This window comes from Luteibacter sp. 3190 (genome assembly GCF_031456385.1).
Classification (GTDB): domain Bacteria; phylum Pseudomonadota; class Gammaproteobacteria; order Xanthomonadales; family Rhodanobacteraceae; genus Luteibacter.
In genome coordinates this window covers 226,550-341,892 of the sequence record NZ_JAVDUO010000001.1, presented here as the reverse complement: position 1 = coordinate 341,892, position 115,343 = coordinate 226,550, and the positions used below count along the sequence as shown (strand labels likewise).

The window sequence follows — 115,343 nt, the reverse complement described above, 5'->3', positions numbered from 1 at the left end:
GGCACGCTCAAGGCGCTCGTGACGCGCTGGACGAGCGATACCGGCATGAAGCTCGACTACCGCCTGCGGTCCGATTTCTCGCTGACGCGCCCTGCCGCGAAGGTGCGGACCACGGAACTACGCGATGCCGCCGCGCAGCTCACCGCCATCTACGCGGCGCAGGGCATCGTCGTGCGCATCGAGGGGCCTTCGCTTCTCGTCGAGCCGGGTGCGGCGGATGCCGCGGCCGGCGCACCGTGAGCGCACGTCGATGCTGAAGAAGCGCAACACTGAAAAGATAGCCCAGGCCGTCACCGCGGGCGTGAACTACGAGATTACGCTCGCCGACGTCGCGCGACGCAGCGAACGACGCGCCTGGACCGTCGCCATGGCCGCGCTGTGCGTCGCGCTCGTGCTTGCCGGCGGTTACATCGCCGTCCTGCCGTTGAAGGAGACCGTACCGTTCCTCGTCGTGTCCGATCCTTTTTCGGGCACCAGTACGCTCGCGCGCCTGACCGACGACCTGGTCGACCGGAAGATCACCGCAAGTGAAGCGGTCAATCGCAGCAACGTCGCGCATTTCGTCCTCGCGCGCGAGTCGTACGATCTCGCGCTGACGAACCTGCGGGATTGGCCGACGGTCCTCACCATGGCATCGCCCGAGGTCGCGCAGCCTTACATGGCTCTGCACGCGACCAGCAACGAGGCGAGTCCGTATCGGCAATATGGCAAGACGAGTGCGATCCGTGTACGGATTCTCAGCATCGTCCTCGTCGGCGACCCCGGACGGACGCCCAAGGGTGCGACGGTCCGCTTCCAGCGCACGGTATACGACAAGACGAGCGGCGCCACCTACCCGCTCGACAGCAAGATCGCGACGATCGCGTTCGTCTACAAGCCGCATCTGCGCATGGACGACCGGAACCGGATCGAGAATCCGCTCGGTTTCCAGGTCACGAGCTATCGCGTCGACAACGACTACGGCTCGGCGCCGCCCGCCGAAGTCGCATCCCGCAGGCCCCGTGCTGACGCGGCGTCGGAAGACCTCCTGACCGACGACGGCATCCCGCCTGCCCCGCTGGCCGTCGAGGCCGATGACAGCACCACCGAGCGTGCCACCCAACCATCTCGACCGACTTCTCCGACATCCGCCAAACGCGGCAACGCCAATGGAGGGCGCACCCGATGATCCGCACCACTCCCCCACGACTGCGATGTGCGCTAGCGCTCGTCGCGATCGCCAGCTCCCACCCGGGGATCGCGCAAAGCGCCGCATCCATGACAGATGCTACGCCCACGAGCCGCACGTCCGGTGTCGACACGTATGCGTATCAGCCCGACCGGATATACCCGATCCGCACGGGTCTCGGCATCACCACGCAACTCGAACTGAGTCCGAGCGAGACGATCCTCGACTACAGCAGCGGGTTCAGCACGGGCTGGGACATCGAGCGCCGCGGCCATGTCTTCTACGTGAAGCCGAAGAACGTCGACGTCGATACCAACCTCATGATTCGTACGGCGACGCACTCGTACATCTTCGAGCTCAAGGTCGTGGCCACCGACTGGCGAACGCTCGACCAGGCCCGACGCGAAGGTGTGCAGTACAAGGTGTCCTTCACCTACCCGCCCGACACGCGCTTCCAGCCCGAGACAAAGCACGCACACGGAAAGCGCGCCGAAGACGCGAGCCGGCCCACCGAGACGGCCGAACTCGATACCGGCCTGGTCAAGGGCCGCGACTACCACTTCGATTACGACTACGCGAAACGCCGCCGGACGGCGCCCTGGCTCGTGCCGAAACATGTCTACGACGATGGCCGCTTCACGTACATCCACATGCCCGACCTGAAGCGATTCCCAACCGGAAACTTCCCCACGATCTACATGCGCGAGAAAGGCCATGGCGACGACGAGATCGTCAACACGACGATCGAAGGCAACACGATCGTCGTGCACGGCACCTACGCCTACCTGGTGATCCGCCACGACAAGAATGTCGTCGGCCTGCGAAGGAACGCGAAAAAGTGAAGCCGCATACCCCGAATCCCTCTGACACCGACGATGTCGCCGCGGTCGAGCCGCCGAGCGCGAACGACGAGGCGCAGGTCCCCTTCGACAACCCGTACGCGCAGCGGCACGCGTCGCCGCCTCCGGATCTCGAGCGCAACGTGCCGCGCATGACGCAGATCGAGGTCCGCGACATGAACCGCAAGGCCTTGGGACTTCTCGCGGCCATCGTGCTCCTCCTTGCCGTCGCCGGCATCTGGCTCCTTCGGTCGGGAAGCACCTCCGACAAGACGGCAGCGCGGCGCGACGAGTCCGTATCGGTGCCGGAATCCCCTCTCCAGCCAGGGGCGTCCGAGAAGGCGCCCCCTGCCACGGGCTCCCATGAGCAGCCTGCGTCGACGCGCGACGGCTTTCCCATTCCCCTGGTTCCCGAGACGAGGTCGCGGCGCGCCGGTGCGATCGACGAACGCGCTCCGTCCCGCGATCGCGACGGTTCGCCCCAGACCGACGCGCCCGCGCCACGACCGCAAGGCCCGACGCTCGTCGAGCGACGCATCGCGGCCGCTCAGGCCGGGAGCGCGCTGGGTACGGGCGACGCCGGACCAGCGGCGCCCCCGGCGTTCCAGATGCCGAACCTCCCCGTGGTCGCGGCGGCATCGTCCGGCGACCTCAGCGAGATCCCGCCCAACGTGGCGTACAAAGCGAAGCCCCTGGCCGACGTGTCCAGCGCGGCGTCGTTGACGCACCCCGACACGCTGATGATGCGCGGCACCTACATCCGCTGCGTCCTTGAAACCCGCATTGTCACGGACCAGCCAGGCTTCACGTCCTGCGTCGTCACCGAGCCCGTGTATTCGTTCTCCGGCAAGCGCATGCTGCTGCCTAAGGGCTCGAAGGTGCTCGGCAAGTACGAGATGGAACCGAACGGCCCGCGCGTGGCCGTGATCTGGGATCGCATCGTCACGCCGACCGGCATCGACGTGAACATGGCCAGCCCGGGCGTCGACACCCTGGGTGGCGCCGGCCACCCCGGACACTATGCCGCTCATTGGGGCAGCCGCATCGGCGCCGCCATGCTCATCAGTCTCATGAGCGACGCGTTCAAATACGCGGCCGCCGAACACGGGCCACGACAGACCACCATCACCAACGGTGTCGTGACCGAAACCCCGTTCGAAAGCAACACGGCCGACACGATCCAGGAGCTCGCGAAGCAGGCCGTGCGGCGGCAGGCGAATCGCCCCGCGACCGTCACGATCAACCAGGGCACCGTCCTGGCGGTCTACGTCGCCAAGGACGTCGACTTCGCCGGCGTGGTGGCGCGTTACTAACATGGACGGCCAGACGCACGCCACGATCGCCCGCGGTTTCCTGGATTACCAGTACGAGGTGCTCGGCATCGCGCCGTTCCTCGCATCCCCCGACGTGACCGAAATCTGCATCAACCGTCCCGGCGAGCTCTACCTCGAGCGCCGCGGTGGGTGGCAGCGCGTGGAGGTACCGTCCCTCACGTACGACCGCGCGCGTCAGTTCTGCACCGCGGTTGTGAACGAAACGAACACCGGGCAACGCATCACCGATGTCGATCCGGTGGTGTCGCTGACGTTCCCCACCGGCCAACGCGCCCAGTTCGTCCTGCCGCCGGCGTGCGAAGCCGGGCGCGTATCGATCACCATCCGACTGCCTTCGCGGCAGTCGCGCTCGCTCGACCAATACCAGGCCGACGGCTTTTTCGAGCATATCCTCGAAGGTGGACCCGCTATCGACGCGGCCGACGAGGAACTGCTGCGACTTCGCGCGGAGCGGCGCTACGCCGAATTCTTCCGGCGAGCCGTGCTCGCCAAGAAGAACATCGTCGTCGCCGGAGCCACCGGTAGCGGCAAGACCACGTTCATGAAGTCGCTTGTCAGCCACATTCCCCACGAGGAACGGCTGGTGTCGATCGAAGACGCGCGCGAGCTGTTCCTCGACCAGCCCAACGTCGTGCACCTGCTCTATTCCAAGGGCGGGCAGAGCGTCGCCAACGTCACGGCGAAGAGCTGCATGGAAGCCTGCCTGCGCATGAAGCCCGACCGCATCATTCTGGCCGAGCTGCGAGGCGACGAGTCGTTCTACTTCATCCGCAACTGCGCGTCCGGCCACCCCGGCTCCATCACCAGCTGCCATGCGGGCAGCGTCAGCCAGACATGGGACCAGCTCGCGCTCATGGTCAAGGCGTCGACCGAAGGCGCCGGACTGGAGTTCGCCACCATCAAGCGCCTGCTCATGCTCACGATCGACATCGTCGTACACATCAGCGCGCACGCGGGTAACCGCCGGATCACGGGTATCGACTTCGACCCCTGGCGTACTCTCGGCGTCGAGCCGGCCGCCGAATCGTCCACGACGGGAGCCACGCCATGATCGCGCCCATCGACATGGCCGCCTGCCCCGACCTCGCCGTGCCCCACGCGGTCATGCAGCATGTCGTCGCCGTCGAGTCGGGCCGGAATCCGTTCGCCATCGGTGTCGTCGGCCGTCGTCTCGCGCGCCAGCCCGCAACGCTCGCCGAGGCGGTCGCGACGGCACGCATGCTCGAGCGCGAGGGCTTCAACTATTCGCTCGGCCTCGCCCAGGTGAACCGTAGCAACCTGCGCAAGTTCGGGCTCGACGACTACGACGTCGCCTTCGATCCCTGCCGCAACCTTGCCGCCGGCGCCCGCATCCTCGCCGAGTGCCGCGATCGCGCCGGCGGCGATTGGGGCAAGGCGTTCAGCTGCTACTACTCCGGCAACTTCCGCACGGGCTTCGAGCACGGCTACGTCCAGCGCGTTTTCGCCGCGATGGGCCGGGCCCCGGATCCTTCCCGGCCACCGGCAGCGGCGATGCCGGCCGCGACGCGGTACGAGGCACCGGCGACGCCATCCCTCGGCACCGACGCCGGCTCGAGCACACGCGCTTTCGTACCGCTGGTACGCGGACCGGCGGAGCCCCCTCCGGCCGCCACGCCTACACCGCGCGAACCCGCCGCCGATCCCAAGCCGGCCGTGCCCGGCGCATCGGATCCCGCATTCGTTTTCTGACCGTTTCCCTCAGCCCCAAGCGACAAGGAGTTCCACATGTTGCATTCCAACGCCCCGCATCCTTCAGTATTCGCGACCCGAAGCCTCCAGCGCGCGGTGGGGCTCGCGGCCCTGGCTACCGCCCTCCTGATGCCGGGACTCGCGCTGGCCCAGATCGGCGAAGCCGGCGAGAAAGTCTGCGGGTTCTTCGAGAACATCAATGCGCTGCTCAATGCGGCATCCGTGGTCGTCGTGACCATCTCCGTGATCTTCTCGGGTTACCAGATCGCCTTCGCGCACAAGCGCATCGCAGACGTCGCACCGCCGCTGATCGGCGGCGTACTCATCGGTGCGGCGGCGCAGGTGGCGAAGATGGTCGTCGGCGAAGGCGGCAGCGGCGGCACCAAGGCGTGCTCGCCGAGCGGCGCCTTCCTGATGGATGCCGTCGACGCCGCAATGCGGCTCCTGGCCTTCCATGCGTAAGGACGCCCTCTTCCGCGGCTGTACGCGTCCGCCCATGTTCATGGGCGTGCCGTACATCCCGTTCTTCCTGGGCGCGGGCACCTGTCTTCTGCTGGCCATGTACTTCAACTTCTGGCTCCTGCTGCTGATGCCGCCGGTGATCCTCGCGATGCGACAGATGGCACGGCGCGACGAGATGATCTTCCGGCTTCTCGCCCTCCGCCTCAGCTTCCGCACCCGGGTCCGCAACGTGTCCGCTCACGATGGCGCCTGGGCCTTCACGCCGAACGCCTACCGCGATGCGGCCCGGGAAAAGCGCCGGTAAACCTACGCCCTGGCTCATTCAGCCAGGGCGACACTCCGATCGATGCCATGTTCACACCCGACGCTCCCATCGCCAGCCACATCCCCCTCTCGACCCATGTCTCACCGACCGTCCTCAAGACGACCGGCGGCGACTACCTGCTGACCTGGAGGCTCGCCGGCCTGCCCTTCGTCGGCCGGGAACCTTGGGAGCTGGAGCACCGGCACCTGACGTTCAATCGCATGCTGCAGATGCTTCGCGCGCCCGACTACGTGAACGTCGCCTTCTGGGTGCACGACATCCGTCGGCGACGCAGCCTTCGCCACAAGCCGACCTTCAACCAGTCGTTCAACCAGCGCCTGTCCGACGGCTACCACGCGTCGCTGTCCACGCAGAAACTGATGCAGAACGAGCTCTATCTGACGATGCTCTACCGCCCCCTCGTGCACGGAAAAGCGCTCGCAGAGAAGGTCGCCGATCCGGTACGACTGCAGGCCGCGCAGGACCGCGCCATCGCGACCCTGCTCGATCTGGCAGGTACCGTCGAAGCGGTGCTGAAGGACTACGGTCCGAACCGGCTCGGCATGTACGAAGGCCCGAACGGCTTCGTGTTCTCGGAAGTCCTGGAGCTCTTCGGGTACATCCTGAACCGCGTCGATGAGCCGGTGCCGGTGCTGAAAGCGCCGGTGCCGGATTACCTGCCGCTCTCGCGCCAGCGCTTCAGTCCTCGCTCGGGCGACTTCGTGCTCACGACGCCCCACGGCGACAACCATTTCGGCGCGATCCTGAACATCAAGGAATACGTCGACGGCACCTGGCCCGGCATCCTCAACGGCATGAAGTTCCTCGACAGCGAGTACGTGATCACGCACTCGTTCACGCCAATGGGACGCCAGGACGCCCTCAAGGCGCTCGACCGCACGAAGGGCATGATGATCTCGTCGGGCGACAAGGCCGTGAGCCAGATCGTCGAGCTGGACCACGCCATGGACCAGCTCGCGTCCGGCAATTTCGTCCTGGGCGAGTATCACTACGGCATCGCCATCTACGCCGAGAGCCAGGAGGCGCTCGCCCAACGACTGGCCGCGGCCAGGGCGGAGCTGTCCAACGCGGGATTCGTCTCCGTCAAGGAAGACCTCGCCATCACGGCCGCGTTCTTCGCCCAGTTCCCTGGCAACTGGAAGTACAGGACGCGGCTGGCGAACGTCAGCTCGCTCAACTTCCTTGGCCTGTCGCCCCTGCACAACTTCGCCAGCGGCAAGGCCGACATGAATCCCTGGGGCGACTGCGTCACCACGCTGCAGACCAATAACGGTCAGCCCTACCACTTCAATTTCCACTATACGCAGCCGGGCGAGGATTCCCGGGGCGAGAAGGCGATCGCCAACACGATGGTCATCGGCAAGTCCGGCACCGGCAAGACCGCGCTCATCAACTTTCTGCTCAGCCAGGTGCAGAAGCTCGACCCGGCACCGACGATTTTCTTCTTCGACAAGGACCGCGGTGCCGAGATCTTCGTGCGCGCCTGCGGCGGCAACTACCTCGCCCTGGCGAACGGCGAGCCGACGGGATTCAACCCTTTCCAGTGCGAGCGAACCGAGGCCAACGTCCAGTTCCTTGCCGACCTGGTCAAGGTGCTGGCGGGCAAACGCGAATACACCTCACGCGAGGAAGAAGACATTTTCCGCGCCGTCGAAAACATCCTCGACACGCCCATGCCGCTGCGGAACCTGACCAACTTCCAGAAGAGCCTCCCAAACCTCGGCGACGACGGACTCTACGTCCGTCTGCGCAAGTGGACCGCCGGCCACTCCCACGGCTGGGTCTTCGACAACCCCGAGGACACCATCGATCTCAGCCGGGCCAACATCATCGGCTTCGATTACACCGACGTCATCGACAATGCCGAGGTCCGCGCACCGGTCATCAACTACCTTCTGCACCGGCTCGAAGCCCTGATCGACGGCCGCCGACTCATCTATGTGATGGACGAGTTCTGGAAGATCCTCGACGGCGGAGGCGGTCTCAAGGAGTTCGCGAAGAACAAGCAGAAGACCATCCGCAAGCAGAACGGCCTGGGCATCTTCGCCACGCAAAGCCCCGAGGACGCCCTGGCCAGCGACATCGCGTCGTCCCTGATCGAGCAGACGGCGACGATGATCCTGCTCCCGAATCCCAACGCCAGCCGCGAGGACTACGTGGACGGCCTGAAGCTCACCGAGGCCGAGTACAAGGTGGTCGTCGGGCTCGGCGAGCGCTCACGCAGCTTCTTCGTGAAGCAGGGCCAGTGCTCCGCGGTGTGCCAGCTCAACCTGCGCGGCCTGGACGACGAGCTCGCGGTCATCTCGGCATCGACCGACAACATCGACGTCATGCATCGCGTGCTCGACGAAGCCGCCGCCGCCCATGGCTCGCCCCCCAGCGCGCTGATGCCCGAGCAATGGCTGCCGCGGTTCTACGCCGAGCGCAAGGGCAGCGGAAAGCACGACGCTGCTCCGAAACGCGCCATCTGAAGCCCGAGGATACACATGGACACCAAGCCACCAACCACCCCGACGCCCCGTTCCGGATACCGTCGGCGACTCACACGGATGGCGCTCGCCGCGTGCCTGGCCGCGAGCCTCAGCGTCCGCAGTCCCGACGCTACAGCGCAGTGGATCGTCAACGACCCGGCGGCGATCGTCACGGCGATAACGGAGCACATACGGGAAGCGGCGCGATGGATCGAAACCGCCAAGCACTATGCCGAAACCGTCCAGCACTACGCCCAGACAACGAAGCACTTCCTGCAGCAGGTCGAGTTCTGGAAAGAACAGCTCGTCAAGCTGAAGGGCCTCAAGCTCGAGCTCTTCAAATCGGAATACGAGTTCAAGCGCATCGCGGAAGACTTCGGCGTCGCGGAAACGTGCCAGGGCGCCACCGGTGGCAGTCTCGACATCAAGTCGATCCTCAGCGCCCTCGCGTCCGATCTGAGCGGCGACATCGTGTCGCAGCAGAAAGAGGTCTGCGTCGCCATCGTCAAGGCGAAGAACCTGAAATACAACATGACGGTCGACTACTTCGACTTCGTGAAGAAGTCCACGGCCGATCTCGTCGAGGTGCACACCACACGGCTCGACAAGGTGACCCAGTCACTGGCGGACCTGAACTCGGTGCTCACCGATACGCAGCGCTAGTCGTCCAACCTCGAAAACGCCCGGGCTCAGTGGGAAACCAACATGAAACAGCAGGAAACGATTATCGCCATGCTCACGCAAAAGCAGTCGATCCTCTCCCGTCGCGCCATGAACGGCAAGCCAAGCGTATGGGGAACCCTGGTGAACACGCTGACCCTCCAGGCCGCTCTCAAACTCTGACCTCGCGAAGGAGCGCGGATCCTCATGTCCAATCTGGCCGACTACGTCTATTTCCGGCTCATCTACAAATTCCTCATTGCCCAGATCGACAAGTTCAGCACCGGCCTGCTCGAACGCGCCATGGCGTGGGCAAGTTTCGCCGCGCTTACCCTGGTGACGCTGTGGATCCTCATCCAGGGCTTCCGCATCGCGACCGGTCGATCGCGCGAATCGCTCATGGTCACGGTCATCGAACTCGGTCGTGTCGCCGTGATCGTCGCCGCCGCGAGCACGATGGCGGTCGCCGGGACGGGGCTGCGCAACCTGCTGACGCACGACGTCGACCGGGCGGTGCACTACCTTTTCACGGGTACCGAAGGCGATACCTCGAAGGAAATCGACCGCAACCTCGCCTACACGCAGATCGCGCTCGCCTTGCTCAACAAGGTGCAGGTCATGCCCGGCGACGACGAAATGCAGACGGCGAAAGAGCGATCGACCCTCATCGCCACCTTCGGCACCGCCAGCCCGCCCATGGTCGCCGGCGCGATGCTGCTCATCTACCACTTCGCCATGGCGCTCTTCATCGGCCTCGGCCCGATCTTCATCCTCTGCCTGATGTTCCAGCAGACCAAGGACCTGTTCAAACGCTGGTTGCTCTACGGCCTCGGCACCGTCTTCTCGATGGGCCTGCTCAGCGTGGTGGTGACGATCGTCCTCGACCTCACCGCGAGAGTCAGCGCCGCGATGTGGGCCGGCACAGCCGTCAACCAGCTCATCCTCGGCAACAACACCGAGGGCCTGACGAGCAAAGCCATGCAGCAAGGCGGTATCGGCCTGCTGCTCACCGCCCTCATCGTCTCCGTCCCACCCATGGCCGCCGCCTTCTTCCAGGGCACGCTCGGCAGCTTCATGAGCTACTCCGCCTTCGGCGGCGGCAACAACGGGTATGGACCGGATGGAAGGCCGCCTGGCTCGTGGGGTTCCGTAGCTGACGGGCGCGAAGAGTCAAGGGAGCGAGCTGGAGAAAGAAACCCCGGGAACGAGGGTGAGAACTTTGCTGGCCGCGTCTCATCGGCATCCCCACCTGCAGCAAACGACGCGATCAAGCGCGCGCCATCGATATCTCGAGAGGATTCCCCACGGTGAAGAAGCAACTATTTCTAGTCCTGATCGCCTACTCCTCAACATCGTTGGCAGAAGGTGGTTGCCCCCCAGGCCACTATCCCCAACAGGGCCAAGGTTGGCGCGCATGCGTGCCCGACCAGACGGAATACGACGTACCCAGGCGTTCCTCACCGCACTGGCAAGATCGATGGGCGGCCATGGCGACCGATGCGAAGGCTGCCGCGCTCGGCACAGCGGCGGGCGCACGAAGCAGGGAACTAGCCGAGGCTCAGGCGATACACGATTGCCGGCGACAGGGCGGCTCGACATGCAAACTTCAAATCTCACATGGAAATGGCTGTGTCGCGATGGCCGTCGGGGAAAGATGATGAACTTTATGCCAGGACGCGATCTCGAATTGGCCGAACGTCGCGCCCTTGATGAATGCGGCAGAACGGACAAGCGGTGCAAGATATATCACTCCTTTTGCAGTCTTGCCGAGCTCGTCCCGTGAGCGCGTGCACCGCCGTCAATCAGCTCATCCTCGGCAACAACACCGAGGGCCTGACCAGCAAAGCCATGCAGCAAGGCGGCATCGGCCTGCTCCTCACCGCCCTCATCGTCTCCGTCCCACCCATGGCCGCCGCCTTCTTCCAGGGCACGCTCGGCAGCTTCATGAGCTATTCCGCCTTCGGTGGCGGCAACAGGCTGCGCCCGCCGTAGCAGATGCCGCCAAACATCGCGGACCCACCGAACGCGCGGAGTCAATGCAGTGAAAAAGCTCGTATCACTAATGGCCATTGCCTTGTCTACCGAAGCATGGTCCGAAGGCGGATGCCCACCTGGGCAACTTCCGCAGCAAGGCCAGGGCTGGCAGGCATGCGTACCTGATCCGTCCGCTTATGATGGGCCCACGCAGTCGTCGCCGCACTGGGAGACTCGATGGGCGGCCATTGCCACCGATGGAAAGGCCGCCGCCTTAGGCACCGCCTCGCGGGCGCGGAGCGAGGACGCGGCAAAGGCGGAAGCCTTGGAGAACTGTAGGAAGCAAGGTGGCTCGGAGTGCAAGTTACAGATAACTCGCGACAACGAATGCGTCGCCATGGCCATTGGTGGGGACAGGATGTGCTTCAGTTCTGGAACTACTATCGAACGGGCGGAACGAAACGCGCTCGATCATTGTGTCGGAGCTGCGAAGCAGCCAAGGATCTACCATTCGTTCTGTAGCCCGGCCGAATTGGTCCCCTGAGGACACTCAGGTGAATGGAAGACGCCAACCTGACGAACATACATTTCGCGCCCGGCGTCTCCCGTGTTGTTTTCTAGGGTGCTCTGGCTAGCTCCACGAGCTACTCGCCTTCGGCGGTGGCAACACGGGTATGGGCCGGATGGAAGGCCGCCTGGCTCGTGGAGCCCATTACGGGAATCAAACGAGGGTCCTGAGGATCGCCGTGGCGGCGGTAGGGGTCTCGATGCCGGAATGCTTCTCGGCGGACGAATTTCAGGTTCACCCCAGGCCACGCCACGCGATGAAGTCAAAGCCGGGCGTCCAAACTTGAAGGAATAAGACACCAATGAAGTACGTTCTGATTATCGCCGCGACACTGATTCCTTATCTTGCATATGCCGAGGGCGGATGCCCACCGGGACACTTTCCTCAACAGGGGCAGGGGTGGCAGACCTGCGTTCCCGATCCAGAGGCCGCTCCGTCAGCACCGCCTCGGGCCGCTCCGCATTGGGAGGCACGATGGAGCGCCATCTCGGTTGATACGGAGATAGGCGTTATCGTGACGGCCGTCGGTTACGGAACCCAGGCCGAAGCAGAAAAGCACGCCATTCATGACTGCACGCGTCAGGGCGGCAACAGCTGCAAGGTCGGGCTGTCAGTAAAAAATGGATGCCTGGCGATGGCCGTTGGTGAGAAGAAGATAATGTTCAAATCTGGATCGGAACTCGAAATGGCAGAGAGTCGCGCCATGGAATCCTGCCTAGAAAAGAATCCAAAGTGCAGGGTGTTTCACTCGTTCTGTCGGAAGGCAGAACTCGTGCCGTAGACGGTCGACACCTCCACGATCTCATGTAATCAGACCGCGTCGACGTACGAATTCAGAACGACGATAGGTTTGGCCTGAAGACCTGAAGACGCGGCTCCGCCCTGTCAGCGCACTGGCCGCTGAAACGAAACGCGCTCGATCATTGTGTCGGAGCCGCGAAGCAACCAACGACCTACCATTCGTTGTGTAGCCCGGCCGAGTGGATCCCCTGAGGAAACCCGGCAACAGCGTTGACGGGCACGATGGAAGGCCACTGACTCGTGAGTCCGGCGCGGGGATCAGACGCAGTCTCGGTGATCGCGGTGGACGCGCCGGGAATTGGATAACGTCGCGCTCCATAGCGGACGGATGTCGGGCGCACCGCGATAGCGCCGAGCACATCCGCGTTTGGCCATCCGCATGATGATCGCCCGGCGGCGCGGTCATTGGATCTGGCTTCGCACGTCCTTACAGCGTGTCGCATGTCCCGCTGCCGAGAGAACGCCAGCAAGCGAGTCCTCGTCGGCATGCGGGAAAGCTTTCGGCATAGAGAGCACTGGCCTCGCCGCGCGGGATCGCCGGCGAGTTCGCGCGCGCCGCGAAAGCGCAAGCATGGCGACTCGCCGCGCACGAAACGACATTCGTGATCGATCCGTGAAGGTTGCGACGGCAACCTTCACGTGCCATGCACATTCTTGCGATTTCGTGAGCGTGCGCTCATGAGGAATGAGAATTCGGTCAACCGTTTGAAGCGTTTCATACACATTACATGCCGAGAATGTGTGACATAGCACGCGAAATCAGTGGCCTGGATGGGTAGTCAGAAAATTCTTGTTGCGTTACCTTTACGTCGCGGACAGGGTGCCGCGTAGGGGTGGGGAAAATCACGGTCGTTTCATCGCAACCCATGGTTGGCGCGTCATTCCGCCCCATGCTGCGTCGACCCTTCTTCGCTTGGATCAGATGCAAGGGCGCGAAAGCGCCCGCTACAGGATGTTGTATGGACGAATTGCATACGTTTCGCGCCGCGGTGGCGCGACATTCAGGTCGCCGCCGGGCGCCGTACGGCGCAGGGCCCGGCGTGTCCGCGACCTGCGGCGCAGGGCCTGCTCATCGTTGCCACCCGATCCGGCGCCAGGCCAGCGCGCGGGCGCATTTTCCCGTCGCGATGTAAACGGTTACACGGCCGCGCCGTCCGGCGAGCCCCTGGGCCGCCGACGATTTCCACTTGCCTCCTGATCGAACGAGTGCCGCGTGAATAAAGTCCTGACTCTTCCCCTGACCCTCTGCCTCGTCGCCGCCCTGGCGGCCTGCGGCACGCCTCCCGCCAAGGACTTCGGCGGCCAATGGAGGCCGGTGAACAAGTACGACGAGAAGGTCGTCGAGATCCCGCTTGCGGTCCCTTACACGTATTACGCCGCTCCGATGGACGGCACCCTGAAGAACATGCTGACGCGCTGGACAAGCGACAACGGCATGAAGCTCGACTACAAGCTGCGCTCCGACTTCACCCTCACCAAGGCGGCGTCCGGCATTCACACGACCGAAGTGCGCGATGCGGCGTCCCAGCTAAGCGCGATCTACGCGCCCCAGGGTGTGTCCGTGCTCGTCGATGGTCCCTCGCTCGTCGTCGAAGAAACCTCGGCGATCGTCCCCCATGCCGGCAGCGCGCCTTCGGCGCCGCAGGCGGAAGCGCAGACACGGACGACGATCGGTAGCGTCGCCGCCACGCCGAACGCCCACTGAGTCAGGAAGGCTGCCCGTACCATGCTCAGGAAAAGAAACTCTGCAAAGATCGATGCCGCCGTCGCCCAGGGCGTGAACTTCGAGGTATCGATCGCCGATATCGCGCGCCGCGGCGAGCGCCGTGCCTGGATCGTCGCGTGGTGCGCGGTCGGCATGTCGCTCATTCTGGCGGGCGGCTACTTCTACATGCTTCCGTTGAAGCAGACGGTGCCCTATGTCGTGCTGGCGGATGCCGCATCGGGTGTCTCGTCGCTGGCTCGCCTGTCCGACGACCTCGTCAATCGACGCATCACCTCCAGCGAAGCGGTCAACCGCAGCAACGTGGCCCACTTCGTCCTGGCGCGCGAGTCCTACGACCTTGCGCTGACCAATCTCCGCGACTGGCCGACGGTGCTTACGATGGCGTCGGAGCCGGTCGCAAAGCCCTACCTCGCGCTCCATGCGCAGAACAACGAAAAGAGCCCGTACAAGCTCTACGGCAAGTCCAAGGCGATCCGGGTGAAGATCCTGAGCATCGTGTTGCTGGGTGGTGGGCCCGACACTCCGCCGACGGGCGCCACCGTTCGCTTCCAGCGCAGTCTCTTCGACAAGACCAACGGCGCGACCACACCCATCGACAGCAAGATCGCGACGATCGAGTTCACCTACAAAGCGAATCTCGGCATGGACGACCAGTATCGGATCGAGAATCCGCTCGGCTTCCAGGTCATGAGCTACCGGGTCGACAACGACTACGCGTCGTCGCCGCCCTCGGAGGTCCTCGTTCCAGGCCAGGCGGCAACGTCGGCCGCCCAGCCGGTTTCGGACGACGGCTCGTCGTCGCTCCCTCAGGACGGCGCGCAGAATCCACAGGCGCTTCCGCCCGCGAACGCCCAGCCGACCGCGACGGCCATTCCTCTTTCCACCATTCCCGGCGACGACGCCTACGCGTCACCGCAAGGCAACGCCGGGGTCACCCCAACGCAGGCCACGGCACCGCCCGGGGCACGCACCAACCCTAGAAGCGCCGCCAATGGAGGGCGCCGTTGATGACCCGAATGCGCAAGCTCACGCTGGCCCTCGCCGCCGTCGTCGCGTTTCATGCGACGACGTCGGTCGCGATGGATTCCACGCCTCCCGCATCCACGGCGATGGCCGGCCCCGCCACGGACGCCGTGCAGCCGTACGAATACCAGCCCGAACGCATCTACCAGGTGCGTACCGGCCTGGGCATCACGACGCAGATCGAACTCAGCCCGAACGAGCAGATCCTCGACTACAGCACGGGTTTCAGCAGCGGCTGGGACCTGACGCGACGCGACAACGTGTTCTACGTCAAGCCGAAGAACGTCGACGTCGACACGAACATGATGATCCGCACGGCGACGCACTCGTACATCCTCGAGCTGAAGGTCGTCGCCACCGACTGGAAAACCCTCGAGCAGGCGCGACGCGCGGGCGTGCAGTACAAGGTCGCGTTCACGTACCCTGCCGACACGAGCTTCCTCTCGGAAGCGAAGAAGGTGAAGGAAACGCCCGAGCTGGATACGTCGCTGGTCAAGGGGCGTGACTACAACTTCGATTACGACTACGCGAAGACCCGCAAGACCGCGCCGTGGCTCGTCCCGACGAATGTCTACGACGATGGACGCTTCACGTACATCAAGATGCCGGACCTCAAGCAGTTTCCGACGGGTAACTTTCCGACCGTGTACATGCGTGAGAAAGAGCACGGCGAAGACTCGCTGGTGAACTCGACGGTCGAAGGAAACACGATCGTCATCCACGGTACGTACCCCTACCTGGTCATTCGCCACGACAACAATGTCGTCGGTCTGCGAAGGAACACGAAGAAGTGAGCCAGAACACTCCCCACCATCCCGAAGACGAGGCGCGCGGTGCAGACGGTCATGCCGACGCATCGGGCGATCATCGCGACCCGCTCGCCGGCAACCCTTACCTGAACCAGCAGCGGCAAGCGCCGCAGCCAGACCTCGACCGGGGCGCGCCGCAACTCACCAGCAGCGACATGCGCCGGATGAACCGCAGCGCCCTCGGCCTGCTCGCGGGCATCGTCCTGCTCCTGGTCGTCGTCGCCTTCTGGCTTTTCCACAGTTCGGACACCGGGAAGAGCCCCGTCGCGAAGCCGCGCGAGGAGACCGTCTCGGTTCCCGATGCGCCCGTCACGTCGCTGGCGACCGCCCCCGCTACGGATCCACGGGCGATCAGCCTCGCCCCGGAGTTGCCGCCGCAGCGCGACGTGCCCCCGCTCCCACCGGAGCCGCAACAACCCGCGACGCCGGCGCCACACGTGCCGACGCTGCTGGAACGCCGTATCGCGGCTGCCAACGGAGGCACGCAGGCCGTCGCCGACGCGCCGGGTGGCCCCTATGCGGCAGGTCTCGCAGCAGGCATGACCATGCCCGGAACCGCCATGCCTGGCGAACCCGGGACGCCCGAGCAGCGCGCGCTGATGAGTGCGACCAACAACATCGCGTACACCGCGAAGGATCTGCCGGAAGTCTCCACGGCCACGCCGCTGCAGCACCCGGACACCCTGATGGTCCGCGGAACCTTCATTCGCTGCGTGCTCGAAACGAGGATCATCACCGACATGCCCGGCTTCACGTCGTGCGTGGTGACGGAACCGATCTACTCGTTCACGGGCAAGCGGATGCTTCTGCCGAAGGGTTCCAAGGTCCTCGGCAAGTACGAGATGGAGCCTAACGGTCCGCGCGTGGCCGTGATCTGGGACCGCATCGTCACGCCGACGGGAATCGACGTGAACATGGCCAGCCCGGGTATCGATACGCTGGGCGGCGCGGGCCACCCAGGTCACTACGACGCCCATTGGGGCAGTCGCATCGGCTCGGCCCTGCTGATCAGCCTGCTCAGCGACGCCTTCAAGTACGAGGCCGCCGAGCACGGCCCGCGCCAGACGCAGATCAGCAATGGCGTCGTGACGCAGAGTCCGTTCGAGAGCAACACCGCCGACACGGTGCAGCAGCTTGCCAACCAGGCGGTACGCCGTGCCGCGAACCGCCCGGCCACGGTCACGATCAACCAGGGCACGGTGCTCGCGATCTACGTGGCGAAGGACGTCGATTTCACCGGCGTCGTGGCGCGGTACTGAGCATGAGCGAGAGCGCACTCGCCGCCGTCGGAAGCGATTTCCTCGACTACCAGTACGAAGTACTGGGCGTGAAGGATTTCCTCGCGTCCGCCGACGTCACCGAGATATGCATCAACCGCCCCGGCGAGCTCTATCTGGAGCGCCGGGGCGGGTGGCAGCGCGTGGAAGTGCCCTCGCTGACCTTCGAGCGGGCACGGCAGTTCTGCACGGCGGTGGTCAACGAGAGCAACACCGGCCAGCGCATCACGGATACCGACCCGGTGGTCTCGCTCACGTTTCCGACGGGACAACGTGCGCAGTTCGTGATTCCTCCCGCATGCGAAGCGGGCCGTGTCTCGATCACCATCCGCCTGCCCTCCCGGCAGACGCGCACGCTCGCGCAGTACAGCGAGGACGGTTTCTTCGACGAGATCCTCGAGGGCGCCCACACCATCAGTCAGATCGATCGGGAGCTTCTCGAGCTGCGCTCCGCGCGACGCTACGAGGACTTCTTCCGGCATGCCGTGCTCGGTAAGAAGAACATCGTCGTGGCGGGCGCGACGGGAAGCGGCAAGACCACCTTCATGAAGTCGCTCGTCAACCACATTCCGGACGACGAGCGCCTGGTGACGATCGAGGACGCCCGCGAGCTGTTCATCGGACAGCCGAACGTCGTGCACCTCCTGTATTCGAAGGGAGGGCAGAGCGCGGCCAATGTCACCGCCAAGAGCTGCATGGAGGCGTGCCTTCGCATGAAGCCGGACCGGATCATCCTGGCGGAGCTTCGCGGCGACGAGTCCTTCTATTTCATCCGAAACTGCGCATCCGGACATCCCGGTTCGATCACAAGCTGTCATGCAGGCAGCGTGGAACAGACCTGGGACCAGCTCGCGCTGATGGTGAAGGCCTCCTCGGAAGGGGCGGGCCTCGAGTTCGCGACGATCAAGCGTCTGCTGATGCTGACGATCGACATCGTTGTGCACATCAAGGCGCATGGCGGCCGGCGCTACATCACCGGTATCGACTTCGACCCGTCGCGCGCGCTCGGCGCGGGCGCGGGTTGATCGGTCAGTTGGCAATGGAGCCCGAAACGACGTGATCGCAGGCATGGAAATGATGGGTTGTCAGAACCTCGCCGTACCGGCCGAGGTGATGCAGCATGTCGTCAATGTGGAATCGAGCCGCAATCCCTTCGCCATCGGCGTCGTGGGCGGTCGTCTCGTGCGCCAGCCGACCAATATCGGCGAGGCCGTCGCCACCGTCCGCATGCTCGAGCAGCGCGGTTACAACTATTCGCTGGGCATCGCCCAGGTGAACCGATCCAACCTGGGAAAGTTCGGCCTCGACACGTTCGAGAAAGCCTTCGAATACTGCCCCAACGTGACAGCGGGTTCGCGCATCCTCGCGCAGTGCTACGAGAGCGCGGGCCGAAACTGGGGCAAGGCCTTCAGTTGCTATTACTCGGGCAACTTCACGACCGGTTACGAGCACGGCTACGTGCAGCGCATCTACGATTCGATGACGCGCAGCGGCATGGTCAGCACGGCGTCGCCCATCCCGCTCGAGCGGCCGCGCGGCCCGGTGAAGGTGGTGGCGAAGGGCACCGACGTCAACGGCCTGAAGACCGATACCCCGGATTACCGCATCGCCATGCGCCGGGTGCTCGATGCCGCCGCCTCGGCGGTGATCGCTCCCGCCATGGCGTCCGAACAGACGCCCGTGATTCCGCCGGGCAACGCCACCATGCCGGTCGCGGACGCACCGGCGTCGGCCGGGGCGCCGCGGCCCATCGGCCGCATCGCCACGGACGCGGCTACCGCGGCGGCGATGTCGCAGGTCGGGCCGCGGATTCCGCAGGCGACCACTCCGCCGCCGCCCGGCCGCATCGCGACCGACGCCGGCACGGCCGCCGTCATGTCACAGATCGGCATCAGCTCGAACGCGACCGGCAGCGCGCCGGCCGCTCCTGAAGGCGACGCGTCCATCTTCGTGCCCCAGGTGCGCGCGCCCGGAGAAACACCCGCGCCGTCCAATCGCGCTCCCGCACGGCAGGCCGCGCCGGCGCGCGACCCGGCGGACCTGCGCACAGGAGGCCACGACGATGCGTTCGTCTTCTGATGTCCACTCATGCATCGCCCTCGCCACACGCGCATGGCGACCCCCGACGCGGCTCGTCGCCGAGCCGTCTTCCAGCGTGGCGGCACCCGCCGTCGTCAACACCTGAACTACCGATAAGGAACCACGAGATGTCCCTGCCCTCCCTGTCCCAGGTCTTTGCCAAGTCCACGCGCCCGGTCATGACCGCCGTGGGCCTCGCCGCGCTGTTCACGGCCCTCATGGTGCCGGGCATCGCGATCGCGCAGGTCGGAGAAACCGGCACCAAGGTGTGCGGATTCTTCGAGAACATCAACTCGCTCCTCAATGCCGCGTCGATCGTCGTGGTCACGATCGCCGTGATCTTCTCGGGCTATCAGATCGCGTTCGCCCATAAGCGCATCGCGGAAGTCGCCCCGGCGCTCGGCGGCGGCGTGCTGATCGGTGCGGCCGCCCAGGTCGCGAAGATGGTCGTCGGCGGCAACGGCAGCGGCAGCGGTGCCACCGCCTGCACCTCGAGCAGCGGCGGCGCCTTCCTCATCGACGCCGTGAACGCCGCGATGCATCTGCTGCAGATCCATGCATAAGAACGCCCTGTTCCGCGGCTGCACCCGGCCGCCCATGTTCATGGGCGTTCCCTACGTCCCGTTCTTCATGGGCGCGGGTACCGGATTGCTGCTCGGGATGTACTTCAACCTCTGGTTCCTGCTTTTCATTCCGGTCGCCATCCTCGTGATGCGGCAGATGGCGAGGCGGGACGAGATGATCTTCCGCCTGCTCGGCCTGCGGCTGCAGTTCCGCTCGCGCATCCGGAACGTTCCGCTGCACGACGGTATGTGGGTCTTCACGCCCAACAACTACCGCGATCCGAAAACGGAAAAGAAGAAATAGAAGACGGGTTCCCTGGCCCCCGGGCCAGGGACTTTCGGTTTCCACCGGCCAACGACGACATGTTCACTCCAGACGCTCCCATCTCGGTCCACATCACGCTATCCGCCCATGTATCGCCTTCCGTGGTCAAGACGACCGGCGGCGATTATCTGCTGACCTGGCGCCTGGGTGGACTTCCGTTCGTGGGCCGCGACGAGTGGGAGCTCGAACACCGCCACAATACCTTCAACCGCATGCTGCAGACGCTGCGTGCGCCCGACTACACCAACGTGGCGTTCTGGGTGCACGACATCCGTCGCCGCCGCGCGATCCGCGATCGTTCGAAGTTCGGCCAGCGCTTCAACCAGGAGTTGTCCGACGCCTACTTCGCGTCGCTCTCCGAACAGAAGCTCATGCAGAACGAGCTCTACCTGACGATGATCTACCGTCCGATCGTCTCCGGGAAGATGTTCGCGGAGAAGAGCTCGGACGTCGCACGCCTGAGAGCCGAGCAGGACGCCGCCATCGCCCAGGTCCTCGAACTGGCGGGGAACATCGAGGCGGTGCTCAAGGACTACGCACCGACGCGCCTGGGCATGTACGAAGCCTCGAACGGCATCGTGTTCTCCGAGGTCCTCGAGCTCTTCGGCTTCATCCTCAATCGTGTCGACGAGCCCGTTCCGGTGCTGAACGCCGCCGTCTACGACTACCTGCCCGTCAGCCGTCAACGTTTCTCCGCCAAGACCGGCGACTTCGTGCTCACGACACCGAGCGGTACGAACCACTTCGGCGCGATCCTCAATCTGAAGGAATACGTCGACTCGACCTACCCCGGTATCCTCAACGGCCTCAAGTTCCTGGATTTCGAGTACGTCATCACGCACTCGTTCACGCCCATGGGTCGGCAGGATGCGCTGCGCGCGCTGGACCGCACCAAGGGCATGATGGTGTCGTCGGGGGACAAGGCCGTGAGCCAGATCATCGAGCTGGACCACGCCATGGACCAGCTGGCATCGGGCAACTTCGTCCTGGGCGAATACCACTTCACGATCGCCATCTACGCCCCGACACAGGAAGCCCTGGCCCAACAGATCGCCACCACGCGTGCCGAACTGTCCAACGCCGGCTTCGTGACGGTAAAGGAGGATCTCGCCGTCACGGCCGCCTTCTTCGCGCAGTTGCCAGGCAACTGGAAGTACCGCACGCGGCTCGCGAACGTCAGTTCGCTGAACTTCCTCGGCCTGTCGCCCCTGCACAACTTCGCCACCGGGAAGCGGGACAGCAATCCCTGGGGCGAGTGCGTCACCACCCTGCAGACCACGAACGGCCAGCCCTACTTCTTCAACTTCCACGCCACCCATCCGGCGGAGAACTCGCTGGGCGAGAAGGCGATCGCGAACACGATGGTCATCGGCAAGTCGGGCACCGGCAAGACCGCCCTGATCAACTTCCTGCTCAGTCAGGTGCAGAAGCTCGATCCGTCGCCCACGATCTTCTTCTTCGACAAGGATCGCGGTGCCGAGATCTTCGTGCGCGCCTGCGGCGGGAACTACCTGGCGCTCGAGAACGGCAAGCCCACCGGCTTCAACCCGTTCCAGTGCGCACGCACCGAAGAGAACGTCCAGTTCCTCGGAGAGCTGATCAAGGTCCTGGCGGGCAAGAGCATCTATAGCTCCCGCGAAGAGGAAGACATCTTCCGTGCCGTCGAGAACATCCTCGACACGCCGATGCATCTGCGCACCATGACGAATTTCCAGAAGAGCCTGCCGAACCTGGGCGACGACGGACTCTTCATCCGCATGCGCAAGTGGACCGCCGGCAACTCGCTCGGCTGGGTCTTCGACAATCCACGCGACACCGTCGACCTCAGTCGCGCCAACATCATCGGTTTCGACTACACGGATATCATCGACAATCCGGAAGTTCGGGCGCCGGTCATCAACTACCTGCTGCACCGACTCGAGGATCTCATCGACGGTCGCCGCCTGATCTACGTCATGGACGAGTTCTGGAAAATCCTCGACGGCAAGGGCGGGCTCAAGGAATTCGCGAAGAACAAGCAGAAGACCATCCGTAAACAGAACGGCATGGGAATCTTCGCCACGCAGAGCCCCGAAGACGCGCTCGCCAGCGACATCGCCTCGGCGCTCATAGAACAGACGGCGACGATGATCCTGCTGCCGAACCCGAACGCCAGCCGCGAAGACTACGTGGACGGCCTGAAGCTCACCGAAGCCGAGTACAACGTCGTGGTGAGCCTGGACGAGCGCTCCCGCTGCTTCCTGGTGAAGCAGGGTCATGCCTCGGCGGTCTGCCAGCTCAATCTGCGCGGCATGGACGACGTTCTCGCCGTTATTTCGGCGTCGACCGACAACATCGAAATCATGCACGACGTACTCAAGGTGCGCGCGGAAGCCGAAGGCGTCGCGCCGGACGACCTGCGGCCCGAGCAGTGGCTGGCGACGTTCTACGAACATCGCAAAGGCAGCGGCAAGGGCCCGTCGAGCCCCACGCCCTCGCGCTCCAGGCAGGCGGCCTGAGCCATGAAGACATCTCCGGAGACAGATATGGATATGCCCAAGTCCGGCGCCCGGGTGTGGCGCACGACGACCCTCAAGCTCGCGTTGGGCGCGACCCTGGCTTCCATCGCCAGTACGGCATCGCCACCCACGCGCGCCCAGTGGATCGTCGCGGATCCCGCCCAGATTTCGAACAGCCTCATCGAATATGGGCAGACGGCTGCCCGCTGGGGTCAGACGCTCAAGCAATGGAGCGACGAATTCGCGTTCTGGCAGGAGCAGCTCGTCAAGATACAGAGCCTCAACTTCCAGCTATTCACCGTTCAGCAGCAATTCCCGAAGCTTCCGGCGGATTTCGGCGTCAAGGAGAACTGTCCCGGTGCCTCCGGTGGTGGCGTGACTGGCGACATCACGAGCGGCCTTCGCAACCTGTTCGGGTCGATCACGAACGACATCACGACGCAGCAACAGAACGTCTGCGTCATGATCGAACTGACGAAGAACCAGAAATACGAGGGCACGCGCAAGTATCTCCAGGAGATCGGCGCGCAGGGCAACGCTTTGCAGCAGCTGGCGAACATGCGCATATTCCAGATCATGCAGTCGCCGGGAAAGCTGTCGTCGTACACCGCGGACACCACCAAGTACGCAGCGGACATGACGCACGCGCGTGAAGTCTGGCAGACGAACCAGGCGCAGCTCGATATGCAGATAGCCATGCTCGAGCGGCGCCAGAGCGTCCTGTCGAGGCAGGCGATCAACGGCCAGGAGCCGACGACCCTCGGCACACTGGTGAACATGGCAGCACTGAAGGCTGCGCTTACGAAGTAATCCGGCCCGCGCTGCACGATGCGGCGCGGTCACCCCCGGTCATGGCAGCGAGCCTGCATGACATGGAACGAGTCAGACATGTCAGATATCGCGAACTACGTTTACTTTCAGCTGATCTACGATTATCTCAGCGATGAGATCAACACATTCGGCATGGAGCTGATGCGCCGGATGATGACATGGGCGAGCGCCATCGCATTGACGCTCGTTACCTTGTGGATCCTCGTCCAGGGTTTCCGCGTGGTCTCGGGCCGTTCGCGCGAACCGCTGATGGAGATCGTCCTCCAGATGGGTCGGATCGTCGTCATCGTCGGTGCCGCGACGACGATGGCGATCGCCAGCACCGATTTGAACAACTTCCTCACCGTGCAGCTCGACAAGGAAATCCACTACCTGTTCACCGGCAACGAGAACAAGCGGACCTCGAGCGCTATCGATGAAAACCTCGCCTACACCCAGATCGCGCTTTCGACCATCAACTCCGTCAAGGTCGTGAGCACCGACCCCGAGATGCTCAATGCCAAGGAGCGCTCCGCCTTCATCGCCACCATCGGAAGCGCAAGCCCGCCGATGGCCGCTGGCGCGATGCTTCTGCTTTATCAGTTCGCCATCGCTCTCTTCATCGGCCTCGGACCGCTGTTCATTCTTTGCCTGATCTTCGATCAGACGAAGGACCTGTTCCGTCGCTGGCTCTTGTACGGCATCGGCACCATCTTCTCGATGGCCCTCCTGAGCGTCGTCGCCAGCATGGTGCTCGAGCTCACCCTTCGTGTAAGTGGCGCCATGTGGGGTGCCAAGATCGTCAATCACCTGCTCCTCGGCGACAAGACCGAAGGTCTGACCAGTACCGCCATGCAACAGGGCGGCATCGGCCTCCTGCTGAGCATCCTCATCGTGTCGGTGCCGCCGATGGCGGCCATGTTCTTCCAGGGCACGTTGGGGAGCGCTCTGACATATACGGTGTTCGGCGGTGCCGGCACGAGACCCGGCCCCCAGGGTCAACCTCCCGGGTCACCGGAAGCGCGAGGCGCTACGAATGGCCAAACAGGATCGCAGCCCGTGGATGGCTTCGCCAATCGGGTGACGGGCGCAGGCCCCGCGCCCACGCAAGAAGCGATAAAGAATCAGCAATCCGTCGCGAGAACCCGACAATGACGAAACGTCTGCCCGCACTACTCTTCATACTCGTGCTCGCCATGTTCGCAACCGCCGCCCAGGCGGAGGGAGGCTGCCCACCTGGCCAATATCCTCAGGGCGGCCAGGGCTGGCAGGCGTGCGTACCCATTCCGGGAGAGCAGAACCAACAGATGTCGGTACCCACGGTCCGCTGGACAAATCACTATCAGGCCATCGCCACCGATTCGCACCTGGGGATTCTTGGTTCGGCGGTCGACCGGACCACGAATCAAAGCGCGATCCGTGACGCCCTGGCGGATTGCGAGGCGAAGGGCGGACAGGATTGCAAGATCGACATCGCTCTTGTCAACGGATGTGTCGCGATGGTCCTGGGTGTTACGACGAGGGAAATCCAGATGGGCGCGACGAAGGCGGAAGCCGAGGAAAGTGCGATGCAAGGATGCCGGCGTGGGAATAGCAAGTGCGAGGTCTACTATTCGGCGTGCAGTCTGCCCACAAAGCAGTAGTCATGTCCGCTTGTCGAAAGGAGGAAGGAGTAAATATGCGAAAGCTCATGGCGATGATCATGACGATCGGCCTCTGCCCGTCCGCGTTCGCGCAAATGGGCCACTATGAGTTCATCCCTTACTACGGCAACAATCCATTCGTGTTCTGCAAGCTGGGCGTTCCGGAAGACTGCTGGGTTCCGACGGATCCACAACGTGGCAAGTACCGCGTCATCGACCGAAAATGCTTCAAGAGCTACTCGGCGAAGATGTATGAGCGTGTCTGCTCGAAGGGCGGCATGAGCGCCGCGACACCCGCGAGCCGGTCGGCGATGCGTGATCCTGCCGACGCCAGTCCCGGGCTCTGACGACACCATGGCGGAACCGGAGCCCCGGACGGTAACGCACCACGGACAACGGCAACGTGAGAACGCGATGACCAAGGCATCCGCCCTACCCTTCGCCATGCTGTTTGCCCTTTCCTTTCAGGCCCACGGTGCATCCATGAACAAGCCGGACGTCAAGCTCAATCCTCGTCCGAAGATGCGCTACGAGATCACGATGACGGTGGAGGGAGCGTCCGGCGGCTTCGAGTCCGTCAAAGGCCGCGTCGACTATCACGTGAGCAATCCCGACAGCGTCCCGTTGACACCGTTCACCGGTGCCACCGTCGAGCCTCAGGAATACACGCCGATCGAGTTCGAGCGCGTCGACGACACGTACAGGGCGTACGTCTACGCGGACCGCTTTCTCGACGAGGACTATTTCGGCCGAGGCACATGCCACTGGTCGCTAGTGGCGGTGAGTGCGAACCTCCTGCATGGCAAGGCGAAGTTCAGCCCGGCGATCGTCGTCGACGACGTCTTCAAGCAGGGACAAAGCCGACGCTGGTTCGCAAACCAGTCGTATCGCGACTCACCTCTTAGCGGGCCGGACATCGGGACGGAGAAGCGCTCCGATTACAAGAAGCCGGACGACACGTTCTCGGTGACGCTCAAGGCGACGGAGCGGAGGCCGTGAGCATGCGCTCGACGGACTACGCCCGACTCGCAAAGCGGGTGCTGGCTTTTGTCGATAAAGCCGTAACGCGATACGTCCCGATCGCACCACGCCGCTCTGTCCTGAAAGGACTATTACGGCGTTTCGTGCAGGTCGCCGTCCCTGGCCTGTTTCTCTCACTCGCAGCTTGTGGTGGAAACGTGGAACCGAATATTCATCTGAATCCTGACCCGTCGATGCGGTATGAGATCACGTACACAGTGGATGATCCCTCGGTCGTCTTCGATAGCGTAGAAGCGATCGGTTCGTATCAGGTAACGAACGAGGCGTGCGCGCCGCGTGTGCCCGTGTCTGGCGTGAGAAAGGTTCCGAACAAAGTCATTCCTCTCACGACTCGCCCGATCGACCGCTCCACGTATCAGGTCACAGCGTATCCAGACGCATTGCTTGACGAGGACTACTTTGGACATGGCGTGTGTCATTGGGCGCTGACCGCGACCACGCTGGTTTGGAAACGACAGGGCAAGGAGCTCACTTCCTCGCTCATTTCCAAGGACATGTTCGAGGGACGCCACATCCTCATTTACTACCCGCGAAGCTGGCTAAGATCGAAGGAAACAGGATTCGCTGAAGGCGGGTCCATCACGCCATCGATCTATCCTAACCGCGATGACCTGTTCACGATCTCGGTCGTTGCGCGAGAGGTGCGGCAATGACGCGCTCAGCAGACTCGTACGCCTTGCTAGCCAAAGACTCATACACCGCGAGGCAGAGGAAAGAGGAAGTAGAGTTGGGTGGGGAGGCATTCACTGTCCTGGATACCAGCGAGGGCTCCCCATTCGGCTTCCAAGGGACTGCCTATCGAACCCAAAACTGGTCTGATATCGTCATCACCTATCGGGGGACTGAGCTTGACCGCGAACCTCTCCGCGACGGCGGCGTTGACGCTGCAATGGTACTTGCCGGCGTCAATCCACAGCGTGCCGCGGCTGAATCCTTCACCCGACAAGTCCTGGATCAGGTGCACCAGCACCGTCAACAGACGGGCGTCACTTCGGAGGTCTCCGTCACCGGCCACTCCCTCGGCGGCACCCTAGCGCAGCTCAACGCCGCGAAGTTCGGCCTCGACGGCCACACGTTCAATGCGTACGGCGCCCAGAATCTCGATCCCGACCTCCACGAGGGCCGCGGCCGCATCGTCAATCGCAGCCGCGCCGGCGATCCTGTCTGCGCAGCGGCCGATCACATCGGCACGGTGAAGGTCTACGCCACGCAAGGCGACATCGACCGACTGAAATTATCCGGCTACACCGCGCACGACCGGCAGAGCCACCTCACCACGGTGAGGTCTGTGGATTTCGCGGCGCACGGCATCGATAACTTCGTCGACGGCAACGCCATCAACGGCGCATCGATCCTCGGGCCCGAGTCGCAGGCTCGCTACCGAGCGAATCAATCGCTGGTGGACATGTACCGGTCCGACATCCATTTCATCCGGGAGCGCGCGTCGTTGAGTTGGGAGGTGCCGGATGCGATCGGCCGGGAGGTCCATCGCACGGTCACGCGCGCCGCCGGACACGTGGAGCACGGTGCTGAAGCGTTTAGCCTGGGCGTCGCCTCCGGTGCCGGCCACGTTTTCGCTGAGGCAGGACGCTTCGGCCATGCTCTTGGCGACGGCGCGCAGACGGCGGCGGATCGTACTCACGACTACCTCGCCGGTCGCGCCAGCGCCCTTGCGAACGATCTTCGCGATGTGGGCAACGGCATCGGCGAACGGCTCAGCGACGCGACACGCGTCGCGGCGAATCTCGCTGAACCCACACAGGGCCACGCCGGCCCGAGTTTCAGCCGATAGGAGCACGAGAGCGCCATGTCACGACGACTCGCCCTACCCTTCGCCACGCTATTCGCCCTTTCCCTACAGGCCCACGGTGCCCCCATGAACAAGCCCGACATCAAGCTCAATCCTCATCCGAAGATGCGCTATGAGATCACGATGACGGTGGAAGGGGCGCCGGGTCCCTTCGAGAAGATCGAAGGGCATGTGGACTACCACGTCAGCAACCCGAACAGCGTTCCATTGACGCCGTTCAGCGGCGCCACGGTGGAACCGCAGGCCGACGCGCCACTGACGTTCGAACATGTGGGCGGGAACGTCTACAAGGCGTTCTTCTACGCCGACCGGTTTCTTGATGAAGACTATTTCGGGCATGGGGTTTGCCGGTGGTCGCTGGTTGGCGTGACGGGAAACCTCATCCACGAACCTATCACGTTCAGCCCCAGCATCTTCAAGGACGACGTTTTTTCCGGCCGGGCCGTGACGCGCTGGTTCGCCAACGATTCCTATGAAGACGGAAGCATGCGGCGTATCGATATCGGCGCCTCTTCGGCCAAGGAGTACAAGAAGCCGGATGACGTGTTCTCGGTGACGTTGCAGACCGTGGAGAAGGTGCCGTGAGCCTCCGCTCGACGGATTACGCGTTACTGGCACAGGATGCCTACCATGCCCCTGTTCTGGACAAGCCATTTGAATTAGGGGGCGTGACCTACAGCGCGATCGATACGATGGACAATCCGCGGACGGGCTTTCAGGCGACCGCGTACCAGCGGCAGGATACGAAAGAGATCGTGATCGCCTATCGCGGAACGGAGTTCGATCGTGAACCCGTCCACGACGGCGGCATTGATGCAGGCATGGTACTGCTTGGCGTCAACGGCCAGCAGCGCGACGCGGATGCGTTCACGCAACGAGTCATAGCGCGGGCAGAAAACGAATCCAAGCGCTCGGCCGCGCCCATTCAAGTAACCGTCACCGGCCACTCCCTCGGCGGCACCCTCGCCGAGATCAACGCCGCGAAGTACGGGCTGCGTGGCGAAACGTTCAATGCCTATGGCGCGGGCAGTCTGTTCGGTGTGCCCGATGGTGGCAATCAGGTCATCGACCACGTACGGGCCGGCGACCTTGTCAGTGCCGCCAGCCCGCACTTCGGCGAGGTGCGCGTCTACGCCGCGCAGCAGGACATCGACACGCTCGGCAAGGCGGGCTACCGCGACGACGGCGGGCCGCTCGGCTTGCGCAATCCGCTCAAGGCGACGGATTTCGACGCGCACGCGATCGACAACTTCGTCCCGGACAGCAAACTGCTGGGACAGAGCATCATTTCCCCCGAGAACGAGGCAAGGTACCGCGCGCACGACACCATGATCGACCGCTACCGCGGCGACGTGATGGCGCTGCGGGAGGGTCTTTCCGCGCCGTGGGAAGTGCCGAAGCACGCCATCGAGGGGGCCATCGACGCGGGGCGTTCCGTGGCCCACGCGGTCCGCGACGGCGTGCACACCATCGAATACGCCATCGGCGAGGCCGCGCACGAGGTGAAGGAAACCTTCGAGCACGTCAGGGACGATATCGCCGAGGGTGTGCATGCCATCGGCGACAAGGCGCGCGGTGCCTGGGACACGATCACGCATCCGGGTTCGTGGTTCGATCACGACAAGAAGGATGTACCCCGGCTCGATCACCCGTCGCACCCGGATCACGCGTTGTTCGAGCAGGCTCACGGCGCTATCGGTCGGCTCGACGCGCAGCACGGGCGAGCCTCCGACGAACGCAGCGGCAACGCCGCAGCCGTGCTCACGGTAGCCGCGCGCCGTGACGGGCTGGACCGCATCGATCACGCCGTCCTCAGCGCCGACGCATCGCGCCTCTACGCCGTGCAGGGGCCCATGGATTCACCGCTGAAGCGCGTCACCGAGGTACCCACCGTGCAGGCCTTGCAGACCCCGGTCGAGCAGAGCTCCGAGGCCTGGAGGAACGTCGCCGAACAACAGCGTCAGATGGCCGAGGCGCAGCGCCAGCAGACACCACCCTCGCCGTCCGCGCCAATGCCCGGCCGTGCCTGATACGAACGAATACCGGACATCGACCATGCGAACGATTCTGCCCATCGCCCTGCTCTTGCTTACGGCGCCCACCTTCGCGTCCACCACCATGTGTGCGAAGGGCGACGCGGTCGTGTTCTCGTGCCCTTTGGCGGGCAGCACGAAGGTCGTTTCGATCTGCGCCGCCGGCGACTTCGCCCATGATGAGGGCCGGTTCTACTACGCCTACGGGCGCGACGCGTCCCACCCCGAACTCACCTACCCGTCCGGGGCATCCATGGGTGAATTCACGCGTTCTCATCTCCGATTTGCCGGTAGCACCGGCGGTTACGCATACGCGTTCACCAACGCCGGATTCAAGTACGTGGTCTATTCGATCTCCGGCGCAAGCAACCTGCAGGACGGCGGCCTCGTCGTATTGAAGAAGGGCGAAGCGAAACCTGTGAAGCGCAGCAGCTGCCAGTCGGGCGCCATCGTCGACACCGAGGACGACGCCCTGATCGACGCTACGCTGAAGCTGAAGCGCGACGCGGTAATCGAAAAGACCGGCCTCCCCACACGCTGATCGCGCCGACCCAGGCGCGCATAAGGACATTCGAACATGACAGCGAAGCAGAACGCGGACTACCTTCTCGATGCAGCCATGAAAGCCGGCATCACCGACCCGAAGGAACTCGGTAACTTCATGGGGCAGATGCACGTCGAATGCGGTGGCTATGGCCGCATGAGCGAAAACCTCAACTACTCGGGCGAACGTCTCCTCGAAGTGTTCCCGGGCCGTAACGGCATGGATACACCCGCCGAGGCCAGCCGCATCGCCGCCGGAGGCCCGGAGGCCATCGCCAATGCCGTATACGGTGGCTCCTGGGGCAAGAAGAACCTGGGCAACACCGAACCCGGCGACGGCTGGACCTTCCACGGGCGTGGGTACGTTCAGTTGACGGGGCGGGACAACTACGAGCGTGTCGGCGAGGAACTCGGTCTCGACCTCGTCACGCATCCAGAGCTTGCGGAGGACAAGGAAATCGCGGCAAGGATCGCCATTCACTATTGGAAGGACCGCGTCGTGGCGAACCACGACCAGAGCGACGTAAAGGCAGCCTGTTTCGACATCAACGGCGGGCACAATGGCCTGTCTGCCCGGAAACAGGCTGCCGAAGCATGGGAGAAGGCGCTTGAGAATGGATACAAGCCGAACGGCCCCGAGCCTTTCCCGACACAGGAAGCGGGCCGTCGACACCTGTCGAAAGACAAGGTGATCCACATTCAGGAACTGCTCCGCGATCAGGGTTATGTCGATTCGAAGGGCAAGCCGCTCGATCCGGACGGCGCGATGGGTAAGGAAACGAAGGCGGCGATCGAGAAATTCCAGGCGGATCACCAGCTGAAACCGGATGGCATTGTCGGACCAGCGACGCTCAAGGCTCTCGAAGCCGGACGTACGCCCAAACAAGATGGGCCGCGCGCGGCGGCAACGCCCTTGCTCGACGATGTCGCACACCCGGCTAACGCCATGTTCCAGCAGGCGCTTGGCGAATTGCAGAAGCTCGACGTCGCTCATGGCCGCCCATCGGGCGAGCACACTGAGCGTCTCGCCGGCTCCCTTACCGCATCCGCCACTGCGGCCGGCATGGACCGCATCGACATGGTCGGACTGAACCGCGATGCCACGCGCGTCTACGCCGTTCAGGGGCAGGAGCATTCGCCTTTCAAGAAGGTGGCGGATGTCGATGTGATGGAGGCCGTGAAGACCCCGCTCGAGCAGAGCAGCGCGGAGGCGCATGCCAGCGGCCAGTCGCAGGCCGGGACCGCGGCGATACTCGCGAACTCCCAGCGGCAGGCAGAGGCACATACCACGCAACAGAGCGCCCGACACGTTTGATCGGACATTCCAGGGAACGAAGGCAGATCCAAGCATGATGAAGAACAAGGGATTTTGGGCGGCGGTGCTCGGCGTCGTCGCTCTGGTGGTCGGTAACTTTTTCGCAGGATGGTTGACGCTGGCGTTCCTTCGCCTCTCGGACGTGCCGACGGGATGGGGTACCTATCTCAGCTACATCCGCGCGCTGAACCATCCGCAGGTTCAGCCCTACGCGTGGCGGATCGAAACCGCCGGTATCGTCGGCTTCCTTTTGCCGATGGTGGCGTGGCTGTTCGCGCTCTACCTGCTCATGAAGCGCAAGGCCAAGGCGATCCATGGCGACGCGCGTTTCGCGACCGCGGCCGATCTGCGTAAACAAAAGATGCTTTCGGCGTCGCCGAACGGCATCCTCGTCGGCAAGTTCGGCGGCCAGCTGGTGCGCCTGCCCGGGCAACAATTCGTGATCCTCGCGGCACCGACCCGTTCGGGCAAGGGCGTGGGCGTGGTGATTCCGAACCTGCTCGACTATCAGGAATCGACGGTCGTCCTGGACATCAAGCAGGAGAACTTCGACCTCACCAGCGGCTGGCGGGCGTCGCAGGGGCAGGAGATCTACCTGTTCAACCCGTTCGCGGAAGATCGGCGCACGCATCGCTGGAACCCGCTCACTTACGTATCGAAGGACCCGGCGTTCCGCGTCTCGGACCTGATGAGCATCGCGGCGATGCTCTACCCCGACGGTTCGGACGACCAGAAATTCTGGGTCAGCCAGGCGCGCAACGCGTTCATGGCGTTCTCGCTGTACCTGTGCGAGAAGTGGGACGACGACGAGAAGCACGGTCGCCCAGAAATCGTGCGGAGCAAGCCGACGCTCGGCATGATCTACCGGCTGTCCTCGGGCGACGGCACCGATCTGCGGGAGCTCTACACGCGCCTGTCTAAGGAGCCTTTCCTGAGTGCCAACGCGCAGTCGGCGTTCGCCAACCTGTTGTCGCAGGCGGCGGAGACGTTCGCGTCGATCCTCGGCACGTTCAAGGAACCCCTGAACGCGTGGATCAACCCGGTGCTGGACGCCGCGACCAGCGCGGACGACTTCCTGCTCACGGATGTGCGCAAGAAGAAGATGACGATCTACATCGGCATCCAGCCGAACAAGCTGGCCGAGAGCCGGCTGATCGTGAACCTGTTCTTCAGCCAGCTGATCAACCTCAACACGAAGGAGCGGCCGGAGAACAACCCGGCCCTCAAGCATCAGTGCCTGCTCCTGATGGACGAGTTCACGTCGATCGGCAAGGTCGAGATCATCGCGTCCGCCGTCGCGTACATGGCCGGCTACAACATCCGCCTGCTGCCGATCATCCAGAGCATGGCGCAGCTGGACGCGGTGTACGGCAAGGATGTCTCGCGCACCGTCATCACCAACCACGCGCTGCAGATCGTCTATGCGCCGCGCGAGCAGCAGGATGCGAACGACTACTCCGACATGCTCGGCTACACCACCGTGCGGCGGGAAAACATCACGAAGAGCAAGAAGGGCGACGTTTCGAAGAGCCACTCGGAGGAGAAGCGCGCCCTGATGCTGCCGCAGGAGCTGAAGGCCATGGGGCCGGACAAGGAGGTCTTCCTGTACGAGGGCATCCCGCACCCGGTGATGTGCACGAAGATCCGCTACTACCAGGACAAGTACTTCACCCAACGGCTGCTGCCGAAGGTGAACGTGCCGACGCTGGCGGTCTGAGGGCCGCGTCGGGAGCCCCGCAAGGCCGGATCGCCGATGCGATCGGCTCCCACCCTCCGGCAGGGGGCTCGCGGGAAGTCCGGGACACTGGCGACGGGTATGCCCGGCTCGCTTAACCTGAGTTCATAAACCGGTCGGTATAGTTATTCCCAAGGCAGCCGAGATGGCGCCGGTCCCAGGCACATAAGGCGGTTCCCCTGCCGCTGGTGCGAAGATGGAATACCCCAAAAGCCCACGGCCTCCCCTCCGTGGGCTTTTTCATGCCCGGACGCCAGGCGGCACCCCCTTCCCCGGTCGCTTATCATGTGGGGCTGGCGTGCCATGGGTGGCGCGCCGTCACGCATCGACCGAAGACACGCATGGCCATCGCTGAAGAAGACCGCTCCGCCACCGCAGGGCATACGCCCTTCATGCGCCAGTACCTGGCGGCGAAGGCGGAGCATCCCGACATCCTGCTGTTCTTCCGGATGGGCGACTTCTACGAGTTGTTCTACGACGACGCGCGCAAGGCCGCGCGCCTGCTGGACATCACCCTGACCCAGCGCGGGCAGTCGGCCGGCGCGCCGATTCCCATGGCGGGCGTCCCGTATCACGCCGTGGAGAACTACCTGGCCCGGCTGGTGAAGCTCGGCGAGTCCGTCGCGCTGTGCGAGCAGATCGGCGACCCGGCGACGTCGAAGGGCCCGGTGAAGCGCGAGGTGGTGCGGATCGTCACCCCGGGCACCGTCACCGACGCGGCACTGATGGAAGAGCGCCGGGACAACCTCCTGCTGGCGATCTCCGCGGGTCCGAAGGGCTACGGGCTCGCATGGGTGGATCTCTCGACCGGCCGGTTCCTGCTGACCGAGGTGCCCTCCCCCGAGGGCCTCGCCGCCGAACTCGCGCGCCTGCAACCGGCGGAGACGCTGGTGAGCGAGGATGTCGCATGGCCGAAGCTGGTCTCGTCGCTGCCGGGCCTGCGCAAGCGGCAGCCGTGGCATTTCGACGGCGATGCAGCGACGCGCGAACTCTGCCGCTTCTTCCGCACGCGCGACCTGCTCGGCTTCGGCGTGGACGGCATGCCGCTCGCCATCGCCGCGGCGGGCTGCCTGCTGGGTTACGTGGAAGAAACCCAGAAGAGCGCCCTGCCCCATCTGACGGGCATGGCGGTCGAGAACGCGGGCGAGACGATCGCGATGGACGCCGCGACCCGGCGCAACCTCGAAATCGACACGCACCAGAGCGGCAACGTCGACAACACGCTGCTCGGCGTGCTCGACGAGACCGTGACGCCGATGGGCGCGCGCCTGCTGCGCCGCTGGCTGAATCGTCCGCTGCGCGACCGCGGCGTGCTGCGCGCCCGGCATCAGGCGATCGGCAGCCTGATCGACTCGCGGCGGCACGTGTCGCTGCGCGAGCGGCTGCGCGGTGTCGGCGACCTCGAACGCATCCTCGCGCGCGTGGCGTTGCGCTCGGCGCGTCCGCGCGACCTGTCGACGCTACGCGACGGCCTCGCCGCGGCGCCCTTGTTGCGCGAGGAGATCGCGGGCCTCGACAGCCCGCTGCTGCACGGCCTCGTCGACCGCATCGGCGACCACGCCGAGACGGCCGATCTCCTGGCGCGCGCGATCATCGCGCAGCCGCCGGTGCTGCTGCGCGACGGCGGCGTGCTGGCCGAAGGCTACGACGAGGAACTCGACGAACTGCGGCGCCTCTCGACCAACGCGGACCAGTTCCTGGTCGACATGGAAGAACGCGAGAAGGCGGCCAGCGGCATCCCGACGCTGAAGGTCGGCTACAACCGCGTGCACGGCTACTACATCGAGATCACCAAGGCGCAGGCGGACAAGGCCCCGCAGCACTACACGCGACGACAGACGACGAAGAACGCCGAACGCTACATCACCGAAGAGCTCAAGCAGTTCGAGGACAAGGTGCTCTCCGCGAAGGAGCGCTCGCTGATGCGCGAGCGCGCGCTGTACGAGCTGCTGCTCGACCGGCTCATCGAGCGCCTGCCGGCGCTCAAGATCGGCGCGGCCGCGATGGCGGAGCTGGACGTCCTGGCGGATCTCGCCGATCGCGCCGAGGCGCTCGACTGGGCCGCGCCCGAGCTCACCGACGTGCCCGGCATCCGCATCGACCGCGGCCGCCACCCCGTGGTGGAGAAGGTGCGCGACGAGCCGTTCGAGCCGAACGATCTCGCGCTGGACAAGAGCCGCCGCATGCTGGTGATCACCGGCCCGAACATGGGCGGTAAGTCCACCTACATGCGCCAGAACGCGCTCATCGTGCTGCTCGCGCACGTCGGCAGCTATGTGCCGGCGGCGGGCGCGACGATCGGCCCGATCGATCGGATCTTCACGCGCATCGGTGCGGGCGACGACCTGTCGCGCGGCCAGTCGACCTTCATGGTGGAGATGAGCGAGACGGCGAACATCCTGCACAACGCCACCGAGTGCAGCCTCGTGCTGATGGACGAGGTGGGCCGCGGCACCAGCACGTACGACGGCCTGTCGCTCGCGCGCGCCGCCGCCGTGCACCTCGCGGCGACCAGCTGCGCGTTCACGCTGTTCGCCACGCATTACTTCGAGCTCACGGAGCTCGCGGGCGAGTTCCGCACCATCGCCAACGTGCATCTGGATGCCGTGGAATATGGCGAGCAACTGGTCTTCATGCACACGGTCAAGGACGGCCCGGCGAACCGCAGCTTCGGCCTTCAGGTGGCCGCGCTGGCGGGGCTGCCCAAGACGGTGATCGCGGATGCGCGGCGCTACCTCGCCGCACTGGAACAGGGTCACGAGGTGACCGCCGCGGTCGCCGCACCGGTGCCCGCGGCGCCGCAGATGGGCCTGTTCGCGCCGCCGCTGCCGTCGCCGGTGGAAGAGGCCCTGCGTGCGCTCGATCCGGACGACCTGGCGCCCCGTGAGGCGCTGGATCAGCTGTACAAGCTGAAGAAGATGCTGCGCTGATGCGGCCGTAGGAGCGCGCCCTGCGCGCGACATGTTTTCGCGAAGAGCTCAGGGCCTGAAGTTCACCGCCAAAAGATGTCGCGCGCAGGGCGCGCTCCTACGAGGGAATGCCTGCGATTGGGATGGCCTATCGACGCCATTCGAACAAACGAATTCCATCGATCGGTCCGGTTTCCTATAGTCATCTCCGGTGCGGCGCCGAACGCGCACCGGCTTCAAGCGGGCAAGACGACTCTCCATCCAACGGCCCGCGACAGCCCCCGCCCCATCCCGCGTCAGCAGCCCGGGGTGGACTCGCGGGGGCTGTTTTTTTGGCTACCCCGGCCCTTGGCCCGCTACGCGGGATCGCCGATGCGATCGGCTCCTACCCCTTCGGTAGCGGGCTTGCGGTGGGGCGACTACCGGAGGGTGGGAGCCGATCGTATCGGCGATAGGCCGCGCGGGGCCGCCGCGACCTCCGTCTTCAGAGCGTCTTCTTCAGATCCTGGATCAGCCGGCGATCGCGCTTGTCGGGACGCGCGTCCGGGCGCAGCAACGCGCCGCCGGTCAGGCGGCGGTCTTCGCGCTGGCGTTCGCGCTCGGCGACGCTGGCCTCCGTCTCCGCGTAGAGCTTGCGTGCCTCCGGCGCCGGGCCGCGCTTCTGCGACAGCCCCGTCACGGTGCAGACGATTCGCTCCTCCCCACGGGTGATCCGCAGCGTGTCACCCACCTGCACCGCCTTGGCCGGCTTGCAGGTGGCATCGTTGAGTTCGACCTTGCCGCCGTCGATCGCCTGTTTGGCGAGGCTGCGGGTCTTGAAGAAGCGTGCGGCCCAGAGCCACACGTCGGCGCGAACGCCGGAGGTCGTCGAGGTATCGGTCATCTTCGAGTGATAGGGTCGGCCCGGGCGATCGCAAGCCCCGCTTACGCCGCGGGGAGGAAGAGGTTGCCGATCGGAATGGTCGCCAGCGAGAGCAGGATGCCGGCGCCCAGCACGGTGTTGGCCAGTTGCGGCTCGAGATCGTACCGGTCGGCGAGGATGGCCGCGGAAATCATCGGCGCCATCGCCGCCTGCAGCACACCGACGGTCAGGGTCAGGCCACCGACGCCGGCGGCCACGCCGATGCCGAGCACCAGCAGCGGTGCGAGCAGCAGCTTCCACGCCAGGCCGGCGGTCAGCGCTCCCACCTGCCCGCGACGCAGGTGCAGGCGGAATTGCAGGCCGACCGAGAACAACGCGAGCGGCGTGAGGGTCTGGCCGATCTGCAGCAACACCTTCTCGACCATCGCGGGCCAGCCGCCGAGGAGGCCGACCGTCACGCCGATCACGAGGCAGACGAACGCGGGAAACGTCAGCACACGGCGGACGATCGACGCGGCGCTCGCGCCGCGCCCGGAGTACATCGACGCCACGACGATGCCGCCCGCGGCGAGCATCGGAAAGCACCCGAGCTGGTCGGCGATGACGGCGATGGAGAGGCCGGGTTTGCCGTGCAACGCCTCCATCATCGGATAGCCGATGAACGAGGTGTTGCCCAGGCCACAGACGAGCGTGAGGCAGCCGATGCGCTGGGGACTCCACGCGAAGAGCCGGCCCAGGGTGGCGAACAGCGCCCAGGCACCGAAGAAGGTCACGTACATGCCGACGACGGGGAACCAGAGGTTCACGTCGATCGGGACATGGGGAACGAGCGCCAGCACCAGCGCCGGCAGCGCGATGTTGAGCACCCACCAGTTGATGCCCGGCACGATGCCGTCGGGCAGCGTCGCGAAACGGCGCGCGAGGATGCCGAGGGCGAGGCAGAGGAAGAGGATCAGGAGCGCGGACATGGGCGGGGACGATAGCAGGCAGGCGGTCGTCCTTGGGGTGACGTGGCTGTGAGGCCGGTGGGCCTGTGGCGCCTCGCGAGGAGATGTCGCGGCCAGGTCCGCTCCCACAACGGCGAGGGAGCGGACCTGGCCCTACTGTCGTTGTGGGAGCGGACCTGGCCGCGACCGCTTTTCGCGGAGCGCGGAGGGTCTCGCGCTTACCCCAGCAGCACCCGGTTCATCCGCTGCACGAAGCCCGCGGGATCCGCGAGCTGAGCACCCGCGGTGATCTCCGCCTGCTCGAGCAACAGGCTGGCGAGGTCGCCAGCCTTCGCGTCGTCGGCTTCGCCGGCAAGACGCTGCACCAGCGGATGCGACGGATTGAGTTCCAGCGCCGGCTTCGACGCCGGCACGTCCTGACCCGCTTCGCGCAGCAGGCGCGCCAGGTGGGGGGCGAGGTCGAAATCGGCCAGCGCGAGCACCGACGGCGAATCCGTCAGGCGCGCGGACACACGCACGTCGCTCACGCGATCGCCGAGCAACGACTTCGCGCGTTCGATCAGCGGCGCGGCCTCGGCCGTGGCGGCTTCCTGCTTCGCCTTGTCGGCCTCGTCGAGCGGGAACTCGCCCTTGGACACGTTGCGCAGGCGCTTGCCTTCGTACTCGGTGAGATAGCCGAGCATCCACTCGTCGACGCGGTCGGACATCAGCAGCACTTCGATGTCCTTCGCCTTCAGCGCTTCTAGCGCGGGGTTGCCCGCGGCGGCGGTGTAGCTATCGGCGGTGACGTACCAGATGGCGTCCTGTCCCACCGCCATGCGGCCGATGTAGTCGTCGAACGAAACCGTCTTCGCCGCGCCGTCGCCCTTCGTCGAGGCGAAGCGCAGCAGCTTCGCGATGCGCTCGCGGTTGGCGGTGTCCTCGACGATGCCTTCCTTCAGCGTGTTGCCGAAGCCGGCGAGGAACGTCGCGAACTTTTCCGGCTCGTCGCGGGCGATCTTCTCGAGCACATCGAGCACGCGCTTCACGCAGGCGCTCTTGATGCGCTCGAGCTGGCGATTCTGCTGGAGAATCTCGCGGCTGACGTTCAGCGGCAGGTCGTCGGCGTCCACCACGCCGCGCACGAAGCGCAGGTAGTTCGGCAGCAGTTCCTCCGCGGCGTCCATGATGAAGACGCGCTTGATGTAGAGCTTGAGGCCCTTGCGCTCCTCGCGGCCGCCCATCATCAGGTCGAACGGCGGCTGTTCCGGCACGTAGAGCAGCGTGGTGAAGCTCTGCGAGCCTTCGACGCGGTTGTGGCTCCAGGCCAGCGGATCGTTGAAGTCGTGCCCCAACGACTTGTAGAACTCCTTGTATTCCTCGTCGGTGATCTCGCTCTTCGGGTGCGACCACAGCGCGGACGCCGAGTTGACGTTCGACCACTCGGTCGGGTCCGGCTTGCCGTCCTTCTCGGCGGGCATGCGGATCGGGAACGCCACGTGGTCCGAATACTTGGTCACCAGGGAGCGCAGCTTCCAGGCGTTGAGGAACTCGTCCTCGTCGGCCTTCAGGTGCAGCACGACCGTGGTGCCGCGCTCGGTGACGTTCGTGTCCTCGAGCGAGTACTCGCCCTTGCCGTCGCTTTCCCAGCGCACGCCGGCCTCGGTCGGCTGACCCGCGCGGCGCGTGATGACGGTGACCTTGTCGGCCACGACGAACGCCGAATAGAAACCGACGCCGAACTGGCCGATCAGGCGGGCGTCCGCCTTCTGCTCGCCCGACAGCGCTTCGAGATAGCGTCGGGTGCCGGAACTGGCGATCGTGCCGATATTGGCCACGACGTCCTCGCGGCTCATGCCGATGCCGTTGTCGCGGATGCTGATCGTGCGGGCGTCCGGATCCCAGGTCACCTGGATGCGCAGTTCGGCATCGCCGTCGGTCAGGGAGGGGTCCGCGATCGCCTCGAAGCGCAGCTTGTCGCACGCGTCGGAGGCGTTGGAAATGAGCTCGCGCAGGAAGATTTCCTTGTGCGAGTAGAGGGAGTGGGTCACCAGGTGCAGGACCTGCGCGACCTCGGCTTCGAACTTACGGGTTTCCTGGCTCACGATGCCGTTCCTTCAGGGTGGGACAGGCAGGGGAGTATGGGGATGGGACGGGGGCGGGAAAAGGGGGTGGTGGGTGGTGCCGCGTCCTGAGGCCGTGAGGGGGCGTTGGGGATGGGAGATGGGAAATGGGGGCGCGACATCGTGCGTCCGAGGGCACCGGTCGCCCACCGGGTGCGTCGAGGCGCTCGAGGCGCTGCCGCCCCCTCGACCGCGTGCCGGGACCGCGCCCCCACTTCCCATCCCCCCACCTCCACGTAGTCCCTCTCCGGTCCCCGCAAAAGAAAGAGGCCGCCTTCCGGCGGCCTCCTCTCCCGATCACCTCGCGGCCTGCAGCGCCGCGATGCGTTCCTCGATGGGCGGGTGGCTCATGAACAGCCGCTTGAAGCCCGAGGCCAGGTGGCCGGAAATACCGAAGGCCTGGATCGTCTGCGGCAGCGACGTGTCGCCGTGGTTGCCGGAGAGGCGCTGCAGCGCGGAGATCATCGAGGCGCGGCCGGCGAGGCTGGCGCCTGCGGCGTCCGCCCGGAACTCGCGCCAGCGCGAGAACCACATGACGATCATCGAGGCGAACAGGCCGAACACGATCTGCAGCACCATCACGACCACGAAGTAGCCGATGCCGCCCTCGCCGTCGCGCTCGCGGCCGCCGCTGAGCCAGCTGTCGACCACGCGGCCGACGACGCGGGCGAGCACGATCACCAGCGTGTTCAGCACGCCCTGGATCAGGGTCAGGGTGACCATGTCGCCATTGGCGACGTGGCCGATCTCGTGGCCGAGCACGGCCGAGACCTGCTCGCGGTCCATCTGCTGCAGAAGGCCCGTGCTCACGGCCACGAGCGCGTTGTTGCGCGACATGCCGGTGGCGAAGGCGTTCATTTCCGGCGCGTCGTAGACGGCGACCTCGGGCATGCCGATGCCGGCCTTCTCGGCGTGCCGGCGCACGGTCTCGAGCAGCCAGCGCTCCGTTTCGTTGCGCGGCTCCTTGATGACCTGGGCGCCGGTGGACATCTTCGCGGTCCACTTCGAGATGGCCAGCGAAATGAATGCGCCGCCCATGCCGAAGACGGAGGCGAAGACGATCAGGCCACCGATACCCATGCCGCGCTGGGCGGCCCACTGATCGATGCCGAGGACCCGGCAGACGATCGTCAGCAGCAGGATGACCGCGAGGTTGGTGGCGACGAACAAGGCGATGCGTTTGAACATGGTTTGTCTCTCTCATGGCGGCTGGCTAAGTGGCGCCGCACAAGGCAATTTTTCGGGGCGGACACTGAATGATTCAATGGCCGCGCCGGCATCCACCGCCGCGAAGGCGTCACGTGGCCGCTGGCAGCGGAACGCGCATCGCCTACACTGACACGTCTGCCCGTCGCGGCCATGAGAAACCTCTCAATTACCGATCCATGACAGTGCCGGCCTATCGCGGACGCTTCGCTCCCTCGCCCACGGGCGCCCTGCACTTCGGCTCGCTGGTCGCGGCCGTCGGCAGCTGGCTGGTGGCCCGCCACGCCGGTGGGCAGTGGCTGGTACGCATCGAAGACATCGATCCTCCGCGCGAGGTTCCCGGATCGGCCGCGGCCATCCTCTCGACGCTCGACGCCTTCGGCATGACGCCCGACGCGCCGCCCGTCTTCCAGTCGCGGCGCGATGCGCTCTACGAGTCCGCCTTCGCACGCCTGCGCGACGAGGGCCATCTGTTTCCCTGCTGGTGCAGCCGCGCCGAGCTCGCCGCGCACGGCGGCCTGCATCGCGACGGCCGGTGCATCGCGCCTCCCGATCCGTCGCGCGCACCGGCGTGGCGCTTGCGCTCGCCCGACCGGGTGATCGCGTGGACGGACGACCTCCAGGGTCCCCAGGCCGAAAACCTCCGGGAGGTCGCCGGCGACTTCGTCATCCGCCGGGTCGAGGGGTTGTGGTCGTACCAGCTCGCCTGCGTGGTCGACGACGGCGAACAGGGCATCACGCACGTCGTCCGCGGCGCCGACCTGCTCGACTCCACCGCGCGGCAGATCTACCTGCAGGGCCTGCTGGATCTTCCCAGCCCGGGTTACCTCCACTTGCCGCTGGTCGTGGACGCGGAAGGCCGGAAACTGTCGAAGTCGTCGGCGGCCCTGCCGGTGGATCCGACCGATCCCCTGCCCGCCCTGCGTCTGGCGCTGGACCGGCTCGGCGTGCCCACCACGAGCGCCGCCACGAACCCGGCCGACCTGTTGCGCGACGCCCTGCGCGAATTCGCGCCTGCGACGCTCCGCCGCAGTAGTCTTACCCGGGGCGCGACGTTATAACGAAGGTTTGCCCGCACGCGGGCCACGACGGGACGATCGGGACGATGAAGCAGGGTATGACGCAGCGCACGGCACTGGTGACCGGCGGCACGGGCGGCATCGGTACGGCGATCGTGCGCTACCTTGCCCGGCAGGGCCACCGGGTCGCCACCAACTACCGCGACGAGGCCCGCGCGGCCGCCTGGCGCGAGGACATGATCCGCGACGGCATCGACGTCGTGATGGTGCCGGGCGACGTATCGGACCCCGCCTCGGCCGAGGCGATGATCCGCGGCGTGGAGGACCTGGCCGGCCCGGTCGAGATCCTGATCAACAACGCCGGCATCACCCGCGACACGACGTTCCACAAGATGGACTACCAGCAGTGGACCGAGGTGGTGAACACCAACCTCAACGCCTGCTTCAACGTGACGCGCCCCGTGATCGAGGGCATGCGCTCGCGTCAGTGGGGCCGCATCGTCCAGATCAGCTCGATCAACGGTCAGAAGGGCCAGTACGGCCAGGCCAACTACGCCGCCGCGAAGGCCGGCGTGCACGGCTTCACCATCTCGCTGGCGCAAGAGAACGCGAAGTTCGGCATCACCGTGAACACGGTCTCGCCCGGCTACGTCGGCACCGACCTCGTCATGGCCGTGCCCGAGGACATCCGCGCCAAGATCGTCGCGCAGATCCCCGTCGGTCGCCTCGGCCGGCCCGAGGAAATCGCCCACGCCGTCGCGTTCCTCACCTCCGAAGATTCCAGCTGGATCACCGGGTCGAACCTCGCCATCAATGGCGGCCATTACATGGGCTGGTAGGAACACCGAAGAAACCGTGTGGGAGCGGACCCGGCCGCGACAGCTTCTCGCCCAACCCTGCGCGCTGGCGCGTGAACCTGGAAACCGCGGCGAAGAGCTGTCGCGGCCAGGGCCGCTCCCACGATTTCCGGCGACCATATGTAGGAGCGGACCCGGCCGCGACAGCTTCTCGCCCAACCCTGCGAGCTGGCGCGTGAACCTGGAAACCGCGGCGAAGAGCTGTCGCGGCCAGGGCCGCTCCCACGATTTCCGGCGACGGTATGTGGGAGCGGACCCGGCCGCGACAGCTTCTCGCCCCGCCCTGCGCGCTGGCGCGCGAACCCTGAAATCGCGCCCGGGCCTTTCCTACAGGCCGAGTTCTTCGATCGAACGGGGCTCGACGACGCTCACGTTGTTATGGTGCGCGCGGAACTTCGCCATGACCTTGTACGCCAGCCTCCGGGCGCGCATGACCGATCCCAGCGGCCGGTGCGCGGCGATGCCATGCCACGGGCTGAAGGCCAGGCCGTCGTCGATGGCGGCGCGACGCGCGGCGTTCCACGCGGCCTGCGGCGGCACGACGATGCGCGCGACATCGATATAAGGGCTTTTCTCCTCCGGCCAGACCACGGACGCATCCTCGACCGGCATGGTCTCCGGGTCCGTGCAGAACTGCACCCGCAGGTCCCATTCCCCGCCTTCTTCCGCGAAGTGGTTGACCATCGCCTCGCGCAAGCCGTTGGCCTTGCCATTGACGTTGAGCGTGGCACCGGTGAGCGCCGTCAGGTTCGGCGAGTGTGGCGCGATCGACACCTTCACCACGTAATCGCCGAAGCGCAGAGGCGCCTGCGAGTAGTAGGTGTCGCCTAGCGGATTCGTCTCCGGCTGGCCGCCCAGCGCGAGCAGCGTCGGGCTCCGGCCGCCGAAGGCCTCGATCACGCGCTCGGTGCCGCGGAGCACCGCGGAAAGCGCCTTCTTCGCGCCTTCGGCGCGGTCCGTCGTCGCGGCGATCAGCTTCAGGGTGCTCGCGAAACGCTTCGCGTTCGGCGCCGAGAAGGCCGGGCCGTTGACCAGGACGAAGTCCTGCGTCACGTCCCCGTCGCTGCCGGGGAGACGCTCACCCTCCACGCCGACGATCTTCACCGCCATGCCGCGCGGCGTCGAAACGCTGTCGTCGAGGATGTCGCCCGGCACCGTCGAGAGGCGCATCACCAGGGGATAGCGCCCCGGCTTCGCGAAGATGCCCTGCGCGAGCTCGCGCGGCAGGTCGTCCGGGACGATCAGTTCGCCCGTCAGCAGCGCATGGCTCTTCGCATGCACGGAACGATGCGCGTGCTTCTCGTGCTCCAGCGTCGTCTGGTTGATCTTCGTCAGCGTCTCGATCAGCTGCTCGGTGGTCTCCGCCTCGTCGGGTTCGACATGCTCCAGCGATTCGTCGAAGAGGATCGGCGGTGGGCTGAGGTTGAGGGGCATGGCATGGCTCGGCGCTGGCGTGTCGCAGGATCTTGGCGCCGGTGCCGTGAAGGACCGGTCGGCGCCGTACGCCCCTGCCCCCGGTCACATGAGCTTGTAGCTGAACGTCAGGTTCCAGCGCATGTCGCGGTCACGGGTCTCGGGCGGCTTGTCACCCGTGGGCCAGGCGAGCGCGAAATCGACCGAGTAGTGCTTGTTGTCGGAGGCCCGCACGCCCATCGCCGCGGAATCGAGCCGGTCGATCAAGGGACGGGCGCCGTTGAGGTAGACGCGGGCCGTCTGGTAGGCCACGTACGGCACGATCGACTTGATCCACCGGGCACCGGAGACGAAGCTGCGATTCACCTCGCCGGACGCCGCCCAGCCGCTGTCGCCCGCGGCGTCGCCGGGGTCGTACGCGTAGGCGAAGCTCGGGCCGCCGAAGTTGATCTGCTCCGTCGAGGGCAACGCGGAGTCGCTGTACTGTCCGGTCGCGCGGAACACCGTGCCGAGATGGTGCGCCCACTGGTTCGACCAGACGAGGTTGCCGGTGTAACGGGTAAACGAGACGTCGGGCGTCGCCAGACCCAGCTCACCCACGTTGCTGACCGCGCGCGAATACGCACCGAGGCCCGCGAATCCGTGGGCGACGGCGAACGAGAACTGCCGCGTCTGCGTCGTGCTCACTTTCAACCATGAGAGTTCCGCGTTGAGTACGCGCACGCTCGATTGCAGCGCGACCATGGCGCCGGTGTCGACATTGCGATAACGATCGTCCTGGCGCGATGCGTAGATGCCCGTCGTTACCCCAAGGCGTTCCGAATTGTTCAGCACGATCGGATAGATGGCCGACAGGGCGAGACGCTCCTGCGTGAGCCGGTGATCGAGGTACGACGGAAGCTGCTCGTCGGTGTCCGGCTGGCCCCAGTAACGACTCGCATCCACCTTGCCCTGCCACCCGCGCGAACCGATGGGCTGAAGGTAGCCGGCCGAATAGAAGCGCTGGCCGCCTCCGTTCGGAAACAGCGTCGACAGGCTGAGCTGCTCGCCCAGCGGCGTCGCGCCATTTTCCAGCAGCGTGAACACGCCCTGCGTGCCGGGATGGTTGAGGTCGAGGCCGTAGCTCACGTCGTAGCGCTGTCGCGTCACCGCCAGATCGAGTTTCGTCGCGCCGTCGGTGGTCGTCGGCGGCGGGACGTTCGCGGCGATCTTCACGCCGGGCAGCTGGCCGAGCAGTTGCGTGTAACGCTCGAACGTCTCCTGGCGCAGCGGGCGCTCGCCGACGACATGCGCGGCCATCGCGCGGATGCGCGGTTCGAGATTGCCGGGATCGCCCGTCACGTCGACGGAGGCCACATAGCCCTCGACCACCTGGATGCGGACGACGCCGCCGGCGAGGTTTTGCGCCGGAACGAACGCGAATGAAAGCGCATAGCCCCGCGCCTTGTACATCGCGGTGACCTTGTCGGCGGCCGCGACGAGGTCGCGCACGGTCACGTCCTTGCCCTTGAGCGGCGTGAACACGGCAGCCACCTCGGCGAAAGGCACCGAGTGCACGCCCATGACGTCGAAGCGCGTCGGCGTGAGATGGGTCGACAACAGGGCTTCGAGCGCCGGGTTGGGCGCCTGCACGTTCACCTGCACCGATGGCGCCTGTTTCGGCGCTTCCGCGCGGGGAAGGGTCTGCAAAGGGTTGGCGGGGGCGCGGACCTGCGCATGGGCGGAGCAGACGACGGTCATGCCAAGGAGGCAACCGAACCATCGGGACATGGACGTTCCTTCTTCATTTCAAAAAAAACGCGCGGGTGCCTCCGCGCGCGAAGGGCCCGAAGGCCGGGGTGGACGGCGCGGGGGGGCGCCGTCCACCCGGGGAGCATCGGGATCAGCGGCCGCGCTTGCCGAGGATGCCCTTCAGCGGTGCGTCGCCCGCACCGCCACCGTCCGCGGCGCTCGTCAGACCACCGACCAGCCCGCCGACCACGCCGCCGACGGTGTTGGTGACGCCGGAGACCGTGCTGACGAGGCCGGCCGTCGCTCCGGTGCCGCCGGAGGTCGTCCCACCATTGATCGTCGTGACGCCGGCGACGCCGTTGACCACGCCACTCACCGCGCCCGTCACGCCCGACAGCGCACCGCCGGAACTCACGGCCGCCGTCGTACCGTCGCCGATGCGGCCGATGGCCGTGCCGGCGGCGGTCGTCAGCGGAGCCAGGGGCGAGAGCGCGCCCGTGCCAGCACCGGCCACGGTGTCGCCAAGGCCCGAAACGGTGCCGGTGAGCCCGCCGAGCGTCGTGCCCAAGGTATCGCCGGCACCCGGCGCCGACGTGCCAAGGCCACCCTGCAAACCACTGCTCAGCGAGGCGAGCGACGTGCCGACGCCTTCGATCGTGTTGCCCAGGGGCGACGTCAGGCTGCTCGCCGCTCCCGGCACCTGCGCACTGGCGATGTTCGCGCCGAGACCAGCCACGGCGCCGCTGAGGCCACCGACCAGACCACCGCTCGCATTCCCGGTGGCGGCGATGAGGTTCGTCGACTGGATCGGCGAACTGCTGTCGCCCAGCGCGCTGGCGAGCGGCGTCACCGTGTCGCTCAGCGTCTGCGTCAGCGCGTTCGTGCCGTTGGACTGCAGGACGCCGTCGAGCCCCTGCCCGACCTGCGACACCGCGTTCCCGGTGCCGTCGACGACATTGCCGACGAGCGAGGTGATGGGCGCGATCGGCGTGCCCTGGCCCACCGTCGGCAGACCGCCACCGAGGTCCTGCACACCGTCGCCGATCTGGACGACCGCGTTGCCGAGGGAATCCGTCGTGGTGCCGACCGGATTGGTCGTGTTGCCGGTCTGGCCGAGGCCATCGCTGACGCCGTTCCCGATCGTCGTGAGGGCGCCGCCGATGCCGTCGACGGCGCTACCGAGACCCGTGCCGAGGCCAGACGTGCCGCCGAGAATCGTCGTCGCCGGAATCTGGGCCCCGACGCCCGAAACGGTGTTGCCCAGTGCCGTGATGATGTTGCCGGTGCCGGTCGCTACGGCGCCGACCGCGTTGCTCGGTGCGGGCGTGCCGCCCGTACCACCACCACCGCCGGTTCCACCGCCGTCGCCGCCACCCGTTCCACCGCCACCGCCCGTGCCACCGCCGCCGGTACCACCGCCACCGGTACCACCACCGCCGGTACCGCCACCCGTGCCGCCACCTGTCCCGCCGGTGCCGCCCGTGCCACCCGATCCGCCGCCGTCCGAGCCGCCGCCGGCACCGCCACCACCGGTATCGCCGGCACCGCCGGGCTGAACGGTCCCGCCGGAGCCGCCGCCCGAGCGGGTGGACCCGTGCCCGCTGCATGCCGTGATGGAGACCGACGCGGCGAGGATGCAACTCGCCAGGAGGGTACGCGTCAAAACCTTACCGATCGTCTGCTCGCTCATGATCACTCCTCAGGCGTCGCACGCCTTGGGTAGTGCCCCCTGCCATTCGGGAGCCCGAAATATCGAGTGTGACCCCCGTCACACCGCGATTTCATGAGACGCTGAGGCCCGATGAGCGACTGCGCAAAAGCGGCACGGCAGCCGGTTTCCGACATGCAATTTCGGCCGGTTCGTTACATTTCTTAGATAGAGATTGCGAGGGCCTCGACGACGCGTCGAGATTGCATCAAGGCGGTATCGCCGTCAGTGTTTTGACGGGCAAAAAAAGACCCGCTGGCCGGGCCAGCGGGTCGTCGTGCGCACTGTTTTTTCGCCCTCAGTGCACCGTGAACAACTTGTCGAAGCCGGCGATGCGCAGCGTGTTACGCAGTTCCGCGCCGGCGTTCACGATGCGGATTTCGGCGCGGTCGCCGCCCGCATGCTCGCGCAGGAGCATCAGCATGCCCAGCGCCGAGCTGTCCATGCCGGTGACCTGCTCCAGGTCGAGCACGTAGCTGCGCGCGGGCGCGACATCGCCCAGGCAGGCGTCGTGGAAGGCGCGGTGGATCGAGAAGTCGAAGCGCTCGCCCAGGTGAAGGGTGAGGCAGCCCTGCTCGGTGTCGTGGTGGACGTTGATGGACATGCGTGGGCTTCCTCAGAACAGGTCGATGTCGCCGGCAGCCATGGACTGCTGGAGGGCCGGGCCACGCGAGCGCAGGCGGGCGCGCTCGCGCTGCTCGGCGAGACGGGAGCGGACGCGCTGGGCGCGGGCACCGAGTTCGGCGGCGTCGGACGGCGCGCAGGCCAGTTCCTCGATGTCGCGGGTGCAGTCCGCGGTGATCTCCTGCAGCTCGACCAGGCGCGAACGCGTCTGGTGCAGCAACTGGCTGAGGATGTCCTCGAACTGCAGCGAGCGGATCGTCGTGGAGACGTCGTTGCCGAGGCCGCGGTTGATCGTGGCGGCTTCGTCGGCGGCGGCGCTGGTACGCGCGTTCGATTCGGTGATCGTCGACATCATCGCGTCGATGCCGCCCTTGGCGGAGAGCGCCACGTTCATGTCCTGCGAGGCCATGTGGCCGACCAGCTCGCGCAGCTGCTCCATCGCGGTGCGCGAGCGCTCCACGTGCGTGCCGATCTTCTCGTTGAACTGGTTGCTGTGCTGCGCGAGGTTGCGGATCTCGCCGGCGACGACCGCGAAACCGCGACCGGACTCGCCGGCACGCGCCGCTTCGATCGCCGCGTTCAGCGCCAGCAGGTTGGTTTCCTCGGCGATGGTGTTGACGTTCTTCAGCAGGGCGAACACGGCGTCCATCTCCTTCGCCATGCCGTCGATGCGATAGACGATGCGCAGGCTCTCGCGCGAGAGCTGCACGATCAGGCCGACGAAGTGCTCGAGCAGTCCGGCGGTGCGGTCGGCGAAGTCCTGCACCGAAATGCCCTTGCCGCCGCCTTCGATGATCTCGCTGAGCAGCTTCTGCTGCTTGCCGGTCTTCTGCGACAGGCCGTTGAAGCCGCCGCCCAGTTCGGCGACCGCGTCGCGCAGCAGGTCGAGCGCCTGGTTGAGTTCACGGCTGGCATGGCCGAGTTCGTCGACGATCGCGCTGCGCACGTCTTCCATGGCTTCGCGCACCGAGGCCTCGTCGCTGGTGGCGCTGCTGAGCACCACTTCGACGTCGGGCAGGTGTGCCGGGCGCAGCCCGATCGCGATCCACGTCGCCGTCAGCAGGGCCACGACCACGGGGGCGACCCAGGCGGCGTGGAACACGAGGACAACGACGAGGGCGACCGCGCTGGCGGCGAATCCCACGATGCGTTCGTTTTTCGGAATCGACATGATGACGTCTCGAGAGTTCAGGTACCGACGCGCGCGGCGACGGACACGGGAGTGTGGGCAAGCGCGAGCAGGCGCGCGGCGATGGCGTCGAGCGGCAACATCTCGCCGGCGGCGCCGGCCTTCCAGGCGGCACCCGGCATGCCCCAGACGACGGAGCTGGCTTCGTCCTGCACGAGCGTGGGCGCGCCGATTTCCTTCAGTTCGCCGAGGCCTCGCGCACCGTCGTCGCCCATGCCGGTGAGCAGGCATCCGATGGTCGCCGCGCCGACACTGGCGGCCATCGAGCGGAACAGCACGTCGACCGCAGGCTTGTGCCGGTTGACCGGCGGGCCGTCGTGCAGGCGGCAGACATGACGTGCGCCGTCCCACATCACCAGCAGATGCTGGCTGCCGGGGGCGATGTAGGCATGACCCGCCTGGATCGGCTGGCCGTCGCGCGCCTCGCAGACGCGCATCGCGGAGCAGGCGTCCATGCGCGCCGCGAACGGACCGCTGAAGGCGGCGGGAATGTGCTGGGTGATGACGATCGGCGGCGCGGTGGGCGGCATGGCCTCGAGGACGACGCGGATGGCCTCGGTGCCGCCCGTGGAGGCGCCGATGGCGATGATGCGCGTGCCGCCGCGGGTGCCCGCGCTCTGGGCGCGCGGAAGCACGGCATCGGCGGAAAGGCGTGGCGCGACATCCAGTTTGGTGACCGCGCTGCGCTCGCGCGGCTTCGCGCCGGCGGCGAGGCGCACCTTGGCGCAGATCTCCGGCGCATGCTCCATGAACGTGTTGGCGAGATCCGCCGCCGGCTTCGTGAAGAAATCGACCGCGCCCAGTTCGAGGGCGCGGAGCGTGACGTCGGCGCCGCGCTCGGTCAGCGTGGACACCATCACCACGGGCATCGGGCGTAGCCGCATGAGGTTCTCGAGGAACGTCAGGCCGTCCATGCGCGGCATTTCGACGTCCAGCGTGAGGACGTCCGGGTTGAGCTGCTTGATCTTGTCGCGCGCGATCAGCGGATCGGCCGCGGTGCCCACGACCTCGATGCCCGGATCGGACTCGAGCATGGTCGACAGCACCTTACGCACCAGCGCGGAGTCGTCGACGATGAGAACGCGTACTTTCTGCATGGGCTCTTGCAACTCGGGTGGCGGGACGTCCCTGTCGGCGAACCGACCGGATGGTTTCACTGGGCGGACTTCCGACGGGACGCGTCAGAAAAGTTCCACCTCTCCCTTTATCGGATCGTCGGCCAATCGCTTGAGGTATCGTTTCTCGCGATCGGCCAGGCTGTGGTCGTGCATGGCCCGCAGCTGGCGCACCCGCACCTTGCCGCTGACCGGGAAGAACTGGACCTGGCGCGGGTAGATGTCGCCGACGTCCGCCGCGCAGAGCTTCAGCTTCTCCGTGGCGATGTACCGCTGCACGAAGGCGATGTTGCGCTGGCCGATGTCGGTCATGGTGGCGAGGACGCGCCCTCCCCCGAAGATCTTCACTTCCAGGTCGTCGCGACGACCGCCCGCCTTGAGGATCGCGTTGATCAGCTGCTCCATGGCGTCGTTGCCATAGCGCGCCGCGCGACCGATCGTGGAGCTCCAGCTGTCGCGCTCGCCTGCGGGTTCCGGCAGCATGAAATGGTTCATGCCGCCGATGCGCCGGCGCGCGTCGCGGACGCAGGCCGACACGCACGAGCCGAGCACCGTCGAGATCATCTCCTCCTGCGTGCTGACGTAGTACTCGCCCGGCAGGATCTTGACCGTGACCACTTCCTGGGCGGGATCCCAGAAACGGCGGACGTGCTCGAAGCCGGGCAGCACGCTCTTGGGATCGAACCCCGCGAAGGTGCGCGGCTGTGCCGCGAACGCGTCGCTCATGGCCGCTTCCGGTAGACGGTGCGGCCGATCAGGTCGAAATCGTCGGACAGGCCGTACATCGATTCGGAGTGGCCGAGGAACAGGTAGCCGCGCTCTTCCAGCTTGCCCGCGTAACGGGCGAACAGGCGCTGCTTGGTCGGTTTGTCGAAGTAGATGACCACGTTACGGCAGAAGATCGCGTCGAACCGGCCCTGCATGGGCCAGTCATGGAGAAGGTTGAGCGGCTGGATCGTCACCAGCTCGCGCACGCGCGGGTGCACCTGCACGAAGCCGTCGAACGAGCCTTCGCCGCGCAGGAACCAGCGCTTGCGCCGCGCGTCGCTCACGCCGCCGAGCCGATCGATCGGATAGACGCCCTTGCGCGCCGCCGCCAGCGCCTGCGGCGAGAGGTCGGTCGCGAGGATCTTCGCGTCGATGCCCGCGCCGCTGCGTTCCAGCGCCTCGGCGAGCACCATCGCGATGGCGTAGGGTTCCTCGCCGGTGGAGCAGCCCGCCGACCAGATGCGCAGACGACCGCCGCGTTTTTCTTCGAGCCAGCGCGGCAGGAGTTCGTCGACCAGCAGGTCGTAATGGTGCATCTCGCGGAAGAACGACGTCACGTTCGTGCTGATGCAGCTGGCCAGCTCGCCCAGTTCCGCGTCCGGATCGCGGCGCAACAGGTCGCAGTAGTCGGCGAACCCGGCCAGCCCCAGCGCGCGCAGCCGGCGGAGCAGCCGCCCCTGGACCAGCTGCCGCTTGTGGTCGCCCAGCGAGATGCCGCAGTGCTGGAGCACGAATTCGCGCAGGAACGCGAACTCGGCTTCACCCAGGCTCGGTCCCGCGCCCGCCAGACCGGCGGCATCGCCGTTGTCGACGAGCGCGTTCATCGATCAGAACTCCTTCCACACCCCGGCGTCGGCCGACTCGGCGACCGGACGCGGAGCGCGCGGCGCCGGTGCGCTGCGGACGGCGGCGAACACGGTTTCCATTTCTTCCTGCGCGGCGTCCTTGCGCGGCGCGCGCGCCGTCGTCGCACCCGCCGCCTGGCCGGTGATCTGGAAGAACGCGACCTGGCGGCTGAGCTCGGTCGCCTGCTCGTGCATGGCACGGGCGGCGGCCGCCGATTCTTCCACCAGCGCGGCGTTCTGCTGGGTCATCTCGTCCATCTGCAGCACGGCGTGGTTGACCTGGTCGATGCCGGCCGACTGCTCGGAGCTGGCGGCGGCGATCTCGGCGACGATGTCGGTCACCTTCTTCACGCTGTCCACGATCTCGGCGAGCGCCTTGCCCGACTGGTCGACCAGTTCGGAACCGGCGGCCACCTTGCTGGCGCTGTCGTTGATGAGGCCCTTGATCTCCTTGGCGGCACCCGCCGAACGCTGCGCGAGATTGCGCACCTCGGTGGCGACGACCGCGAAGCCGCGGCCCTGCTCGCCGGCGCGGGCGGCTTCGACGGCCGCGTTGAGCGCCAGCAGGTTCGTCTGGAAGGCGATTTCGTCGATGAGGCTGACGATGTCGGAGATCTTCTTGCTGGAGGTGTTGATCTCGCGCATGGCGACGACCGTCTGCGCGACGACTTCGCCGCCGCGCTCGGCCTGTTCACGCGCACCGCGGGCGAGCTGGTTGGCGTGGCTGGCGTTCTCGGCGTTCTGCTTCACCGTGGAGGTCATTTCCTCCATCGACGACGCGGTTTCCTCGAGGCTGGAGGCCTGCTCCTGCGTGCGCTGCGAGAGGTCGTCGTTGCCGCGCGAGATCTGCTGCGCTGCGGTGCTGACGGAACCGGCGCCATGGCGCACTTCCGAGACGATGGCGCTGAGACGCTCGTCCATCGCGCGGAACGCGCCCTGCAGCTGGCCGAGCTCGTCGCTGCGCGTGACCTGCACGTCGTGGCCCAGCTTGCCCTCGGCGATGAGGTGCGCGACGGAGACGGCGTGCGAAAGGGTGCGGATGATCGAGCGGACCACGAGCGCGGCGATCAGCAGACAGACCACGAGGCCCACACCGAGCGAGACGATGCTGATGGCGCGGATCGTCTTGTACTGCGCGGTCTCCTTCGCGAAGATCGCGGCCGCTTCGTCGCGCTTGGCCTCGACGAGCTTGCTCAGCTGCGACTGACGATCCATGAGCAGCGGGCGCACCTGCAGCTCGAGCACGTCCGTCGCACCCTGGTCACCCTGGTTCAGGGCGTCGACCATGTCGGCCTTGGCCTGGGCGTAGTCGTCGTTGGTCGCCTGCCATTTCTCGTAGAGCTTCTTGATGTCAGCCGACATCGGTACCTTGAGGAACTCCGCCTTCGTCGCGTCGAGGTCCGCCTGATACTTCTGGAATTCGGCGACCTTCTGCTTCACCTGATCGGCGTTGCCGACCTTGGCCGCGCCCTCGCCCAGCACCACGAACGACATCAGCGAGCTGGTGTTGATGCGGGCGAGCATTTCCGACGGGACGAGTTCTTCCTCGTAGACCTGACGCATGCCCTCGTTCTGGAAGTGCATGGCGCCGAGACCGACGGCCGCGCCGCCCAGGAGCATGAGCGTGAGCAGGCCGAGCACGCCATACAGGCGGCCACGTACGGTCATCGCGGGGAGCTTGAACTTGAACTTCTTCATCACGATTCCAATCGGCAGGCGTCAGGCGACGGCTTTGACTTCGGGAGAGGCGAGGGCCGCCTCGAGCATCTGCGCATCCTGCGGCTGGAGAAGGCGATCGACGTCGAGCAGGAGCACCATGCGCTCGCCCACGGACGTCAGGCCCTTGAGGTATTCGGTATCGACGGTGGTGCCCATGTCCGGCACCGGACGGACGGCGCCGGGCAGGACCTCGACCACGTCGGAAACGGCGTCCACCACCACGCCGAACTGGCGGCCGGCGACCATCACGATCACGCAGACGGTGGTCGCGGTGTACTCCTCGCGCGCCAGGCCGAAGCGCAGGCGGAGGTCGAGCACGGGGACGATGGCGCCACGGAGGTTGAGGACGCCCAGCACGTAGGACGGCGCCTGGGGAATGCGGGTGACCGGGGTCCAGCCACGGATCTCGCGGACCGCGAGGATGTCGACCCCGTATTCCTCGTTACCGAGGGTCACGGTCAGGTACTGCGCGGCCTCGGCGGTCGCGTCGATGGCGCTGTTGACTGGCTGGTTCATGTCTTTCCCACGGCGGATCAGAGCGGCGGTGTAACCCCTTACCTGTGGGGTATCGGCCGCGGCAGGCCGGACTTGAGGAGTAATCTCAATGGCAGGGCGCTCCGCGACACGCTGTGGGAGCGGCCCTGGCCGCGACTGCTTTTGGCGAAGAGCCGCAGGACCTGTTGCTTCCGGCGAGAAGCGGTCGCGGCCGGGTCCGCTCCCACAACACCCGCAGGGCCTGTTGTTCCCGGCGAGGAGCTGGCCGGGGCCGTGCGTCAGGTAGCCGCGGAGCCGTTGATTTCTGTGGGAGCGGACTTGGCCGCGGCTGCTTTTGGCGAAGAGCCGCAGGGCCTGTTGCTTCCGGCGAGAAGCGGTCGCGGCCGGGTCCGCTCCCACAACACCCGCACGAAGAGCTGTCGCGGCCGGGGCCGCCTTGCGCGGTCAGGCGGCTTTGCGGCGGGACTGCATGCGGACGAGGCCGGTGACGTCGGCGATGAGGGCGACGGAACCGTCGGCCAGGATCGTGGCGCCGGAAATGCCCGCGACGCGGCGGTAGTTCGCCTCGAGCGATTTCACGACCGCCTGCTGCTGGCCGATCAGTTCGTCGACGAAGAGGCCGATCCGGGTGCCCTCGCCTTCCACCACGATGACGATGCCCTCGTCGATCGCGCGGCGCTGGCCGTCGCAGCCGAATACGTCGTAGAGGCGGACGATCGGCAGCCAGTGGTCGCGGAAGCGGAAGAGCTCGCCGCCGCCGGCGACGCTACGCACGGCGTCCGGCTTCACCTGCACCGATTCCACGATGGAGACCAGCGGAACGATGTAGGTTTCGGCGCCCACGGCGGCGGTGAGGCCGTCGATGATCGCGAGCGTGAGCGGAAGCGTGATCGTGAACGTGGTGCCGCTGCCGTGCACGCTGCGGATGGCGACCGTGCCGCCGAGGTCCATGACGTTGCGGCGAACGACGTCCATGCCCACGCCACGGCCCGAGAGATCCGTGGTCGCGGCGGCGGTGGAGAAACCCGCTTCGAAGATGAGTTCGGCAACGGCGTCGTCGGACATGCCGTCGCCCGACGCGATGATGCCGCGCTGCACGGCCTTGGCGACGATGGCGTCGCGGTTCAGGCCCGCGCCATCGTCGGCCACTTCGACCACGATGGAGCCGCCACGATGGAAGGCCTCCATGCGCAGCGTGCCGGTGTCGCCCTTCCCTGCCGCGAGCCGCTTCGCGGGCACTTCGAGGCCGTGGTCGATCGCGTTGCGGACGAGGTGGACGAGCGGATCGCCGATCTTCTCCAGCACGGTCTTGTCGAGCTCGGTGGTCTCGCCGCGCAGGTCGAGGACGACCTTCTTGTCGAGCTTCTGCGCCAGGTCGCGGACCAGGCGCGGGAAGCGGTTGAAGACGGTGCTGATGGGCAGCATGCGGATGCTCATCACGCTTTCCTGCAGCTCGCGCGTGTGACGCGACAGCTGGGCGAGGCCCTGGCGCAGCATCTCCAGCTGCGAGGCGTCCACGCCGTCGTGGAACTGGCTGAGCATCGACTGCGTGATGACCAGTTCGCCGACGAGGTTGATGAGGGTGTCGATCTTTTCGATACCCACGCGGACCGAACTGGCCTCGCTGCTCGCCGCGACCTCGCGGACGGCGCGCGGCGAGGCGGCCGGGACAGCCGCCGGAGCGGCGACGGCGGCCGGCGCGGCGATGCGCGGCACGATGGACAGGTCGCAATCGCCGTCGACCCAGTCGAACACGCCTTCCACCGCCACGCGCTTCGCGCCGGCGTCGAGGCCGAGCGTCCACCCGAGGTAGGACGACGACGCGTCCATGTCGGCCAGCGCAGGCAGATTGCTGGCGTCGCACGTGACCCGCAGCGGCCCGAGCGTCGCCAGCTCGCGGAACATGCGCGCGGGATCGTTGCCCGTCTTGAGCAGGTAATCGAACGGACGGAACGCGATGTCCCAGCCTTCGATCTCCTCGGCCGCGGCGGCCGCCTTCGCGACGACCGGCGCGGCCGTGCCGCCCGAGACCATCGCGGACAGCTCGGCGAGCAGCGCCTGGCTCTCCGGCGTGGCGGCCGGCTGGCCGGCCATCGACAGCGCGAGCATGTCGCGCACGGTGTCGCCCGAGCGAAGCAGCAGCTCCACGACGGCCTTTTCCATCGGACGGCGGCCGCTGCGAACCTCGTCCATCAGGTTCTCGGCCACATGGGTGAAGGCCGCCACGTCGGTGAAACCGAACGTGGCCGCGCCGCCCTTGATCGAATGGGCGGCGCGGAACACGACGTTGATCAGTTCCGGGTCCGTCGCGCCCTCGTCCAGTGCGAGGAGCGCCTGCTCCATGGCGTCGAGGCCATCGAGGCTTTCCTCGTGGAACGCCTTGTGGAATTGCGCCAGATCGACTTTGGACATGAGGGTGGAGCCTTCGGTTGCCGGAACGTGGACGGGTGGATCAGCCGAGCACGCGGGCGACGGTGGCCAGCAGCTGGTCGGGGTCGAACGGCTTGACCAGCCAGCCGGTCGCGCCGGCGGCCTTGCCTTCCATCTTCTTCTCCGGATTCGACTCGGTGGTGAGCATCAGGATCGGCACGCCGCTGTAGCCGGCCATCGTGCGCATTTCACGCACCATCGAGATGCCGTCCATCACCGGCATGTTCACGTCGGCCAGCACGAGGTCGAATTTGGCGCCGCGCGCCGTGTCGAGCGCGGCCTGGCCGTTGTCGGCCTCGTCGACGTCGTGGCCGGCGCCGCGCAGGGTGAAGGCCACCATGCTGCGCATGGAGGCCGAGTCGTCTACCGCAAGAATCTTTGCCATGAGTGCACCTTCAGTTCACGCCGGCGTCGGCCGGCAGTTCGATCAAAGCGGTGAGGTCGAGCGCGGCGACGCCGCGGCGCAGCGTGTCACTGACACCGTCCCACGCCACGGGAACGCCCGCGGCGCGCGCGTCGCGCGAAAAGGCGGCCAGCACCTGGAGGCCGGCCGTGTCGACCTGGGCGACGGCGCCGGCATCGATGCGGACCGGCTCGCCGGCCGCGAGGGCGGCGAGCAGCGTCTCGCGCAGCGCCGGGGCGGCCGCGATGCGCAGGTCGGCATCGAGCGCGACCGGCTCGCGGGGAGCGTCTTTGGGAGATTTCTTCGCCATCGTCCGTACCGTGGAGCCCCGTGGCGCACATCGCCATGGGGTCGTTCGGTGGGCTTATCGGCGGCGGGAAGGAAAGCTTTAGGCGGCTGGCGTCGCGGGCTTCGGCAGGATCAGCATCGCGTCGCCGTAGGAGAAGAAGCGGTAGCGCTGCAGGACCGCGTAGCGGTAGGCGTCGAAGATCGCTTCCTTGCCCGCCAGGGCCGAGACGAGCATCAGCAGGGTCGACTGCGGCAGGTGGAAGTTGGTGATCAGGGCGTCGACGCTGGTGATCCTGTAGCCCGGGAAGATGAAGATCTGCGTCTCGCCCGCGAACGGCCAGAGCACGCCCTCGACCGTGGCGCTTTCGAGCGCGCGCACGACGGTGGTCCCGACCGCCACGACGCGGCCACCGGCCGCGCGCGTGGCGCGGATCTTCTCGACCAGGGCGGCGCCCACGTTGAGCCATTCGCGATGCATCACGTGGTCGCGGATGTCGTCGGCGCGCATCGGCTGGAACGTGCCGGCGCCCACGTGGAGCGTGACGTAGCCCATCTCGACGCCGCGCGCCCGCAGGCGGTCGAGCAGCTCCTCGTCGAAGTGCAGGCCGGCGGTGGGCGCGGCGACGGCGCCCGGCTCGCGCGCGAACACGGTCTGGTAGCGCTCCTTGTCGGCCTCCTCCGCGCCGCGCTCGATGTACGGCGGCAGCGGCATCTCGCCCAGCCGCGAAAGCAGGCGCTCCAGGGGCTCGTCGCCCTCGAAGCGGAGCAGGAAGAATTCGCCCTCGCGGCCCAGCACGGTGACCATGCTGCCGTCGGCGAGCTCGATCCGTCCGCCTTCCTTGGGCTTCTTGCTGACACCGAGCTGCGCGCGGGCCTCGTGGGCGCCCGTCACCCGCTCGATCAGGATCTCGACGGCGCCGCCGGACTCCTTGCGGCCGTAGAGGCGCGCCGGCAGCACGCGGGTGTCGTTGAACACCAGCAGGTCGCCGGGGCGGAGCATCTCGGGCAGGTCGGTGAAGCGGCGGTCCTTCTTCGTGTGCGCCTCGACATCCACCACCAGCAGGCGGCTTCCCGACCGGCGGGCGAGCGGCGCCTGCGCGATGAGTTCGGGCGGGAGGTCGAAATCGAAGTCGGATCTTTTCACGGGACGGCCGGGCGGCGGAACGGTGGCCGCATTATCGCCTATCGGGCCGACTTCGGTTTCGCTCCGGCCGTTCGCGCGCCAGCGCGCTTCCCAGGCCCGTTCAGAGCCAGCCCTTCTGGCGGGCCAACCGGTACGCCTCGATGCGGTTGGCCGCGCCCAGCTTGCCGATGGCCTCGGAGAGGTAGTTCCGCACGGTGCCGTGCGACAGGTTGAGCTGGCTGCCGATGTCGCTCGCCGAGTGCCCCTCCCCCGCCAGGCGGAGCACCTGGCGCTCGCGGTCGTTCAGCGGATCGGCGTCCGACCAGGCTTCCAGCGCCAGTTGCGGATCGATGGCGCGGCCGCCCCGGTGCACGGTGCGCAGCGCGTCGGCGAGTCCCTCGGCCGGGGCGTCCTTCAGGAGGTATCCGCCCACGCCGGCGTCGAGCGCGCGGCGAAGAAAACCCGGGCGCGCGAACGTCGTCACGATGATCACCTTCACCGGCAATTCGTGCCGGCGGATGCGCTGGGCGAGTTCGAGGCCGGTGAGTCCGGGCATCTCGATGTCGGTGACGAGGACATCAGGCTTCAGGCGCTGGACCTCGCGCCATGCCGCCTCGCCGTCGGCCGCGGACGCGAGCACCTCGATGTCGGACTCCAGGTTCAGCAGCGCGGACAGGGCGCCGCGCACCATCGCCTGGTCTTCGGCGAGCAGCACGCGGATCATGCGATGCGCTCCATGCGACCGGCATGGCCGGGAACATCGATGGACAGCACCGTGCCCTGTTTCGGAGGCGAATCGATCGCGAGCCGCCCACCGATCTGGCGCATGCGCTCGCGCATGCCCGACACGCCGTTGCCGTGCGCGGCGAGTCCGCCGCAGCCGTTGTCCGTGATGCGCATCGCGAAGTCCTGCCCCTTGCGTGAAATGACGACGTGCGCCTCGGTGGCGCGCGAGTGACGATGGATGTTGGTGACCGCCTCGCGCAGCACGAGCGACAGCGTTGCCTCGGTGGACTGCGGCAGGTCGAACCCGTCCGGTAGCTCGGTATGCAGCGCGATGCCCGACGCTTCCAGCATCAACCGGGCCGAGACGAGCTCGCTGGCGAGGTCGCCGGCGCGCAACCCGGTCACGGCGCTGCGCACTTCGGCGAGCGTGTGGCGGGCGACGCGCTCCACCTCCTCCATCTCCTGTTGCGCACGCGCGGGATCGGCGAGCGCGAGGCGCCTGGCCAGTTCCGATTTCAGTGTGATCAGCGACAGCGTATGGCCAAGCAGGTCGTGCAGGTCGCGCCCGATGCGCTCGCGCTCCGCGAGCGTCGCGAGCCGCCGCACTTCCGCCTGCGACAGACGCAGCTCCGCGTCGCGCCGCGCGCCACGCACGTAGAGGAAATTGCTGAAGCCCGCGGCGAGCGACACGCCGAAGACGACGAGCACGTGCACCTGGGGCACATGGAACAGCATCACCCACACCTGGGTGACGAGGGTGGCGACCAGCGTACCCAGCAACCAGACGCGCGCGCGGCGGGCGTAGGCGAGCAGCGTCACGCCGATCACCACGTAGCCCACCGACACCGGATTGACGGGCCACAGGGTGAAGCCGAGCAGCGTGATCATCGCCGCGTTGAACGGCAGCCTCGACAACGGCGCCGCATAGACGCTGACGTAGCACACGAGGTAGACGGGAATGGAGATGAGCGTCGGCGCCATCCAGTCCCAGTCGAATCCCTTCACCGCCAGCGGCGCCTGGATGAGGGCGACCAGCCAGAACACCTGCAGTCCGCCCTGCCAGCGCAGGTAGACCGGCGAGCGCAATCCGCCCAGCAGGGAGTCGCGGTGAGGTGGCGGCACGCGGATCACGACGCGAGCCTGTCGTGGGTGCCCGGCAGCACCGCGGGCTGCGGCGGCAGCGCGCGATCCTCGGGCCTCAGGGGCACTTCGATCCGCAACGACGTCCCCTTCCCCTGGCCCGATTCGAACGCCAGCGTTCCGCCGAGCGAACGCACGCGCTCGCGCATGCCGCAGATGCCGTTGCCTTCGTCGCCGGTGACGCCGCGGCCGTCGTCCCGCACGGTGAGGATGCAGGTGCGCGCATCCACCACGAGGCTTACTTCGGCATACGTGGCACGCGCGTGGCGATGGATGTTGGTGACGGCTTCGCGCAGGACGAGCGCCAGCTGATTGTCGATCCGCGCAGGCACGTCGGGCAGGTCGTTCGCGTAGACGAACTCGATCTGCGAGCTGATCAGGAGCAGCCGCGCCGCGGCCAGTTCCGCGACGAGGCCCGAGGCGCGGATGCCCGTCACGGCGGAACGCACCTCGGCCAGCGCGTGCCGCGCCACCTGCTCCGCCTCTTCGACCTCGCGCTTCGCGGCGACCGGATCGCGATCGGCGAGACGCCGGGAAAGCTCCAGCTTCAGCGTGATCAGCGAAAGCGTATGCCCGAGCAGATCGTGCAGGTCGCGGCCGATGCGCTCGCGCTCGGCGGTCGCGGCGAGCCGGCGGATCTCGTCGTGCGACAGCTTCAGTTCGACGTCGCGCTCCGCGTTGTAACGGTAGACGACGTTGATGGTGCCGACGCCGAAGGCGATGAACGACACCGTCGCGATCGCCGCGTACGGCCAGTGCACGACGAACCAGGCGATGGCGACGAAGCCCGCGAGCACTGCCGCCATGCTGGCCAGGCAGCGACGCGGCGCGCCGTCGAAGCCCAGCATCGCGCAGGCGTAGATGACGTAACAGCCGCCGCCACTGGCGTTGAAGCCCATCGTCGCGTAACCGAGCAACGCCACGAGGAGCGCGAGCCACGGGGCCATGGCGACGGGGCGCAGGTACGCCTGCGCGTACAGGAAGAGGAACATGGGGAACGACAACGCCGTGGCCAGGATCCAGTACGGCCCGATGTCGTTGCGGAAGACGAGGTCACCGAAGACGTACACCGTCCACACGAGGTGGAACATGCTCGCGATGCGCAGCCTCGGCTGCCCGCGAAAGCGGCTCCACAACGAACCCGGCGCCGGCCGGAACCACGAGCGCATCGTCGACGTCCCCCCAGTGAGCCGAGCCGTCATGCTACTTCAACCGTGCCGGCGCAGGCGACGCGTCGCCAGCGTGACGAAGACGACCGTGTAGCCGGCCAGGACCGCGACATGCGGCCAGGGCGCATCCGTGCCCAGGCCGACGGCACCGAGCGCGAGCCGGTCGAGGTGATACGCCGGCCACAGCGGCGCGATCGCCTGGATCGCGGAAGGCATGATCGACAGCGGGAACCACAGCCCGGACAGGAACGCCATCGGCAGGTACACGAGGTTGACCACGCCTGGCGCACCCTGCCCCTTGATCAGCGTGGCGATCAGCAACCCGAGCGCCGCGAACGGCAGCACGCCCAGGACCTCCAGCAGGAAGAACGCGGCGATGCGCGGCGCGGCGAGGTGCACGCCGGCGACGAAGATCGCGAGACACAGCATGATCGCCGACACGATGGCCGCGACCAGCACCGCCATGGCCATCTTGCCGATCAGGTAGGCGCCCGGCGGCATCGGCAGCGCGCGTTTCAGCGTGAGCAGGCCGGTGTCCCGTTCGAGCGCGAGCGAGACGCCGAAACCGAACAACCCGGGCGCCATGACGCCGAACGTGCCGTACGACGCGAGCAGATAACGCGGTGCGTCCGGCCCGTTCGCGTGGCCGAGGAAGACCCCGAACATGAGGTAGAACACCGACGGGAACAGCAGCGTCGGCAGGAGGAATCCGGGATTGCGCAGGTAGCGCAGGCATTCGGCCCGCGCTTCCTCGACGTACGCGGCGACGTTGCGGCCCGCGCTCATGACGGGCGTGGCGACGCTCTCGATGGTGGTCATGCGGCCTCCTGCGCGGCGGCGGATTCGCGGGTGATTTCCTGGAACGCTTCGGCAAGGCCGGCGCGTCGCACTTCGAGTTCGGCGAGCGACGGATCGGCGTCCAGCAGACGGCGCACGACCCCTTCGGCATCCGCGGTCGCGACGGTCAGGCGGCCCTGCTGGACGTCGACGGAGACCACTCGCGGCCAGCGCGCCACGTCGGCCGCATCCAGCGCGGTGACGCAGCGGATGCGACGCAGCGCGACGTGGGCACGCAACGCGTCGACGCTGCCTTGCGACACCACGCGCCCCTTCGCGATCACGCAGACGCGGTCGGCGAGCGCCTCGGCCTCTTCCAGGTAATGCGTCGTCAGCACCACCGCGCAACGTTCCTTCAGCATCTGGCGGATCGCCGCCCACAGGGACTGCCGCGCGTCGATGTCCATGCCGACGGTCGGTTCGTCCAGGAAGAGGATCTCCGGCCGGCCGACGATCGCCATGGCGAACTGCACGCGCCGCTGCTGTCCCCCGGACAGGGCACCGTAGCGCCGGGTCATCAGGTCGTCGACGCCGGCGATGGCGGCGCATTCGGCAATCGTGCGCGGTTCGGGGTAATAGCTCGCGGTCAGCCTGAGCAGTTCGGCCACGCGGAGCGTGTCCGGCAGGACGGCGGACTGGAGCATGACGCCGATCCGCCGCCGTGCCGCGATATCCTGCGGATCGCGACCGAAGAGCGTCACGGCCCCCGCGTCGGCGCGATGCAGACCGAGCAGCAACGCGATACTGGTGCTCTTGCCCGCGCCGTTCGGACCGAGCAGCGCCACCAGCTCGCCGCGGTGGATGTCGAGGTCGATGCCGTCGAGCGCGACGATGTTCCCGTAGCGCTTGCGGACGCCGGCCAGCCTTGCGATGCACGTGTCTTGGTTCATGGGCCCCTCCTTGCGTTGCAACATATTCCCGCGCAAGCCATTGGCGGCAGTCGCTTGCGTCATTGTGCGGATGTGACAACCGTCACCCGGGGGTTACGCGGCCAAAAACCGCATGCTATGCTGGGCCAATAATCCCTTTACATATAGATACTTAGCGGCCTCTTAAGGGATCGATCCAAGCCAGTGCCGCGTCATCCGGAAGAGGAGTGGGTCCATGGGCGTTATCGGTCATCTGCGCGAAATGCGCGAGTTCGGCGGCGCGCCGCGTACGACGGGTCTTTCCGATGACGTCGTCGAGGGCTTCGCCGCCCAGGATCCCTCGCTCGGTCGCGCCATCGACGAAGCGATCGCGCGCCATCGCGAACTGCGCGCCGACATGGCGGATTTCCTGCGCATGGACGAAGCCGAGCAGATCCTCGCTCTGCAATGCGGCGTCGTGAACTTCTATCCGGACGACGGCGTGAATCCGTACGTCCCCGCTGCCGCGCGCGGCCCGTGGATCGTCACGCTGAAGGGCGCCGTGATCCACGACGACGGCGGCTACGGCATGCTCGGCTTCGGCCACAACCCGGACGCCATCCTCGAGGCCATGTCGCGTCCGCAGGTGATGGCGAACGTGATGACCGCCAACGTGTCGCAGCTGCGCCTGTGCGAAGCGCTGCGGCGCGAACTCGGGCGCTCGCGTGGCGGCAGCCCGTATTCGCATTTCCTGTTCCTCAATTCGGGTTCGGAATCGGTGACGCTCGCCGGTCGCATCGCCGACGTCAACGCGCGCCTGATGACCGACGCCGGCGGCCGCCACGCGGGCCGTACCATCAAGCGCCTCGCGGTGAAGGGCGCGTTCCATGGACGCACCGAGCGGCCGGCGCTCTATTCCGATTCGTCGCGACGCAATTACCAGCAGCACCTGGCGAGCTTTCGCAACGAAGACAGCCTGATCACTGTCGAGCCGTACAACGTGGCGCAGCTCAAGGCCGCGTTCGCCGAAGCGGATCGCCAGGGCTGGTTCATCGAGGCGATGTTCCTGGAGCCCGTGATGGGCGAAGGCGATCCGGGCCGCGCCGTCACGCCGGAGTTCTACGCCGCCGCGCGCGAACTGACGCGCGAGCACGGCACCGTGCTGCTGGTCGATTCGATCCAGGCGGGCCTGCGCGCGCATGGCGTGCTGTCGATCGTCGATTACCCGGGCTTCGAATCGCTCGACCCGCCGGACATGGAAACCTTCTCGAAGGCGCTGAACGCGGGCCAGTACCCGCTCTCGGTGCTCGCGGTCACCGATCGCGTCGCGGGGCTCTACCGCAAGGGCATCTACGGCAACACCATGACGGCGAATCCGCGCGCGCTCGACGTCGCGCTCGCCACGCTGGGCGAACTCACCGACGAGGTCCGCGCCAACATCCGCGATCGCGGCCAGGAATTCGTGAAGAAGATCGAGCAGCTCAAGGGCGAACTCGGTGGCCTGATCACCAAGGTGCAGGGCACCGGCCTGCTCTTCTCCTGCGAGCTGTCGTCGGAGTTCAAATGCTTCGGCGAAGGTTCGACCGAGGAATACATGCGCGAACGCGGCATCGGCGTCATCCACGGCGGCGCGAATTCGCTCCGCTTCACGCCGCACTTCCGCGTCACCAGCGCGGAGGTCGACCTGATCGTGGACGAGATCCGCCACGCCCTGACCGAAGGGCCGCGCCGCAGCGCCTCGGCGGACAAGGCGGCCTAGCCAGCCGCGTGCGTTGTAGGAGCGCGCCCTGCGCGCGACATGTGTTGGGGCCATGAGCCACAGGGCCTGTCGCGCCTCGCGAAAACATGTCGCGCGCAGGGCGCGCTCCTACCACGCGGGATCGCGCTAAGCTCTGGCCGCCGGACTGCCCGGCGTCACGTAGGGGTTCGCCATGCGTACGCAGCTTCGTGTCCTCGCCGTTTCTTCTCTCCTCTGCTTCGCCGCCGGTGCGCTCGCCGCGCCCCAGCAGGCGGCCGGAAAGAAAGACCTCACGCCACAACAGCAGCGCATGAGCACCTGCAATGCGCAGGCCGCCGGCAAGTCGGGCGACGCGCGCAAGGCGTTCATGAGCAGCTGCCTGAAGGGCGAGCAGCCCGCGAAGGCCTCCCAGCAGGAAAAGATGAAGACCTGCAACGCCGACGCTTCGGCCAAGAGCCTCAAGGGCGACGAGCGGAAGACCTTCATGAGCAGCTGTCTGAAGGGCTGAGTCAGGGGTTCGGGGGTGGGGGTCGGGAAGTGGGGGCCGCACGGCCGTTCGCGGGACCACACCCCACTCCCCGTCCCTCTTGTCTCGCCTATGGGACAATCGACCACCCGTCCGCCACACGACCCGCGCGCATGAAGATCGTCGAAGTCCGTCACCCCCTCATCCAGCACAAGCTCGGCCTCATGCGTCGGGCCGGCATCAGCACGAAGGAGTTCCGCGAGCTGGCTTCCGAGGTCGCCGCGCTGCTCACGTACGAGGCGACGGCCGACATGGAGACCGAGTGCAAGACCATCGACGGCTGGGCGGGCCCGGTCGAGGTGACGCACATCAAGGGCAAGAAGGTGACGATCGTGCCGATCCTGCGCGCCGGCCTCGGCATGCTCACGGGCGTGCTGGAGATGATCCCGGCGGCGAAGGTGAGCGTGGTCGGCCTGCAGCGCGACGAAGACACGCTGGAACCCGTGACGTACTACGAGAAGCTCAGCGGTGGCATGGACGAGCGCACGGCGATCATCGTCGACCCGATGCTCGCCACGGCGGGCACGCTGGTGGCCACCGTCGACATGCTGAAGGCCGCGGGCGCGAAGAAGATCAAGGGCCTGTTCCTCGTGGCCGCGCCGGAGGGCCTGAAGCGCATCGAGGCGGCGCATCCGGACATCGAGATCTACGTCGCCTCGATCGACGACCACCTGAACGAGCTGGGCTACATCCTCCCCGGTCTCGGCGACGCCGGAGACAAGATCTTCGGTACCAAGCAAAAGGCGACCTGATCCTCGAAAGCCGCCGTTTCTGTCACATCCCGCTGTCACATCCGTGGTGGACAATCCCTGGGTGGGCTCGCAGGGGGAACGCCGCGCAAGGGGATCGCGCGTCGCTTCGGGTCGCACACATACCAACGACTCGAGGGGACATTCGAATGCGTTCGACCACGACACGGCGCGCCATCTGGGCCGCGCTGGCGGGACTCACCGCCGTTCTTCCACTGCAGGCGGCCGACCTGGCCATCACCCAGTTCCGCGTCCGCGGCCCCGCCGGCGGCAACGACGAATTCGTCGAGCTGCAGAACACCGGCACCGCGGCTCTGGACGTGTCCGGCTACAAGCTCAACGGATCCAACGCCAGCGGCACCGCGAGCACCCGCTCCACGCTGCCGGCCGGCACCACCATCGCGCCGGGCTGCTTCCTGCTGCTCGCCAACGGCGCCAGCGGCGGCTATTCCGGCAGCGTGGCACCGGACGTGAAGTACAGCACGGGCGTCACGGACGACGGCGGCCTGGCCCTGCTCGACGCCACCGGCACGATCGTGGACCAGGTGGGCATGAGCGCCGGCTCCGCCTATAAGCTCGGCACGCCGTTGACGAGCCTCGGCAGCACGAACGCCGACCAGGGTTACGGCCGCCGCACCAACGGCTCGGGCCTGCCGCAGGCCACCGGCGACAACGCGGCCGACTGGGTGAAGGTCGCCCCGACCGCGCCGCGCGCCAGCACGTCGCCCTGCGCGTCGTTCGGGCTGAGCCTCTCCATCGCCGACGCCACGGTCACCGTCCGCAACGGCGACGACCAGACCGTGCCGTTCGCCGTCACGCTGAGCGAGCCGTCCTCCGCCGATGTCACCGTGCACGCCGCCACGGCCGACGACACGGCCACCGTCGCGGCGGGCGATTACGACGCCGTCGATACCGACGTCACGATCCCGGCCGGCAGCACGTCCGCGGCGGTGAACGTCACGGTGCACGGCGCGACCGCCGCCGGTCCGGACAAGGCCTTCCGCGTGAACCTGACCAACGCCTCCGGTGGCGGCGTCACGATCGCGAAGGCATCGGCCATCGGCGCGATCCTCAACGAGATTCCCGTCGCCGCGGAGATCTGGCAGGTCACCGGCCGTGGCCAGGTGTCGCCGCTACTCGGCAAGCGTGTCGCCACGCGCGGCAACGTCGTCACGGCCGTCGGCCCCGCGGGCTTCACGATCCAGACGCCCGACGATCGCGCCGATGCCGACCGCCTCACCTCGAACGGCATCTACGTGTTCACCGGCGGCGCGCCGACCGTGAAGGCCGGCGACAAGGTCGACGTCGAAGCCACGGTCGACAACTACTTCAGCCTGCCGGAGCTCAAGGACGCCACGATCACCACGACGATGCGCGGCGCGAAGCTGCCGAAGGCGGTCGTGTTCGGTAACGACGTGCCGTCGTCCGATCCCAGCGCGCTTTCCTGCGGCGAGACGAACTTCCAGTGCTACGTCGGCATGCGCGTGCAGATCGACAACGGCATGATCACCACCGGCAACCTGCGCTTCAGCAACGAGCCGTTCGCGGAGGTCTACGTCACCGCCAACGGCAAGCGCTCGCTGCGCGAACCGGGCGTGCGCTACACCGTGCCGGTGCCCGAGGGCGTGAACCTGCCGAACTGGTCGGGCAACCCGCAGGTGTTCAAGATGAACACCGCCGACTTCGGCGCGGTCGCGCCGAATACGCCGTTCAACGCCGGGACGACGTTCCGTGCCGAAGGCGTCATGTCGTACGCGTTCGGTGCGTACACGTTCATCCCGACGAAGGTGACGGTGAAGAAGGCCGCGGAGCTGCCGCGCGCCGTCGATGCACGTCCGTTCTACGCGACCCGCGTCGGCGCGCTGAACACCGAGCGCTTCTGCGATACGGAGTTCAACACCACGTTCACCTGCAGCGGCGGCGACAAGGAACCGACCGCCGACGAGGTGAAGCTGAAGACGCAACGCCTGTCCGCATACATCGGCAGCGTGCTGAAGCTGCCGGACATCCTCTCGGTGGAAGAGGTGAAGAGCCTGCAGGTGCTGCAGGGACTCGCGAAGCAGCTGGGCGACGACTATCCGGCCCAGTACGAAGCGATCCTGCAGCCGGGCCACGATCCGAGCGGCATCAACGTCGGCTTCCTCGTGCGCACGGACCGCGTGCGCGTGCTCGACGTGCGTCAGCTCGGCGCCGACGAAACCTGGCAGGACCAGGGCGCCACGGCGTTCGTGCACGATCATCCGCCGCTGTTGCTCACGGCCGAAGTGCCGTCGCTGGTCGGACGCGTGCGGGTCAACGTGATCGCGGTGCATCCGAAGGCGCGCCAGAACGTCGACAAGACCGGCACGACGGCGGAGCGCGATCGCCAGAAACGCTTCCTGCAGGCGAAGTCGCTCGCCACGCAGGTGCAGGCGTTGCAGACGGACCGGAAGAACCTGCTGGCCCCGCTGCTGGTCGTCGGCGATTTCAACGCGTATCAGTTCAGCGATGGCTTCACCGACGTGGTCGGCCTGATCTCGGGCCGTTACGACGACAGCCAGAACCTGCTGAAGCTCGGCGGCAACGTGGTGAAGCCGGCGCTGTGGAACGCCGTGGAATCGGTGCCCGCGCAGGATCGCTACTCGTTCCTGTTCACCGAGAACTTCAGCAACATCCAGGGCCAGAGCCCGCGCCAGGTGCCCACCCACCAGGTGCTGGACCATGCGCTGCTCAACACGGTCGCGCGCGGCCTGTTCCTGCAGATGCAGTACGGTCGCGGCAACCTCGACGCGCCCGTGCAGACGCTGGACGATGCGGCGACCGCCACGGACAAGCGCAAGGCGATCGGCTCGTCGGACCACGACGGCTTCGTGGTGGACATGCTGACGCTGCCGCTTGGGGTCTTCTGACGAAGGACACCTGATGGTCCGTAGGAGCGCGCCCTGCGCGCGACAGCGTTTCGCCGGGAGCAACAGGTCCTGTTGCTCCCGGCCCCAAAAGATGTCGCGCGCAGGGCGCGCTCCTACTTCGCGAAGCGATCGGTGGCCCGCACCAGCTCGCGCGTGATGCCGGGCTCGAACGCCGAGTGGCCGGCGTCCTGCACGATGCGCAGGTCGGCTTCCGGGAACGCGCGGTGCAGGTCCCACGCGCTGCGCACCGGGCAGACGACGTCGTAGCGACCCTGCACGATCACGGTGGGGATGTGGCGGATGCGGCCGACATCACGCAGCAGCTGGCCGTCGATCTCGAAGAATCCCGCGTTGACGAAGTAGTGGCACTCGATGCGCGCGAACGCGAGCGCGAACTCGTCCTCGCCGCTGGAGGCCATGTGGCCTTCGTCCTGATAAAGGTAGCTCGTGGCGGCCTCCCACACCGACCACGCGCGCGCCGCGGCGACGCGCACCGCCGGATCGTCGCTCGTCAACCGGCGATGGTAGGCGCTGATGAGATCGCCGTGCTCGGCCTGCGGAATCGCGGACAGGTACGTTTCCCACGCGTCCGGGTAGAGCTGGTCGCAGCCGGACTGGTAGAACCATTCGAGTTCCGAGCGGCGCAGCATGAAGATGCCGCGCAGGACGAGTTCGGTGACGCGCTCCGGATGGGTTTCGGCATAGGCGAGCGCCAGCGTCGATCCCCACGAGCCGCCGAAGACCTGCCAGCGGTCGATGCCCAGGTGTTCGCGGACCCGCTCGATATCCGCGACGAGGTCCCAGGTGGTGTTGTCGGTCAGCTCCGCGTGCGGCGTGGACCTGCCGCAGCCGCGCTGGTCGAACAGGACGATGCGGTACGTGGCCGGATCGAAGAAACGGCGGCAGCGCGGATTCGTCCCGCCGCCCGGGCCGCCATGCAGGAAGACGACCGGCTTGCCCTGCGGATTGCCGCTCTCCTCGAAGTAGAGCGTATGCAACGGCGACACCTGGAGCATGCCGCTGTTGAACGGCTCGATCGGCGGATAGAGGTCGGGTGAATCCTGGGCCATGGAAAGTCCTGCGGGGCGTGGAAAGTGCCTAGGTTACAGCAGCTTGCCCGGGTTCATGATGCCCATCGGATCCCACGCCGCCTTGATGGCGCGCATCAGCGCGATCTCGGCGTCGCTGCGCACGCTGCCCAGCCAGGGCTTCTTCACCAGGCCGATGCCGTGCTCGGCCGAGATGCTGCCGCCGTGCCGGGCGAGCGTGTCGACCAGGAGCGTCGTGACGTGCTCGCACTGCTCGACGAACCGCGCGTTGTCGAGGTCCGCCGGCTTGAGGACGTTGATGTGCAGGTTGCCGTCCCCGATGTGGCCGAACCAGACCACCTCGAAGTGCGGGTATCCCTCGGACAGAAGCGCCTCCATCTCCGCCATGAACGCGGGCACGGCGGAAATGCGCACCGACACGTCGTTCTTGTACGGCTTATGTGGCGCGAGGCTTTCGGTGATGCCTTCGCGCAACCGCCACAGCGAGGTCGCCTGCGCGTCGCTGGAGCTGATCACGCCGTCGACGACCCAGCCCTCCTCCATGCACAGCTCGAAGAAGCCGAGCGCGGCGGCTTCGGCCTGGTCGTCGGCCGCGTCGAATTCCGTGACGACGTAGAACGGGTGCGTCTCTTCGAACGGCTGCTGCGCCCCGTGCGCCAGCACGTGACGCAGGGCCCGATCGGTGAAGAACTCGAAGGCTTCCAGACGGAGGCTGTGCCGCGCTTCCGCGAACACCTTCATGAGCGCGTCCATCGCGGGCACCGCGAGCAACATCACCTGCGAGGGCGGCGGTGGCGAGGTCAGCGTCAGCGTCGCTTCCACGACGATGCCCAGCGTACCCTCCGAACCGATCACGAGATGGCGGAGGTCGTAGCCCGAGGCGTTCTTGATCAGGCCACGATTGAGGTCCAGCAGTTCGCCGGTGCCGGTGACGACCTTCAGGCCGGCGACCCACTGCCGCGTGTTGCCGTAACGGATGACGCGGATGCCGCCGGCGTTGGTCGCGATGTTCCCGCCGATCTGGCAGGAACCACGCGCGGCGAAGTCCACCGGATAGAGCAGGCCGTGTTCGCGCGCGGCGTTCTGCACGGTCTCCAGCGGAACGCCGGGCTGCACGGTGAGCGTGCGGTCGATCGGGTCGAAGCCGAGCACGCGGTTCATGCGATCGAGGCTGACGACGAGTTCGCCGTGCGCCGCCACGGCGCCACCGGAAAGACCGGTGCGCCCGCCGGACGGGACGATAGCGACGCCGGCGTCATGCGCCCAGCGCACCACCGCCTGTACCTCGTCCACCGACGCCGGCCAGACGATGGCCAGCGGCGCCGGCCTCCAGCGACGCGTCCAGTCGCGGCCGTGGTGCTCGAGGTCGCCGGGATCGGTCGACACCTTGAGGCCGGGAATCCGGTGGAGAAGGTCGGACAGGCGCGGATCGGTCATGGGACGGCTCGCTGGCGAAGGCGTCCAGCGTGCCGCAAGGCGGCCCGAGCGTCTACCGCGCCGCAGCATATCTGGCATAGTGGGGTCTCCCTCCCAGGACCGTCCGGACCATGAAGCGCACGTCGTACCCGAAGGAAGACATCAAGGTGCTCCTGCTGGAAGGCGTCAGCCGCAGCGCGCTGGATACCTTCCGTCAGGCGGGTTACACGCAGATCGAGTTCCACGAGAAATCGCTGTCCGGCGACGACCTGATCGAGCGCATCGCCGACGCGCACATCGTTGGCATCCGCTCGCGCACGCAATTAACGGCGGAGGTGCTCGCCGAAGCGCGCCGGCTGATCGCCGTCGGCTGCTTCTGCATCGGCACGAACCAGGTGGATTCGGCGGAAGCCGAACGCCTCGGCGTGCCCGTCTTCAACGCCCCCTACTCCAACACGCGCAGCGTCGCCGAACTGGTCATCGCCGAGACGATCATGCTCGTGCGCCGGATTCCCGAGAAGAACGCGGAATGCCATCGCGGGGGCTGGTCGAAATCGGCCGCGGGCAGCTTCGAGGTGCGCGACAAGGTGCTGGGCATCGTCGGTTACGGGCATATCGGCACGCAGGTCGGCGTGCTCGCCGAATCGCTGGGCATGCGCGTGATCTTCCACGACATCGAACCGAAGCTCTCGCTAGGCAACGCCCGTCCCGCGGCAAGCCTGGACGACCTGCTCGAACGCGCGGACGTGGTCACGCTGCACGTGCCGGAAACGGCGTCCACGAAGAACATGATCGGTGCGGACGAAATCCGCCGCATGCGTCCGGGCAGCATGCTGGTGAACGCCTCGCGCGGCACCGTCGTCGACATCGACGCCCTCGCCGACGCGCTGCGCTCGAAGCATCTCGCGGGCGCGGCCATCGACGTCTTCCCCGTCGAGCCCAAGGGCAACGACGATCCGTTCGTCTCGCCGCTGGTCGGCATGGACAACGTGATCCTCACGCCCCACGTCGGCGGCAGCACGGCCGAGGCGCAGGAGAACATCGGCATCGAGGTCGCCTCGAAGCTGGTCCGTTACAGCGACAACGGCAGCACCCTCTCGGCGATCAACTTCCCGGAGGTCTCCCTGCCCGGCCACCCGACCAGCCGTCGCCTGCTGCACATCCACCGCAACATCCCGGGCGTGCTTTCGCGCGTCAACGAGGTCTTCTCGCGCGCGGCCGTCAACATCGACGGCCAGTACCTGCAGACCTCCGCGCAGGTGGGCTACGTGGTGATCGACGTCACCACCAGCGAAGAACACGCGGCCGCCCTGCGCAACGAGCTGGCGGCGATCGACGGCACGCTCAAGGCCCGCGCGCTGTATTGACGCACCTGCCCCCCGGTAGGAGCGGACCTGGCCGCGATTCGCAGGTCGCGGCAAGCCCCGATCGCGGCCAGGTCCGCTCCTACGGGAAACGCGGCCGTCAGGCGGGGACGCCGCCCTCGGCCACCACGCGCGCCCTGCCGCGCTCCTTTGCCATGTAAAGACGGCGATCGGCCAGCGCGATGAACGGAAGGATGTCGTCGCCCTCCGCGGGAACGAGCGTGTTGACGCCCGCGCTGAGCGTGAGGCGCTTGCCTTCACCCGCACCGGCGTGGGGAATGAGCGCCTTGTCGACGAGGTCGAGGCAGCGCCAGCCCAGCGCCATGGCGGTGGCCGCGTCGGCGTCGGGCAGGAGCAACACGAACTCCTCGCCGCCGAAACGGCAGAGAAGGTCGCGCGGGCCTCGCACGATGCCCGACAGCGCGGCGGCGACGCGCTTCAGGCACTCGTCGCCTTCGAGATGACCGTAGTGGTCGTTGTACTGCTTGAAGTAGTCGATATCGAGCACGACCACGGACAGCGGCTGGCGATCGGCCTGCGCCTGCCGCCACTCCCTTTCCATCACGAGGTCGAAACGGCGGCGATTCGCCACGCCAGTCAGGCCGTCCTTGAACGAGAGCTCCTCGAGCTCGCGCTGCATGTCGAGCAGCCGCTCCTCGGTGCGCTTACGCTCGCTGATGTCGAACATGAAGCCGATCAGCGCGTTCGGCGTGCCGTCGGGATTGCGCACCACATGGACCACGTCGCGGATCCACACGAACTCGCCGTCCTTGCGCAACGCGCGGTAATCGGCCTCGTGGTCGATGCCCGCCTGCGACTGCGACGCGCAGAAGTTGAAGACCCACTCGCGATCCTCGGGATGCATGCGGTCGGCCCAGTCCTGCACCGTCTGCCACGACTGCGGCGCCCAGCCCAGGAGCTCCTCGATCTGCGGACCGATGTAAGCGAAGCGCAGCGTCGCCCAGTCGATCTTCCACGGAATCGCGCGGGTGGATTCCAGCAGCGTCTTGTAAACGCCGGCGTCCTCCTCGCGGAGGATGTCTTCGATGCTCATGTGGCGCCTGCGGTTCCCCTGGTGCTCTGCAGGGGTATCGGCCGATTCGGCGTGAACTGTAGGAGCGCGCCTGCGCGCGACAGCTCCTCGCGAGAAGCCCAGGACCTGCGGCTCACGGCCTCAAAACATGTCGCGCGCAAGGCGCGCTCCTACCGGGTCGAAAAAAAAAGCGTCCCGGAGGACGCTTTTCAGAATAATGGTCGGGGTGGCGAGATTCGAACTCGCGACCACTACACCCCCAGCGTAGTGCGCTACCAGGCTGCGCTACACCCCGACGAGCTGACGATTGTAACAGCATCGCCGCGATCTGCGGAAGGCGGATCAGCGACGAAGCAGGGTCAACACTTCTTCCAGTTCGAGCCGCACCTGGCGCACGATCTGGTGGGACATGCTCGCTTCCATCCGGGCCTGCGGGCCTTCGAGGCGGGCGCGGGCACCCGTGATGGTGAAGCCCTCGTCGTACAGCAGCGAACGGATCTGGCGGATCATCAGCACGTCGTGGCGCTGGTAATAGCGGCGATTGCCGCGGCGCTTGACGGGCTTGAGGGCCGGAAACTCCTGCTCCCAATAGCGGAGCACGTGGGGTTTGACACCGCACAACTCGCTGACCTCACCGATGGTGAAGTAGCGCTTCGCCGGAATGGCCGGAAGTTCGGTGTTATTCCCTGGATCCAGCATAGCCCTCGACTCTTACCTTGAGTTTCTGGCCGGGACGGAAGGTGACCACCCGCCGGGCAGAGATGGGAATTTCTTCGCCGGTCTTGGGATTGCGACCGGGCCGCTGATTCTTCTGCCTCAGGTCGAAGTTGCCGAAACCCGACAGCTTCACCTGCTCGCCCCGCTCCAGAGCCTCGCGCACGACCTCGAAGTACGCGTCCACGAATTCCTTGGCCTCGCGCTTGTTGAGGCCTACGTCGAGGAAAAGCCGCTCGGCCATTTCCGCCTTGGTCAGCGCCATCTTATCCTCGCAATCTTGCCTTGCATGTCTTCTCCAATGCCCCCACCGCGTCGGCGACGCGAGCGTCGGCATCGTCGTCGGTAAGGGTGCGTGAAGCGTCCTGTAAAATCAAGCCCATAGCGAGACTCTTTCGACCTTCATCGATTCCCTTTCCGGCGTAGCGGTCGAAGAGGCGGATCCCTACGAGGATGTCGCCGAGCGCCTCGCGAACCGTCGCTTCGACCGACGCCCAGGTGACCGCTTCCGGCAGCTCGACGGCGATGTCGCGGCGGACGGCCGGGAAGCGCGGGACCTTGCCGGCGCTGGGCAGGCGGCGCGCCAGGATCGGCTCGAGCGCCAGCTCCATCACGTAGACGTCGGGACCGAGGTCGAGCGACTTCGCCAGCGCCGGGTGCAGCGCGCCGAGGAAGCCCGATGGCACGCCGTCGCGAAGGACGCGGGCACCGCGGCCCGGGTGCAGCCACGACGGGAGGTCCTGCGTGTCGATCGTCCAGCGCGCCGGCTCGCCGGTGTGGGCGATCAGCGCGTCGAGGTCGCCCTTGAGGTCGAAGAAGTCGACCGGGCGCGAGACCTCGCCCCACTGCTCGGCGCGCGCCGTTCCCGACGCGACGACCGCGACGCGGCCGATCTCGTCCGGCGCACCACCGGTGGCGTGGAAGCTGCGGGCGATTTCGAACAGGCGCACACGATCCTGCTGGCGTGCGCGGTTGTGGCGCAGGGCCTCGATCAGACAGGGCAGCAGCGACGTGCGCATGACGGCCAGATCGGCGGACAGCGGGTTCGCCAGCGGCACCCAGGCGTGGTCGAGATGCCAGGTGCGCAGCAGATCGGCGCTGACGAACGACAGCGTCACGGCCTCGAAGTAGCCGCGGGCGGCCAGCTGGTCGCGCAGGGCCATCTCGTCGAGGCGGGCTTCCGGCTCGGCGCGGAGGGCGATCTCGCCGGCCGGCACATGCGTGGGGATGCGCTCGTAACCGTGGATGCGGGCGACCTCTTCGATGAGGTCTTCCTCGCGCTCGATGTCGAAGCGGCTGCTCGGCGGCGTGATGCGCCAGCCGTCGGGAATCTCCTCCACGCCCATGCCGAGCGCGGTGAAGATGCGCGTGACTTCGCCGGCGGCGACGTCGATGCCGAGCACGCGACGCAGGCGCGCATGGCGCAGGAGCACCGGCTCGTGCGCACGAAGGTATTCCGGCAGTTCGGCGACCGTGACGGGGCCGGCCTTGCCGCCGGCGATCCCCAGCAGGAGTTCGGTCGCGCGCTCGATCGCGCGCTTCGGCAGGGCCGGATCGACGCCGCGTTCGAAGCGGTGCGAGGCGTCCGTGTGCAGGCCGAGCTTGCGCGCGCGGCCCATGATCGCGGACGGCGTGAAGTGCGCGGCTTCGAGGAAGATGTCACGGGTGTCGTCCGTGACGCGGGAATCCATGCCACCCATGACGCCGGCCACCGCGAGCGCGTTCGCCTCGTCGGCGATCACGACGAACGACGGGTCGAGCTTCGCCTCGCTGCCGTCGAGCAGCTTGAGCGTCTCGCCGTCGCGCGCGTGGCGCGCGACGACCGCGCCGGACAGCTTGCCGTTGTCGAACGCATGCAGCGGATGGCCGAGTTCGAGCATCACGTACTGCGTGACGTCGACGATGGCGCTGATGGGGCGGATGCCCGCGCGGCGCAGTTTCTCGGCGAGCCAGAGCGGCGAACGGGCGCTGGCGTCGACGCCCTCGATCACACGGCCGAGGTAACGCGGCGCGTCGGCACCGGCTTCCAGCCTCACCGCGCGGGTGGCCGTGGACGTGACCGGGGCGTCGCCGCCGCCGATCGCCTTCACCTGGCTGCCGAACAGCGCGGCGACGTCGTGCGCCAGGCCGTAGAGGCCGAGCACGTCCGGCCGGTTCGGCGTGATCTTGAGTTCGATGCTGGCGTCGGGCAGCCCGAGGTACGCGGCCAGCGGCGTGCCGAGGGGCGCATCCGCGGGCAGTTCGAGCAGGCCGGAGGCGTCGGCGTCGACGCCGAGCTCCTTCGCCGAGCAGAGCATGCCGAACGATTCCACGCCGCGCAGCTTCGCCGCCTTGATGGCGACGCCACCCGGCAGCGTGGCACCGACCATGGCGAGCGGCACGCGGATGCCGACGCGGGCGTTGGGCGCGCCGCAGACGATCTGCAGGAGTTCGCCCTGCCCCGCGTCCACCCTGCACACCTGCAGGCGATCGGCCTCGGGATGCTTCGCGGCTTCGACGATCTGCGCGACGACCACGCCGTCGAGGCCGTCACCCAGCGGCGTGACCTCTTCGACTTCGAGGCCGGACATCGTCAGCGCGTGGACCAGCGCCGGACGGTCGGCATCGATGGTGACCAGTTCGCGTAGCCAGTTTTCGGAGAATTTCATGGGAGCGACTCGTTAACGTGGGATCCGTGGCCGGCCGCCGGCCGGCCACGCGTCGATGCGGGTCAGGCGAACTGACGCAGGAAGCGCAGGTCGTTCTCGAAGAACGCGCGCAGGTCGCCCACGCCATAGCGCAGCATGGCGAAGCGTTCGACGCCGAGGCCGAAGGCGAAGCCCGTGTAGCGTTCCGGGTCGATGCCGCAGTTGGCCAGCACGGTCGGATGGACCATGCCGCAGCCGAGCACCTCGAGCCAGCGCGTGCTGCCGTCTTCGGCATCCCAGCGGATGTCGACTTCCGCGGACGGCTCGGTGAACGGGAAATAGCTCGGGCGGAAGCGCATCTCGAAGTCGCGCTCGAAGAACGCGCGCACGAACTCGGCCAGCGTGCCCTTGAGGTCGGCGAAGCTGGAGGTCTCGTCGACCAGCAGGCCTTCGATCTGGTGGAACATCGGCGAGTGCGTCTGATCCGAATCGCTGCGGTAGACCTTGCCCGGCGCGATGATGCGGATCGGCGGCTGGCGGCCCTGCATGGAGCGGATCTGCACGGGCGAGGTGTGCGTGCGCAGCAGGCGGCCGTCACCGAAATAGAAGGTGTCGTGCATCGCGCGCGCGGGATGATGCGGCGGGAAGTTCAGCGCCTCGAAGTTGTGCCAGTCGTCTTCGATTTCCGGGCCGTCGGCACGCTGGTAGCCGAGGCGACCGAAAATGTCGGCGATGCGCTCGAGCGCGCGCGTGATCGGGTGGATGCCACCGTATTCGCCATCGCGTCCCGGCAGGGTCACGTCGATGCGTTCGGAGGCGAGGCGGCGATCCAGCTCGGCCTGTTCGAGCGACTGCCTGCGCGCGGCGATGGCGTCGGTCAGGCGTTCCTTGACGCGATTGACCTCGGCGCCGCGGGCCTTCCGCTCGTCGCCCGTCAGCTGGCCCAGTGCCTTGAGCGCCGCCGTGACCGCGCCGTTCTTGCCCAGCAGCGCGACGCGGACGGCGTCCAGCGCATCGAGGGTGGCGGCGGCTTCGATGTCCTTGAGGGACGCGTCGATGTTCTCGATCGATTCCATCGGTTTTCCTGACGTGGAAAAAGAAATGGGGAGAAGGCAAGGCCTTCTCCCCACGTCATCCATCTTCGCGCGATAAGACTACCGCGCGTGGTAAAGCGGATTACGCAGCCAGACTGGCCTTGGCCTTCTCTGCGATCGCGCCAAACGCCTTGATGTCGTGCACGGCCAGATCGGCGAGGACCTTGCGGTCGACCGAGATGTTGGCCTTGGCCAGACCGTTGATCAGGCGGCTGTACGACAGACCGAACTGACGGGCGGCGGCATTGATACGGACGATCCACAGCGCGCGGAACTGACGCTTGCGCTGCTTGCGGCCGATGTAGGCGTACTGACCGGCCTTGATGACGGCCTGGTTAGCTACGCGGAAAACCTTGCGACGGGCGTTGTAGTAGCCCTTGGCACGGCCGATGATCTTCTTGTGACGACGACGGGCGGTAACACCACGCTTAACACGAGCCATTTTTCAGCCCTCCCTCAGAGATACGGCAACATGCGAGCCACACCCTTGGTGTCGCACGCCTTGACGTGGTTGGGAGCGCGCAGGCCGCGCTTACGCTTGGTCGACTTCTTCGTCAGGATGTGCGACTTGAAGGCGTGACCGGCCTTGAACTTGCCGGACGCGGTCTTGCGAAAACGCTTCGCGGCCGCCCGGTTGGTCTTGATCTTGGGCATCGGAATGCTCCGTATTCGGTTGCTGACTGATCCGGCGGCAAGACCCTGAAGGGCCTGCACTTTCCTTCCTGCCGGGTACGGTGGATCGGCCCATCCATACGGACCGAGCCGGCGATGATACACGAATCTTAAAGGTATGTGTAGGAGCGGACCTGGTCGCGAGCGCCGTTCACACCGGCCTGCGGAGTGGCGCGCCGGCACGCGGACCGGGGCGAAGAGCGTTCGCGCCCCGGTGCGCTCCCACGGGAGGCAGGAGGATCAGGCCTTTTTCTTCGGGCCGATCATCATGACCATCTGGCGGCCTTCGAGGCGCGGGAACGACTCGACGACGCCGTCTTCGCCGATGTCCGTCTGGACGCGGCGGGCGAGGTTCTGGCCGAGGTCCTGGTGGGACATTTCACGGCCGCGGAAGCGGATCGTGACCTTGACCTTGTCGCCCTCTTCGAGGAACTCGCGCATCTTGCGCAGCTTGATCTGGTAGTCGCCCTCGTCGGTGACCGGGCGGAACTTCACTTCCTTGATCTCGACCTGCTTCTGCTTCTTCTTGGCAGCGGAGGCCTTCTTCTGGGCTTCGAACTTGAACTTGCCGTAATCCATGATCTTGCAGACCGGCGGATCGCCGTTCGGCTGGATCTCGACGAGGTCCATGCCGAGGTCCTCGGCGGCACGGATGGCGTCACGGGTGTCCATGATGCCCATCTGCTCGCCTTCGGCGCCCAGCACGCGAACCCGCGGAACGCGGATCTCGTTGTTCTTGCGATTGCCCTTGTTATCGGTCGTAGCGATACCGCTATCCTCCAGAAGAATGATCCCAATACCGGACCCGCGGCCTAGCGGCGGGTCTCGGCTTCCAAACGTTCGACGAACTGAGCCACCGGCATGCTGCCGAGGTCTTCGCCGCCGCGGGTACGTACGGATATGGTACCCGTTTCCTTTTCGCGGTCGCCGACCACGATCAGATAGGGAACCTTCTGCAACGTATGCTCGCGGATTTTATATCCGACTTTTTCGTTGCGCAAATCAGCCTGCACCCTGAAGCCTTTTCCTACAAGGGCTTGCGTGACGTCTTGCACGTAATCGGCCTGTGCGTCCGTGATGCTGAACGCCACCGCCTGAATGGGGGCGAGCCAGGTCGGAAGCAACCCGGCATGGTGTTCGATCAGGATGCCGATGAAGCGCTCCATCGAGCCCACGATGGCCCGGTGCAGCATCACGGGATGCTGACGCTGGCTGTTTTCGTCCACGTACTCGGCGCCGAGGCGCTCGGGCATCATGAAATCCACCTGCATCGTGCCCACCTGCCAGGCGCGGCCGATGGAGTCCTTCATGTGGTACTCGATCTTCGGGCCGTAGAAGGCGCCCTCGCCCGGCAGCTCCTCCCATGCCACGCCGGCGGCCGACAGGGCCGCGCGCAGGGCGTGCTCGGCCTTGTCCCAGACCTCGTCCGTGCCGATGCGCTTGTCCGGGCGCAGCGCGATCTTCATCGCGATGTCGTTGAAGCCGAAGTCCTCGTACACCTTCATGGCCTGCGCATGGAACGCCGCCACCTCGCCCTCGATCTGGGCCGGGGTGCAGAAGATGTGGCCGTCGTCCTGCGTAAAGGCGCGCACGCGCATGATGCCGTGCAGCGCGCCCGACGGCTCGTTGCGGTGGCAGCCGCCGAACTCGCCGTAACGGATCGGCAGGTCGCGGTAGCTGTGCAGGTTCGTGTTGAAGATCTGCACGTGACCCGGGCAATTCATCGGCTTCAGGGCGTACGTGCGCTTCTCCGACTCGGTGAAGAACATGTTCTCCTGGTAGTTGTCCCAGTGGCCCGACTTCTTCCAGAGGCTGACGTCCATGATCTGCGGACCGCGGACCTCCTGGTAGCCGCTCTTGCGGTACACGCCGCGGACGTACTGCTCCACCGCCTGCCAGATCGCCCAGCCCTTGGGATGCCAGAACACCATGCCCGGGGCTTCTTCCTGCATGTGGAAGAGGTCCAGCTGCTTGCCGATGCGGCGGTGGTCGCGCTTTTCGGCCTCTTCGAGCTGGTGCAGGTAGGCCTTCAGATCCTTGTCGTTGAGCCAGGCCGTGCCGTAGATGCGCGTCAGCATCTCGTTGTTGGAATCGCCGCGCCAGTAGGCGCCCGCGACCTTCATCAGCTTGAACGCGCGCAGCTTGCCCGTGTTGGCCACGTGCGGACCACGGCAGAGGTCGGTGAACTCGCCCTGCGTATAGAGCGAAAGCTCTTCGTTGGCCGGGATGCTCTCGATGATCTGGGCCTTGTACTCCTCGCCCATGCCGCGGAAGAAGCGGATCGCCTCGTCGCGGGTCTTCACGGAGCGCGTGACCGGAATCTCCTCCTTCACGATCTTCTCCATTTCGGCCTGGATCGCGCCCAGGTCGTCCGGGGTGAACGGGCGCTCGTACGCGAAGTCGTAATAGAAGCCGTTCTCGACCACGGGGCCGATCGTGACCTGCGCGCCGGGGAACAGGCGCTGCACGGCCTGGCCCAGCAGGTGGGCCGTGGAGTGGCGCAGGATGTCCAGCGCCTCGGGGCTCTTGTCGGTGACGATCTCGAGCGCGGCGTCGCGGTCGATGGTGTAACTGGCGTCGACCAGCTTGCCGTCCACCTTGCCGGCGAGGGTGGCCTTGGCGAGGCCGGCGCCGATGGAGGCGGCGACGTCCTGCACGGAAACGGGATGCTCGAACGGGCGCTGGCTGCCGTCGGGTAGCGTGATCTGGATCATGGGAGGCGTGTTTCCGGAAAACAAAAAGGGCGCCAGGCGCCCTTCGATGGTGACGAAGACGTGGCGGGGGCTCAGGTTGGGAAGCGCGTAGTCCGCATGTCGCACACTCGGCCGGCGTTGCCGCGGGCCACCTTCGTTCGTGGTTATCTGCCGAAAACTAGATCAGGGCTGCTCCCGTGTCAATAAAGGGGTCCGTTACACTGTGCGGCCGCCCTACCCCGCAGGCCCTACCCCATGCGCATCCTGGTCACCGGCAGTGCCGGCTTCGTCGGCTCGGCCCTCACCGAACGCCTGCTCGCCCGCGGCGACACGGTGCTGGGTTTCGACAACCACAACGATTACTACGACCCGGCCCTGAAGGAAGCGCGCCTGGCGCGCTTCATCGACCATCCGGGGTACACCCACGTGCGGGCCGATCTTTCGGAGCAGGCCGCGGTCGACCGCGCGTTCGCCGATTTCCAGCCCGAGCGCGTGGCGCACCTCGCGGCGCAGGCGGGCGTGCGGTACTCGCTGACGCATCCGCACGCCTACGTGCAGAGCAACCTCGTGGGCTTCGTCAACATCCTCGAGGCCTGCCGGCGGCACACGGTCGGGCACCTGGTCTACGCGTCGTCGAGCTCGGTGTATGGCGCGAACCGGAAGATGCCGTTCGCGGTCGAGGACGCCGTCGACCATCCGGTCAGCCTCTACGCCGCCACCAAGAAATCGAACGAGCTGATGGCGCACACCTATAGCCATCTCTTCGGCCTCCCGACCACGGGCCTGCGCTTCTTCACCGTCTACGGCCCGTGGGGGCGCCCGGACATGTCGCCGATCCTGTTCGCCAGCCGCATCGTGCGCGGCGATCCGATCGACGTGTACAACCACGGCCAGCACAGCCGCGATTTCACGTACATCGACGACATCGTCGAGGGCGTGATCCGCACGCTCGACCATCCGGCCGAGGCCGATCCGTCCTACGACCCGGTGTCGCCGAATCCCGGCACGTCCGCCGCGCCGTACCGCGTCTACAACATCGGCAACGACGAACCGGTGCAGTTGCTCGACTTCATCGCCACACTGGAAAAACACCTGGGCCGCAGCGTGGAGAAGAACCTGCTGCCGATGCAGCCGGGCGACGTGCCGGACACGTGGGCCGACGTATCGGCGCTACGGCGCGACGTGGGTTATGCGCCGTCGACGCCGATCGACGAGGGTCTGCGGAAGTTCGCGGAGTGGTACAAGGGGTTTTACGGCGTGGAATGAGTCGGCACGATCGCAGGAGCGCGCCCTGCGCGCGACAGCTTCTCGCGAGGCGTGACAGGACCTGTGGCGCACGGCCCCAAAAGATGTCGCGCGCAGGGCGCGCTCCTACAACTCATCGATTCAGCCGGCGGAGCAGGCCTGACGCGCGCTGGGTTTTCTGCCGGACGGCGTGGTCGAAGATGTCGGGCGACGCGAGCAACGTGAAGTGGCTACGCGCGCGGGTCACGCCGGTGTAGACCAGCTCACGGGTCAGCACCGGCGACGGCTCGGCCGGAAGCGCGAGCGCCGTGTGCTCGAACTCGGAACCCTGCGATTTGTGCACCGTCATCGCGTACACGGTCTCTACCGCCGCGAGCCGGCTCGGCACGACGAAGCGGATGCGTTCGCCGCCGCCCTCGTCCATCACCGAGAACGCCACGCGCAGCGCCATGCCGCCCTGCGCGTCGCGGATCCACAGCGTGATGCCGACGTCGCCGTTCATCAGACCCAGCGCGTAATCGTTGCGCGTGACCATGACGGGACGGCCTTCGTACCAGCCATCCACGGCGTCGATAAGCCCCCGCTCCAGCAGCCCCTGCGCGATGCGCGCATTCTGCTTTTCCACGCCGGCCTCGCCGTGGCGCACCGCGCAGAGCAACTGGAACCGCGCGTACGCGCGCAGCGTGGCGGCGCCCCACGCCGTGAACGCGTCGTCCGCCGCGTCGGCGGCAGGGCGTGTGGCCTCCAGCTCGCGCAGGTAGTGCGCGTAACCGGGCGCGTCACCGCGACCGTCGATCGCCAGCGTGGCGATCGCGGCGGGTGTGGCGGGACGCATCGCGATGTCCGCCGGCGCGGCGGCGAACACCTCGCGCACCGCCACCGCGTCGCCCGCGTTGATCGCCGCGGCGAGCGCGCCGATGCCGCTCTCGCTGCCGAAACGCCGGCTCCGTCGCAGCATCGCGACGTGCTGGTCGAGCGGACGCGCATCGGCGGCGTCGGTCCAGGCGGCGACATCCACGCCGCAGGTGCGCGCGAGCCAGTCGCGCGTGGCCACGTCGTAATGACCGCGGTCCGCGCGAGCGCAGAGGTCGCCGAGGACGGCGCCCGCCTCCACCGACGACAGCTGGTCCTTGTCGCCCAGGAGAACGAGCCGCGCACCGGCCGGCAACGCATCGAGCGTGGCGGACATCATCTCGAGGTCGATCATCGACGCCTCGTCGATCACGAGCACGTCGAGATGCAACGGATTGTCGCGATCGTGGCGGAACGCCCGACTGTCCGGCCGGCTACCGAGCAGACGATGCAATGTGGTCACTTCGGCCGGGATCGCCTGTTTGATCGCATCGTCGACGTCGAGGCGCTCGATCTGCCCCGCGATCGACGCGTTGAGTCGCGCCGCCGCCTTGCCCGTCGGCGCCGCGAGCCGCACGCGCAGGCGCGGCATGCCGTTGCGGAACGCGAGCGTCTGCAGCAGACCGAGCAGCCGCACCACTGTCGTGGTCTTGCCTGTTCCCGGCCCACCCGTGATGACCGCGAAGGATCCGCGCACCGCGATCGCGCACGCGATCTTCTGCCAGTCGGGCCCGTCGCCGTCGGCGACGAAGAGGCGGGCCAGTTCGTCGCCGAGGTCATCGGGCACGGGCAAGGCGTCGAGACGCGCGAGTATCCCCGCCGCCACGCTGGCCTCGTCGCGCCAGAACCGCCGCAGGTACAACCAGCCGGCGTCGAGGACGAGCGGCGTCGCCGGATCTCCGTCGGGGCCACCGACGAGGGGCGATGCGGCCAGCCAGTCCTCCGCGCCGGCCAGCGACGCGTCCATGAGCGGCAGCGCGCGCGCGTCGACGCAGATGTGGCCCTCGCCCAGCTCGCGACTCGCCAGCGCCGCGGCGGCGAGGACGCGGGGATCGCTCTGCGGATCGAGCGTCGCGAGGAAGCGTGCGAAGGCGCGGTCGACGCGGCGGAGTCGCCCATCGTCCACCGCGCGGTCGAGCCACGCACCGATGTCGGCCGTCATGCGGGCACTCCGTCGAACAGCGCGTCGAGCGCGTCGATCATGGCCTTCGGCGGACGCTCGACGTGCACGCCATGACCGCGCCCGTCGACGCCGCGAAGGTAGAGGTACACCGCGCCGCCGACGTGCGTGTCGTAGTCGTAGGCGCCGCCGAGGCGGGCGCGCAGCTGCCGGTGCAGCGCGAGCAGGTACAGCGCGTACTGCAGTTCGTAGCGGGCGTCGAGGATCGAACGCCGCATGGCATCGGCGGTGTAGGCTCGCTCGTCGGTACCCAGCCAGTTCGATTTGTAATCGGCCACGTACCAGCGGCCCTCGTGCTCGACGATGAGATCGATGAAGCCCTTGAGCATGCCGTTGACGGTGTCGGCGGCCAGCGCCGGCCGCGGCGCCGCGTCGAGCGTGTGCGCACGCACGATGCGATCCAGGGCGAGCGTGTCGACACCGCGCGCTTCGAAGAGGAACTCGAGCTCCGCCCGGTACCGGCGTGCGTCGTCCAGCGCCGCGAGCGCGAACGTCCGTCCGTCGGGTAGCGCCAGGGGCGTACGCAGCAGCACGAGCAGCCAGTCCGTCAGCACGTCGATGTGCCGCTCCCAGCCACGGCGCTCGCAGCGCCGCGCGACGGTGTCGCGCAGGCGCGCGGGATCCGTTGCGATGGCGGCGAAGCCCTCCTCGGCGATCCATTCGAGGAGATCGTGGAGGAAGGTGCCGGCTTCCGCGCCGCGCTCGAATCCGTGTATCGACGTGGCATCGGGCGCCGCGGCGACCGGCTCGGCCGCGTACTCGACGATGATGTCGTCCGTCGCGGTCTCGGGAGCGGGCACCGCATCGTCCGCATGCCGAAGCGCGCTGTAGCTCGCGATCCACCAGGGCTTGGCGCGGGCGATTCGCGGTTCGCGCGCGGGACGCGGGGCGTCGTCGCGCGACAGCGGCACGTACGGCGTGTCGTGCGGTGCCGGCATGTAGTCCAGCGCGATCGACGGGTGCTCGCGCGCGAGATCGCGCAGAAGCCCCTCGATGGCGCCGTTGTCGATCTCCGCGCCGCCCGTCAGCAGGTGCCCGAAGGCGCCGCGGTGCAGTTGCGGCTTCTTCGACGGGTTGTGGCAGACAGGCGCGACGCCGATCCAGCAGGCATGCCGCGCGCGGGTAAGCGCCACATAGAGCAGGCGAAGGTCTTCCTGCAGGGCCGCGCGCTCCGCGGCCTCCTTCGCCTCGCGCACGGCGTCGCCGGCGTCGTCGTGGCTGGCGGACAACAATTCCAGTTGCGCGCCTTCGCCGTCGTGGTAGCGATATCCCTGCCCTCCCCGCGCCGCGCCTGAGGCGCAGGCGAACGGGAGGAACACCAGCGGGTATTCGAGGCCTTTGGACTTGTGGATGGTGACGACCTTCACCAGGTCGTCGTCACTTTCGAGGCGCACGATCTGGTCGTCGCCGTGATGGCTCGCGACATCCGCGATCCGCTCGGCGAGGTGACGGATCAGCGCCTGCTCGCCCTCGATCTTCGCGGCCGCCTGCTGCAGCAGTTCCGCGAGGTGAAGCAGGTTGGTCAGCGCGCGTTCGCCCCCCGCCGCGGCGAGCAGGCGCGCCGGCAGGTCGAACACATGGAGGAACCGGTGCAGCGTCGCCAGCACGCCGCCGCGCCGCCAGACCTCGCGCAGCTCGAACAGCTGCTGGCCACGCCGCTCCCAGTGCCGCTCGTCGACGTTCAGTCGTTCGAGCTCGCCGTAACCCAGACCGAGGCTGCGGGTGGCGAGCGCCGCGCGCATGGCGACGTCGGACGACGGCTCCGCCACGGCGCGCAGCCAGAGCAGCACGTCGCGCGCTTCCACGCTCTCCAGCACGGAGTCGCGATCCGACAGGAACACGCTGCGCACGCGCCGCTGCGTCAGGGCCGCGCGCATCTCGGCGGCTTCGTTGTGGCTGCGCACGAGGATCGCGATGTCGGCCGGTTTCAGCGGCACGAACGTGCCGTCGGCGCCCGTGAAGCCGCACGCGCCGCGATCCGCGGCCTGCAGCAGCTCGACGATGCGCGCGGCGCACGCCCCCGCCATCTGGTCGCGGTACATCCGCACGCCGACCGGCGCCTCGTCGTCGAGCAGCCACAGCTGCATGGCCGGCTGCGGTTCGCCGTCGACGGTGAAGGCCTCCTTGCGTCCGCGCGCCTGCACGGGAACGAAGGGCAGCCCGCGGTCGTCGAAATGGAACGCGCCCGTGGCGTGCGCCTCGGCACGGCCGAACACGGCGTTCACCGCGGCGACCATCCCTTCGCTGGAGCGGTGGTTGGTGTCGAGGCTGTAATGCGGCGGACGCGCCTCGCGGCGTGCCGCGAGGTAGGTATGGATGTCGGCGCCGCGGAACGCGTAGATCGCCTGTTTCGGATCGCCGATCAGCAGCAGGCCCTGCTCGGGCGCCTCGCCGTAGATCGCGCGGAAGATCCGGTACTGCAGCGGATCGGTGTCCTGGAATTCGTCGATGAGCGCGAGCGGATACTGGCCGCGGATCGTCGCCGCGAGATCGGCGCCGGACGGCGCCGCCAGCGCGCGGTCGAGGCGCAGCAGCAGGTCGTCGAAACCGATCTGCGCGCGGCGGCGTTTCTGCGCGGCGAAACGCTCGCGCACCCAGCGCAACGCATCGGCCAGCACCACGTGACGCACGCCCACCTTGCCCGCCTGCCATGCCTGCCAGTGATCGAGGGCGCCGAACGCGGGATGGGACGGCGGCGTCTTTCCCTTGCCGGTGGCCTTCGCCAGCCGCGCCGTCGCATAGCGCGCGATATCGAAGCCCGCGGCGTCGCCGCTGATGGCGAAGCGACGCATGGCCGCGAGGTCGAGCGGCATGCGGTCGGGCTTGTACCAGCCGTTGTGCAACACCTTGCCGCGCACGGCCTCCGTCAGCAGCGCTTCGAGCGCGTCGGCGTCGGCCAGCCACGAACGGGCGGCATCGGCGAGGCGCCGCGCCGCTTCCTCGTCCCACGCCGCCCGACCGGCGAGCGTCGCCGCCATGTCGACCTCGTGCGGCAACACGTCGCCGTTGACGCGCAACGTCGTCTCGCCGCCACCAAGCAGCGGCCGTAGCGAGCGGAGCAACGCCTCGGGCGTGCGCCACTCCTCGAGGATCGGCGCGAGCCGGCCCTCGTCGAGCGGATAGAAGGCCTGTCGCCAGTAGTCGCGCACGCATTCGGCGAGCAGTTCGCTCTCGTCGGGCTCCAGCGTCTGCGCGAAGGCGTGCCCGCTGCCGAACGCGTGCTGGGTCAGCATGCGCTGGCTCCAGCCGTGGATGGTGAAGACCGCGGCCTCGTCCATCCATTGCGCGGCGAGTTCGAGCCGTCGCGCGCAGGCGGCGTGGTCGTCCGGCGCGTATTCGGCCATCAGTTCGTCGAGGAACGGCTCCTCCGCCCTGCCCGCCCGGAACGCGCGCGCCGCGTCGACCAGGCGTGCGCGGATGCGTTCGCGCAGCTCCTGTGTCGCCGCCTCGGTGAAGGTGACGACGAGCACCTGCGGCGGCAACAGCGGACGGTCGATGCCGTGGCCCAGCATCGCGCGCACGTAGAGCGCCGCGATCGTCCAGGTCTTGCCGGTGCCCGCGCTGGCCTCGATCAGGCGCACGCCGTCGAGTGGCATCGCCAGCGGGCGCAGGGGCCGCGTGTCGACGCTCATGCGGCCTCCACGCGCAGCGCGGCGAGCAGGTCGCGGTACGGCTGCAGCCAGCGATCGAAGCCGGCCCCCTCCAGCGCGGCGAAATCGGGCCACGCCCGCGACAGATAGGGATCGCCGTCGACTTCGCCTCGCGTGCGTTCGTGCACGCCTTCGTAGGCGTGGCGGGCCGCCGTGCGCGCCTCGTCGGCCGGGGCGCCTAGCGCGGCCAGCGCCGTCCTCACGGCGACCGGCAGTGGCATGCGCATGCCTTCCCGCCATGCGCGCACGAGCGTGTCGAGCATCCGCCGCGCGTGATCGGCATCCATGGCATCCAGGACGATCGTCGCGTCGGGACCGATGTAACGCGTTTCCAGCGCGACACCGGCGGCCTGCGCCACGAGGTGATCGACCCAAGGCGCGACGAGCCGATGCGCCTTCGGCGTGCCGTCGTCGCCAAGCACCGCTGACGGGGACAGCAGCAACGACGCGAGACGGCCCGACGCATCGGCATGCAGATCGGCCAGCCAGTCTTCCAGCACGACGCCGGCGACCTCGAGGCGGATCTCGCGCTTGCCCGCATCGTGCGGCCAGGCGCGCCGCTCGGCGGCATGGCGACCGACGACGATGCCGGCGGTCGTCTCGATGTCGCGCCGTACCGGTGTGGCAAACGCGCCCATCGGCAGCAGACCGCTGCGCTGCAGCCGAGCGGCCGCATCCGCGATCGAGGCGCTCGCCGGACCGTCACCCCGGACCGCCGCGCGCAGCACCATGTCGGTCATGGCGAAGCGGCCGAGACCGTCGATCGCGAACGGCTCGAGGTCGTCGGCGGCCACGTCGGCGATGTCGAAGCGCACGCCGAGGCGCGACTGGAAGAACTCGCGCACCGGATGGCGCAGGAAGCGCCACAGCACGGCGAAGCCGATCGGGCGTTCGACCACGAAGGGCGGCAGCGCGGCATCCGGCACAGACACGGCGCCGTCATGCGCCTGGCGCCACTCGCTCGCATAGGTGAACAGGCGCTCGTCGCCCTCGCGGAAATAACCGCGGCTGAAGGGCTGCAACGGATGCTCGACCGTGAGGCGCGACAGGGGCGAGGCATCATCCGCGCCGCGCCAGCCGGCGGCGAGGTAGTCGCGAAGCTGGCCAACCAGCACCGAAGGCATGCGCTCCGCATTGTCGCGGGCGCTGCGGCCGACCCAGCCGATGTGCAGCGCGTCGCGTGCGGAAAGCAACGCTTCGAGGAACAGGTAGCGGTCGTCCTCGCGGCGCGAACGGTCGCCCGGACGCCAGGCGCCGGCGCGCGACATCAGGTCGAAATCCATCGGCGGGCGCGCGCGCGGATAATCGCCGTCGTTCATGCCGAGCAAGCAGACGAGGCGGAACGGGATCGCGCGCATCGGCATCAGCGTGCCGAAGCTCACCGCGCCGGCAAGGAACCGCTTGGACAAGCCGCCGTCGTCGAGCTGGCCGAGCCACGCTTCGCGCACGACGTCGACCGGCAGGGCTTCGTCGAACGCCGCTTCGGCGCAGGCGCGCTCCCACGCGTCGAGCGCCTCGTGCAGGCGTTCGATGCGGATGCTGTCGTCGGGTTCGGCGGGTGTGAAGAAGTCGCGCAGCAACGCGCGCAGGCGCAGCGCCCACGCGGCGGGCGTCGCGGGCTCCGCCAGCGCGCGCCAGTGGTCGCCCAGGCGTTGCAGCAGGTCGGCGAGCGGCCCGACCAGCCCCGCGTCCAGGCCGCCGACCTCGTCGTACGGTTCGATGTCGTGCCAGGCCGCGCCACGTCCCACGGCGTAGCCGAGCAGCATGCGGCGCAGACCGAAGAGCCACGTGTTCTGCTCCAGCGCCGGCAGGCCGAGCGACGCGCGCTGGGCGGCGTCGAGGCCCCAGCGGACGCCCGCGCCTTCGATCCACCGATGCAGCAGCGGCAGGTCGTCGACCGCCACGTCGAAGCGCGCGCGGATGGCCGGCACGTCGAGGAGATCGGCGAGATCGCCGGCGGTGAAGCGCGATTCCGTCATGCCGAGGAGGATGTCGAGCGCCATCACCACGGGAACGGTGCCGCGCGAGGCGCGATCGGCCACGCTATACGGAATGTAGCGCGCGTCGTCACGCGACACGCGACCGAAGACGGCGTCGATGTGCGGCCCGTAGGTCTCGATGTCCGGCACCATCACGATCACGTCGCGCGGCAGGATCGGATCGCCCGCGCGCGCGGATGCCTCGAAGCGCGCCAGGAGCTGGTCGTGCAGGATCTCGACCTCGCGCTGGGGGCCGTGCGCGACATGGAAGACGATGCTGGTGTCGTCGGGCGCGACGGGGCGCGGCGTGGAAGGCAACGGTTCGAGATCGAGGATCGCGCCCTGCACCTGCGCCAGCAGCGTGTAGGCGGCGGGCTCCTCGAACAGGTCGATGCGCTGGTCCCACGCCGTGAACCGCTCGCGGTACGTTTCGGGGTGGTCGAATTCGTCGAGCATGCGGATGTAATCGCGCCCCTGCTTGCCCCACGCGGCCAGCAGCGGATTCGCATACAGGTGCATGTCGGCGTCCGACGGCAGCGCGGGCATGCCGGCCTTCTGCGCCTGGCGGCGACGCTCGGCGCGGAGCAGTTCGCGGTCGTCGACGACGTCGGCCCAATAGTGACGGCAGGGGTTGAGCACCACGAGCAGCACCTGCGACCAGCGCGCGAGCGCCGACAGCGCCTCGAGCGTCTGCCGGGGCAGCGACGACATGCCGAACACGACGATGCGCCGGGGAAGGCGTGCCGGCCGCGCGCCTTCCGCCGCCGTCGCGCGGAGGAAACGCGCATGCACCGCGGCACGGTGCCCCTCGGCCTCGCCGGGCCCCACGTCGTCGAGCAGCCGGCGCCAGAGCGCGGCCTGCCAGCGATCGCCCGGACCCATGGCCGGCGCCCCGCCACGCGCGTCGCGCAGCACGTCGCGTCCGGCGGCCCAGTCGTCCAGCCAGTCGGCGCGGTACACCTGGTACTGGTCGTACAGATCGGCGAGACGCTCGGCGAGCTGGTGGCACTTCCGCGCGTCGCCCTCGTTACCGAGGAACCCGGCGAGCGGTTCGAAGCCGTCGTCGCGCGCGAGCGTCGGCAGCAGTCGCATCAGGCGCCAGACCAGCCGCGACTTGTCGAACGGCGACTCGGGCGGCACCGCATCGTCGCCCAGTACCGCGCGATACGCCTTCCAGAGGAACCGGCCCGGCAACTGCACGTTCACCGCCGCCGCGATCCCGAGCCCCCCGGCATCCACGCCGCGCGCCAGCGCCTGCTGGAACCACTGCGCGATGCCGTTGGACTGCACGAGCACCCATTCGTCTTCGAGCGGCGCGAGCGGCGCACGGCGGAGCCACGCGACGAGCACGTCGCGCAGTTCCTCGAGTCGATTGCCGTGCAGGACCATCAGGCCCGGCGCGATGTCGTCCATGTCGCTCAACGGGCGGCTCCGGATCGGTTCGGACAGGAGCGGATCATCGCCCATCCGCGTCTCGCGGCGCGAGACGTCAGAAAGGCTTCGCCACGACGAGGTAGACGATCGCCAGCAGCACCAGCACGGGCAGCTCGTTGAACAGGCGCAGTGTCTTCGCCGGCGGCAAGGCGCCGCCCGCGATGCTCCGCTTGAGCAGGCGTCCCGACCAGACGTAGTAGCCGAGCATCACCACGACCAGCGCGATCTTCGCATGCAGCCAGCCGCCGGAGATGTGGAAGTACAGCCAGAGCACGAGGCCGAACAGGAACGCCAGGCCGAACATGCTGTGCCCGAATTTGTAGAGCCGGCGCCCCATCAGTTCGAGGCGCGCCTTCACCGCCGGCTCCGCACCCGCCTCGGCGATGTTGACGAGGATCCGCGGCAGGTAGAACACCGTCGCCATCCAGGCGATGACGAAGACGATGTGCAGGGACTTGGTGAGCAGATAGGCCACTGGCGTCGCTCCGTCGATGAAAAGCGGAGTCTAGCGTACGCGTCATCGCCTGCCACGGACCGGGGACGTGGGCACCGCCCCCTCACGCCCCGTCATACCGGCGCACGCCGGTATCCACGGCGACCACGTCCGATGGCGCGACCACCCGAAACGCGGGCACAAAAAAGGAGCCCGCGGCTCCTTTCTCGTTTCTTCGTGCCACTCCCATGAGGGGAAGTGGTGGGCGGTACAAGGATCGAACTTGTGACCCCTACCATGTCAAGGTAGTGCTCTACCGCTGAGCTAACCGCCCGAAGAGCTGCGTAGTTTACCGACCGTCGACGGGGTGTGCAAGGGGGGCGGCCGCTTTTCCGCGAAAACCGCCCCCACGACCGTGGACGGTGTCAGCGCAGGGCCCGCTCGCGCAGCTTGTGGATCTCGTCGCGCAACTTGCCAGCCTCCTCGAACTCCAGGTTCTGCGCATGCTTGTACATGCGGGCCTCCAGCTTCTTGATCGTCGAGCCGACCTGCTCGGGCGTCAGCGAGCCATAGTCCGGCGCGCTCTCGGCGACCTTCTTCGCCTCCTTGCCCTTCTTGCCCTTGCCGCGCGAACCGACGTCGGCCCGCGCCCCTTCCATGATGTCGGCGATGCGGCGCACGACGGTCTTCGGCGTGATGCCGTTGGCCTCGTTGTACTGCATCTGCTTCTCGCGACGCCGCGCCGTTTCGTCCATCGCCTCCTGCATCGACTTCGTGATCTCGTCCGCGTAGAGGATCGCCTTGCCGCGCACGTTGCGCGCCGCGCGGCCGATCGTCTGGATCAGCGAGCGGTTGGACCGCAGGAAGCCTTCCTTGTCCGCGTCGAGCACCGCGACCAGCGACACCTCGGGCATGTCGAGGCCCTCGCGAAGCAGGTTGATGCCGACCAGCACGTCGAACTCGCCGAGGCGCAGGTCGCGGATGATTTCCGTGCGCTCCACCGTGTCGATGTCCGCATGCAGGTACCGCACCCGCACGTCGTGCTCCGAGAGGTAATCGGTGAGGTTCTCGGCCATGCGCTTGGTCAGCGTGGTGACCAGCACGCGGTCGCCCATCGCGACGCGCTTATGGATTTCGCCGAGCAGGTCGTCGACCTGCGTGCGCACCGGACGCACCTCCACTTCCGGATCGATGAGACCCGTCGGACGGACGACCAGCTCGACCACATTGTCGTCGGAACGCTCCAGCTCGTATTTCGCCGGCGTCGCGGAGACGTAGATCGCGCGCGGCGCGCGACGCTCCCACTCCTCGAAGCGCAGCGGACGGTTGTCCATCGCCGACGGCAGGCGGAAGCCGAACTCCACGAGCGTCTCCTTGCGCGAGCGGTCGCCCTTGTACATCGCGCCGAGCTGCGGGACGGTCACGTGCGATTCGTCGACCACCATGAGCGCGTCGGGCGGCAGGTAGTCGAACAGCGTCGGCGGCGGCTCGCCCGGGCCACGGCGCGTCATGTGCCGCGAGTAGTTCTCGATGCCCTGGCAGAAACCCACCTCCGCCATCATCTCCAGATCGAAACGCGTGCGCTGCTCGAGGCGCTGCGCCTCCACCAGCTTGTTGTCGCGATAGAGCTGCTCGAGGCGCTCGGAGAGCTCGACCTTGATCGTCTCCATCGCGTTGAGCACGCTCTGCCGCGTGCTCGCGTAATGCGTCTTCGGGTAGACGGTGTACCGCGGCACCTTGCGCAGCACTTCGCCCGTGAGCGGATCGAAGAGCGACAGGTTCTCCACGTCGCCATCGAACAGCTCGATGCGCAGCGCCTCGGACTCCGACTCCGCCGGGAACACGTCGACCACTTCGCCGCGCACGCGGTACGTACCACGGCGCAGTTCCATCTCGTTGCGCACGTATTGCAATTCGGTGAGCTGGCGGATCAGCGCGCGCTGTTCGATGTGCTCGCCGCGCGACAGGATCAGGCGCAGGCTCATGTAGTCCTCGGGATCGCCGAGGCCGTAGATCGCCGAGACCGTCGCCACGATCAGCGAATCGCGCCGCGACAGCAGCGCCTTCGTCGCCGCGAGACGCATCTGCTCGATGTGGTCGTTGATGCTCGAATCCTTCTCGATGAAGGTATCCGAGGCGACCACGTAGGCCTCCGGCTGGTAATAGTCGTAGTAGCTCACGAAGTACTCCACCGCGTTGTGCGGGAAGAACTCCTTGAACTCGCCATAGAGCTGCGCCGCCAGCGTCTTGTTCGGCGCCAGCACGATCGTCGGCTTCTGCACCTGCTCGACGACGTTGGCGATCGTGAAGGTCTTGCCGGACCCGGTGACGCCGAGCAGCGTCTGGGCGGCGAGGCCCGATTCGAAGCCCTCCACGAGGCGGCGGATGGCCTCGGGCTGGTCGCCGGAGGGCTTGAACGGGGATACGAGCTGGAAGCGATCGGTCATGACTGACGATATGCTGGTTCGGACCACGAGTTTAAAGCGCCGGCGCCTACGTGCCGTGACGCGGCGCACCCGCACCGGGATGGCCCTCCGGTCGCGACGATGGCCGCCCGTCACCCCAGGACGCGACCATGCGGCGGTATCGCGCCTCCCGTGCGTTCACATTCGTCGAGATGCTCGCGGTCCTCGCCATCGCGGGCGTGTTGCTGGCCTGCGCCCTGCCCGCTTTCGGCGACGCGATCGCGCGCCATCGCCTCCGCGTGTCCACCGAAGCGCTCCTCGACGCCCTCGGCCGCGCCCGGGCCGCCGCCGTATGGCGAAACCAGCCCACCACCCTCTGCGCGAGCGCGGACGGTCGCACGTGCCTCGCCTCCTCCGACTGGACCCGGGGCTGGATCGCCCGCCCCTCGTTTCCCGGCGGTGCGCGGCAGCCGGCGCTGGACGACCGGATCGTCCTCGTCCATCGGGACGGTCGCTCCTCGGTCGACTTCAAACCGAACGGCACGTCGCCGGCAAGCAACCAGACGCTCGTCCTCTGCCTGCGAGGACGACCCTCCAGCGCCGTCGCGATCGTGATCGGGAATGCGGGCCTCGCACGGCGCAGAACGGCGAGAGCCGACGAGGCTTGGACCTGCGCCGCCGCGCCTTCACGAAAGCGTAAAGATGCTTGACAGCCCCTCCGCTCTTCCACAAAATACGTGGCTCCCCGCCCGAATAGCTCAGCCGGTTAGAGCACTTGACTGTTAATCAGGGGGTCGTTGGTTCGAGTCCAACTTCGGGCGCCAGGTTTTGAAAGGCCGTGCAGCGATGCACGGCCTTTTTCTTTGGTGCTCGCGGAACACGGAGCCGCGGGTCGAGTCGCCGGCGGGCCCACGTTGCCAATGTCTTACTGCATCGTGAGCTGAACCCGACAAACAGCGTGGATTGACGGCTGCGAGCGCGCGGGGCACCATAACTGAACATCCCCGCTGGCTTCTGCCGCCGGGTCGCACGCCACCCCTTCGAGGGTGGCGTTGCCTTTTCTAAGGAATGGAAAATTGCGCACTGCCGTTTACGTCGACGGTTTCAATCTCTTTCACTCGTTGCTGGATGGCAGGCGCGGAGCCAAGTGGCTCGACCTCCATGCACTTGCTTCGGCCGCTCTTCGGCCGCACAACACGATACGGCTCGTCCGCTATTTCACGGCGCGAGTGAAAGCCACCGACGACGACCCGGGCAAGCCCACGCGCCAGGATTTCTACATTCGTGCGCTACGAGCGCGCGATGTGGTCGTCCACTGGGGAACATTCAAGGAACGGCCGAAGCGTCGGCGTTTGGTTGACCCTCCACCTCCCCCGGCTTCCAGGTATGCCGAAGTGTGGCATCGGGAGGAAAAAGGGTCGGACGTGAACCTTGCGGTCCACATGGTCAACGACGCATGGAGCAACGCTTACGACTGCGCCGTCGTCATCTCCAACGACTCGGACCTGGCGGAGGCTTGCCACCTGGTGAGATCGCTCGGCAAGGTCGTCGGAATCATCGGTTCGCCACAGCGGCCAGCCACCGAGCTGGCGCACTGCAGCGATTTCTATCGCAGAATCGACCTTGCCGTAGTGCGCCGATGCCAGCTGCCCCACGTCCTCGTGGACGCGCAGGGCCGCCAGCTCGCCTGCCCGGACAGCTGGCGCCTCGAAGAAGGCCGCAAGGAGTGACCCGTCAGAGCATCATGCCGCCGGACACCTCGATGCGCTGACCGGTGATCCAGCGGTTCGCATCGTCGAGCAGCGAAGCGACCATCGGACCGATGTCGTCGGGCAGGCCCACGCGGCCGAGCGCCGTGTTCGCGACCACCATCTTCTGGACCTCCGGATTGTCCCTGACCACGCCGCCGCTGAAATCCGTGGCGATGGCGCCGGGGGCGACGGCGTTCACCGTGACGCCGCGCGGACCGAGTTCTTTCGCAAGGTAGCGCGTGAGCACTTCCACCGCGGCCTTCATCGCGCCGTACACGGGCGTCGGCGCGCCGGCGAAGCGTGCGAGGCCGCTGGAGATGTTCACGATGCCGCCGCCGTCGGCGATGCGCGCGAGCAGGGCTTGCGTCAGCAGGAACGGGCCCTTGAAGTGCACGTCGTAGATGCCGTCCAGCTCGGCCTCGGTCGTCTCGGCGAACGTCTTGTGCAGCGAGGTGCCGGCGTTGTTGACCAGGTAGTGCAATTTCGCCGCGCCGAGTTCGGCCAGCGCACCGTCAACCGCGTCGACGAATCCGGCGAACGAGGCGGCGTTGCCGACGTCGAGCGGTAGCGCCACCGCGCGCGCACCCGCCTCGCGGACGGCGGCGACGACGGCGTCGGCATCGTCGCGGCGCGACTGATAGGTCAGGATGCTGTCGACGCCGCGAGCGGCGAGCGCGAGGACCATGCTGCGACCCAGGCCGCGGCTGCCGCCGGTGACGAGGGCGACCCGGCGGGAAGAAAGCGTGCTGTTCATGGCGAGGTTCCTTGGTTGGTGGGATGCTCGCCACCATAGAAGCCGGGCGACGATCCCTGAATGCCGGAAGGCGCCCCCTTCTTGCCCGATCCTGCTCCCGACCTCCGGAGACCCCGATGCCGAACGCGCTCATCGATGCCCTCACGCTCTTCACGAGCCGGCGGCCCGGCGAGAGTCCGTATGCGACCGGCGTCCCGGGCCTGACCATCCTGCGCTCGGAAACCGCGCGCATGCCGAACCTGCTGGTCTACCGGCCCGTCCTGTGCGCCGTGGCGCAGGGCTCGAAGACGGCGACGTTCGGCGAGCGGCGTGTCGATTACGGGGCCGGCCAGGCCCTGGTGGTGGGCGTGGACACACCCGCCCTCGGCGAGGTGACCCAGGCCAGCCCATCCGAGCCGTTTCTCGGCGCGATCGTGGAACTGGATGTCGCCCTGCTCCACGACGTCATGTCGTCCATGGAGCCGCGCCCCCGGCCGGCCCCGGACGACGAGCCCGCGGCGGCGATGATCCGGATCGACGGCCCGGTCGCGGACGCCGTTACCCGGCTGGTCCAGCTGGCCGATACCCCGGCCGCGATCCCGATCCTGCAGCCCGCGATCATGCGCGAACTCGCCGCGTGGATGCTGATGGGTCCGCAAGGCGGCGTGCTCGCGCGACTCGCGGCCAGTCACGCCACGCCGGGTCGGGTGATCGGTGCCATCCGCGTGCTGCGCGACCGCTTCGCCGAGCCCGTGCGGATCGAAGAACTCGCGTCGCTGGCCCAGCTGAGCACCTCGGCGTTCCACCGCCAGTTCAAGCAGGTGACGTCGATGACGCCATTGCAGTACCAGAAGCAGTTGCGACTGCACGAGGCGCGCCGGCTCATGCTCGCCGACGCCTCCAGCGCGGAAGCCGCCGCCTATGCGGTCGGCTACGAGAGCCCGTCGCAGTTCAGCCGCGAGTACGCGCGGATGTTCGGCAGCCCGCCACGTCGCGACGTCACGAATCTGCGGTCGTCCGCGTCCGTCTAGGCCACGCCCGTTTCAGAGCGACGCAGCGACGCGATGAGTTCGGTGCGGCCGTAAGGCTTCTGCAGACGGGCGTGGATGCCCGGCGCGTCGCCCGGTAGCTCCGCGTAGCCGCTGGCGAGCACGATGTGCAGATCGGGGTAACGCTCGGTCACCTGCGCGGCCAGTTCGACGCCCGTCATGCCGGGCATCGCCTGGTCGGTGACCATCATCGAGATGCCCTTCGCCTCCGCGAGCAACCTGAGCGCCTGCTGCCCGGACGACACCCCCACGGCGTCGTAACCGGCATAGCAGAGCATCTCCACCGTCGTCGCGAGAACGAGCGGATCGTCGTCGACCACGAGCACCGAGGGCGCCATGGCATCCTCTGACCTAGCCAGGCCGGCATGCTCGACCTGCGCCTGCGAGCCCTGCGACATCGCGGCGGCGGTGGCGCCGGCGACGGGCAGCCAGATGTCGATGGTGGTGCCGCCGGGCTGCGAACTCTTCAGACGCATGGCCCCGCCGCACTGCTGCACGATGCCATGGACCATCGACAGGCCGAGACCCGTCCCCTTTCCCGCGCCCTTCGTCGTGAAGAACGGCTCCGTCGCGCGCGCGAGCGTCGCTTCGTCCATGCCGGTGCCATCGTCCGCCACGGATAGACGCACGTAGCCGCCCGCGGGCAACCCGAGCACGGTGTCCTCGCTCAGTGTCTCGGGCCGCGCGGAAATCACCAGCTTGCCACCGTCCGGCATGGCGTCGCGGGCGTTGACACCCAGGTTGAGCAGGCACAGTTCCAGCTGATTGCTGTCGGCCAGCACCGGCGGAAGCGACAACGGAAAGCTCGCCTCCACGACGATGGCCGGCCCGAGCGACGTGCGCATCAGGTCGGACATCCCATAAACGAGGTCGGGGATGCTGACCGGCGCGAGGTGCAATTGCTGCCGGCGTGCGAACGCGAGCATGCGCTGCACGAGCGCGACCCCTCGACGCACGCCGTTCAGCGCGTTGCCCACCAGCGTCTGGGCGCGGGCGGGAAGGTCGTCCCGATGGGTGAGGAGCTCCAGGTTGCCGTGGATCGCCATGAGCAGATTGTTGAAGTCGTGCGCCACGCCGCCCGTGAGCTGCCCCACCGCCTCGAGCTTCTGCGACTGGAACAGCGCTTCGCGGGCCTGCTCCAGGGCGATCGCCGCGTTGCGCTTCTCGGTGACGTCGCGCGTCACCTTGGCGAAGCCGACGAACCTGCCGGACTCGTCCTCGATGCGGTCGAGGATCACGTGCGCCCAGAAACGCGTGCCGTCCTTGCGGACGCGCCAGCCTTCGGTTTCGAGCCGCCCGACCTCGCGCGCGGCGACGAGGTTGTCCCACGGCTCGCGCCGGGCGACGTCTTCCGGCGTAAAGAACGCCGAGTAATGCGAGCCGATGATCTCGTCAGGGAGATAACCCTTGATCCGTTCCGCACCCGAATTCCAGCTGGAGACATTGCCCTCGGGATCGAGCATGTAGATGGCGTAGTCGGCCACGCCCTGCACGAGCAATCGGAACTGCTCATGGCTTCGACGGAGTTCGTCGAGATTGTCCTGGGTCATTTCCACACCTGTATTCCCGGACCGCCGACCGTACGCACGCGCTACTCACGGATTCGTGAAGAAACCTTCACGCTTGGGCGCATCTTTCAGCTTTCGATCTGCGTGATCGACCGCACGCGGCCGTCGACGACCTCGATCTGTATCGACTTGCCGCGCTGGTAATACTCGAGGCGGTACCCTTCCAGACCGCCGTGGCGGGCTTCGATGGGCGTCTCCCGGTCGGGCTTGCCGGCCACCTGGCGCAGGCGGCCTTCGCTGTCGCCCGTGGAGATGACCTGCGAGCCGAACCGATACGTGTCGGCCGCGGCGGCGTCGACCGCGAGCAGGGCGAAGATGAGGATGGCGATGGCGCGCTTCATGCGGGCTCCTGGTCCGGACTTCGGGCAGAGCGTATATCGCCGCCCCACGCAGGCCAAGTCGAGGCCTCAGGCCCTCGACACGTTGGGATTGCCCGCCACGTACCAGCGCCAGAGCAGATCCGTGCCTTCGCGGATGCCGATGCGCGCGGAGCCCGGGACGTTCTCCGGGGCGGGCATGCCGTCGTCGAGCACCGTGTAGCCCTCCTTCGCCCGCACGAGGTCGATCCCGTTCTGCTCGCCGGTGATGCCCATCGCCTGGGTCAGGCGGGCCGGGCCGCTGCACAGTTCGCGATCGCGCCGCACTTTCGGCCGGGCCTCGTGCATGCGTTCCAGCCCCGCGATCGGTTCGAGCGCGCGGATGAGGACGCCGACGCCCTCGCCGTCGTCGCCGCACACCGTGTTGCAGCACCAGTGCATGCCATAGGTGAAGTACACATACATATGACCCGGCGGACCAAACATCACCGCGTTGCGTTTCGTCTTGCCGCGGAAGGTGTGTGCCGCCGGATCGAACGCGCCGCAGTACGCTTCGACTTCGACGATGCGCCCTGCCCGGCCGTCGGCGCAGGCGAGCACCTTGTTGAGGAGTTCGGGGCCCACGACACGCGGGTCGCGATGGAAGAAGGATCGCGGAAGGATGTCGCCGGGCCAGCGAGGTCGTCGTGCCGCCATCACGTCTCCGGCGGCTCGCCGTCGGTATCGGGGTCGGGGCCCGGGCGCTCGACGGGTTCGTGATCGTAGGGCGGCGGCGATGTGCCCGGCGCCTGGCGTTCGGTATCGGGTACGGGGCGATGGGGACGCGGCATGGCGAACTCCGGCGGCGCGTCCGCTGCGCCAGCTGAAAAGCGGACCGTCGGATCGACGGTCCGCCGATTCGGATTCGTCAGAATACGCCAAGCAGCCAGCAGACGAGGATGATCGCGAGGATCACGCCGATACCGCCGCTGGGACCATAGCCCCAACCGCTGGAATAACCCCAGGTGGGAAGGCCGCCGATGAGGGCGAGAATCAGCACGACGATGAGAATGGTGATGAGCATGTGGCGTCTCCGGCAGTGGTCCCAGTGACGCGCATCGTCCGGTCGGCGCCGTGGAGACGTCGTGATGCGAAGCCACATGGCGCGCACCACATTCAGCCACCGGAAGGCCGGCGCGGCAGGACGCCGCGCCGGCCGTGGATCACGTCCGGACGACGTAGCACGGCTCGTACGCCGTGCCACCCGGAAGCTTCATGCGGTGCTGTTCGACGAACGCCTTCAGCAGGTCGTCGAGCGCGCGCATGATCTCGGTTTCGCCGTCGATCACGAACGGACCGTGCGCCTCGATCGCGCGCACGCCCTCTTCCTTGACGTTGCCCGCGACGATGCCCGAGAACGCGCGGCGCAGATCGGCCGCGAGTTCGTGACGCGGACGGCCACGATGCAAGGCGAGCGACGCCATGGCCTCGTGCGTCGGACGGAACGGCCGCTGGAACGGCAGCGGAATCTCGAGCGCCCAGTTGAAGAAGAAGGCGTCCTTGTTGTCGAGGCGATGATTGCGCACCTTGTCGACGCCGGACACCATCGCATGCGCGACGGCCGCGGGATCGTCGATGATGATGCGGTAGTGCTCCGCCACCTCGTCGCCCAGCGCGAGCCGCAGGAAGCGGTCGATCTGCTCGAAGTACGCCGCCGAGTTCTGCGGGCCGGTGAAGATCAGCGGGAACGGGATACCCTTGTTCTGCGGCAGCAGGAGGATGCCGAGCATGTACAGGATTTCTTCCGCCGTGCCCACGCCGCCCGGGAACACGATGATGCCGTGACCGAGGCGCACGAACGCTTCGAGACGCTTCTCGATGTCCGGCATGATCACGAGGTTGTTCACGATCGGGTTCGGCGATTCGGCGGCGATGATGCCGGGCTCCGTGATGCCGATGTAGCGATTGCCCTTGCGACGCTGCTTGGCGTGCGCGATGGTCGCGCCCTTCATCGGGCCCTTCATCGCACCAGGGCCGCAGCCCGTGCAGATGTCCATGCCGCGCAGGCCGAGCTGGTAACCCACCCGCTTGGTGTACTCGTACTCGTCGCGCGAGATGGAATGACCACCCCAGCAGACGACGAGGTTGGGATCGACCTGCGGACGCAGGATGCGCGAATTGCGCAGGATCTCGAACACGGCGTGCGTGATGCCGACGGTGTCGTCGAGGTCGAACGCGCCGGCTTCCAGCTGCGTGGAGATGTAGACGATGTCGCGCACGACGGCGACGAGCAACTCGTTGATGCCGCGGATGATGCGGCCGTCGACGAACGCCTGCTCGGGCGCGTTCTTCAGTTCGATCTTGATGCCGCGGTCTTCCTGCAGCACCTGGATGTCGAAGTCCGGGTACTGCTCGAAGATCGAGCCCGGATCGTCGGAGAGGTTGCCGGAGGTGAGCACGGCGAGCGCGCAGCGGCGCAGCAGCTGGTGCAACCCGGACCCGCTGGCGTCGCGCAGGCGCGCGACCTCGTTGCGGGAAAGGATGTCGAGACCGCCGGCCGGGGAGACGCGGGCGCTGACGGTCTTGCCGCTGACCGGATCCCCGAACTGGATGGCATTCATGGTGTTACGTTCCTTCTGACCGCGAATTAGCGGCGAACCCCGCCCCGGGTCGGGAGCGGACCGCCTAGGATCACGCGAGTCGTCGGCGGGGGTCAAGTCTCGGGCCGCGTCCAGGGCAGCGACCGGACGGCCAAGAAAAAAGCCGGCACCCTTGCAGGTGCCGGCTTCTCGTCTTTCAGGCGAATCCTTCGTTTAGAACGTGTAGCGAACCGTCAGCATCGCCGACCAGCGGGAGACCGGGTTGACCTTGGTCGCGCTGTTGTCGGTCGGGGCGTCGTAGATCGCCTTCTGGCCCGGCTGGTAGTTGCCGTTGGCGTCGGTCGGCAGGTTGTAGATGTACTTGCCCGTGGCCGGATCCACGCCACCGAAGTTGGCGAGGGTGCGGGTGTACGGGAAGCCGATGTACGACTGCTGGCCCCAGTCCTTGTTCACCAGGTTCAGGAAGTTGTAGACGTCGAGACGGATCTCACCCTTGTTGCCCTTGAAGATGCCCGGGATTTCCTGGCTCAGGCTGAGGTCGATCTGGTTGACCCAGGCCGAGGTGGCGCCGTTGCGACGAGCGACCTGGCCCTGCTTCTTGCGCAGGTAGTCGTCACCCTGGATGTAGCTGTAGAACTGGTCGACGAGCGCCTGCGAAGCGGCGGCCGAGCCGGTCGCGTTGCGGAAGATCGTGCCATCTCCACGGGTCGGGATGTACGCCAGGTCCTTCGAGTAGCTGTCGCCGTTCGAGTCGTTGCCGAAGATCCAGCTGTACGGCACGCCGCTGTGGCCGTCGTAGAACGCGCTGATCGTCGTGGCGTAGTCGCCGAAGAAGTTGTGCTGCCACGTCAGCGAGGCGTTGAGGCGCTTCGCGATATTGGTGTTCGACGTGGAGGCGACGTCTTCGTTCGGGTTGTACCAGGCGCTGTTCGAGTAGTTCGACGTGGCCTGGCTCGAGGTGCCCGGGTTCACTTCGGTTGCATGACCGCCGGTCGCCGCAATGCTCCATGCCCAGCCGTCGGCCATCGGCTTCGAGAACGACAGCGTGACCGTGTCCGAACCGCCCTTCTTGGTGTTCGTCAGGTACGTGACGCCCTGGGCGAAGCGACCGTTCTGGCGGAAGCGGGCGTTGGCGCCGCCGGTGTTCGCACCATTGAGGTTGTTCACACCGTTGACGACGGTCGCGCAGTTCGTGGCGGCCGGACCGTTGAGCGGCGTCGAACCGCCGATGCAGCCGGCGTAGGTGTAGCGACCATCCGGCATGATGCCGGTCGGCGCGCCGAGGTTGAGGTTCTGGTACAGGATGCCATCCTGCACTTCGATGTGCTGCCACTCGATCGTGCCGATGATGCCCTGCCACGGCAGTTCACGATCGAACGCCAGCGACGACTTCCAGACGCTCGGCAGCTTGAAGTTCTTGTCGACGGTGTCGACGGCCTGCTGCGGCACCGTGCCCGGGCCGCTGGTGGGCTGATTGAACGGGTCGGCGCTGAACGTCGGGCAGACGACCGACTGACCACCGAGGCGGCAAGTACCATTCGCCTGGCGATCGTACGAGTAGGTGACGATGTTGATACCGTTGTTCTGGTACGGGTTCGTCATCCACACGGTCGGAGGATCGGACTGGAACAGGCCGACGCCACCGCGCAGCTGCGTCTTGTATTCGCTGTCGAAGGTGTAGTTGAACGAGAAGCGCGGCTCGACCAGCTTGCTGCCGTTGATCGTGTTCGCGTTGCTGAAGCCGAACGTGCGCTGGAAGTCGGCGTTGTAGAGCGGCTTGTCGTCGGTCAGGTACTTGTTGACGCGGAAGCCGAACTGCACCGAGAGGGCCTCGGTCGGCTGCCACGTGTCCTGCAGGAAGAACGTGTGGCGGCGCAGCTCCCACTGGGCGGCGATGTCGTTGAGCGAATAGCCCGGCGCCGGCTGGTACAGCGAGTAGTTGCTGTACAGCCCGTTGGCGATGTTGTTCGCACCGTTGTTGCCGAACGTGTACGCACCGAATTCGGTACGACCGAACAGATTGTAGATGCGGTTGCGCTCCCACTCGACGCCACCCTTGATGGTGTGGTCGTCGAGGTACAGCGTACCGGCCCACATCGCGTTCAGGCTCTTCACCGACGCCTTGTTGTAATGGCTGAACTGGTCTTCGCCGAGGTTGACGGTGGGGCCCGTCGCCGATGCCGGGAAGTTCGTGTTGTTCACGCGAACGGTGATCTGCGGCTGCTGCGTGTCGACCGAGCGGCTCAGCTGATAGTCGCTGTAACCGACCTTGGTTTCCGTCGAGAAATTGTCGGCCCAGTCGTCGAACGACTGCAGGGTGTAGTTCTTGATGTCCGAGTTGACCGTGTACCAGTAGCTGGACAGGCCGATCGAGTTGACGCCGTTACCCTGCGGGTTGGGCTTCACTTCCTTGGTACGCGAGTACGCAAGGTTCATGCGGTGACCGTCGGTGATGTTCCAGTCGATCTTCGCGATGTAGCGCTTGTCGGTCAGCGTGCCGGCGTTTGCTGCCGTCGTACCCGGCTGCAGGCCGAGGGCGCGCGCGCCGTCGATGATCTTCTGCAGGTCGGCCGGTGATACCTTGTTCAGCGTCGACGTGGCGAGCGACGGATCGAGGCCGTTGACGGCGCCCGAGCTCAGGCCCGTGACTTCTTCCTTCTCGTAACCGGCGAAGAAGAACAGCTTGTCCTTGATGATCGGACCGCCGACGGTCGCACCGGCCTTCCAGTTACGGTCGAACTCGGTGTAGTCGCGGTTGTTGTCGAGCCAGCCGGCCTTGCCGACCATGCTGCTGGCGTTCTTGAAGCCGTAGTAGGCCGAACCGTGGAATTCGTTCGTGCCCGACTTGGTGACGGCGTTGATCTCGGCACCGACGGTGTCCGACGAGACGTCGTAGTTGGCGGTCGAGATGTTGAACGAGTCGATCGTGTCGAGCGACACCGGCGAGCCGACGGTCGGCATGCCGGTCGAGTTCAGGCCGAACGGGTCGCCGACGCCCAGGCCGTCGACCTTGATGTTGTTGAGGCGCGTGTTCTGGCCGTTGGCCGAGATGGCGCCCGTGCCGTGGTCGACGTTGACGCGCGGATCGCGGCGCGCGATGTCGGCGATGTTGCCGCTCGGCGACGGCGCGGCCTTCAGTTCGGCCTGCGAGATGTTCGTGCCGAGACCCTTGTTCTCGGAGGTGAACTGACCCGACACCGCGGACACGGTGACCGCGCCCAGCGCGGTGGCATCGGCGGCGCTGGCGGCGCCACCGGCGGTGAGGTTCACGGCCGTGTCGGCGCCGAGCTGGAGATAGACGTTGTCCTGGCGGACCGACGGCGTGCCTTCCTTCGACGCGGTGACGTCGAACGGACCGCCGACGCGCAGACCCTGAGCCGAATAGCGACCGGCCGCATCCGTGACGGTCGTCTTCGTCGTGCCCGAGGGCTCGTGCACGATGGTGACGGTGGCGTTGCTCACCGGCTGGCCGCTGGCGTCCAGGACGCGACCGCTGATGGTGGAGGACGTCTCCTGCGCGAACGCAGCAGGTGCCGCGAGCAGCGATGCGATCGCGAGCGGCAGAAGTTTGGCGCGGATTCGGCTATTCATCTAATGGTCGACCCTGTGGCTTGCAACGAAAAAATCTTCGGCCGCACGAAGGGGCACTCGGCAAGGGGCCGGGTGGCGCTCTTCGCTTGGACTTCCCCAACTGGTGGCTGTGTCGTCTCTATGTGAACCCGGTCACGAGTCGTGACGCGGTGGCGACAGTTGTTAAGCCAACTTTAACGGCATTGTATGACACTTTTGTAACGTTTTCACGCCGGTTTGATAAATACCAATTTTTCCTAGCCACCCGGCGGATGACCACAAATCATTGATTTTAATCATTAAGATGCCGACGACACCGCCGTCGCGGTAACAGCCGCCTTCACGAACACCCCCGTAGGAGCGCGCCCTGCGCGCGACATCTTTTCGCCTTGGTCAGCAAGTCCCCGGGGCACGCCGGCCGCGAGCCCCAGCCCCCGACCGACGCCACATCCCGGGCGGTCTGGAATATCAGACCTTGCCGAGGTACCGCGACCGCTTGGCCGGCTTGAGCGAAGCGAGATCGAGCATCACCAGGCCGTCGACGCAGCCCGAGAAGTCCGGATCTTCACCGAAGGCGAGGAACTGCACGCCCTCCGGCTCGACGAGGTCGACGTACTGGCGGTACAGCACCGGCAGCGTGACGCCCAGCGCATCGAGGCGATGCTTTAGCCGGCCGAGGCCCGCCGCGGGATCGAGGCCCGCGAGCTCGTTGCGCACGGACTCGATGGTGGCTTCCGGAATGACGAACGGCTGCCGCGCGGCGGCCAGACCCTGCACGCCGAAGAAATGCTGGTGCGCCGCCGCGATCCACTCGCGCGCTTCGCGGGGCATGCTCACCGACATGCTCACCGGCCCGAACAGGTAGCGCAGTTCGCGGTGACGCTGCAGGTAGAGACCGATGCCCTGCCAGAGCTGGTCCAGCGCGCGGGAACGCCAGTACGCCGGCGCGATGAAGCTGCGCCCGAGTTCGAGGCCCTGCGCAAGACGCGATTCCAGCGCCGGCGAATAATCGAAGAGGCTCGACGTGTAGAGCGAGCTCATGCCGTGCTCGGCGATCAGCCTGCCACCGTGGCCGAAGCGGTACGCGCCGACGATGCGCAGCGCCTTCGCGTCCCAGAGCACCAGGTGCTCGTAGTGCGGATCGTAGGCGTCGAGGTCGCGCCGCTTGCCGGTGCCCTCGCCGACGCGGCGGAACGTGAGCTCGCGCAGGCGGCCGATCTCGCGCAGCGCGTAGCTGTCGCTGGAGCCCTGCATCAGCAGGATCTTCTTGCCATCCGGCAGCTCGGCCAGCAGCTCGGCCTTGTCGAGTTCCGCGACGACGCGCTCGACGGGCTCGGGATGCGCCAGCGGCGTCTGCCCGCCGAAGACGAGCCCGCGCTGACGCGCCACGCGGTAGACGTGGCGACGCATCAGCTTCGCGGCCTGCTGCGCGTTATCGCCACTGGCCTGCTTGAGTTCGTCGGCATCGACAAGCTTGCCGATGCGGAAGCCCACGCGCTGCTTGCCCGACGTCGCTTCGCGCGGAAGCATCGCGGTGCTCAACGGCTTGGCGAGCATGGAGAGGCCGTAGAACGCGACCGAGTTGCGCGCGGCGATGTGCACCGGCAGCACCGGCACGCCCGCCCGCATGGCGAGGCGCGCGAAACCGTCGGACCACTTGCCGTCGCGCACGCCGCCGGCGCGCATGCGTGACACTTCGCCCGCGGGGAACATGATGATGACTTCGCCGGCTTCGAGCGCGCGGAACACGCCGCGCATCTTCGACGAGGCGCCCTTGCCGAACACGTCGACGGGCAGCAGCAGCGGACCGAGTTGCGGCACCGCGGAGAGCACCTCGTTGCCGAGGATGCGCACGTCGCGGCGAACGGAACCGATGAGCTGGATCAGCGCGATGGCGTCCACCATGCCCAGCGGATGGTTGGCCACCACGATGAGCGGGCCTTCGACGGGAATGTTCTCGCGCTCGCGTTCGGTGACGCGGCAGCTGACGCCGAGGTAATCGAGGGTCTTCTCGCAGAAGTCGAAACCGACCGCGTTGCCCGCGTAGGCCAGCGTGCGATTGAAGCGGTCTTCGTGCGCCAGGGTTTCCAGCATCCCGACGAGCGGCTTACGCAGGAGCGGATGCTGCGCCAGCCAGGGCACGCGTTCCAGCAGTGTCTGATCGATGCTCAGCATGTCTTAGGCTCCCTGTGACGTCGAACGGTGGCTGCCGTGCCGGGCCGGTGCAGAGACGTGATTACGCATAGTGCCTTCGAACATCCTCAATGCCCCATATCAGGCCTTTCGGCCCATGCCCGGGGATAGGAGCTTCCTACCCTTCCGCGCATGCTCGCGGGCAATTATGACAGCAACCCTACCGCCACGTATGTTCCTGCGGCAATGGCCGCGGCTGAGGATGCCCTGATCAGTCCGCGATGTGCAGATAAGCGGACAGACCGCCCAGGAACATCTGCACCGAGAGGGCGATGAGCAGCATGCCCATCAGGCGCTCCAGCGCGGTGAGCACGCTTTCGCCCAGCCAGCGGAACAGGAAGGTGGAGCTGAGCAGGATCACCGACGTGGTCAGCCAGGCGAGGAACAGCGCGATACCCCACTCCGCCGTGCGGCCAGGCTGCGAATTGGTCAGCAGCAGGAGCGCCGCCATGGCCGACGGGCCGGCCACGCCGGGGATCGCCATCGGCACGATGAACGGCTCGCCCTCGCCCGGCTTGCCGAACACGCCGCCTTCGACCGGCGGAAAGACCATGCGGATGCCGATCAGGAACAGCACGATGCCGCCGGCGATGCTCACCGACTCCTGCCGCAGCTGCAGCACCTTGAGGATGTACTGGCCGCCCAGCAGGAAGGCCACGAGCACGCCGAGCGCGATCAGCAGCTCGCGGATCATCACCTTGCGCCGGCGCTGGGGCGGCACGTCCTTCAGCAGGGCGAGGAACAGCGGGATGTTGCCCAGCGGATCCATGATCAGGAACAACAGGATGCCCGCGGACAACGTCGTCATCTGCGTTTCCATGGGTAGAACTCCTTCGTGCGCCCGCCCGGGAGCGGGCGGCGCGTGGTCAATGGGTGTGGCGGATGTCGAGGACGGTGCCGCGCGCCGGCGCGCCGGCGCCCGAGAGCAGATAGACGACGGCGTCGGCCGACGCGGTCGGCAGCGGCCGGTCGAGCGTGTTCTCGCCGTAGTAGGCGGCCCGCCGCAGCGCCGTGCGCATCGGTGGCGGCAACAGCGCGTGCACGCGCATCGCGCCACGGCCGTTCTCCGCGTGCAGCACCGCGGCCATGCGCTCCACGGCGGCCTTGGACACGCCGTAGCCGCCCCAGTGCGCGCGGGAGAGAAGCTCCGGATCGTCCAGCACGAACACCACGGCGCTGTCGTCGGCCTTCGCCAGCAGCGGCATGCAGGCCTGGGTCAGCGCGAAGGGCGCGGACACGTTGACCTGCATCGCGCGCAGCCAGTCGTCGGGCTTGTGCATCGCGATGGGCGTCAGCTCGTTGAAGTGCGCCGCCGCGTGCACGATGCCGTCCAGGCGACCGAACTCGTTCTCGACGCCCTCGGCGAGCGCCGCGTAGTCGGCCGGCGTGGCGCTTTCGAGATCGAGCGGATGGATCACCGGCTCGCTGCCGCCGAGGGCGACCAGTTCGTCGTAGAACTTTTCCAGGGCGCGCACCTTGCGACCCGTGATGATGACGGTGCCGCCGGCGCGCTGGATCGCCCGGGCCGATTCGCCGCCGAGACCGCCGGTGGCGCCGGTCACGATCACGACACGACCGGCCAGCAGGCCCGGGGCCGGAGCCCAGTCGCCGGGAAGCCGAGCGGAGGGCAACGCGCTCACGATTCGGCTCCGGCCACGTCGGCCGCCATGCGCTTCAGCTCGCCGGCGGCGTGGAGATCCTCGACGATGTCGCAGCCACCGATGAATTCCCCGAGCAGGAACAGCTGCGGGAACGTGGGCCAGTTCGAATAATGGGGCAGGCCCGCGCGGATGCGCGGATCGGCCAGCACGTTGACCGGATGGAACGTCGCGCCCGCCGCCTGCAGGGCTTTCACCGCGCGGTCGGAAAAGCCACAGGTCGGGTATTCCGGCGTGCCTTTCATGAAAAGCACGATCGGATGGGCCGCCACGATGGCCTTGATCTCGTCTACGACGTCCATAGGTCGGATTTCATCATTAGAATGCGATTAGTTACATAGTGTAGCAGCGACGGCCTGCCCCTCCCTGCCTGCGCCCATCCCCCCAGCCACCGCTAAGGAGCCCCTCATGGCGTTCGAACTTCCTCCGCTTCCCTACGAGAAGAATGCCCTCGAGCCGCACATCTCGGCCGAAACGCTCGAATTCCACTACGGCAAGCACCACCAGACCTACGTCACGAACCTCAACAACCTGATCAAAGGGACGGAGTTCGAGAACAAGACGCTCGAGGAGATCGTCAAGACCTCGTCCGGCGGCATCTTCAACAACGCCGCCCAGGTGTGGAACCACACCTTCTACTGGAACTCGATGCGTCCCGCCTCGAAGGCCGCCGAGCCGCCGGCGAAGCTCAAGGAAGCCCTCGACAAGGCCTTCGGCTCGGTCGACAAGTTCAAGGAAGAGTTCACGAAGCAGGCCACCGGCAACTTCGGCTCGGGCTGGACCTGGCTCGTGCAGCGTCAGGATGGCTCGCTGGCCATCGTGAACACCTCGAACGCCGCCACGCCGCTCACCGGCAGCGACACGGCGCTGTTCACCGCCGACGTGTGGGAGCACGCGTACTACATCGACTACCGCAACGCGCGTCCGAAGTACCTCGAGAACTTCTGGCACCTGGTGAACTGGGAGTTCGCGGAAAAGAACCTCGCCTGATCCCGTGGGAGCGGATCGTATCCGCTCCCACCTCCGGTCAGCCGAGCGCCTCGATCGCCGGCGCCACCTGCGCTTCGCGTCCCAGACCGACCGCCACTTCCGCCAGCCTCGTCCGCAGCGTGCCCGCGTCCGGGGCGCAGACCGTCGCGTGGCCCACCTTGCGGCCCTCGCGCGCTTCCTTGCCGTAGTCGTGCCAGTGACCATCGGCCACGGACAACACCGGCGCCGGGTCGGGCATCTCGCCTATCCAGTTGAGCATGACGCTGCAGCCGCGCACGCCCGTGTCGCCGAGCGGCAGGCCGAGCACGGCGCGGATGTGGTTCTCGAACTGGCTGGTATGGGCGCCTTCGATCGTCCAGTGTCCCGAGTTGTGCACGCGGGGCGCCATCTCGTTGCCGAGCAGTTCGCCGCCACGCACGAAGAGTTCCAGCGCGAACACGCCGACGTAATCGAGCCGCTCGGCGATGGCCTTCGCGTGCGCGACCGCCGCCGCTTCCAGCTCGTCCGACGTCCCCGGCGCGGGCGCCAGGCTCACCGACAGCACGCCATCGACATGCCAGTTGCGCGTCAGCGGCCAGGTGCGGAAGGCGCCGTCGCGTCCGCGCACGGCCACCACGGAAAGCTCGCGGTCGAACGGCACGAAGGCCTCGAGGATCAGGCCATGCTTGCCGGCCGCCTCGCCGAGCGCGGACCAGGCGGCGTCGACATCGGCGTCCGTCTTCAGGCGGAACTGCCCCTTGCCGTCGTAACCGAGGCGACGGGTCTTGAGGATGGCCGGGAGGCCTATGCGGGCGACCGCGGCGACGAGGTCCTCGCGGGTGTCGACGGGCGCGAACTCGGGCGTCGACAGGCCGGACTCCCGGAACAGGGTCTTCTCGGCCAGCCGGTCCTGGGCGACGGCGAGCGCGCCGGCATTCGGGTGTACCGGGACCTGTCCCGCCAGCCGCTCCGCCGTGGCGGCCGGCACGTTCTCGAAATCGAACGTCACGGCGTCGACGCGGCCGGCGAGCGCGCCGAGCGCCGCCTCGTCGTCCCAGCCGGCGACGGTCAGTTCAGTGACCTGCCCCGCGCAGGCGTCGGCGACGGGGTCGAAGGCGACCGTGCGGATGCCCAGCGGCGCGGCCGCGAGGGCGAGCATGCGCGCGAGCTGTCCGCCTCCGAGGATGCCGACGGTGGGAAGCCGGCGCGTCACGAACGGGGATCCGGGTTGTCGAGCACGGTCTGCGTCTGCTCGGCGCGGAACGCGTCCAGCGCGGCGGCGACGGCCGGATCGTGCAGGGCGAGCACGGCGGCGGCGAGCAGCGCGGCGTTGGTCGCCCCGGCCCGGCCGATCGCGAGGGTGCCCACGGGGATGCCCGCCGGCATCTGGGCGATCGAAAGCAACGAATCCATGCCGTTCAGCGCCTTGGACTGCACCGGCACGCCGAACACGGGCAGCGGGGTCTTGGCGGCGAGCATGCCCGGCAGGTGGGCGGCGCCGCCGGCGCCCGCCACGATCACCTGGATGCCACGCCCGCGAGCGGTGTTCGCGTAGTCGAAGAGGAGGTCGGGGGTGCGGTGGGCCGAGACGACCCGGACCTCGTGCACGATGCCCATGCGGGTCAGCATGCCGGAGGCGTGCTCCATCGTTTCCCAGTCCGAACGGGAGCCCATCACCACGCCCACGCGCGGCGCGCCCGCTTCGTTACCCTCGTTGGAAATCATGGCCCGAGCACCCAAAAGTCGCTATTGTAAAGGCATTCCTAATTATCGGGTTGGCCGGCATCGGCCGCTTCCTCATGGACAAGCGTCTCCTCGACATCCTCTGCTGCCCGGTCAGCAAGCGACCGCTGCGCCCGCTCACCGCCACCGAGCGTGAGCAGCTCAACGCCGCCATCCGCGGCGGCACCCTCGACACCGTGGCCGGCGAGAAGGTCGCCGAGCCCATCGCCGAGGGACTGATCACCACCGACGGCCAGCTCGTGTACCGGGTGGAAGACGGCATTCCCGTCATGCTCCCCGAGGCGGGCATCGGCACGGTGCAGCTGGGCGGCTTCACGCCGGAAACGGATCGCGCATAAAATCCGTGACGCGAGTCACGCTATAAAACATTGGTTCCCGCACAATGGCGCCTCAGGCGGGGGCCAGCTACAGATCCAGGATGTGCGATGAACAATGCGAGTGAGCCGTCGAACGTCGTCGACCTCAGTCAGCGCCTCGACCCGCGCAGCGAACGCGTGGGCGCGCTGCTGGTCACCGTTCGCGGGCTGGCCACCAAGCGGCTCCACGCACTCGCCTCGAACATGTTCGAGAACATCGACGACGCCCTCTTCGACCTCGCGGAAAAAGCCGAGAACAACGCGGCGCAGACCCAGTTCTTCGATGGCATGCGCGAGGTTCGCAAGAAGCGCGCGATCGTCGAGCGCACGTTCCTCGGCCAGGTGGCCCGCGACCTCGCCGATTTCTCGGCGGGCCGCACCCGCGCGCCGGATGCCGACGCCTCCGCCCGGCCGCTCGCCAACATCGAGCTGAGCCTCGTCGGCGAGAACGAGCTGGAAGAATCGCTGGCCATCACCAGCATGATCGGCAAGAACGAACAGCGCCTCGCACGCGCCCTGTTCGCTGTGAACCAGCGCCTGTCGGTCATCTGTGGCGGTGCGCGCATGGACGACGCCAGCAATCCCGTCGGTCCCGCCTCGCTCGCCGGCGCGTTCCGCCAGGCGATGCGTGAGCTGCTCGTGGAAGTGCGCGTCAAGCTGATCATCTACAAGCTCTTCGACCGCTACGTGCTCGCCGGCATCGACGAGCTGTACGACGACATCAACAACGAGCTCGCGGCAGCCGGCGTGCTGCCGCAGCTGCGGCACGAAATTTCGACGCGTCGCAGCGACGCGCCCGCCCCGATCGGCCCCGCGTCGCCCGCCGCGGCGCAGGCGGCGCATGCCACCGCGCCCGTCACCGATGCCGCGGCCGCCGAATTCATGCAGTCGCTGCATGCCCTGTTCTCCGCGCGCCGCGGCGATGTCGCCACCGGCGGCGCGACTGGCGCGCCGATCCCGACCGGGCCGCTCCCGAGCCCCACGGAACTCCTCGGCGCGCTGACGCTGCTGCAGAGCCAGATCGCGGTGCTACCGAGCAACGCGGCGCCGCTCGCCACGCAGGCGGACGTCACGCGCGACGTCGCCCAGCTGAAGGAACAG

At 67.0% G+C, this 115,343-nt stretch carries 102 protein-coding genes, 3 tRNA genes and 1 pseudogene (2 of these 106 running past the window's edge); 51 read left to right on the top strand and 55 right to left on the bottom strand.

Annotation, left to right across the window (positions count from 1 at the left end; genetic code table 11):
- The 36 genes and pseudogenes from J2X58_RS01585 to mutS all read left to right on the top strand — a co-directional run.
- On the top strand, nucleotides 1-240 hold the 3' portion of the coding sequence (locus tag J2X58_RS01585; protein ID WP_310046073.1) for a hypothetical protein. Its footprint begins 177 nt before the window's first position; the window shows 240 of its 417 coding nt (coding positions 178-417); its start codon lies beyond the left edge, outside the window; it ends in the stop codon at nucleotides 238-240.
- Nucleotides 241-250: 10 nt separating this feature from the next.
- Nucleotides 251-1,168, top strand: a complete 918-nt coding sequence (locus J2X58_RS01580) for a type IV secretion system protein (protein WP_310046072.1) — start codon at nucleotides 251-253, stop codon at nucleotides 1,166-1,168.
- An 89-nt stretch (nucleotides 1,169-1,257) separates the two neighbouring features.
- The gene (locus J2X58_RS01575) at nucleotides 1,258-2,010 is read left to right on the top strand and encodes a TrbG/VirB9 family P-type conjugative transfer protein (RefSeq protein ID WP_310046070.1); all 753 of its coding nucleotides are present in this window, start codon (nucleotides 1,258-1,260) and stop codon (nucleotides 2,008-2,010) included.
- Entirely contained in the window at nucleotides 2,007-3,320 is a 1,314-nt protein-coding gene (locus J2X58_RS01570) for a TrbI/VirB10 family protein (protein WP_310046069.1), read from the top strand. The genes J2X58_RS01575 and J2X58_RS01570 overlap by 4 nt, the downstream gene beginning before the upstream one ends.
- A gap of 1 nt (nucleotide 3,321) precedes the next feature.
- Entirely contained in the window at nucleotides 3,322-4,392 is a 1,071-nt protein-coding gene (gene virB11, locus J2X58_RS01565) for a P-type DNA transfer ATPase VirB11 (RefSeq protein ID WP_310046067.1), read from the top strand.
- Nucleotides 4,389-4,820: pseudogene (locus J2X58_RS01560) on the top strand (lytic transglycosylase domain-containing protein); the annotation flags it as partial. The gene virB11 (J2X58_RS01565) and the pseudogene J2X58_RS01560, both read left to right, overlap by 4 nt.
- 270 nt (nucleotides 4,821-5,090) lie before the next feature.
- Nucleotides 5,091-5,513, top strand: a complete 423-nt coding sequence (locus J2X58_RS01555) for a TrbC/VirB2 family protein (protein WP_310047873.1) — start codon at nucleotides 5,091-5,093, stop codon at nucleotides 5,511-5,513.
- Nucleotides 5,506-5,817 (top strand): VirB3 family type IV secretion system protein, encoded by a 312-nt coding sequence (locus J2X58_RS01550; RefSeq protein ID WP_090054539.1) that lies wholly within the window; start codon nucleotides 5,506-5,508, stop codon nucleotides 5,815-5,817. The genes J2X58_RS01555 and J2X58_RS01550 overlap by 8 nt, the downstream gene beginning before the upstream one ends.
- Before the next feature lie 47 nt (nucleotides 5,818-5,864).
- Nucleotides 5,865-8,309, top strand: a complete 2,445-nt coding sequence (locus J2X58_RS01545) for a VirB4 family type IV secretion/conjugal transfer ATPase (protein WP_310046065.1) — start codon at nucleotides 5,865-5,867, stop codon at nucleotides 8,307-8,309.
- A gap of 78 nt (nucleotides 8,310-8,387) precedes the next feature.
- Complete coding sequence (locus J2X58_RS01540; protein WP_310046064.1) at nucleotides 8,388-8,972, top strand: hypothetical protein; 585 nt, start codon at nucleotides 8,388-8,390, stop codon at nucleotides 8,970-8,972.
- A gap of 42 nt (nucleotides 8,973-9,014) precedes the next feature.
- A complete protein-coding gene (locus J2X58_RS01535; RefSeq protein ID WP_310046062.1) occupies nucleotides 9,015-9,152 on the top strand; it encodes a hypothetical protein in 138 nt (45 codons plus the stop codon).
- A gap of 24 nt (nucleotides 9,153-9,176) precedes the next feature.
- On the top strand, nucleotides 9,177-10,280 hold the full coding sequence (locus J2X58_RS01530) for a type IV secretion system protein (protein ID WP_310046061.1): 1,104 nt from the start codon (nucleotides 9,177-9,179) through the stop codon (nucleotides 10,278-10,280).
- A gap of 468 nt (nucleotides 10,281-10,748) precedes the next feature.
- Complete coding sequence (locus J2X58_RS01525) at nucleotides 10,749-10,961, top strand: hypothetical protein (protein WP_310046060.1); 213 nt, start codon at nucleotides 10,749-10,751, stop codon at nucleotides 10,959-10,961.
- An 851-nt stretch (nucleotides 10,962-11,812) separates the two neighbouring features.
- The gene (locus J2X58_RS01520; RefSeq protein ID WP_310046059.1) at nucleotides 11,813-12,292 is read left to right on the top strand and encodes a DUF4189 domain-containing protein; all 480 of its coding nucleotides are present in this window, start codon (nucleotides 11,813-11,815) and stop codon (nucleotides 12,290-12,292) included.
- Nucleotides 12,293-13,549: 1,257 nt separating this feature from the next.
- Nucleotides 13,550-14,017, top strand: coding sequence for a hypothetical protein (locus J2X58_RS01515; protein WP_090055828.1), 468 nt, complete (start codon nucleotides 13,550-13,552; stop codon nucleotides 14,015-14,017).
- Nucleotides 14,018-14,038: 21 nt separating this feature from the next.
- Nucleotides 14,039-15,046, top strand: coding sequence for a VirB8/TrbF family protein (locus J2X58_RS01510; RefSeq protein ID WP_310046057.1), 1,008 nt, complete (start codon nucleotides 14,039-14,041; stop codon nucleotides 15,044-15,046).
- Between the two features lie 71 nt (nucleotides 15,047-15,117).
- On the top strand, nucleotides 15,118-15,855 hold the full coding sequence (locus J2X58_RS01505) for a TrbG/VirB9 family P-type conjugative transfer protein (RefSeq protein ID WP_254779261.1): 738 nt from the start codon (nucleotides 15,118-15,120) through the stop codon (nucleotides 15,853-15,855).
- Nucleotides 15,852-17,129 (top strand): TrbI/VirB10 family protein, encoded by a 1,278-nt coding sequence (locus tag J2X58_RS01500; protein WP_310046055.1) that lies wholly within the window; start codon nucleotides 15,852-15,854, stop codon nucleotides 17,127-17,129. Before J2X58_RS01505 ends, J2X58_RS01500 begins: the two co-directional genes overlap by 4 nt.
- Before the next feature lie 2 nt (nucleotides 17,130-17,131).
- Nucleotides 17,132-18,172: a P-type DNA transfer ATPase VirB11 gene (virB11, locus tag J2X58_RS01495; protein ID WP_090054557.1), complete on the top strand. Its 1,041-nt coding sequence runs from the start codon at nucleotides 17,132-17,134 to the stop codon at nucleotides 18,170-18,172.
- A gap of 43 nt (nucleotides 18,173-18,215) precedes the next feature.
- Nucleotides 18,216-19,226, top strand: coding sequence for a transglycosylase SLT domain-containing protein (locus J2X58_RS01490; protein ID WP_310047869.1), 1,011 nt, complete (start codon nucleotides 18,216-18,218; stop codon nucleotides 19,224-19,226).
- Between the two features lie 179 nt (nucleotides 19,227-19,405).
- Complete coding sequence (locus tag J2X58_RS01485) at nucleotides 19,406-19,789, top strand: TrbC/VirB2 family protein (RefSeq protein WP_254779263.1); 384 nt, start codon at nucleotides 19,406-19,408, stop codon at nucleotides 19,787-19,789.
- Nucleotides 19,782-20,093, top strand: a complete 312-nt coding sequence (locus J2X58_RS01480) for a VirB3 family type IV secretion system protein (RefSeq protein ID WP_090054562.1) — start codon at nucleotides 19,782-19,784, stop codon at nucleotides 20,091-20,093. The genes J2X58_RS01485 and J2X58_RS01480 overlap by 8 nt, the downstream gene beginning before the upstream one ends.
- A 59-nt stretch (nucleotides 20,094-20,152) precedes the next feature.
- Nucleotides 20,153-22,612 carry a VirB4 family type IV secretion/conjugal transfer ATPase gene (locus tag J2X58_RS01475; RefSeq protein WP_310046052.1) on the top strand — a complete coding sequence of 820 codons (2,460 nt, stop codon included), beginning with the start codon at nucleotides 20,153-20,155 and terminating at the stop codon, nucleotides 22,610-22,612.
- Between the two features lie 3 nt (nucleotides 22,613-22,615).
- Nucleotides 22,616-23,422: a hypothetical protein gene (locus tag J2X58_RS01470; RefSeq protein WP_139206068.1), complete on the top strand. Its 807-nt coding sequence runs from the start codon at nucleotides 22,616-22,618 to the stop codon at nucleotides 23,420-23,422.
- Nucleotides 23,423-23,500: 78 nt separating this feature from the next.
- Nucleotides 23,501-24,577 carry a type IV secretion system protein gene (locus tag J2X58_RS01465; RefSeq protein WP_310046051.1) on the top strand — a complete coding sequence of 359 codons (1,077 nt, stop codon included), beginning with the start codon at nucleotides 23,501-23,503 and terminating at the stop codon, nucleotides 24,575-24,577.
- Complete coding sequence (locus J2X58_RS01460) at nucleotides 24,574-25,065, top strand: DUF4189 domain-containing protein (protein WP_310046049.1); 492 nt, start codon at nucleotides 24,574-24,576, stop codon at nucleotides 25,063-25,065. The genes J2X58_RS01465 and J2X58_RS01460 overlap by 4 nt, the downstream gene beginning before the upstream one ends.
- 35 nt (nucleotides 25,066-25,100) lie before the next feature.
- Nucleotides 25,101-25,412: a hypothetical protein gene (locus J2X58_RS01455; protein WP_090054570.1), complete on the top strand. Its 312-nt coding sequence runs from the start codon at nucleotides 25,101-25,103 to the stop codon at nucleotides 25,410-25,412.
- Nucleotides 25,413-25,548: 136 nt separating this feature from the next.
- Nucleotides 25,549-26,064, top strand: a complete 516-nt coding sequence (locus J2X58_RS01450; protein WP_310046047.1) for a hypothetical protein — start codon at nucleotides 25,549-25,551, stop codon at nucleotides 26,062-26,064.
- Entirely contained in the window at nucleotides 26,061-26,759 is a 699-nt protein-coding gene (locus J2X58_RS01445; protein ID WP_310046046.1) for a hypothetical protein, read from the top strand. Before J2X58_RS01450 ends, J2X58_RS01445 begins: the two co-directional genes overlap by 4 nt.
- Nucleotides 26,760-26,833: 74 nt before the next feature.
- The gene (locus tag J2X58_RS01440) at nucleotides 26,834-27,898 is read left to right on the top strand and encodes a hypothetical protein (RefSeq protein ID WP_310046045.1); all 1,065 of its coding nucleotides are present in this window, start codon (nucleotides 26,834-26,836) and stop codon (nucleotides 27,896-27,898) included.
- An 84-nt stretch (nucleotides 27,899-27,982) separates the two neighbouring features.
- Complete coding sequence (locus J2X58_RS01435; RefSeq protein ID WP_310046043.1) at nucleotides 27,983-28,501, top strand: hypothetical protein; 519 nt, start codon at nucleotides 27,983-27,985, stop codon at nucleotides 28,499-28,501.
- The gene (locus tag J2X58_RS01430; protein ID WP_310046042.1) at nucleotides 28,498-29,946 is read left to right on the top strand and encodes an XVIPCD domain-containing protein; all 1,449 of its coding nucleotides are present in this window, start codon (nucleotides 28,498-28,500) and stop codon (nucleotides 29,944-29,946) included. The genes J2X58_RS01435 and J2X58_RS01430 overlap by 4 nt, the downstream gene beginning before the upstream one ends.
- A gap of 25 nt (nucleotides 29,947-29,971) precedes the next feature.
- Nucleotides 29,972-30,490, top strand: coding sequence for a hypothetical protein (locus tag J2X58_RS01425; RefSeq protein WP_310046041.1), 519 nt, complete (start codon nucleotides 29,972-29,974; stop codon nucleotides 30,488-30,490).
- A gap of 36 nt (nucleotides 30,491-30,526) precedes the next feature.
- Nucleotides 30,527-31,807: an XVIPCD domain-containing protein gene (locus tag J2X58_RS01420; protein WP_310046040.1), complete on the top strand. Its 1,281-nt coding sequence runs from the start codon at nucleotides 30,527-30,529 to the stop codon at nucleotides 31,805-31,807.
- 34 nt (nucleotides 31,808-31,841) lie between these two features.
- Nucleotides 31,842-33,524 carry a type IV secretory system conjugative DNA transfer family protein gene (locus J2X58_RS01415; RefSeq protein ID WP_310046038.1) on the top strand — a complete coding sequence of 561 codons (1,683 nt, stop codon included), beginning with the start codon at nucleotides 31,842-31,844 and terminating at the stop codon, nucleotides 33,522-33,524.
- Between the two features lie 359 nt (nucleotides 33,525-33,883).
- Entirely contained in the window at nucleotides 33,884-36,472 is a 2,589-nt protein-coding gene (gene mutS, locus J2X58_RS01410; protein WP_310046036.1) for a DNA mismatch repair protein MutS, read from the top strand.
- Nucleotides 36,473-36,935: 463 nt separating this feature from the next.
- Here the strand turns inward: mutS and J2X58_RS01405 are convergent, their stop codons facing one another.
- The 4 genes from J2X58_RS01405 to htpX all read right to left on the bottom strand — a co-directional run bounded on the left by J2X58_RS01405 (nucleotide 36,936) and on the right by htpX (nucleotide 41,550).
- On the bottom strand, nucleotides 36,936-37,334 hold the full coding sequence (locus J2X58_RS01405) for a S4 domain-containing protein (RefSeq protein ID WP_090054581.1): 399 nt from the start codon (nucleotides 37,332-37,334) through the stop codon (nucleotides 36,936-36,938).
- A 41-nt stretch (nucleotides 37,335-37,375) separates the two neighbouring features.
- The gene (locus tag J2X58_RS01400; protein ID WP_310046032.1) at nucleotides 37,376-38,281 is read right to left on the bottom strand and encodes an AEC family transporter; all 906 of its coding nucleotides are present in this window, start codon (nucleotides 38,279-38,281) and stop codon (nucleotides 37,376-37,378) included.
- A gap of 197 nt (nucleotides 38,282-38,478) precedes the next feature.
- Complete coding sequence (htpG, locus tag J2X58_RS01395; RefSeq protein WP_310047868.1) at nucleotides 38,479-40,347, bottom strand: molecular chaperone HtpG; 1,869 nt, start codon at nucleotides 40,345-40,347, stop codon at nucleotides 38,479-38,481.
- A gap of 312 nt (nucleotides 40,348-40,659) precedes the next feature.
- Nucleotides 40,660-41,550 carry a protease HtpX gene (htpX, locus tag J2X58_RS01390; RefSeq protein WP_090054585.1) on the bottom strand — a complete coding sequence of 297 codons (891 nt, stop codon included), beginning with the start codon at nucleotides 41,548-41,550 and terminating at the stop codon, nucleotides 40,660-40,662.
- Nucleotides 41,551-41,747: 197 nt separating this feature from the next.
- On the opposite strand from htpX, the gene gluQRS reads away from it, so the two are divergent.
- Both gluQRS and phbB read left to right on the top strand, forming a co-directional pair.
- Nucleotides 41,748-42,629, top strand: a complete 882-nt coding sequence (gene gluQRS, locus J2X58_RS01385; protein WP_310046030.1) for a tRNA glutamyl-Q(34) synthetase GluQRS — start codon at nucleotides 41,748-41,750, stop codon at nucleotides 42,627-42,629.
- A gap of 56 nt (nucleotides 42,630-42,685) precedes the next feature.
- Nucleotides 42,686-43,426 carry an acetoacetyl-CoA reductase gene (gene phbB, locus J2X58_RS01380; RefSeq protein WP_090055833.1) on the top strand — a complete coding sequence of 247 codons (741 nt, stop codon included), beginning with the start codon at nucleotides 42,686-42,688 and terminating at the stop codon, nucleotides 43,424-43,426.
- Between the two features lie 345 nt (nucleotides 43,427-43,771).
- On the opposite strand, the gene J2X58_RS01375 is transcribed toward phbB, so the two are convergent.
- The 19 genes from J2X58_RS01375 to J2X58_RS01285 form a co-directional block, all read right to left on the bottom strand.
- Nucleotides 43,772-44,878 (bottom strand): catalase family protein, encoded by a 1,107-nt coding sequence (locus J2X58_RS01375; protein ID WP_310046029.1) that lies wholly within the window; start codon nucleotides 44,876-44,878, stop codon nucleotides 43,772-43,774.
- Nucleotides 44,879-44,962: 84 nt separating this feature from the next.
- The gene (locus tag J2X58_RS01370) at nucleotides 44,963-46,627 is read right to left on the bottom strand and encodes a POTRA domain-containing protein (RefSeq protein WP_310046027.1); all 1,665 of its coding nucleotides are present in this window, start codon (nucleotides 46,625-46,627) and stop codon (nucleotides 44,963-44,965) included.
- Nucleotides 46,628-46,739: 112 nt separating this feature from the next.
- The gene (locus J2X58_RS01365) at nucleotides 46,740-48,278 is read right to left on the bottom strand and encodes a collagen-like triple helix repeat-containing protein (protein ID WP_310046026.1); all 1,539 of its coding nucleotides are present in this window, start codon (nucleotides 48,276-48,278) and stop codon (nucleotides 46,740-46,742) included.
- 316 nt (nucleotides 48,279-48,594) lie between these two features.
- Entirely contained in the window at nucleotides 48,595-48,900 is a 306-nt protein-coding gene (locus J2X58_RS01360) for an STAS domain-containing protein (RefSeq protein ID WP_177191141.1), read from the bottom strand.
- A 12-nt stretch (nucleotides 48,901-48,912) separates the two neighbouring features.
- Nucleotides 48,913-50,091 (bottom strand): methyl-accepting chemotaxis protein, encoded by a 1,179-nt coding sequence (locus J2X58_RS01355; protein WP_310046024.1) that lies wholly within the window; start codon nucleotides 50,089-50,091, stop codon nucleotides 48,913-48,915.
- A gap of 17 nt (nucleotides 50,092-50,108) precedes the next feature.
- Nucleotides 50,109-51,206 (bottom strand): chemotaxis response regulator protein-glutamate methylesterase, encoded by a 1,098-nt coding sequence (locus J2X58_RS01350; protein WP_090054595.1) that lies wholly within the window; start codon nucleotides 51,204-51,206, stop codon nucleotides 50,109-50,111.
- An 84-nt stretch (nucleotides 51,207-51,290) separates the two neighbouring features.
- The gene (cheD, locus tag J2X58_RS01345) at nucleotides 51,291-51,950 is read right to left on the bottom strand and encodes a chemoreceptor glutamine deamidase CheD (protein ID WP_090054596.1); all 660 of its coding nucleotides are present in this window, start codon (nucleotides 51,948-51,950) and stop codon (nucleotides 51,291-51,293) included.
- Nucleotides 51,947-52,816 (bottom strand): protein-glutamate O-methyltransferase CheR, encoded by an 870-nt coding sequence (locus J2X58_RS01340; protein ID WP_310046022.1) that lies wholly within the window; start codon nucleotides 52,814-52,816, stop codon nucleotides 51,947-51,949. The genes cheD and J2X58_RS01340 overlap by 4 nt, the downstream gene beginning before the upstream one ends.
- A gap of 3 nt (nucleotides 52,817-52,819) precedes the next feature.
- Nucleotides 52,820-54,535 carry a methyl-accepting chemotaxis protein gene (locus tag J2X58_RS01335; protein ID WP_310046021.1) on the bottom strand — a complete coding sequence of 572 codons (1,716 nt, stop codon included), beginning with the start codon at nucleotides 54,533-54,535 and terminating at the stop codon, nucleotides 52,820-52,822.
- Between the two features lie 21 nt (nucleotides 54,536-54,556).
- Nucleotides 54,557-55,072: a chemotaxis protein CheW gene (locus J2X58_RS01330; protein ID WP_310046020.1), complete on the bottom strand. Its 516-nt coding sequence runs from the start codon at nucleotides 55,070-55,072 to the stop codon at nucleotides 54,557-54,559.
- Between the two features lie 423 nt (nucleotides 55,073-55,495).
- A complete protein-coding gene (locus J2X58_RS01325) occupies nucleotides 55,496-57,463 on the bottom strand; it encodes a chemotaxis protein CheA (RefSeq protein WP_310046019.1) in 1,968 nt (655 codons plus the stop codon).
- A gap of 40 nt (nucleotides 57,464-57,503) precedes the next feature.
- Nucleotides 57,504-57,866 (bottom strand): response regulator, encoded by a 363-nt coding sequence (locus J2X58_RS01320; RefSeq protein ID WP_090054604.1) that lies wholly within the window; start codon nucleotides 57,864-57,866, stop codon nucleotides 57,504-57,506.
- Nucleotides 57,867-57,876: 10 nt separating this feature from the next.
- A complete protein-coding gene (locus tag J2X58_RS01315) occupies nucleotides 57,877-58,194 on the bottom strand; it encodes an STAS domain-containing protein (RefSeq protein ID WP_310046017.1) in 318 nt (105 codons plus the stop codon).
- A 78-nt stretch (nucleotides 58,195-58,272) separates the two neighbouring features.
- On the bottom strand, nucleotides 58,273-59,316 hold the full coding sequence (gene queA / locus J2X58_RS01310) for a tRNA preQ1(34) S-adenosylmethionine ribosyltransferase-isomerase QueA (protein WP_310046016.1): 1,044 nt from the start codon (nucleotides 59,314-59,316) through the stop codon (nucleotides 58,273-58,275).
- A gap of 100 nt (nucleotides 59,317-59,416) precedes the next feature.
- On the bottom strand, nucleotides 59,417-60,019 hold the full coding sequence (locus J2X58_RS01305) for a response regulator transcription factor (protein ID WP_090054608.1): 603 nt from the start codon (nucleotides 60,017-60,019) through the stop codon (nucleotides 59,417-59,419).
- Complete coding sequence (locus tag J2X58_RS01300) at nucleotides 60,016-61,152, bottom strand: sensor histidine kinase (RefSeq protein WP_310046015.1); 1,137 nt, start codon at nucleotides 61,150-61,152, stop codon at nucleotides 60,016-60,018. Before J2X58_RS01300 ends, J2X58_RS01305 begins: the two co-directional genes overlap by 4 nt.
- The gene (locus tag J2X58_RS01295; RefSeq protein WP_310046012.1) at nucleotides 61,149-62,330 is read right to left on the bottom strand and encodes a sensor histidine kinase; all 1,182 of its coding nucleotides are present in this window, start codon (nucleotides 62,328-62,330) and stop codon (nucleotides 61,149-61,151) included. The genes J2X58_RS01300 and J2X58_RS01295 overlap by 4 nt, the downstream gene beginning before the upstream one ends.
- A gap of 39 nt (nucleotides 62,331-62,369) precedes the next feature.
- Nucleotides 62,370-63,149 carry an ABC transporter permease gene (locus J2X58_RS01290; RefSeq protein ID WP_310046011.1) on the bottom strand — a complete coding sequence of 260 codons (780 nt, stop codon included), beginning with the start codon at nucleotides 63,147-63,149 and terminating at the stop codon, nucleotides 62,370-62,372.
- On the bottom strand, nucleotides 63,146-64,057 hold the full coding sequence (locus J2X58_RS01285; protein WP_310046010.1) for an ABC transporter ATP-binding protein: 912 nt from the start codon (nucleotides 64,055-64,057) through the stop codon (nucleotides 63,146-63,148). The genes J2X58_RS01290 and J2X58_RS01285 overlap by 4 nt, the downstream gene beginning before the upstream one ends.
- Nucleotides 64,058-64,271: 214 nt before the next feature.
- Here J2X58_RS01285 and J2X58_RS01280 point away from each other — a divergent pair, with 214 nt between their 5' ends.
- The 4 genes from J2X58_RS01280 (at nucleotide 64,272) to J2X58_RS01265 (ending at nucleotide 69,916) form a co-directional block, all read left to right on the top strand.
- Complete coding sequence (locus J2X58_RS01280; protein ID WP_310046009.1) at nucleotides 64,272-65,774, top strand: aminotransferase class III-fold pyridoxal phosphate-dependent enzyme; 1,503 nt, start codon at nucleotides 64,272-64,274, stop codon at nucleotides 65,772-65,774.
- Nucleotides 65,775-65,946: 172 nt separating this feature from the next.
- Nucleotides 65,947-66,261 carry a PsiF family protein gene (locus J2X58_RS01275; RefSeq protein WP_090054616.1) on the top strand — a complete coding sequence of 105 codons (315 nt, stop codon included), beginning with the start codon at nucleotides 65,947-65,949 and terminating at the stop codon, nucleotides 66,259-66,261.
- Nucleotides 66,262-66,392: 131 nt separating this feature from the next.
- Entirely contained in the window at nucleotides 66,393-67,031 is a 639-nt protein-coding gene (gene upp / locus J2X58_RS01270) for a uracil phosphoribosyltransferase (protein ID WP_310046006.1), read from the top strand.
- 146 nt (nucleotides 67,032-67,177) lie between these two features.
- Nucleotides 67,178-69,916, top strand: a complete 2,739-nt coding sequence (locus tag J2X58_RS01265) for a lamin tail domain-containing protein (RefSeq protein ID WP_310046004.1) — start codon at nucleotides 67,178-67,180, stop codon at nucleotides 69,914-69,916.
- A gap of 113 nt (nucleotides 69,917-70,029) precedes the next feature.
- Here J2X58_RS01265 and pip read toward each other — a convergent pair whose 3' ends face one another.
- Nucleotides 70,030-70,986 (bottom strand): prolyl aminopeptidase, encoded by a 957-nt coding sequence (pip, locus tag J2X58_RS01260; RefSeq protein WP_310046002.1) that lies wholly within the window; start codon nucleotides 70,984-70,986, stop codon nucleotides 70,030-70,032.
- Nucleotides 70,987-71,019: 33 nt separating this feature from the next.
- A complete protein-coding gene (locus tag J2X58_RS01255; protein ID WP_310046001.1) occupies nucleotides 71,020-72,402 on the bottom strand; it encodes an FAD-binding oxidoreductase in 1,383 nt (460 codons plus the stop codon).
- Nucleotides 72,403-72,512: 110 nt separating this feature from the next.
- Between J2X58_RS01255 and serA the strand changes: the two genes are divergently transcribed.
- Nucleotides 72,513-73,748 carry a phosphoglycerate dehydrogenase gene (gene serA / locus J2X58_RS01250; RefSeq protein ID WP_090054623.1) on the top strand — a complete coding sequence of 412 codons (1,236 nt, stop codon included), beginning with the start codon at nucleotides 72,513-72,515 and terminating at the stop codon, nucleotides 73,746-73,748.
- 97 nt (nucleotides 73,749-73,845) lie between these two features.
- Here serA and J2X58_RS01245 read toward each other — a convergent pair whose 3' ends face one another.
- From J2X58_RS01245 to thrS, 10 genes are all read right to left on the bottom strand, one after another.
- Nucleotides 73,846-74,799, bottom strand: a complete 954-nt coding sequence (locus J2X58_RS01245; protein WP_310045999.1) for a sensor domain-containing diguanylate cyclase — start codon at nucleotides 74,797-74,799, stop codon at nucleotides 73,846-73,848.
- Nucleotides 74,800-74,996: 197 nt separating this feature from the next.
- Nucleotides 74,997-75,073: transfer RNA gene (locus J2X58_RS01240), tRNA-Pro, on the bottom strand.
- 47 nt (nucleotides 75,074-75,120) lie between these two features.
- On the bottom strand, nucleotides 75,121-75,477 hold the full coding sequence (locus J2X58_RS01235; protein WP_036114913.1) for a MerR family transcriptional regulator: 357 nt from the start codon (nucleotides 75,475-75,477) through the stop codon (nucleotides 75,121-75,123).
- Nucleotides 75,458-75,757 carry an integration host factor subunit alpha gene (gene ihfA / locus J2X58_RS01230; protein ID WP_036114917.1) on the bottom strand — a complete coding sequence of 100 codons (300 nt, stop codon included), beginning with the start codon at nucleotides 75,755-75,757 and terminating at the stop codon, nucleotides 75,458-75,460. The genes J2X58_RS01235 and ihfA overlap by 20 nt, the downstream gene beginning before the upstream one ends.
- 1 nt (nucleotide 75,758) lies before the next feature.
- On the bottom strand, nucleotides 75,759-78,140 hold the full coding sequence (gene pheT, locus J2X58_RS01225) for a phenylalanine--tRNA ligase subunit beta (protein ID WP_310045998.1): 2,382 nt from the start codon (nucleotides 78,138-78,140) through the stop codon (nucleotides 75,759-75,761).
- Nucleotides 78,141-78,202: 62 nt separating this feature from the next.
- Entirely contained in the window at nucleotides 78,203-79,195 is a 993-nt protein-coding gene (gene pheS / locus J2X58_RS01220; protein ID WP_090178065.1) for a phenylalanine--tRNA ligase subunit alpha, read from the bottom strand.
- Nucleotides 79,196-79,295: 100 nt separating this feature from the next.
- The gene (gene rplT, locus J2X58_RS01215; protein WP_072322974.1) at nucleotides 79,296-79,655 is read right to left on the bottom strand and encodes a 50S ribosomal protein L20; all 360 of its coding nucleotides are present in this window, start codon (nucleotides 79,653-79,655) and stop codon (nucleotides 79,296-79,298) included.
- A gap of 14 nt (nucleotides 79,656-79,669) precedes the next feature.
- Nucleotides 79,670-79,867, bottom strand: coding sequence for a 50S ribosomal protein L35 (gene rpmI, locus J2X58_RS01210; RefSeq protein ID WP_036114929.1), 198 nt, complete (start codon nucleotides 79,865-79,867; stop codon nucleotides 79,670-79,672).
- Nucleotides 79,868-80,125: 258 nt separating this feature from the next.
- The gene (gene infC, locus J2X58_RS01205) at nucleotides 80,126-80,668 is read right to left on the bottom strand and encodes a translation initiation factor IF-3 (RefSeq protein ID WP_175472838.1); all 543 of its coding nucleotides are present in this window, start codon (nucleotides 80,666-80,668) and stop codon (nucleotides 80,126-80,128) included.
- A 29-nt stretch (nucleotides 80,669-80,697) separates the two neighbouring features.
- A complete protein-coding gene (thrS, locus tag J2X58_RS01200; RefSeq protein WP_310045994.1) occupies nucleotides 80,698-82,599 on the bottom strand; it encodes a threonine--tRNA ligase in 1,902 nt (633 codons plus the stop codon).
- Nucleotides 82,600-82,833: 234 nt separating this feature from the next.
- Here thrS and J2X58_RS01195 point away from each other — a divergent pair, with 234 nt between their 5' ends.
- Nucleotides 82,834-83,844, top strand: a complete 1,011-nt coding sequence (locus J2X58_RS01195; protein ID WP_310045992.1) for an NAD-dependent epimerase — start codon at nucleotides 82,834-82,836, stop codon at nucleotides 83,842-83,844.
- 112 nt (nucleotides 83,845-83,956) lie between these two features.
- Here J2X58_RS01195 and recD read toward each other — a convergent pair whose 3' ends face one another.
- The 6 genes from recD to uvrB form a co-directional block, all read right to left on the bottom strand.
- The gene (recD, locus tag J2X58_RS01190; RefSeq protein WP_310045990.1) at nucleotides 83,957-85,837 is read right to left on the bottom strand and encodes an exodeoxyribonuclease V subunit alpha; all 1,881 of its coding nucleotides are present in this window, start codon (nucleotides 85,835-85,837) and stop codon (nucleotides 83,957-83,959) included.
- A complete protein-coding gene (gene recB, locus J2X58_RS01185) occupies nucleotides 85,834-89,487 on the bottom strand; it encodes an exodeoxyribonuclease V subunit beta (protein WP_310045988.1) in 3,654 nt (1,217 codons plus the stop codon). Before recB ends, recD begins: the two co-directional genes overlap by 4 nt.
- The gene (recC, locus tag J2X58_RS01180; protein ID WP_310047867.1) at nucleotides 89,484-92,897 is read right to left on the bottom strand and encodes an exodeoxyribonuclease V subunit gamma; all 3,414 of its coding nucleotides are present in this window, start codon (nucleotides 92,895-92,897) and stop codon (nucleotides 89,484-89,486) included. Before recC ends, recB begins: the two co-directional genes overlap by 4 nt.
- A 76-nt stretch (nucleotides 92,898-92,973) precedes the next feature.
- Nucleotides 92,974-93,393, bottom strand: a complete 420-nt coding sequence (locus tag J2X58_RS01175; protein ID WP_090054636.1) for a CopD family protein — start codon at nucleotides 93,391-93,393, stop codon at nucleotides 92,974-92,976.
- Nucleotides 93,394-93,610: 217 nt separating this feature from the next.
- Nucleotides 93,611-93,685: transfer RNA gene (locus tag J2X58_RS01170), tRNA-Val, on the bottom strand.
- Between the two features lie 91 nt (nucleotides 93,686-93,776).
- Entirely contained in the window at nucleotides 93,777-95,798 is a 2,022-nt protein-coding gene (uvrB, locus tag J2X58_RS01165; RefSeq protein WP_310045987.1) for an excinuclease ABC subunit UvrB, read from the bottom strand.
- A gap of 128 nt (nucleotides 95,799-95,926) precedes the next feature.
- On the opposite strand from uvrB, the gene J2X58_RS01160 reads away from it, so the two are divergent.
- The 3 genes from J2X58_RS01160 (at nucleotide 95,927) to J2X58_RS01150 (ending at nucleotide 97,486) form a co-directional block, all read left to right on the top strand.
- A complete protein-coding gene (locus J2X58_RS01160) occupies nucleotides 95,927-96,466 on the top strand; it encodes a GspH/FimT family pseudopilin (protein ID WP_310045985.1) in 540 nt (179 codons plus the stop codon).
- Between the two features lie 37 nt (nucleotides 96,467-96,503).
- Nucleotides 96,504-96,580, top strand: a tRNA-Asn gene (locus tag J2X58_RS01155).
- 252 nt (nucleotides 96,581-96,832) lie between these two features.
- Complete coding sequence (locus tag J2X58_RS01150; protein WP_310045984.1) at nucleotides 96,833-97,486, top strand: NYN domain-containing protein; 654 nt, start codon at nucleotides 96,833-96,835, stop codon at nucleotides 97,484-97,486.
- 4 nt (nucleotides 97,487-97,490) lie between these two features.
- Here the strand turns inward: J2X58_RS01150 and J2X58_RS01145 are convergent, their stop codons facing one another.
- Complete coding sequence (locus J2X58_RS01145) at nucleotides 97,491-98,261, bottom strand: SDR family oxidoreductase (RefSeq protein WP_310045983.1); 771 nt, start codon at nucleotides 98,259-98,261, stop codon at nucleotides 97,491-97,493.
- 116 nt (nucleotides 98,262-98,377) lie between these two features.
- Between J2X58_RS01145 and J2X58_RS01140 the strand changes: the two genes are divergently transcribed.
- Nucleotides 98,378-99,271 carry an AraC family transcriptional regulator gene (locus J2X58_RS01140; RefSeq protein ID WP_090178085.1) on the top strand — a complete coding sequence of 298 codons (894 nt, stop codon included), beginning with the start codon at nucleotides 98,378-98,380 and terminating at the stop codon, nucleotides 99,269-99,271.
- Here the strand turns inward: J2X58_RS01140 and J2X58_RS01135 are convergent.
- The 11 genes from J2X58_RS01135 to grxD all read right to left on the bottom strand — a co-directional run bounded on the left by J2X58_RS01135 (nucleotide 99,268) and on the right by grxD (nucleotide 111,476).
- Nucleotides 99,268-100,839: an ATP-binding protein gene (locus tag J2X58_RS01135; protein ID WP_310045981.1), complete on the bottom strand. Its 1,572-nt coding sequence runs from the start codon at nucleotides 100,837-100,839 to the stop codon at nucleotides 99,268-99,270. The two genes, J2X58_RS01140 and J2X58_RS01135, sit on opposite strands and share 4 nt — an antisense overlap.
- Before the next feature lie 86 nt (nucleotides 100,840-100,925).
- Nucleotides 100,926-101,198, bottom strand: a complete 273-nt coding sequence (locus J2X58_RS01130) for a DUF2845 domain-containing protein (RefSeq protein ID WP_310045979.1) — start codon at nucleotides 101,196-101,198, stop codon at nucleotides 100,926-100,928.
- Between the two features lie 66 nt (nucleotides 101,199-101,264).
- The gene (locus J2X58_RS01125) at nucleotides 101,265-101,870 is read right to left on the bottom strand and encodes a DNA-3-methyladenine glycosylase (RefSeq protein WP_310045977.1); all 606 of its coding nucleotides are present in this window, start codon (nucleotides 101,868-101,870) and stop codon (nucleotides 101,265-101,267) included.
- Nucleotides 101,870-102,004 (bottom strand): hypothetical protein, encoded by a 135-nt coding sequence (locus J2X58_RS01120; protein WP_255364530.1) that lies wholly within the window; start codon nucleotides 102,002-102,004, stop codon nucleotides 101,870-101,872. Before J2X58_RS01120 ends, J2X58_RS01125 begins: the two co-directional genes overlap by 1 nt.
- A gap of 77 nt (nucleotides 102,005-102,081) precedes the next feature.
- Nucleotides 102,082-102,237, bottom strand: coding sequence for a DUF3309 domain-containing protein (locus tag J2X58_RS01115; protein ID WP_089978734.1), 156 nt, complete (start codon nucleotides 102,235-102,237; stop codon nucleotides 102,082-102,084).
- 139 nt (nucleotides 102,238-102,376) lie between these two features.
- Complete coding sequence (gene ppnN / locus J2X58_RS01110; protein ID WP_090054651.1) at nucleotides 102,377-103,774, bottom strand: nucleotide 5'-monophosphate nucleosidase PpnN; 1,398 nt, start codon at nucleotides 103,772-103,774, stop codon at nucleotides 102,377-102,379.
- A gap of 192 nt (nucleotides 103,775-103,966) precedes the next feature.
- Nucleotides 103,967-107,344, bottom strand: a complete 3,378-nt coding sequence (locus tag J2X58_RS01105) for a carboxypeptidase regulatory-like domain-containing protein (RefSeq protein ID WP_310045976.1) — start codon at nucleotides 107,342-107,344, stop codon at nucleotides 103,967-103,969.
- Nucleotides 107,345-107,791: 447 nt separating this feature from the next.
- On the bottom strand, nucleotides 107,792-109,498 hold the full coding sequence (locus tag J2X58_RS01100) for a lysophospholipid acyltransferase family protein (protein WP_310045975.1): 1,707 nt from the start codon (nucleotides 109,496-109,498) through the stop codon (nucleotides 107,792-107,794).
- 229 nt (nucleotides 109,499-109,727) lie between these two features.
- Nucleotides 109,728-110,324 (bottom strand): YhgN family NAAT transporter, encoded by a 597-nt coding sequence (locus J2X58_RS01095; protein ID WP_310047866.1) that lies wholly within the window; start codon nucleotides 110,322-110,324, stop codon nucleotides 109,728-109,730.
- Between the two features lie 58 nt (nucleotides 110,325-110,382).
- Complete coding sequence (locus J2X58_RS01090; protein WP_090054656.1) at nucleotides 110,383-111,156, bottom strand: SDR family NAD(P)-dependent oxidoreductase; 774 nt, start codon at nucleotides 111,154-111,156, stop codon at nucleotides 110,383-110,385.
- The gene (gene grxD, locus J2X58_RS01085; protein WP_090054658.1) at nucleotides 111,153-111,476 is read right to left on the bottom strand and encodes a Grx4 family monothiol glutaredoxin; all 324 of its coding nucleotides are present in this window, start codon (nucleotides 111,474-111,476) and stop codon (nucleotides 111,153-111,155) included. The genes J2X58_RS01090 and grxD overlap by 4 nt, the downstream gene beginning before the upstream one ends.
- 106 nt (nucleotides 111,477-111,582) lie before the next feature.
- On the opposite strand from grxD, the gene J2X58_RS01080 reads away from it, so the two are divergent.
- Entirely contained in the window at nucleotides 111,583-112,164 is a 582-nt protein-coding gene (locus tag J2X58_RS01080; RefSeq protein WP_310045974.1) for a Fe-Mn family superoxide dismutase, read from the top strand.
- A 37-nt stretch (nucleotides 112,165-112,201) separates the two neighbouring features.
- Here J2X58_RS01080 and J2X58_RS01075 read toward each other — a convergent pair whose 3' ends face one another.
- Nucleotides 112,202-113,356 (bottom strand): 5-(carboxyamino)imidazole ribonucleotide synthase, encoded by a 1,155-nt coding sequence (locus tag J2X58_RS01075; protein ID WP_310045973.1) that lies wholly within the window; start codon nucleotides 113,354-113,356, stop codon nucleotides 112,202-112,204.
- On the bottom strand, nucleotides 113,353-113,868 hold the full coding sequence (gene purE / locus J2X58_RS01070) for a 5-(carboxyamino)imidazole ribonucleotide mutase (protein WP_310045972.1): 516 nt from the start codon (nucleotides 113,866-113,868) through the stop codon (nucleotides 113,353-113,355). Before purE ends, J2X58_RS01075 begins: the two co-directional genes overlap by 4 nt.
- Nucleotides 113,869-113,942: 74 nt before the next feature.
- Here purE and J2X58_RS01065 point away from each other — a divergent pair, with 74 nt between their 5' ends.
- Nucleotides 113,943-114,224, top strand: a complete 282-nt coding sequence (locus J2X58_RS01065) for a Trm112 family protein (RefSeq protein WP_090055851.1) — start codon at nucleotides 113,943-113,945, stop codon at nucleotides 114,222-114,224.
- An 87-nt stretch (nucleotides 114,225-114,311) separates the two neighbouring features.
- Nucleotides 114,312-115,343 carry the start of a DUF1631 domain-containing protein gene (locus J2X58_RS01060; protein ID WP_310045971.1) on the top strand. The gene runs 1,236 nt beyond the window's last position, so 1,032 of the gene's 2,268 nt are visible here — the first part of the coding sequence; the start codon lies at nucleotides 114,312-114,314; the stop codon falls past the right edge of the window.

Coding starts and splice junctions, on each gene's coding strand:
- J2X58_RS01580 (WP_310046072.1), top strand. CDS start 251: ATGCTGAAGAAGCGCAACACTGAAAAGATAGCCCAGGCCGTCACCGCG.
- J2X58_RS01575 (WP_310046070.1), top strand. CDS start 1,258: ATGACAGATGCTACGCCCACGAGCCGCACGTCCGGTGTCGACACGTAT.
- virB11 (WP_310046067.1), top strand. CDS start 3,322: ATGGACGGCCAGACGCACGCCACGATCGCCCGCGGTTTCCTGGATTAC.
- J2X58_RS01550 (WP_090054539.1), top strand. CDS start 5,506: ATGCGTAAGGACGCCCTCTTCCGCGGCTGTACGCGTCCGCCCATGTTC.
- J2X58_RS01545 (WP_310046065.1), top strand. CDS start 5,865: ATGTTCACACCCGACGCTCCCATCGCCAGCCACATCCCCCTCTCGACC.
- J2X58_RS01540 (WP_310046064.1), top strand. CDS start 8,388: ATGGCGCTCGCCGCGTGCCTGGCCGCGAGCCTCAGCGTCCGCAGTCCC.
- J2X58_RS01535 (WP_310046062.1), top strand. CDS start 9,015: ATGAAACAGCAGGAAACGATTATCGCCATGCTCACGCAAAAGCAGTCG.
- J2X58_RS01530 (WP_310046061.1), top strand. CDS start 9,177: ATGTCCAATCTGGCCGACTACGTCTATTTCCGGCTCATCTACAAATTC.
- J2X58_RS01520 (WP_310046059.1), top strand. CDS start 11,813: ATGAAGTACGTTCTGATTATCGCCGCGACACTGATTCCTTATCTTGCA.
- J2X58_RS01510 (WP_310046057.1), top strand. CDS start 14,039: ATGCTCAGGAAAAGAAACTCTGCAAAGATCGATGCCGCCGTCGCCCAG.
- J2X58_RS01505 (WP_254779261.1), top strand. CDS start 15,118: ATGGATTCCACGCCTCCCGCATCCACGGCGATGGCCGGCCCCGCCACG.
- virB11 (WP_090054557.1), top strand. CDS start 17,132: ATGAGCGAGAGCGCACTCGCCGCCGTCGGAAGCGATTTCCTCGACTAC.
- J2X58_RS01490 (WP_310047869.1), top strand. CDS start 18,216: ATGGAAATGATGGGTTGTCAGAACCTCGCCGTACCGGCCGAGGTGATG.
- J2X58_RS01485 (WP_254779263.1), top strand. CDS start 19,406: ATGACCGCCGTGGGCCTCGCCGCGCTGTTCACGGCCCTCATGGTGCCG.
- J2X58_RS01480 (WP_090054562.1), top strand. CDS start 19,782: ATGCATAAGAACGCCCTGTTCCGCGGCTGCACCCGGCCGCCCATGTTC.
- J2X58_RS01475 (WP_310046052.1), top strand. CDS start 20,153: ATGTTCACTCCAGACGCTCCCATCTCGGTCCACATCACGCTATCCGCC.
- J2X58_RS01470 (WP_139206068.1), top strand. CDS start 22,616: ATGAAGACATCTCCGGAGACAGATATGGATATGCCCAAGTCCGGCGCC.
- J2X58_RS01465 (WP_310046051.1), top strand. CDS start 23,501: ATGTCAGATATCGCGAACTACGTTTACTTTCAGCTGATCTACGATTAT.
- J2X58_RS01460 (WP_310046049.1), top strand. CDS start 24,574: ATGACGAAACGTCTGCCCGCACTACTCTTCATACTCGTGCTCGCCATG.
- J2X58_RS01455 (WP_090054570.1), top strand. CDS start 25,101: ATGCGAAAGCTCATGGCGATGATCATGACGATCGGCCTCTGCCCGTCC.
- J2X58_RS01450 (WP_310046047.1), top strand. CDS start 25,549: ATGAACAAGCCGGACGTCAAGCTCAATCCTCGTCCGAAGATGCGCTAC.
- J2X58_RS01435 (WP_310046043.1), top strand. CDS start 27,983: ATGAACAAGCCCGACATCAAGCTCAATCCTCATCCGAAGATGCGCTAT.
- J2X58_RS01425 (WP_310046041.1), top strand. CDS start 29,972: ATGCGAACGATTCTGCCCATCGCCCTGCTCTTGCTTACGGCGCCCACC.
- J2X58_RS01420 (WP_310046040.1), top strand. CDS start 30,527: ATGACAGCGAAGCAGAACGCGGACTACCTTCTCGATGCAGCCATGAAA.
- J2X58_RS01415 (WP_310046038.1), top strand. CDS start 31,842: ATGATGAAGAACAAGGGATTTTGGGCGGCGGTGCTCGGCGTCGTCGCT.
- mutS (WP_310046036.1), top strand. CDS start 33,884: ATGGCCATCGCTGAAGAAGACCGCTCCGCCACCGCAGGGCATACGCCC.
- J2X58_RS01405 (WP_090054581.1), bottom strand. CDS start 37,334: ATGACCGATACCTCGACGACCTCCGGCGTTCGCGCCGACGTGTGGCTC.
- J2X58_RS01400 (WP_310046032.1), bottom strand. CDS start 38,281: ATGTCCGCGCTCCTGATCCTCTTCCTCTGCCTCGCCCTCGGCATCCTC.
- htpX (WP_090054585.1), bottom strand. CDS start 41,550: ATGTTCAAACGCATCGCCTTGTTCGTCGCCACCAACCTCGCGGTCATC.
- gluQRS (WP_310046030.1), top strand. CDS start 41,748: ATGACAGTGCCGGCCTATCGCGGACGCTTCGCTCCCTCGCCCACGGGC.
- phbB (WP_090055833.1), top strand. CDS start 42,686: ATGACGCAGCGCACGGCACTGGTGACCGGCGGCACGGGCGGCATCGGT.
- J2X58_RS01375 (WP_310046029.1), bottom strand. CDS start 44,878: ATGCCCCTCAACCTCAGCCCACCGCCGATCCTCTTCGACGAATCGCTG.
- J2X58_RS01370 (WP_310046027.1), bottom strand. CDS start 46,627: ATGTCCCGATGGTTCGGTTGCCTCCTTGGCATGACCGTCGTCTGCTCC.
- J2X58_RS01365 (WP_310046026.1), bottom strand. CDS start 48,278: ATGAGCGAGCAGACGATCGGTAAGGTTTTGACGCGTACCCTCCTGGCG.
- J2X58_RS01360 (WP_177191141.1), bottom strand. CDS start 48,900: ATGTCCATCAACGTCCACCACGACACCGAGCAGGGCTGCCTCACCCTT.
- J2X58_RS01355 (WP_310046024.1), bottom strand. CDS start 50,091: ATGTCGATTCCGAAAAACGAACGCATCGTGGGATTCGCCGCCAGCGCG.
- J2X58_RS01350 (WP_090054595.1), bottom strand. CDS start 51,206: ATGCAGAAAGTACGCGTTCTCATCGTCGACGACTCCGCGCTGGTGCGT.
- cheD (WP_090054596.1), bottom strand. CDS start 51,950: ATGAGCGACGCGTTCGCGGCACAGCCGCGCACCTTCGCGGGGTTCGAT.
- J2X58_RS01340 (WP_310046022.1), bottom strand. CDS start 52,816: ATGAACGCGCTCGTCGACAACGGCGATGCCGCCGGTCTGGCGGGCGCG.
- J2X58_RS01335 (WP_310046021.1), bottom strand. CDS start 54,535: ATGAAGAAGTTCAAGTTCAAGCTCCCCGCGATGACCGTACGTGGCCGC.
- J2X58_RS01330 (WP_310046020.1), bottom strand. CDS start 55,072: ATGAACCAGCCAGTCAACAGCGCCATCGACGCGACCGCCGAGGCCGCG.
- J2X58_RS01325 (WP_310046019.1), bottom strand. CDS start 57,463: ATGTCCAAAGTCGATCTGGCGCAATTCCACAAGGCGTTCCACGAGGAA.
- J2X58_RS01320 (WP_090054604.1), bottom strand. CDS start 57,866: ATGGCAAAGATTCTTGCGGTAGACGACTCGGCCTCCATGCGCAGCATG.
- J2X58_RS01315 (WP_310046017.1), bottom strand. CDS start 58,194: ATGGCGAAGAAATCTCCCAAAGACGCTCCCCGCGAGCCGGTCGCGCTC.
- J2X58_RS01305 (WP_090054608.1), bottom strand. CDS start 60,019: ATGATCCGCGTGCTGCTCGCCGAAGACCAGGCGATGGTGCGCGGCGCC.
- J2X58_RS01295 (WP_310046012.1), bottom strand. CDS start 62,330: ATGCGCTCGTGGTTCCGGCCGGCGCCGGGTTCGTTGTGGAGCCGCTTT.
- J2X58_RS01290 (WP_310046011.1), bottom strand. CDS start 63,149: ATGACCACCATCGAGAGCGTCGCCACGCCCGTCATGAGCGCGGGCCGC.
- J2X58_RS01285 (WP_310046010.1), bottom strand. CDS start 64,057: ATGAACCAAGACACGTGCATCGCAAGGCTGGCCGGCGTCCGCAAGCGC.
- J2X58_RS01280 (WP_310046009.1), top strand. CDS start 64,272: ATGGGCGTTATCGGTCATCTGCGCGAAATGCGCGAGTTCGGCGGCGCG.
- J2X58_RS01275 (WP_090054616.1), top strand. CDS start 65,947: ATGCGTACGCAGCTTCGTGTCCTCGCCGTTTCTTCTCTCCTCTGCTTC.
- upp (WP_310046006.1), top strand. CDS start 66,393: ATGAAGATCGTCGAAGTCCGTCACCCCCTCATCCAGCACAAGCTCGGC.
- J2X58_RS01265 (WP_310046004.1), top strand. CDS start 67,178: ATGCGTTCGACCACGACACGGCGCGCCATCTGGGCCGCGCTGGCGGGA.
- pip (WP_310046002.1), bottom strand. CDS start 70,986: ATGGCCCAGGATTCACCCGACCTCTATCCGCCGATCGAGCCGTTCAAC.
- J2X58_RS01255 (WP_310046001.1), bottom strand. CDS start 72,402: ATGACCGATCCGCGCCTGTCCGACCTTCTCCACCGGATTCCCGGCCTC.
- serA (WP_090054623.1), top strand. CDS start 72,513: ATGAAGCGCACGTCGTACCCGAAGGAAGACATCAAGGTGCTCCTGCTG.
- J2X58_RS01245 (WP_310045999.1), bottom strand. CDS start 74,799: ATGAGCATCGAAGACATCCTCCGCGAGGAGGACGCCGGCGTTTACAAG.
- J2X58_RS01235 (WP_036114913.1), bottom strand. CDS start 75,477: ATGCTGGATCCAGGGAATAACACCGAACTTCCGGCCATTCCGGCGAAG.
- ihfA (WP_036114917.1), bottom strand. CDS start 75,757: ATGGCGCTGACCAAGGCGGAAATGGCCGAGCGGCTTTTCCTCGACGTA.
- pheT (WP_310045998.1), bottom strand. CDS start 78,140: ATGAAATTCTCCGAAAACTGGCTACGCGAACTGGTCACCATCGATGCC.
- pheS (WP_090178065.1), bottom strand. CDS start 79,195: ATGGAATCGATCGAGAACATCGACGCGTCCCTCAAGGACATCGAAGCC.
- rplT (WP_072322974.1), bottom strand. CDS start 79,655: ATGGCTCGTGTTAAGCGTGGTGTTACCGCCCGTCGTCGTCACAAGAAG.
- rpmI (WP_036114929.1), bottom strand. CDS start 79,867: ATGCCCAAGATCAAGACCAACCGGGCGGCCGCGAAGCGTTTTCGCAAG.
- thrS (WP_310045994.1), bottom strand. CDS start 82,599: ATGATCCAGATCACGCTACCCGACGGCAGCCAGCGCCCGTTCGAGCAT.
- J2X58_RS01195 (WP_310045992.1), top strand. CDS start 82,834: ATGCGCATCCTGGTCACCGGCAGTGCCGGCTTCGTCGGCTCGGCCCTC.
- recD (WP_310045990.1), bottom strand. CDS start 85,837: ATGACGGCCGACATCGGTGCGTGGCTCGACCGCGCGGTGGACGATGGG.
- recB (WP_310045988.1), bottom strand. CDS start 89,487: ATGAGCGTCGACACGCGGCCCCTGCGCCCGCTGGCGATGCCACTCGAC.
- recC (WP_310047867.1), bottom strand. CDS start 92,897: ATGGACGACATCGCGCCGGGCCTGATGGTCCTGCACGGCAATCGACTC.
- uvrB (WP_310045987.1), bottom strand. CDS start 95,798: ATGACCGATCGCTTCCAGCTCGTATCCCCGTTCAAGCCCTCCGGCGAC.
- J2X58_RS01160 (WP_310045985.1), top strand. CDS start 95,927: ATGCGGCGGTATCGCGCCTCCCGTGCGTTCACATTCGTCGAGATGCTC.
- J2X58_RS01145 (WP_310045983.1), bottom strand. CDS start 98,261: ATGAACAGCACGCTTTCTTCCCGCCGGGTCGCCCTCGTCACCGGCGGC.
- J2X58_RS01140 (WP_090178085.1), top strand. CDS start 98,378: ATGCCGAACGCGCTCATCGATGCCCTCACGCTCTTCACGAGCCGGCGG.
- J2X58_RS01135 (WP_310045981.1), bottom strand. CDS start 100,839: ATGACCCAGGACAATCTCGACGAACTCCGTCGAAGCCATGAGCAGTTC.
- J2X58_RS01130 (WP_310045979.1), bottom strand. CDS start 101,198: ATGAAGCGCGCCATCGCCATCCTCATCTTCGCCCTGCTCGCGGTCGAC.
- J2X58_RS01125 (WP_310045977.1), bottom strand. CDS start 101,870: ATGGCGGCACGACGACCTCGCTGGCCCGGCGACATCCTTCCGCGATCC.
- J2X58_RS01120 (WP_255364530.1), bottom strand. CDS start 102,004: ATGCCGCGTCCCCATCGCCCCGTACCCGATACCGAACGCCAGGCGCCG.
- J2X58_RS01115 (WP_089978734.1), bottom strand. CDS start 102,237: ATGCTCATCACCATTCTCATCGTCGTGCTGATTCTCGCCCTCATCGGC.
- ppnN (WP_090054651.1), bottom strand. CDS start 103,774: ATGAATGCCATCCAGTTCGGGGATCCGGTCAGCGGCAAGACCGTCAGC.
- J2X58_RS01105 (WP_310045976.1), bottom strand. CDS start 107,344: ATGAATAGCCGAATCCGCGCCAAACTTCTGCCGCTCGCGATCGCATCG.
- J2X58_RS01100 (WP_310045975.1), bottom strand. CDS start 109,498: ATGCTGAGCATCGATCAGACACTGCTGGAACGCGTGCCCTGGCTGGCG.
- J2X58_RS01095 (WP_310047866.1), bottom strand. CDS start 110,324: ATGACGACGTTGTCCGCGGGCATCCTGTTGTTCCTGATCATGGATCCG.
- grxD (WP_090054658.1), bottom strand. CDS start 111,476: ATGGACGTCGTAGACGAGATCAAGGCCATCGTGGCGGCCCATCCGATC.
- J2X58_RS01080 (WP_310045974.1), top strand. CDS start 111,583: ATGGCGTTCGAACTTCCTCCGCTTCCCTACGAGAAGAATGCCCTCGAG.
- purE (WP_310045972.1), bottom strand. CDS start 113,868: ATGATTTCCAACGAGGGTAACGAAGCGGGCGCGCCGCGCGTGGGCGTG.
- J2X58_RS01065 (WP_090055851.1), top strand. CDS start 113,943: ATGGACAAGCGTCTCCTCGACATCCTCTGCTGCCCGGTCAGCAAGCGA.